This window comes from Streptomyces alboniger, assembly GCF_008704395.1.
GTDB classification, from domain to species: Bacteria; Actinomycetota; Actinomycetes; order Streptomycetales; family Streptomycetaceae; genus Streptomyces; species Streptomyces alboniger.
Genome location: NZ_CP023695.1, coordinates 6,099,147 through 6,214,489 on the forward strand (window position 1 = coordinate 6,099,147; position 115,343 = coordinate 6,214,489).

The 115,343-nt window shown below is 71.1% G+C and carries 41 protein-coding genes and 3 pseudogenes (2 of these 44 cut by a window edge); 17 read left to right on the forward strand and 27 right to left on the reverse strand.

Annotated features, from left to right (window positions below; translation table 11 throughout):
* The 8 genes and pseudogenes from CP975_RS35950 to CP975_RS27245 form a co-directional block, all read right to left on the reverse strand.
* Positions 1–1,427, reverse strand: partial view of an NAD(P)/FAD-dependent oxidoreductase gene (locus CP975_RS35950; RefSeq protein ID WP_055527421.1) — the 5' portion only. It extends 19 nt beyond the left edge of the window; 1,427 of the gene's 1,446 nt are visible here — the first part of the coding sequence; its start codon is at positions 1,425–1,427; the stop codon falls past the left edge of the window.
* Complete coding sequence (locus CP975_RS27220) at positions 1,424–2,281, reverse strand: SAM-dependent methyltransferase (RefSeq protein ID WP_055527419.1); 858 nt, start codon at positions 2,279–2,281, stop codon at positions 1,424–1,426. Before CP975_RS27220 ends, CP975_RS35950 begins: the two co-directional genes overlap by 4 nt.
* A gap of 26 nt (positions 2,282–2,307) precedes the next feature.
* Positions 2,308–3,987: a GH3 family acyl-acid amido synthetase gene (locus tag CP975_RS27225; protein ID WP_055527417.1), complete on the reverse strand. Its 1,680-nt coding sequence runs from the start codon at positions 3,985–3,987 to the stop codon at positions 2,308–2,310.
* On the reverse strand, positions 3,984–4,613 hold the full coding sequence (locus tag CP975_RS27230) for a hypothetical protein (RefSeq protein WP_055527431.1): 630 nt from the start codon (positions 4,611–4,613) through the stop codon (positions 3,984–3,986). Before CP975_RS27230 ends, CP975_RS27225 begins: the two co-directional genes overlap by 4 nt.
* Positions 4,614–5,097: 484 nt before the next feature.
* Positions 5,098–6,000: pseudogene (locus tag CP975_RS27235) on the reverse strand (lipid II flippase MurJ); the annotation flags it as partial.
* A 322-nt stretch (positions 6,001–6,322) separates the two neighbouring features.
* Positions 6,323–7,480 carry a sensor histidine kinase gene (locus CP975_RS27240; protein ID WP_055527415.1) on the reverse strand — a complete coding sequence of 386 codons (1,158 nt, stop codon included), beginning with the start codon at positions 7,478–7,480 and terminating at the stop codon, positions 6,323–6,325.
* A 47-nt stretch (positions 7,481–7,527) separates the two neighbouring features.
* Positions 7,528–7,686 carry a hypothetical protein gene (locus tag CP975_RS35145; protein WP_167532737.1) on the reverse strand — a complete coding sequence of 53 codons (159 nt, stop codon included), beginning with the start codon at positions 7,684–7,686 and terminating at the stop codon, positions 7,528–7,530.
* Complete coding sequence (locus tag CP975_RS27245; protein ID WP_055527414.1) at positions 7,683–7,904, reverse strand: hypothetical protein; 222 nt, start codon at positions 7,902–7,904, stop codon at positions 7,683–7,685. The genes CP975_RS35145 and CP975_RS27245 overlap by 4 nt, the downstream gene beginning before the upstream one ends.
* A gap of 237 nt (positions 7,905–8,141) precedes the next feature.
* Between CP975_RS27245 and CP975_RS27250 the strand changes: the two genes are divergently transcribed.
* The 6 genes from CP975_RS27250 (at position 8,142) to CP975_RS27275 (ending at position 17,837) form a co-directional block, all read left to right on the forward strand.
* Complete coding sequence (locus CP975_RS27250) at positions 8,142–8,825, forward strand: response regulator (protein WP_055527413.1); 684 nt, start codon at positions 8,142–8,144, stop codon at positions 8,823–8,825.
* A gap of 346 nt (positions 8,826–9,171) precedes the next feature.
* A complete protein-coding gene (locus tag CP975_RS27255; protein WP_055527412.1) occupies positions 9,172–9,918 on the forward strand; it encodes a thioesterase II family protein in 747 nt (248 codons plus the stop codon).
* A 130-nt stretch (positions 9,919–10,048) separates the two neighbouring features.
* Complete coding sequence (locus tag CP975_RS27260) at positions 10,049–12,907, forward strand: helix-turn-helix transcriptional regulator (protein ID WP_150477443.1); 2,859 nt, start codon at positions 10,049–10,051, stop codon at positions 12,905–12,907.
* Positions 12,908–13,214: 307 nt separating this feature from the next.
* On the forward strand, positions 13,215–16,277 hold the full coding sequence (locus CP975_RS27265) for a helix-turn-helix transcriptional regulator (RefSeq protein ID WP_150477444.1): 3,063 nt from the start codon (positions 13,215–13,217) through the stop codon (positions 16,275–16,277).
* Positions 16,258–17,154 (forward strand): metallophosphoesterase family protein, encoded by an 897-nt coding sequence (locus CP975_RS27270; RefSeq protein WP_150477445.1) that lies wholly within the window; start codon positions 16,258–16,260, stop codon positions 17,152–17,154. Before CP975_RS27265 ends, CP975_RS27270 begins: the two co-directional genes overlap by 20 nt.
* On the forward strand, positions 17,151–17,837 hold the full coding sequence (locus CP975_RS27275; protein WP_055528644.1) for a 4'-phosphopantetheinyl transferase family protein: 687 nt from the start codon (positions 17,151–17,153) through the stop codon (positions 17,835–17,837). The genes CP975_RS27270 and CP975_RS27275 overlap by 4 nt, the downstream gene beginning before the upstream one ends.
* Before the next feature lie 181 nt (positions 17,838–18,018).
* Here CP975_RS27275 and CP975_RS27280 read toward each other — a convergent pair whose 3' ends face one another.
* The 9 genes and pseudogenes from CP975_RS27280 to CP975_RS27320 form a co-directional block, all read right to left on the reverse strand.
* Positions 18,019–19,251, reverse strand: a complete 1,233-nt coding sequence (locus CP975_RS27280) for a glycosyltransferase (protein WP_199782907.1) — start codon at positions 19,249–19,251, stop codon at positions 18,019–18,021.
* A 131-nt stretch (positions 19,252–19,382) separates the two neighbouring features.
* Positions 19,383–19,934 (reverse strand): CcdC protein domain-containing protein, encoded by a 552-nt coding sequence (locus CP975_RS27285; RefSeq protein WP_070321168.1) that lies wholly within the window; start codon positions 19,932–19,934, stop codon positions 19,383–19,385.
* Between the two features lie 163 nt (positions 19,935–20,097).
* Positions 20,098–26,460, reverse strand: a pseudogene (locus CP975_RS27290) (type I polyketide synthase); the annotation flags it as partial.
* Positions 26,461–26,486: 26 nt separating this feature from the next.
* Positions 26,487–37,316: pseudogene (locus CP975_RS27295) on the reverse strand (type I polyketide synthase); the annotation flags it as partial.
* Between the two features lie 77 nt (positions 37,317–37,393).
* Positions 37,394–58,150, reverse strand: coding sequence for a type I polyketide synthase (locus CP975_RS27300; protein WP_150477447.1), 20,757 nt, complete (start codon positions 58,148–58,150; stop codon positions 37,394–37,396).
* A gap of 311 nt (positions 58,151–58,461) precedes the next feature.
* Positions 58,462–64,104, reverse strand: coding sequence for a type I polyketide synthase (locus CP975_RS27305; protein WP_425474282.1), 5,643 nt, complete (start codon positions 64,102–64,104; stop codon positions 58,462–58,464).
* 78 nt (positions 64,105–64,182) lie between these two features.
* Positions 64,183–69,762 (reverse strand): type I polyketide synthase, encoded by a 5,580-nt coding sequence (locus tag CP975_RS27310; protein WP_425474283.1) that lies wholly within the window; start codon positions 69,760–69,762, stop codon positions 64,183–64,185.
* 49 nt (positions 69,763–69,811) lie between these two features.
* Positions 69,812–91,438 carry a type I polyketide synthase gene (locus tag CP975_RS27315; protein WP_150477449.1) on the reverse strand — a complete coding sequence of 7,209 codons (21,627 nt, stop codon included), beginning with the start codon at positions 91,436–91,438 and terminating at the stop codon, positions 69,812–69,814.
* Between the two features lie 186 nt (positions 91,439–91,624).
* Positions 91,625–92,491, reverse strand: a complete 867-nt coding sequence (locus CP975_RS27320) for an ACP S-malonyltransferase (protein ID WP_246201639.1) — start codon at positions 92,489–92,491, stop codon at positions 91,625–91,627.
* 470 nt (positions 92,492–92,961) lie between these two features.
* Here CP975_RS27320 and CP975_RS27325 point away from each other — a divergent pair, with 470 nt between their 5' ends.
* The 5 genes from CP975_RS27325 to CP975_RS27345 all read left to right on the forward strand — a co-directional run bounded on the left by CP975_RS27325 (position 92,962) and on the right by CP975_RS27345 (position 100,092).
* Positions 92,962–94,596 (forward strand): flavin monoamine oxidase family protein, encoded by a 1,635-nt coding sequence (locus CP975_RS27325; RefSeq protein ID WP_425474284.1) that lies wholly within the window; start codon positions 92,962–92,964, stop codon positions 94,594–94,596.
* A 56-nt stretch (positions 94,597–94,652) separates the two neighbouring features.
* Positions 94,653–96,410, forward strand: a complete 1,758-nt coding sequence (locus tag CP975_RS27330) for a fatty acyl-AMP ligase (RefSeq protein WP_055532202.1) — start codon at positions 94,653–94,655, stop codon at positions 96,408–96,410.
* Positions 96,410–98,002, forward strand: a complete 1,593-nt coding sequence (locus CP975_RS27335) for an acyl-CoA carboxylase subunit beta (protein ID WP_055532200.1) — start codon at positions 96,410–96,412, stop codon at positions 98,000–98,002. The genes CP975_RS27330 and CP975_RS27335 overlap by 1 nt, the downstream gene beginning before the upstream one ends.
* On the forward strand, positions 97,999–98,229 hold the full coding sequence (locus tag CP975_RS27340) for an acyl-CoA carboxylase epsilon subunit (RefSeq protein WP_150477450.1): 231 nt from the start codon (positions 97,999–98,001) through the stop codon (positions 98,227–98,229). Before CP975_RS27335 ends, CP975_RS27340 begins: the two co-directional genes overlap by 4 nt.
* 81 nt (positions 98,230–98,310) lie before the next feature.
* On the forward strand, positions 98,311–100,092 hold the full coding sequence (locus CP975_RS27345; RefSeq protein WP_150477451.1) for an acetyl/propionyl/methylcrotonyl-CoA carboxylase subunit alpha: 1,782 nt from the start codon (positions 98,311–98,313) through the stop codon (positions 100,090–100,092).
* Positions 100,093–100,193: 101 nt separating this feature from the next.
* Here CP975_RS27345 and CP975_RS27350 read toward each other — a convergent pair whose 3' ends face one another.
* Both CP975_RS27350 and CP975_RS27355 read right to left on the reverse strand, forming a co-directional pair.
* The gene (locus tag CP975_RS27350; RefSeq protein ID WP_051820200.1) at positions 100,194–100,943 is read right to left on the reverse strand and encodes an ABC transporter permease; all 750 of its coding nucleotides are present in this window, start codon (positions 100,941–100,943) and stop codon (positions 100,194–100,196) included.
* Positions 100,944–100,945: 2 nt separating this feature from the next.
* Entirely contained in the window at positions 100,946–101,848 is a 903-nt protein-coding gene (locus CP975_RS27355; protein WP_246201640.1) for an ATP-binding cassette domain-containing protein, read from the reverse strand.
* 377 nt (positions 101,849–102,225) lie between these two features.
* Here CP975_RS27355 and CP975_RS27360 point away from each other — a divergent pair, with 377 nt between their 5' ends.
* The 3 genes from CP975_RS27360 to CP975_RS27370 all read left to right on the forward strand — a co-directional run bounded on the left by CP975_RS27360 (position 102,226) and on the right by CP975_RS27370 (position 105,260).
* Positions 102,226–102,843, forward strand: coding sequence for a thioesterase II family protein (locus tag CP975_RS27360; RefSeq protein WP_167532738.1), 618 nt, complete (start codon positions 102,226–102,228; stop codon positions 102,841–102,843).
* Positions 102,844–103,032: 189 nt separating this feature from the next.
* Entirely contained in the window at positions 103,033–104,478 is a 1,446-nt protein-coding gene (locus CP975_RS27365; RefSeq protein ID WP_055530577.1) for a class I adenylate-forming enzyme family protein, read from the forward strand.
* The gene (locus tag CP975_RS27370; RefSeq protein ID WP_055530575.1) at positions 104,475–105,260 is read left to right on the forward strand and encodes a carbon-nitrogen hydrolase family protein; all 786 of its coding nucleotides are present in this window, start codon (positions 104,475–104,477) and stop codon (positions 105,258–105,260) included. The genes CP975_RS27365 and CP975_RS27370 overlap by 4 nt, the downstream gene beginning before the upstream one ends.
* A gap of 98 nt (positions 105,261–105,358) precedes the next feature.
* Here the strand turns inward: CP975_RS27370 and CP975_RS27375 are convergent, their stop codons facing one another.
* Positions 105,359–105,844: a DUF1453 domain-containing protein gene (locus tag CP975_RS27375; RefSeq protein ID WP_246201642.1), complete on the reverse strand. Its 486-nt coding sequence runs from the start codon at positions 105,842–105,844 to the stop codon at positions 105,359–105,361.
* Between the two features lie 94 nt (positions 105,845–105,938).
* On the opposite strand from CP975_RS27375, the gene CP975_RS27380 reads away from it, so the two are divergent.
* The 3 genes from CP975_RS27380 (at position 105,939) to CP975_RS27390 (ending at position 108,761) form a co-directional block, all read left to right on the forward strand.
* Complete coding sequence (locus tag CP975_RS27380) at positions 105,939–106,565, forward strand: TetR/AcrR family transcriptional regulator (RefSeq protein WP_055530573.1); 627 nt, start codon at positions 105,939–105,941, stop codon at positions 106,563–106,565.
* Between the two features lie 217 nt (positions 106,566–106,782).
* Complete coding sequence (locus CP975_RS27385; protein WP_055530571.1) at positions 106,783–107,523, forward strand: TSUP family transporter; 741 nt, start codon at positions 106,783–106,785, stop codon at positions 107,521–107,523.
* A 200-nt stretch (positions 107,524–107,723) separates the two neighbouring features.
* A complete protein-coding gene (locus CP975_RS27390) occupies positions 107,724–108,761 on the forward strand; it encodes a D-alanine--D-alanine ligase family protein (RefSeq protein WP_070321206.1) in 1,038 nt (345 codons plus the stop codon).
* A gap of 49 nt (positions 108,762–108,810) precedes the next feature.
* On the opposite strand, the gene CP975_RS27395 is transcribed toward CP975_RS27390, so the two are convergent.
* From CP975_RS27395 to CP975_RS27425, 7 genes are all read right to left on the reverse strand, one after another.
* Positions 108,811–109,728 (reverse strand): DMT family transporter, encoded by a 918-nt coding sequence (locus CP975_RS27395; protein WP_199782972.1) that lies wholly within the window; start codon positions 109,726–109,728, stop codon positions 108,811–108,813.
* Positions 109,725–110,624 (reverse strand): ATP-grasp domain-containing protein, encoded by a 900-nt coding sequence (locus tag CP975_RS27400; protein ID WP_055530569.1) that lies wholly within the window; start codon positions 110,622–110,624, stop codon positions 109,725–109,727. Before CP975_RS27400 ends, CP975_RS27395 begins: the two co-directional genes overlap by 4 nt.
* Positions 110,625–110,693: 69 nt before the next feature.
* Positions 110,694–111,440 carry an SDR family oxidoreductase gene (locus tag CP975_RS27405; RefSeq protein ID WP_281292891.1) on the reverse strand — a complete coding sequence of 249 codons (747 nt, stop codon included), beginning with the start codon at positions 111,438–111,440 and terminating at the stop codon, positions 110,694–110,696.
* 143 nt (positions 111,441–111,583) lie between these two features.
* The gene (metX, locus tag CP975_RS27410) at positions 111,584–112,708 is read right to left on the reverse strand and encodes a homoserine O-acetyltransferase MetX (RefSeq protein ID WP_055530565.1); all 1,125 of its coding nucleotides are present in this window, start codon (positions 112,706–112,708) and stop codon (positions 111,584–111,586) included.
* A gap of 33 nt (positions 112,709–112,741) precedes the next feature.
* The gene (cysK, locus tag CP975_RS27415; protein ID WP_055530563.1) at positions 112,742–113,728 is read right to left on the reverse strand and encodes a cysteine synthase A; all 987 of its coding nucleotides are present in this window, start codon (positions 113,726–113,728) and stop codon (positions 112,742–112,744) included.
* Positions 113,715–114,584, reverse strand: a complete 870-nt coding sequence (gene dapF / locus CP975_RS27420) for a diaminopimelate epimerase (RefSeq protein WP_055530561.1) — start codon at positions 114,582–114,584, stop codon at positions 113,715–113,717. The genes cysK and dapF overlap by 14 nt, the downstream gene beginning before the upstream one ends.
* 6 nt (positions 114,585–114,590) lie before the next feature.
* Positions 114,591–115,343 carry the 3' portion of an arginase family protein gene (locus CP975_RS27425; protein WP_246201643.1) on the reverse strand. The gene runs 18 nt beyond the window's last position, so the window shows 753 of its 771 coding nt (coding positions 19–771); its start codon lies off the right edge, out of view; the stop codon is at positions 114,591–114,593.

A 115,343-nucleotide genomic window follows, 5' to 3' on the forward strand; every position in this document is an offset into this window, starting at 1 on the left:
GCGATGGCCTCCAGCAGTTCCTGCCGGGTCGGCGGCCGGGGGCCGAGCGGGACACCGTCGGCGCGGGCGGCACGCACCCTGTTCTGGAGTGCGGCACTGTCGAGAATCCTCGCGGGGGTGTCGAGGCCCATCAGGACGCGCAGGAGGCCGCGCCAGACCGTGGCGTCAACTCCGGCGGCTCGGGCCACGTCCGCCATGGAGGGGCGGCCCGGAACCGCGGGCTGCACCGGGGACGGTGCGACTCCCTCGGCGCGGGCCCGCCACAGCCCGCCGTAGGCCCGGCTGTCGTGGACGGCCTGCTCGTACCACGGGCGATGGACCTCCTCGGCCAGCTGCGCGGCTTTCTCGCTCTGGTACTCCTCCACCGTCGGGTGGGTATCGAGGAGATCGGCCAGCTGGAAGGCGTGCTGTAGGGAGAGGGACATGCCGCGGCCGAAGAGCGGGTCGGTGACACAGGCGGCGTCACCGACGGCGAACAGCCCAGCGATCTGTCGCTGCCCGGGGCGGGCCGTGGACCTCAGGATATTGGGCGGCATGGTGATGGCACGTACGTCCGCCAGCGGCGTCGCAGTGCCCTCCTCGATCCATGCCGCCACGTAGGGGGACATCCGGGCAGCGGCGGTAAAGGCGGCGGGTTCGCGCAGAATCGTGGTGGCCGGGTCGGAGGTGAGAGCCCCTACGGCGATGGCGAAGGTGCCGTTGTCGGCAGGGTGCACGACCGCCGCGTAGTGGTCCCAGATGCCTCCCGCCGCGTTGCCCCGGTTGAGCGGCCCCGGCCAGTCGTCTCCTGGTGAGGTCAGTCGGTAGAACCGGGTGAAGCAGCGTAGTTGTGTGGCGCCGACCAGGTCTTCGCCGATCGGAACTCTCAATTCCCTGAGCCAGGTCAGGGCCGCTGCTTTCCAGCCGGTGGCATCCACCACGAACTGCGCGGGCACCTGTTCGCCCCGATCCGTCACCACACCGGCGACGCGGGACCGGGCCGGGTCCAGGAGCAGCCCCCGCACCGCGGTTCCGTGGTCGAACGTCACCCCGGGAAGGGCACGCACAGCACGGTAGAGCAGCAATTCGAGGAAGGGGCGTCGGACGGCCAGAGCAACCAACTCGTGGTCGTCCGCCTCCTTGACGAAGGTCTCCGTGGGCGCCGCCCCGGTGAGGTCGAGAAGCCGTGCGCCTTCCTCTTGGGCGGTCTCCAGCAGGTGCGGGGCCCGTTGGCGCAGCACTCGCACCCCGAGCGACGTGAGGATGTGCGAGTGGTCGCTCTGCGGGACGGTGGGGCGCAGCCAGAGTTCGGCCGCTTTGCCGACCGGGCCGTCGGGCGGAGGAGCCGAGCGCTCCAGGATCCTTACCGGAAAGCCTCGTTCAGCAAGTGCCAGAGCCGTGGCGAGACCAGCGATACTCCCGCCCACGACCACAGCCGGCCTGGTCATCGGCGTGTCCCGTGGACGAAGAAGACCCGGCGGACATTTTTGACGTCGCGCGGCGGGACCGGGTCCGGCCAGCGGCCGAAGTCCGCACCCGGCTCGCCGGGCTGCTTGGCCTCGACGCTGAATCCGTAGCGGTCGAAAAGGTCCTCGGGCTCATCAGTGCCGAAGAGCCATGGGCAGCCCCAGTTGGCGAAGACGTCGAGCAGGCCCCGCATGTGCGGCAGGCTCAGGGCGGCAGCGTTGACCACATCGGCTGCTATACGGCTTCCGGGTGCCGTGATGGCGGCGACCCGCTCCAGCATGCGGTGTGTGTCCGGTTCGGGGATGTAATAGAGGAGCCCTTCGAGCAGCCATGTGGAGGGCAGCGTCGGGTCGTATCCGGCGTCGATCAACTGGCTTTCCCAGTCGTCCGCGGTGAGGTCCACGGCCACCGTCCGGTGGGCCACGCGCGGGGCGACTCCCTGGAGCCGCCCGCTCTTGAAGTCCAGGACGGCCGGCCGGTCGACCTCGAAATAGCGTATGTGGTCGGGCCACGATATTCGGTAGGCCCGGGAGTCCATGCCCGAAGGAGCCAGCACGATCTGGCTCATCTGCCGGTCCTGCGCCGCGCCCACGAGGAAGTCGTCGAAGAACCGGGTGCGGATCGCGTTGTAGTCGGGAGTGCTGGGAAGGGACCGGGGCCGGTCGGGCGGGAAGGTCGCCGTGTGCACCTCGGCGAGCAGCTGCGGGCCGGCTTCTCCGGCGAGCCTGGCCGCGTAGGGGTCCTCGTACAGGCGGTCCTCGCGCAGGGTCTCGGCGGCGCGCAAGGCGGCGGTGAGTAACGCGGTGCGCTCCACCGGGTTCAGAAGGTCGGTCATGGAAGTTCCTCGTTTCTCGGTACGGGTCAGGCCGGGGTCGTGCCGGTCAGGCGTTGCCAGAGGCGGTCGTCCTGCCTGAAGAGCCGGTCCTTGACCTGAGTCGGGCGGATCCCGCTCCCTACCGCGGCGTGCCAGTCCTGGTGGAAGGCGGTGGGGTCGAGGAGCCGGAGGGCAGGGGCGCAGAGCCGACGGTCCGCACGGGCTCGCCGATAGTCGGCGGATTCCCGCTGTAGGGCGGCGTCGAGCAGAACTGCGAAGCGGCTGGACTCGGCGGCCTGCCAGGAGGTGTGCGGGGCCACCGCGAAGACGTAGTGCGAGGCCCCCGCCTGGCGTTCGACCCGACAGGCGACGTTGGAGATACCAAGTCCGGTGGCGTCGAGGGCGGTTCGCAAGGCCCGGACGACCTGAGACTCGCGCAGCCGCTCACCGACCGCGTCGGAACGATTGGCCCGGCCCGCGTACGCCACCCGCGGCACTCCGTCGACCAGGTCCTCGACCCGGATGACATCGCCGACGGCGTACCGGTAGAGCCCGCCGACATGGCTGAAGATCACGTGGTACTCGCGCCCGACCTCCAGCTCGTGCGGCAGCAGGGTCTGGGTATCAGGCGCGAGATCGGCGTCGGCGTCCACGAATTCGTACACGGCCGCCGACACCACGAGGCTCCCGGCAGAGCCGTGGCGGTCCAGGGGCACCCCGACCGGCCCCTCGGACGCCGCGACCGGCGCCGGCAGGGCCTGTACGCCTGCACCGAACCGCTCACGCAGTGCGGGCAGGTAGAGGGATGCCACCCCCGTCGTCCAACCGAACAGCGCACGGACGCGGGGCCATACTTGGGACGGATTCACGACACCGAAGTAGGCGGCGAGCCGCTCCAGTTCGGCCGCCCGGTGCGGGTCGGGGCTTCCGTACGGAACGCCCCCCAGGGTGCCGTCCCGCACGTCTCGGACGATCCGGTCCCACCACAGTTCGAGCTGGTACGGGACGGCCGCGATCATGGCCGGGTTGATCCCGATGAGACAGCGCACATCGCTCTGCACCGCTAGCCGCAGCCTCAGGTACATCTTCTCCAGATGGTCGTCGGGCGCGACATCCACCGGGAGAGTGGCCCAGGGGGCCGCGGTGCCGAGCTCGGCCGAGAGCGGCTCACCGAACTTCTCGCCGAAGTCGACCTGGCTGGCGCCGACATGGGGCTGCCCGTCAGCCGTCGTGGGAGGCGCGGAGAGCGGGTCGTGCTTGAGGTTGAGAACCGCGTCGGGCCGCTGCGCGATGTCGGGAAAGCTCTCGAGAAGGGGCGCCCAGGCCGCGTAGTAGAACGGGAAGAAGGTGGTCCTCATGAACCGCGGCGTGATGGGAATTTTTTTGTGGGCGCCGGTGCTGCCGCTACTGGTGAAGTATACGACCGGCCGGTCGGCGGTCAGCAGGTTCGGCTCGCCCGCCGCCGTGCGCTCGATCAGTGGCGCGTGGGCGGCGTAATCCTGAATGGGAACGGCTTTGCGTAAGTCGTCGATGTCGCGTATTCGGTCGAAGCCGTACTGCTTGCCGAACTCGGTTCCCGAGTTGAAGTCGACGAGGTCGGCGAGAACGCGCTGCTGCTGCCCTCGCATCTCGGTGAGCGCCTCACCGAGCCGAGCGCGTTCGGCAAACACGCGCCGCCGGTAGCGGTCCAGATGCCCGGGGGCTGCCCAGCCTATGTGTGAGGTCACGAAGTGAGCACCTCCACCACGGCGTCGGCCGCGTGGGCCGCACTGGGCTGTTCCTCGATGATGGTCACGGGTAATTCCCTTATCTCTTCCAGCATCAGTTTGTGAAGGCTCTCTTGGTAGTCCTCAAAACCCTGCCATTCGGGGAACTCGCCGAAGTACTCCAGAGCGTTGAGCCGCGCTCCATTGCCCGAACGCCGCCACGCGGACCTGGGCGAGACGTCCAGGTAGACCACGGCGCGCGGCTGCGGGAACGAGCGCCACCAGGTGTACATGGGGTTTTCCTCGATCCCGGCCAGCCGGCACTTCGCGAGGATCTTGTAGTAGTAGGAGTCCACCACCACGGGAACGTCGTCGTCCTGGCGCTGGATCTCGTCCTTCAGATGGACCACGGCCGTCTGGAGGAGACTGGCCATGAAATCAGCGGAGTACGCCGCTCCAAGATGTGGCAGGACTTCCCCGACCACATCGTGCCGTAGTCGAGTGACAAGCCCGTGCTCGGGCCTGACGAATGCATCGTCCGTGGAAAGCGTTCGCCATGTCGGCAGCCGGTGCTCAATCTCCGCCATCACCGAGGACTTGCCGGCACCGTCCGGGCCGAGCAGGACATAGAAGGGCCTGTCATTCATCGACACCTCCCCCGCTGGGAACATTCCGATGAAATCGACGATTCGGGCCGATGAAGTCGTATCCGGTCGGCGGCGAAGAATGGGCCGTCTCGTGGCCGGTATGGGAACTGGTTCCGATGATGAGGCTGTCAAACCTGGGCATAGGTGTCCCTAGAGCTTTCATGCAGAAATGGGGTGCATCGTGACGAATCGAGGGTCAATCACTAAGCGTTTCCGTGTCCGCCGACCTGACAGGCCCGAAACGTTACCTCAATGCGGGCCGTGGTCTCCAGATTTTCAGGCGATAAATTCGCCATAAGCGCCGACCGGGACGGCCGGGTCGGGGCGTTCGGGGCCATTGTTTTACCCAGTTTGTTGGGCCACTAATCGCCCCGGTAGGTGAGCGACAGGCCCGCGCGGCAGGCGAGTGTGCTCTGCGAGCGCCGCGTGGGGGAGCGGAGGCGGGATCCGGGGTAGTGGTCCCGCCTCCCCGCCCCGCTCAACGTCACCGGCCGAGCCGGCCGCGCACCATGTCGCGTATCCCGTTCAGTTCTTCGACCTTCAGGCACCCGGCGACGGCGGCGTAGGTGGCGATCAGTACGAGGCCGCCCGCCGCCAGGGCCGTGGTGGACCCCAGGGAGCCGGTGCCCATGGCTCCGATGAGGAGGTAGGCGATCGTGCCGCCTGCCAGGGCCGCCGGGATCGCGGCGGCGGTGAGGCGTGCGTACGTACGTACGTGCCACGCGGGCCCCGTCGAGGTCGCCGCCCAGGCGGTCGCGCAGTCGGCGCCAGGCCACCCCGACGCCTACCGCGAAGGCGAGCCCGTATGAGGCTGCTGCCGATGACCGCCCAGCGGGCCGGCAGGACGACGAAGGAGACGGCCGCCCCTGCCGCGTTGACCAGGGACACGACGACGGTGTTGTAGAAGGGCGTGCGGGTGTCCTCGAAGGCGTGGAAGCCGCGCGGGCGATGCGCGGCAGGACCGCGGTCATGACGGACACGGTGATGATGGCCTGCGGCATCTGCCACAGCTGCAAGGCGAAGTTGTAGGCGGTGACGCCGGTGCCGGGGTGCCCCTGCTTCTCGGCGATGGGCACCGCCCAGGTGGCGAGTTGGGTGACCACGATCAGGCCGAGCTGGTCGGCGAGGACGAAGAGCAGGGTCCACTTGGCGAGGCCGAGCGCTCTGCCGAGGCCCAGCAGACGTACGCCTGCGAGGTGATGGTGTGGGCGCCGACGTCGGAGTGGGAGAACGTGCCGAACGCCCAGATGAACGCGCCGAAGGACGCGATGATCAGGACGTTGTCGATTACGGGCGTCCACGTCATGGCGCCGAGCAGGGCGAGGACAAGGGTCATGAGGCGGTTGGCGTACGCCTCGCCGCCGTCTTCGTCATCTCTCGTCGCCCGCGCCGGACTTCAGCAGCCCGGTGCGTTGGCGGGTACGCCTGGCGCCGGCTGTACCGCGAGTTCATCGCTGTCCACCCCGTGCTTCTTCACCGGCCGCGGCCCGGCGCCTGCCCCACGGCCCTGGAGCGGCCGGCCGTTGCACTGGCCCGGGCCGTGTGCCGCGAGAGGGGGAGCGGGAAGGGGGAGTCCGTGGTGTCCACAGGCGCCAAGGGCCCGGTGGGGGACCCTGATCGGTGAGGCCGACAGGTGATGCTCATGATGGCCCAAAGGGGTTTGCGGCAACGTTCAAACGATCAGGGGAAGGCAGGCAGTCGGCCCCGCCTCACTCGGGCACCTCGGCCGTCACCGCCCACCGCGTGTCCCCGTCCAGGCGGTTCACGACGAGGGAGCCGCCGACCAGGGCCAGGCGTTCCCGCATGCCCGTGAGGCCGTAGCCGGGCGCGTGGTCCGGGTCGGGGAGGCTCGACGTCGGCGTGGCGTTCTCCACGGTGAGCCGCAGCGCGTCCGCGCGGTACTCCACCGTCACCCCGATGGTCTCGCCGGGGGCGTGCTTGGCGGCGTTGGTCAGCGCCTCGCGTGCCGTCTGCACCAGCGAGACCGTGGCCGCGGGGGAGAGCGGACGCAGTTCGCCCACGATGTCCACGTGTACCTCGCTGGGGTGGTTCGAACGGTGCTGCCCGGCGAGGCTCTTGAGCGCCTCGGGGAGCGAGGGCACATCTCCCCGCAGGGCCGCCACCGCGTTCCGCGCCTCGACCAGGCCCTCGTCCGCCAGCCGGTTGGACCGGCGCACCCGGGCCAGCGCCCCGGCCGAGTCGCCCTTCTCTATCAGTGCGGTGGCCACCTTGAGCTGGACGCTCAGCGCGCCCAGGGAGTGGGCGAGTACGTCGTGCATCTCCCGTGCGATCCTGCTGCGTTCACCCAGCGCGGCGGCCCGCGCCTGCTCCTGCTGGATCAGCTGGTTCTGCGCCAGCAGTTGCTCGGCCTGCCTGGCCCGGCCCTCGTACTGGCGCCGGTTGAGGCCGAACAGCGTCAGCACGAGGGCCAGCATCGTGTAGCCCAGCACGTACGTGAGTGGCTGCCCCGCCAGTACGCAACTGATCCAGATGGCCACCAGGCACGCGCACGTCACGACCGTGAGCATGCGCGCGGAGGAGGTGATCATCGAGGTGAACCTGCCGAGCAGTACGCACAGCATGATCACCGCGGTCGCGTCGTCGGAGTACCCCACGACCAGGGCCGGCAGCAGCGCGCTCGCCGCCAGCATGGCACTGGCGGCCTCGGGCCGGACGGGGTGCAGGACCATGAACAGGGTCCAGCACAGCAGGCTCGCCGCGTACACGCCCCAGACCCAGAGCGTGTCCTCCCTGGCCGTGACCATGGCCACGACGAGCACGGCCGTACCGAGGAACTGCACCACGAGCCAGGCGGGCGCCAGCCGGTCCACGATGCGCCAACTGCCGCGTGCGGGTGCCTTGTTCACCTTGCTCCAACGATGTCGCGCGATGGCCCCGGGATGTGTGGGCAAGCCTATTTGGGGCCCGTTCTCCGATAGATGATGATCATGGCGATCAGTACGAGAATAACCGCTGCCACCACGATGCCCATCTTCCACAGCCGGTCCAGCAGCACCGCGAAGAGGATGTCTCCCGCCTCCTCACCGCCTGCCTGCTGAACCGTCCCGTTCATGAGCGGCCACCGCCCTTGGTGTCGCGGTCCAGGGCCCGGAGCCGGCCCCGCACGGTGTGCTCCACCCGCCTTCTGAGCACGCCGAGACGGCCGCTGCGCTTGAGGACGATCAGGATCGTGAAGGCGATGATCACGAGCACTGCGACGGCGCCGACGATCAGGGCGAAGCGGATCAACAGGATGGTCATGACCGTATCGAGGTCCAGGGCCAGGCTCATGTGCGTTCCTTCCGGGGAATGCCCAGAGGGTAGGGACGAGGGGCCGTGCCGCGGGCCCACCCTGTGGTGGAGATCAGGGCGGAGATCCTCGGCCTGGCAGGTCTGCGGATTGCGGGTAGGTTGGGTCGCCGAAGGAGAGCGGGGGACGCCTGGTTCGGCGGCCGCGCTCGGACCGCAAGAGGTGTGTGGGGGGTCGCCGGCGTGGATGCTGAGCCCGGTTCGGCGCGGATTCGCGTCATGGTCGTGGACGACCAGCAAATCGTTCGTGAAGGTCTGATGTCGTTGCTCGATCTGATGGATGACATCGAGGTGGTGGGAGGCGCGGCCGACGGCGCGGAGGCGGTGCGCCTAGCCGGCGAGACCTCGCCCCGGGTGGTGCTCATGGACTTGCGCATGCCGGGCATGGGCGGTGCGGAGGCCACCCGGCGGATCCTGTCGGAACACCCGGACGTCGCAGTGCTGGTGCTCTCGACGTTCGCCGACGACGAGTCCCTCGTCGACGCGTTGAACGCCGGGGCGTGCGGCTATCTGACCAAGGACGCCAACCAGGAGCAGATCGCGGTGGCCATCCGCAGCTCCGCCCACGGGCAGTCCACGTTCGATCCGGCGGTGACCCGCCGGCTGACCGCGGCGCTCAGCGTGCCCGCGGCGCCCCCGGTCGCCCCGAGCCGGTCCTCGCCGCCCCCGTCCGCCCCGGCCCCGGCCCGGCGCCGGGTCAACCCCGACGGTCTGACCGGCCGCGAGGTCGATGTGCTCAAGCTGATCGCCCAGGGGCTGAGCAACGGGGAGATCGCCTCGACGCTCTTCATCGAGGAAACGACGGTGAAGACGCACATCAACAACGCCTTCGCCAAGATCAACGCGCGCAACCGGGCCGACGCCGTGCGCTACGCCTACCAGCAGGGGCTGGCGCGTCCCTGACCGAGTGTCCCTGACCGCGTCCCTGACCGCGCGTCATGGCACGGGTGTGTCCGAACCCCTACCGTTGAGGTTCATTTGAGGTTTGAGCACCCCTGAGGGGCGGGCATGGCGTAAATCACGTCCGCGCCGCCTTGATGTCGCCCCCAGGGGGCGCATCCCTCGTGGAACTCGGCCTTTGCGCCTCCGGACCCCTGCGCCACCCCCAGTGCCCGGTGCCGCAAACCCCTCCATGTGACCGCGCAGCCCCTAAATAGGGGTACCCCCTACTTTGATCAAGCTGTCTACTATTGCTGCCATCGGCGAGTACGTCGCACCGAGCACTTAATCGAAGGCGGAACGGCAGCCAATGATTGAAACGATAACCAACACGCCCTGGCTGATACGGTTCCGGTCGGCCCCGCAGGCCAGGACCCGTCTCGTCTGCTTGCCTCACGCGGGTGGCTCAGCATCTTTTTACTTTCCCATGACCCGGACGGTTGCTCCCGATACGGACGTCCTCGCGGTGCAATATCCGGGACGCCAGGATCGCCGGTCCGAACCCTGTCTCACGGATTTGGGACAGCTCGCCGACGAGGTCGCGTCGGCCCTTGAGCCGTGGCTCGATCTGCCCACCGTCCTCTTCGGTCACAGCATGGGGGCGACGCTCGCCTTCGAGGTGGCCCGCCGGCTGGAGCGGAACCCGGCATTCACTCCGCGGCGGATCATCGCCTCGGGGCGGCGCGCACCTTCCACGCACCGCGACGAGACGGTCCACAAGCGCGACGACGACGGCATCATCGCCGAGATGCGCCTGCTCAGTGGCACCGATCCCCGCATCCTGGCCGACGAGGAGTTCCTCCGGATGGCGATGCCGGCCATCCGGGGCGACTACACCGCGATCGAGACGTACCGGGTCGAGCCGGGCGCCAAGGTGCGCGCGCCGATCACCGTGCTCACCGGTGACACCGACGTACGGACGAGCGCGGAAGAGGCCGCGGCGTGGCGGCAGCACACCACCGGTGACTTCGAACTGCACACCTTCGCGGGCGGTCACTTCTTCCTGGCCGATCACCTGGAGCGGGTCGGCGGAATCGTTTCCGACTGTCTGCTCTAGTCGGCTGCGCAGAACCCGCGCCCGCATGACCGGCGTGCGAGGGTTTTTTGCGGTTCGCATTCATTGACATAGTATTCACCGTCGGGCTTTCCCTTTCATTGCGAAAGTTCCGGCGGCTCGGGGGAGAAATATGTTCTTGGACGCACACTATGTCGAGCGGGAAAAGCAGCGGAACCTGCTGCGAGAGCTCCTGGGAAAAGCGGGCGAGGGGCAGGGGCAGGTCGCACTGCTCAGTGGTGCGGTCGCCAGTGGGAAATCGGCGCTATTGATGAATTGCGCCGACCAGGCGCTGGCGGAGGGCGCGCTCCTGCTGGACACCGCGGGGGTCCCCGCCGAGCGTGACCGGCCGTTCGGCCTCCTCGGCAGGATCTTCGCGAGCGCGCCGCTGACCTCGGCCGCCCACGCCGAAGTGGCCCGGCTGATCGACGGCGTGGCCGGGGGCGAGTCGTCGGTCCACGACCAGATGCTGGCCATGCCCCAGCTGAGCGCGGTGCTCCTTGACTTGGCCAAGGACCATCTCGTGGTGATCGCAGTCGACGATGTTCATGACAGCGATCAGGCCTCACTTCGGTTTCTGCTCTATCTGACCCGCCGCATTCGCCACTGCCGGATGCTGGTCGTCCTGACCGAACCCGCGAGACTCGAATCGGGGAAGCGCGGATTCCACACGGAACTCGCGCATCTGCCTCACTGCACCCTGCTGCGACTGAAGTTGCTGTCACCGATGGGAACCGTCGGACTCCTGAGCGAACATTTCACGCCGTCGACGGCCGCGCGCCTCGCCCCGGAACTGCACGACATCACCGGCGGCAGCCCGCTTCTGCTCCGGGCGCTGGTCGAGGACCGCCTCACCGCCACCGAGGCGGGCGACCCGTACCAGCCGCTCGTACGAGGCGACAACTACGCGCAAGCCGTGCTCGACTGCCTGCACCGGTGCGGCCCCGAACCGCTGGAGATCGCGCGGGGCATCGCCGTCCTCGGGGCGCACACCGGGCCGGGGCTGCTCAGCCGTCTCCTCGGCCTCCACCTCAGAGACGTCGAGCAGGCCGTCGCGGACCTCGGCCAGTGCGGGCTCCTGAGCGAAGGCCGCTTCCGCGACGAGCAGGCCGCGGCCGTCGTACGGGACGCCGTACCGGCCGACCGCCTCTCGGGGCTGCACACCCGCGCCGCCGAACTCCTGCACCAGGACGGCTCGGCCGCGTACGACATCGCCCGCCACCTCGTCGTGGCCGGGGACACGGCGGACCTCTGGGCGGTTCCGGTGCTCCAGGAGGCCGCCGAGTACGCCCTGGCCGACGGCGACATGGACTTCGCCCACCGCTGCCTCGCCCTCGCCCGGAACTCCTGCCGGGACGACCGGGTGCGCGCCTCGCTCACCGTCAAGCTGGCCGGTGTCGTCTGGCGCACTGATCCGGCGGCCGTCGACATCGACGCCCCGGCGCTCCTGCTGGACGCGAAGGCGGGCCGCCTCTCGCCCGGCGACCTCGTGGTGTCCCTGTCGTACCTGGCCTGGTCGGGCCGGCTGCACGAGGCGAGAGAGGTGCTGGAGGCCCTCGAAGGCACCGACGGCTGGTCCGGGCGCGAGGAGCGGACGGCCCTGGCCGCCGCCCGCCGCTGGCTGACCGTGCTCAGCCCCTCGCTGGGCATGGAGCCCGGCGACGAGGAGCCGATGCGCCCGGGGCCCGCCGACACCCTCGCGGGAGACGCGGAGATCGCCCATCTGCACGCCTCCTCCGCGGTGGCGGCCGCCCTGTCGGAGAGCAGGCGCGAGGACGCGGTGGCCGAAGCCACCCGGGTGCTCCAGCGCTACCGGCTCGACGACGGCTATGTGCAGCCCCTGGCCCTCGCCCTCTGGGCGCTGGTGTACGCCGGCCGACTGGATCTCGCCGCCCCTTGGTGCGAGCGGCTGCTCAACGAATCGGCGGACCACCACGCCCGGCCCTGGCAGGCCGTGTTCACCTCCGTAAGGGCCGAGACGGCCCTGCGCCAGGGCGACCTGCCCAGCGCGAAGGTGCACGCCGAAGCGGCACTGCGGCACCTGGGGCCGCGGGGCTGGTCCCTCGCTCGCACCTTCCCGCTCGCCACGCTGATCCAGGCACACACCGGCATGGGGCAGTTCGACGAGGCGGAGAGCCTGCTCGGCCAGACCGTGCCGGAGGCGTTCCTGCACACCCTGCCCGGCCTGCACTACGCACGCGCCCGAGGCCGCTGGAATCTGGCCACCGGCCGCTACCACGCCGCTCTCGGAGACTTCCTGGCCTGCGGCGAGGCCCTTGAGGAGTGGGGTATCGACGCCCCCGAGCTGGTGCCGTGGCGGCTCGACGCGGCGGAGACCTGGCTGGCCCTCGGCCACCCCGACAAGGCCCGGAGCCTGGCTGAGCAGCAACTGCTGCGCAGCCCCGACCGGGCGCGCGGTACGGCGCTGCGGCTGGTCGGCGCGACCGGCGAGGGCCGCCGCGGGCTCCAGCAGCTCCAGGAAGCGGTGGAGATACTGGAGAACGGCGGCGACCGGCTGCAACTGGCGCTGTGCCTGGGCGAGTTGGGGCGGCTCTACCGGGTGATGGACGATGTCAACCGAGCCCGGATGCTCGTTCGCAAGGCGTGGCACGTGGCCAAGTCGTGCGGCGCCGAGCCGCTCTGCCGCCAGCTGATACCGGGCGGCGCGGACCCCGACCTGGAGACACCGCGTCACGAGCCCGTGCTGCCGCAGGACACGGCCGCGCTGACCGAGGCGGAGAGCCGCGTGGCCGTGCTGGCGGCCCACGGCAACACGAACCGGGAGATCGCGGCGAGGCTGTACGTCACCGTCAGCACGGTGGAACAGCATCTGACGCGCATCTACCGGAAGTTAAAGGTCAACAGGCGCCGCGACCTGTCGACCCGGCTGGCAGGCGGCGGCGACGCCCAGTTCGCGCTGAACGGCAGGCAAACAGTCGCCGATCTGGTTGCGATGGAGGTGACGTCCTGTGGAACAGGCCGTCGCGACTAACCGCATCTGTACATGACCTTGACACCTATCAGGTGTCCTGACCGGAGATGATCGACCGGTCACCCCCGTTCCGCCGGGCCGCCGCGGAACGAACGGGGGGCAGTACGGGCAGTACCCCCGCACCGGGGGGATCGCAACGGGGAAGCGCAGTGGCAGTCGGATCCCGGCCTCGGCCGGGACAGCGGCACCGGCCGCCGCAGCGCACATCGCAACGGGGAAGCACGACGTGCAGGCAGGACCAGTCGACCGCTGGCGTGTCCGTACCTCGTCGCCACTCGTGAGCGACGGAGGGGAAGGACACGTGGCCATGTTGGTGTATCGGGGCGAGGAAGCGGCGCGGCTCCGCGAGTTTCTCGAGGCGGACCCCAGGACGGGGAGACCCGGCCCCCGCCTCGCGGTCATCAGCGGCGCGGCCGGCATGGGCAAGACCGAACTCCTCCACACCATCGCGGAGTTCGCCGCGGCGAACCGGGTCACCGTGGTGAGCGCCGTGGCGGCGCCCACGGAACAGGACCTGCCGTACGCCGTACTGGAACAGCTCCAGCAGGGCGTGCCGGCCGAGCCGGGGCCGAAGCCAGGGCAGGAGCAGGAGCACCGGACGGACCCCCCGGGGCGCCCGGAAGCCGCGGCGCCCTCCGCGCCCGCCGCCCCCGCCTCCCAGGTCCCGCTGCGGGTCCTGAGCGAACTGACGCGCGGTTTCGGCGCACCGGCCGCTGCCGGGCGGGTGCTCATCACCGTCGACGACATCCAGTTCGCGGACGCCCAGTCCCGCCAGGTCCTGGAGTACCTCCTGCGGAACTCCGGGTTCTCCGGTCTGTCCGTGGTGGTGACGGAAGGGCCCGCGCCGACCGGGGAGGCCTTCTGCGCCGACGCGGCGCCGGAAGCCGGCCGCGTGCTGCGTATGCGGCTCGGACCGCTCGGCGTCGAGGACGTCGGCCGGCTGCTCGCCGACCAGCTCCCCGCCGCCGAGGCCACCCACCTCGCCCCGGACTTCCACCGGGCGACGGGCGGCAATCCCATGCTGCTCAAGGCGCTCGCCGCGGACCAGCTCCTGCCGTCGGCCGCCCGCCGGGGCGGCGGGACACCGCAGGCCGGCGACCTGTTCCGGCAGGCCGCGCTGCGCTGTGCGCAGCGCAGCGGTGACTACGCCCTGGCCGTCGCGCGCGGTCTCGCGCTGCTCCGGGAGCCCCCGACCTCGCCGAACGTGAGTCTGCTGCTCAGCGTCGAGGACCGGACGATCCGGTCGGCCGCGGCCGCCCTGGAGGACGCGGGCATCCTGTGCGGACGGCGGTTCCGGCACGAAGCGATGGGGGAGGCCGTACTGGACGACCTGTCGACCGAGGAGGCCGCGCGGCTGCACTACTGCGCGGCCAAGCTGCTGCACCAGAGCGGTGCGGACCCCGTGCGGGTCGCGACTCAGCTGCTGGCCCAGGATCTGCGGGGGCCGGTGGACGAGGCATGGGTGTGGGAGGTCCTCCAGGAGGCCGCCCGCCAGGCGCCGGCCGGGGGTGAGCCCGACTTCGCGGTGCGGTGCCTACAGATGGCCGAGCGCTGCTGCCGGGACGAGCCGACCCGGTTGTCCATCCGGGCCCAACTGGCCGAACTCAACTGGGGCCACCAGCCGGCGACCGCCGCCCAACAGGTGCGGTCACTGGCCCTGCCGGCCCGCGACGGCCGGCTGCCGATCAGCTACACCCTGCGGCTGGTACCCAAGCTGATGTGGTACGGGTACGTGGACGAGGCGACCGCCGCCCTCCGGCTGGCGAGCACGACCGCCGCCGAGACGCACGCGCCGCGCCTGGACGACGAGGTCAGGGCGACCCGGTTGCAGGTGGCCGGTACGTACCCGGACGCCCTCACGGAGAACGACCGGGCTCCCTACGCCGAGCAGCGGCCGGAACGGGAGGCGGCCACCGCGTCCGTGTCCACCGCGGCGACCGAATCCGCGGCGACCGAAACCACGGCCACCGCCCCCATGCTGACGAAGCCCACGCCGACGAAGTCCACGGAGTCCCACCCCGCCCCGACCGCACTCAGCCCGACCGCATCCGCCCCGACGGCATCCGCCTCGACCGCATCCGCCTCGACCGCATCCGCCCCGACGAAGCCCGCCCCGGGTGCCGCTGCCCGCGCCCGGGTCCGGGTGTTCGGCGCGCTCAACTCCGTACTGGGTCTGCGGTCGGAGTCGACGGCGGTGGCGGACGCCGAGCAGATCCTGCGGTCCACCATGCTGACCGAGACCACCGTCGAGATGCTGCTGGCCGCGCTGGGAGCCCTCATCCTCAGCGATCTGCTCGCCTCCTCGGCCCGCTGGTGCGACCGGCTGCTTGGACAGGCCCGCGGCAAGCGCGCCCTGGCCATGCTCATGGCCATCCGGGCGCACATCTTCCTGCGGCAAGGCAATCTCACCGCGGCCGTGGAGCGAGCCGAGGCATCGCTGGCGCGGCTGCCCGCGCACGGCTGGGGCGTCGGCATCGGACTGCCCCTGTCGGCCCTGGTGGAGGCCCGCACCCGCATGGGGCACCACGAGGCGGCGGCGGAACTGCTCGAACGGCCGGTACCCGACGCGATGTTCAGGACCCGCTACGGCCTCTCCTACCTCCACGCGCGCGCGGCGCTACAGCTACAGACCGGGCGTCACCACGCCGCTCTCGCCGACTTCATGCGGTGCGGCGAACTCATGATGGCCTGGGGCATGGACTCACCCGCCCTGGTGCCGTGGCGCACCGGTGCGGCGCAGACCTGGCTGAGGCTTCAGGATTCCGAACGGGCCGCGGCCCTGGTCGAGGACGAACTGTCCCGCACGCACCCCAAACACCTGCGCACCCGGGGCGCCGCCCTGCGGGTGCTGGCCGCCACCCGCCCCCTCCCGCAACGACCCGCCCTGCTGGAGGAAGCGGTGCGACTGCTCCGCGACGCCGGTGACTCGTACACCATGGCCCTGGCCATGACCGACCTCGGCCACGCCTACAAGCGGCTCGGCGCACCGGCCAAGGGACGTGGACTGGTCCGGCAGGCGGGGCAGATGGCCGACATCTGCGGCGCGTACGAACCCTTCCGGGCGCCCCAGCCCGTCGCGGCCCGCGTCGCCCCCGCCCGTGTCGCCCCGGCCGGTCCCGGAGCCCTGCCCGAAGGACCGGAACCGACCTCCGGGGCCGGGATCCGCGCGGAGGAGGCCCTGACGGAGGCCGAACGCCGGGTGGCCAGGCTGGCCGCGCTCGGCCACACCAACCGCGAGATCTCCAGCAAGCTCTTCATCACCGTCAGCACGGTGGAGCAACATCTCACCCGGGTCTACCGGAAGATCAACATCAGGCGCCGACAGGACCTGCCGACCACTTTGGACTTCGATGTCGCCGACTGCGCCTGAACGACAACTCCTCGCCGTGAGCGATCTTCACGTCGGGATGGCCGACAACTGGCCGATCACCGAATCCCTGCGCCCGGAGAGCGACGGAGACTGGCTGATCGTGGCCGGGGACGTCGCCGAACTGACGCAGGACATCGAGCGGGCACTGCGGATGCTGGCCGACCGTTTCGCCAAGGTGATCTGGGCGCCGGGCAACCACGAACTGTGGACGCCGCGCGAGGATCCGGTCCAACTGCGCGGCGAAGCCCGCTACCGGCACCTGGTGGAACTCTGCGCAAGCCTCGGCGTGGTGACCCCGGAGGACCCCTACCCGGTCTGGGACGGCCCGGGAGGTCCCCTCGCCGTCGCCCCGCTCTTCGTGCTCTACGACTACACCTTCCGGGCGCCCGGCGCCCGGACCGAGGAGGAGTCACTGGCCCGCGCCTACGAAGCGGGTGTGGTGTGCACGGACGAGTTCCTGCTCCACCCCGACCCCCATCCCGGCCGGGCCGCGTGGTGCCGGGCGCGCGTCGCGGAGACCGAACGCCGCCTGGCCGCGCACGACCCTGGCCTGCCCCTCGTACTCGTGAACCACTTCCCGCTGGTGCGGCAGCCCACGGACGTCCTGTGGCACCCGGAGTTCGCCCAGTGGTGCGGTACCGAGCTGACAGCCGACTGGCACACCCGCTTCCACACCGCCGCGGTCGTCTACGGGCACCTGCACATCCCACGCACCACCTGGTACGACGGGGTCCGCTTCGAGGAGGTCTCCATCGGCTACCCACGCGAGTGGCGCAAACGCGGCCACCCACGAGGCCTGCTGCGCCGGATCGCTCCGGTCACACCGGAGACCGTGGCCCCGCAGGGCACCGCCGACCGACTGAAGGGGCGTCCATGATCAGCCAGTTGCTGCCGAAGACGGTCGTCTGCGCGGAGGCCTACGAGGACGGGGAGAGCCCGGAGACAGCCCTGTATCCCGAGGAGGCGGCCCTCGTCGCGTCCTCGGTGCCCGGACGGCGCGCGGAGTTCGCGACCGTACGGGCCTGCGCGCGGCGGGCGCTCGCCGGTCTGGGGCTGCCGCCCTCGCCGGTGCTGCCGGGGGTGCGCAACGTGCCGCAGTGGCCGAAGGGCGTGGTGGGAAGCATGACCCACTGTGCGGGTTACCGCGCCGCGGCGCTGGCCAAGGCCGACGACGTCCTGGCGGTCGGCATCGACGCGGAGCCCGACGGGCCGCTCCCGGACGGTGTACTGGAGGCGATCGCACTGCCGCGTGAGGCCGCGTGGGCGCTCGCCCCGGGGACGGCCGGTCCCGTGCACCGGGACCGTTTGCTGTTCAGCGCCAAGGAGTGCGTCTACAAGACCTGGTTCCCGCTCATCCGGCGCGAGATCGACTTCGATGACGCGGAGATCACCTTCAGCGATGCCGCCGGATCGTCCGGGACGTTCTCGGCGCGGATCCTGCGCCCGGGGCGGCTGCCCGACGGGGGGCCGCTGACGGGTTTCACGGGCCGTTGGCTCGCTCGGGACGGGCTGCTCGTCACCGCGATCGCGCTGGAGGCCAAGGGGCCCGCCCGCTCATAGGAATCCGCCGCCCGCTCATAAGAACCCGCGCGTTCATAAGAATCCGCCCGCCAGGATCCCACCTGCGCACAAAAAGCGGACGCCGGTTCCGATGGTCGATCGGAACCGGCGCCCGCCGGACGCTGCCGGACGGGGGACCGACAGCGGGTTCAAGGGGACCTGACGTAGCGTCAGGCCCAGGTCACGCGGTGGCCGTTGCCGTAGCTGTCGCCGTGGCGCCGGCTGTGGCGACGAGCGACTCGAGGTGAGTGACCACCTCGCCGATGCCGGGAAGGCCGAGCATCTGCCGGTGGGCGCTGCGTATGCCCGCCTGGATCCGGTCGTCGCCGAGCACCTGCTTGCAGGCCAGGGCGACGCCCTCGGCCGTCACGTCGGTGACATGGGCGCCGAGGCCCAGCTCCGCCAGCCGCTCGGAGTTGTGCAGGTGGTCGCCGAACTGGGGCAGTGACACCATCGGCACACCCTGCCGGATGGCCTCACGCACACTGTTGTAACCACCGTGCGTCACGAACAGCTGGGCGCACTCCAGGAGTTGCTGCTGCGGCAGCCAGTCCATCACGGTCACGTTGTCCCCCACCGTGACGCCGTCGATGGGGAAGCCCGCGGTGGCCACGACCGCGTGGCAGTCGAGTGCGGAGAGCCCATCGATGATGGCCCGCAGCGTCTCGGAGGGGTGGAGCATGCCCTCGGGCGGCTCGACGCCCTGCTCCTTCATGCCCATCACCGTGGGCAGTGCGCTGCCCACCGACGCCACCACCAGCGGGCGGTCGCCCGGCAGTTCGGCCAGCTCGGCGGGGAGGCCCCGTGTGCCGTGCAGCGCCGCGGGCTGCTGGTAGGCGAACGCCTGCGGTGCCGGGTAGCGGGTGAAGGAGAACGCGTGGGGGACGCAGTCGATGCGGCCGAAGGGGTAGACCGACCACGGCTCCGTCCGGGGCGGCAGGCCGACTTCGACGCGCCGCTCGTTCAGGAAAGGCAGCAGGCCTTCGGGATCGGTGACATTCGTCGGCCCCGAGGGGCAGGAGACGTGCGGAATGCCGAGCGCTTCGGCGACCAGTACGCCGGTCAGTTCGCCACCGTCCCGCAATACCAGATCGGGATTCCATTCCCGGGCGATCGGAATGATCCGCTCGAAGGTGGTGGTGATATGCGGGCCGCCGCCCCAGAGGATCATCTGCAACCTGTTGTCGACGACGATCTCCTCGCCGGGGTTGCTCTCCTCGAAGCGGGCCCGCAGGGAGAATATGGAGTGCATGATCTCCGGAATGCCCGGCATCACGGGCCGTACGGTGACCGGCGAACCCTCGAATACGGGGACGAGATGCTCGGGCACCGTGGCGAGAACCTCGTGGCCCGCCTCGGCCAGCGCCCGTGCCAGCGGCAGCACCTCATTGGCATGCCCCTGAGTTCCGGTCACCGTACAGAAAACTCGCATTTCCAGATCTCCCTGACGTTCCGTGTGTGCCGCGCCGGCCCAATTTCCTGAAGTGAATGTTTCCGGCCGGCGAGAGGCGGCGACAACCCCTACCCGCCCCTCCCGTACGACGGTCAGGCGGCGCTGGTCTGCTTGGTCCGTCCCGCGGACGCCACGGGCTTCGGCCGCCGGATCCAGCGGATGGCGACACCGACCGTGCGGACCAGAACCATGGCCATGGCCATCAGGACGAAGAAGGCGGCCACCCCGTCGGGGTCGATCTGCTGCTCGACCGTCCACTTGCCGAAATCGGCGCGGAAGGAATCGATGTTCTCCAGCGACCAGATGAACGTGAGCCGACTGACGAGCACGATCAGCCAGATGGCGAGGTAACTCCAGCCGGCCCGGGTGTAGGTCTTTCCGGTGGCCGTGTCGTTCTCGACGGTCATGGTGTAGAGCAGTCCGACACCGATGACCGCGCCGATGGCGATTCCGACACCGGCCGACGTGAGATTGGGCTGCGTCGTCTTCATGTTGTGCAGCATGTCGTAGGCGAAATAGGCCACGAGTCCCAGCGGCATGAGCAGCTTGAGGAGTCCGAAGCGATGCCGCCCCACCTGGGTGGTAAGGACGATGGTGATCAGGATCCCGGCCAGGAACAGAGCATCCAACATGGCGTCAGTCACTGCGTACCTCCGCTTCTTTCTCGTGCTTCGTTCGTGCGTATGAAGGAAGACTAGGAGCCGCGCGAATTCCCGTCCTGGGGTCACGGGTGGAGAAAGGGGGTGGAGACCGGGACTTCGGTTTCCACCCCCCACAGCCCTCCGCAGGGAGGACCCGGACGGACCACTACGCCGACGGGTCCAGGCGCGCGAGCCACTCGTGCACGGCCCGTGCCGTCTCGCCGGCGTGCTCCTCCATCATCGAGAAGTGGTCGCCCGCGGTGTCCAGCGCACTGTGCTCAAGGCGCCAGGAGGACTGCCAGTCCGCCGTGTGCCGCCAGTTCGGCAGCGGCTCCGAAGCCCTCACCAGCAGCGTGGGCGTGGCGATCGGCTGCGGCTGCCAGGCGCCGAACACGCGGAAGTACCCCGCCATCGCGGTGAGCCGCACATCACCGAGCGCCCCCAGGCCGCCCGCCGCCGCGCCCGCCGTGGCCCCGGAGTCCGGCTCCCGCTCGCCGTCCGGGGATCCGGCGCCCCCGATCCGCGTCTGGACCCCCTCGAACGCCTTCGCGTCCAGCGGGTAGATGTCCATCAGGACCAGCGCCCGCGGCTGTACGCCCAGCGACTCCAGCCGGCTCACCAGCGCGTGCGCCAGCATGCCTCCTGAGGAGTGCGCGGCCAGCACGAACGGCTTGCCGTCCGTGTGGGCGAGCAGCGATTCGGCGTGTGCCGCGGCCAGCGCGTCCACACTCGCCGGCAGCGGCTCCCCGGGAACGAAACCGGGTGCCGGCAGCACCGACACGTCACGGACATCGCGGAGCGCGGCGGCGAACCGGGCGTACTCGTGCGGCCCCGACATCGGCAGGACCGAGGGGATGCAGACCAGCTCGGCGCCGGACTCACCCTTGGCCAGCCGGACCACGTCCAGCTCGCCGGACAGCTCCGCGGACGACGCAAACGACGGCCGGAACTCCGAGGCGCTGGTGAGCAGCGTGACGAACTCCTGGAGCCGGCCCAGCTCGCCCGCACGCCGCGCCATCGCCCCGAACACGCTCTCCTGACCGGCCGCGGCGGGTCCCTCCCCTTCCTCGGGGCGCGACGCGGCCGCCGCGCCCATGGCCCGGGTGAGATAGGCGGCCAGCGCCTCCGAGGTGGGGTTCTCGAAGGCGACGGTCGCCGGCAGCCGGACCCCGGTCGCGGCGCCCAGGCGGTTGCGCAGTTCGACGGCGCTCAGCGAGTCGAAGCCCATCTCCAGGAACCTCCGGGTGGGCGCCACCGCGTCAGCGTCGGCGTAGCCGAGGACAGAGGCGGCCTGAGTACGGACGTACTCCAGCATCGCCGCGCCCCGCTCGTGCTCCGGCAGCCCGGCCAGCCGCTCCGTCAGCGACGGGCCCGCGGCCTGTGCCCCGCCGGCGGAACGCCGGGCGACGGTCTTGAAGAGGCCCCGCAACAGCGGCGGCACGCCCGCCGGATCCGCCTGGGCGCGCAGGCCCGCCAGGTCCAGCCGCATCGGCACGAAGAGGGTGCGCTCGTGGTGCCATGCCGTGTCGAACAGCTCAAGACCCTCCCGCGAAGTGAGGCCGGGTATCCGGTTCCCGGTGCGGGCGGCGGCGTCCTCGCCGTTGGCCTCGCCTATCGCGCCGAGACTGTCCAGCCACAGGCCCCAGGCCATCGAGGTGGCCGGCAGGCCCCTGACGCGCCGGTGCTGGGCGAGGGCGTCGACGAACGCGTTGGCGGCCGCGTAGTTGGCCTGGCCGGGGTTGCCCATCACACCGGCCGCGGACGAGAACAGTACGAAGGCACTGAGATCCAGGCCCTCGGTCAGCTCGTGCAGGTGCAGCGCGGCGTCGACCTTGGGGCGCAGGACCTTCGCCAGCCGCTCGGGGGTGAGCCCGTCGAGGACACCGTCGTCCAGCACTCCGGCGCTGTGCACCACCGCCGTCAGCGGATGACCGGCGGGCACATCGGCGAACAGCGCTTCGAGCGCGGCCCGGTCGGAGGTGTCGCAGGCCACCAGCCGGACATCGGCGCCCAGCGCGGTGAGTTCGGCCGTCAGCTCGGCGGCTCCCGCCGCTTGCATGCCGCGCCTGCTGGTCAGCAGCAGATGGCGCGCGCCGTGCTCCGTCACCAGGTGGCGGGCGACCAGGGCGCCCAGTGTCCCGGTGCCGCCGGTGATCAGCACGGTCCCCTTCGGGTCGAGGGCCGTACGCGGCACCACACCGGCCGCCGGATCCGCCCCCGCACCGCTCTCGTCGGCCACCGGGACCCGCGCGAGACGCGGGGTCAGCGCACTGCCCGCACGCAGAGCGATCTCCGGCTCCCCGGAGGCCGCCGCGGCCCACAGCGCGTCGGCCGAGGACCGCTCACCGTCGAGGTCGACGGTGACGAAACGGTCCGGGTTCTCCGCACGCGCCGAACGCAGCAGACCCCACACCGGGGAGTCGGCCAGGCCGGGAACGTCCTCGTCGAGACCGGTGGCCACCGCGTTCCGGGTCACCACGACCAGACGCGCGTCCGCGAGCCGCGGTTCCGCCAGCCACGCCTGGACCAGTTCGAGCGCCTCACGGGCCGCGCGGTGCGCGGCCTCGGCAATCCCGGCCGCATCACCGGAGCCGGCCTCGGAGGCCAGGCCGAGGGGCGCGAAGACCAGCTCGGGGACCGGCCCGCCCGCGGCCAACGCGGCGGTCAGTGCCCCGAGATCGGCGTGCACCGGGCCCGTCGCGCCGGGCAGACCGGCACCGACCACGGCGTACGGTGCCTGCGCGCCGGCCGCCGGGAGCGGCAGCGGCACCCAGTCGACCTGGAACAGCGACTCGTGGTGGCGCGTGCTCGCCGCGCTCAGCTTCTCGGCCGAGATCTGCCGCACCACCAGCGCGTCGGCGGCCACGACCGGACGCCCGGTGGCGTCACCGACCTGGAGGGAGAGCGCCTCCTCGCCCTCGACCGGCGCGAAACGCACCCTAAGGGCCTTCGCACCCTTCGCGTACAGGCTGACGCCGCGCCACGAGAAGGGCAGCCACAGCCCTCCCGCGTCCGACCCGTCGGCCCCGTCGACCGTCCCCGCCGCCACGGCGTGCATCGCCGCGTCCAGCAGAGCCGGGTGCACCCCGAACTCCGCGGCCGCGGAGTGCAGTTCCTCCGGCAGGTCGATCTCGGCGAAGATCTCCGAGCCGCGCCGCCACACCCCGCGCAGCCCCTGGAACGCCGGTCCGTAGCCGATCCCCGCGGCGTGGAACTCGTCGTACAGGCCGTCCACCGGCACCGCCTCGCCGCCCTCGGGTGGCCACGCCGTGAAGTCGAACGACGCGGGCGCGGCGGATCCGGCGAGGGTGCCCGTGGCATGCCGGGTCCACGGCTGCTCGCCCGTGGCGTCGTCGGGGCGGGCGTGGACGCCGACCGCGCGCCTGCCCGTGGCGTCCGGCGCACCGACGACGAGCTGCACGGCGACACCGCCCTCCGCGGGCAGGATCAGCGGGGCCTCGAACGTCAGCTCCTCAAGCACCCCGCAACCCACCCGGTCGCCGGCGTGCAGGGCCAGCTCCACGAAGGCGGTCCCCGGCAGCAGCACGGTGTCCAGCGCGGCGTGGTCCGCGAGCCACGCATGCGTGCGCAGGGAGAGCCGGCCCGAGAGCAACAGACCGTCCTCGTCGGCCCGTTCGATGACGGCGGCCAGCAGCGGATGACCGGCCGGGACAAGCCCGGCGGACGTCACGTCACCGTCATAGGGCCCCGGCTCCAGCCAGTAGCGGCTGCGCTGGAACGCGTACGTCGGCAGCTCCACCCGGCCCTCGGGGCCAGGGCTGATCACGGCGTCCCAGGTGGGCTCGGCCCCGGCGGCGTGGGCGGCGGCCAGGGCGCCGAGGAAGCGCCGCGCACCTCCCTCACCACGTCGCAGGGTGCCCAGGACGACGGCCTCGCCACCGGCGCTCTCCAGGATGCCCTGGAGCGGCACCGTCAGCACCGGATGCGGGCTGACCTCGATGAACATCTGGTGACCCGACGCCAGCAACTCGCGTACCGTGCCATCGAACTCGACGGTCCGCCGCATGTTCTCGTACCAGTACGCGGCGTCCATCGTGGTCGTGTCGAGCAGCTCACCGGTGACGGTCGAGTACAACGGCACCCCAGCCGCCCGCGGCACGACCGGGCCGAGGTCGGCGAGGATCCGCTCCCGCAACGGCTCGACCTGCGCGGAGTGCCCGGCACCCAGGGCGCCCGGCACGCGCCGCACTCGTATCTCCGCCGCCTCCATCGCGGCGACGAACTCGTCGACGGCGTCCGGCACACCGGCCACCACACACGCGCCGGGCCCGTTCACCACCGCGATCGACAGCCGGTCACCGTAGGGCGCGATCCGCTCCCGCACCGACTCCACCGGGGCGAGCACGGACGCCATCGCACCCTTGCCGATCAGCGCGAGCAGCGCCCTGCTGCGCAGCGCGACGATGCGGGCGGCGTCCTGGAGCGACAGCGCGCCCGCGACGTACGCGGCGGCGACCTCACCCTGTGAGTGGCCCACGACGGCGGCGGGCTCCACGCCGCAGGACCGCCACAGCGCGGCGAGCGACACCATCGTGGTGAACAGCATCGGCTGGAGCACATCGAGGCGTTCCGGGTCCGGCGCGCCCGGCGCCCCGCGCAGGGCGTCGGCCACCGACCAGTCGAGGAACTCGGCGAAGGCGGCATCGCACTCGGCGACGGAGGCCGCGAACACCGGCGACGACTCCAGCAGGCCCGCGGCCATGCCGAGCCACTGCGAGCCCTGCCCCGGAAAGACGAACGCGATCTTCCGGTCCGGCCGGGCCATGCCCTGGACGATCAGCGCGTCCCCGGCCTCCTCGCCCGTCTCCGTGGCGCCGTCCGCGAGCGCCGCGAGGCCCCGCAGCAGCCCTTCACGGTCGTCGGCGACCACGGCGGCCCGGTAGTCGAACCGGGCACGCGTGGTCACCAGGGAGTGCGCCACATCCGCCGGGTCAAGCTCGGGCCGGGCGGCGACATGGGCGCGCAGCCGTTCGGCCTGACCGCGCAGCGCCTGCTCCGACTTGGCGGACAGGAGCCAGGGCGCGGCGACCTGCGGCAGCGGCCGGGCGGCGGCCTGCGGGGCACCCTCCGCGGCGGCGTTCTCCGCCGGGTCCCGCGGCGCGGACCCGGTGTCCGCCGGCTCGGGGGCCTGCTCCAGGATCACGTGCGCGTTGGTGCCGCTGACGCCGAACGACGAGACGCCCGCACGGCGGGGCTCCCCGGACTCGGGCCACGGTCGCGACTCCTTGAGCACCGCGACGGAACCGCCCGACCAGTCGACCTTCCGCGTCACCTCACCGACGTGCAGCGTCTTCGGCAGCACCCCGTGCCGCATGGCCATCACCATCTTGATGACACCGCCGACACCGGCCGCGGCCTGCGTATGCCCCACGTTGGACTTGAACGAGCCGACCCACAGGGGCCGGTCGGCGTCACGCGCCTGACCGTACGTGGCGATCAGCGCCTGCGCCTCGATCGGGTCGCCGAGCGTGGTCCCGGTGCCGTGCGCCTCCACCGCGTCCACCTGCTCCGGTGCGAGCCGGGCGTTGGCCAGCGCCTCCTGGATGACGCGCTGCTGGGAAGGCCCGTTCGGCGACGTCAGGCCGTTGGACGCGCCGTCCTGGTTGACCGCTGTACCCCGGATGACGCCCAGGATCCGGTGGCCGTTGCGGCGCGCGTCGGAGAGCCGCTCCAGGAGCAGCATGCCCGCCCCCTCGGAGAACCCCGCGCCGTCCGCGTCCTCGGAGAACGCCTTGCACCGGCCGTCCGCCGCAAGCCCCTGCTGCTTGCTGACCTCGATGAAGGTGCCCGGCGCGCACATGACGGTCGCGCCGCCCGCCAGTGCCATGGAGCACTCGCCGCCCCGCAGCGCCTGAACCGCCAGGTGCAGCGTCACCAGCGACGACGAGCACGCGGTGTCCACGGTCACGGCCGGACCGACCAGGCCGAACGTGTACGACACCCGGCCCGAGGCCACGCTCCCCGAGGTGCCGGTGCTGAGGAAACCGCCGACGCCCTCCGGTAGCACGGGCGCCTGCGCCAGGTAGTCGGTGTTGTTCATCAGGCCCGCGAACACACCGGTCCTGCTGCCCCGCAGCTCGGCCGGGTTGATCCCCGCGCTCTCGAACGCCTCCCAGGACGCTTCGAGCAGCAGCCGCTGCTGCGGCTCCGTCGCGAGCGCCTCACGCGGCGAGATGCCGAAGAACGCGGGGTCGAACTCGGCGGCGCCGTGCACGAACCCGCCGTACACGGTGTCGGAGGTGTATCCCTCACCCTCCTCGCCGGAGCCCTGGAGCGCCGCGATGTCCCAGCCGCGGTCGGTGGGGAACTCCGTGACGCCGTCCCGGCCGTCGCGCACCAGCTCCCAGAGCCCGTCCGGGTCTTCCACCCCGCCCGGGAAGCGGCAGCTCATGCCGACGATCGCGATGGGCTCGTGCGCGCCCGCCTCCAGCTCGCCGAGGCGCTGACGGGTCTGGTGCAGATCGGCCGTGACCTGCTTAAGGAAGTGGCGGAGCTTTTCCTCGTTGGACATGGTGACGCTCTTCTCCTAGCGGGTCAGGAAATGCCGAATTCTCGGCCGATGAACTGGAACATCTCGTCGTCGCTCGCGGAGTCGATCGCGTCCGCCACCGACTCCGTCTCGGCGACCTCGTCGCCGCGGCCCTCGCCCAGGCGGGCCAGCAGCGTCTGGAGGCGGGTGCTGATACGGACCCGCTCGCCGCCGTCCGGGTCGAGCGAGGAGAGCAGCGACTCGAGAGCGTCCAGCTCGTCGTGCACACTGCGCCCGGCTCCGTCGCCGTCGGGCAGCGCGCCCAGCAGGTACTCGGCGAGTTCGACCGGGTTCGGGTAGTCGAAGACCAGCGTGGCGGGCGGCCGCAGTCCGGTCGCCTTGCCCAGCTGGTTGCGCAGCTCGACACCGGTCAGCGAGTCGAACCCCAGCTCCCGGAAGGCGCGGTCCGCGGGCACCTCCGACACACTCGCGAAACCGAGCACCGACGCGGCCTGCTGCCGTACGAGATCGAGCAGCGCGGCACGCCGCTCCTCACGCGACAGCCCGGCGAGGCGCTGCGTCAGCGTTTCGCTCTCGGCCGGTGAAGTGGCCTGCGCGGTACGGCGGTTGGGGGCGCGTACGAGTCCGCGGAGCAGCGGCGGTACGCCGGTCGAGGTGGCCTGGGCGCGTACGGCGGCCAGGTCGAGGTGCATGGGCACGAGCAGGGCCTGCTCGGTGGCCCACGCGGCGTCGAGGAGGTGGAGGCCCTCGGCGTGGGTGAGGCCGGTCATGCCGCCGCGGTTCATGCGGTCGGCGTTGGTGCCGCCCAGGTCGGCGGTCATGCCGCCGGTCTGTTCCCAGGCGCCCCAGGCGAGTGAGGTGGCGGGCAGGCCGAGGGTGTGGCGGTGGTGGGCGAGGGCGTCGAGGAAGGTGTTGGCGGCGGCGTAGTTGGCTTGGCCGGGGTTGCCGAGGACGCCGGCGGCGGAGGAGAAGAGGACGAAGGCGGAGAGGTTCAGTTCGCGTGTGAGTTCGTGGAGGTTGAGGGCGGCGTCCGCCTTGGGCCGCAGGACTGTGTCGAGGCGTTCGGGGGTGAGGGAGTTGATGACTCCGTCGTCCAGGACACCGGCGGTGTGGATGACGGCGGTGAGGGGGCGGGTGTCGTCGACCGAGTCGAGCAGCGTCTCCAGTGAGCCGCGGTCGGCGGCGTCGCAGGCGGCGATCTCCACGGTGTCCGCGCCGAGTTCGGTCAGTTCGGCGGCGAGCTGCGGGGCGCCTTCGGCGTCGAGTCCTCGGCGGCTGGTGAGGATGAGGTGGCGTGCGCCGTGTTCGGTGACGAGGTGGCGGGCCACAAGCGAGCCGAGGGCGCCGGTGCCGCCGGTGATGAGGACGGTCCCGGCCGGGTCCAGGGCAGGGGTGGTCTGGTCGGTGTCGGTGCCGGTGATGGGCTCCCGGGCCAGACGCGGCACGCGCAGAGCGCCGTCACGGAGTACGGCTTCCGGCTCGTCGGAGCCGAGGAGCGACCACAGCGGGGTGAGTTCCGAGGTCGCCTCGTCGAGGTCTAGGAGGACGAGCCGGTCGGGGTTCTCGGCCTGCGCGGCGCGTACGAGGCCCCAGACCGTCGCGTTCGCCAGGTCTCGCACCGTGTCGTCCGGACCGGTGGCGACTGCACCGCGCGTGACGAACACCAGCCGGGACTCGGCGAAACGGTCTTCCGCCAGCCACTCCTGGACCAGGGACAACGCGTGATGCGCGGCCCGATGTGCGGCGGTGCCCGTGTCCGTGCCTTCGGAGGCGGGGACGGCGGCGAGGACGACCTCGGGAACAGTCTCGGAGCCGGCGAGTTCCGCCAGGTCCATGACGGTCACCGCGTCGACACCGGAGCCCTTGAGCAGGCGCTGGAGACCGTCATCGGCCCCGACGACGGCACAGGAGAGTGCCGGGGCGGTCGGGTCGGCCGCGGGGGTGGTGAGCCCGGTCCAGTCGACGCGGAAGAGAGCGTCGTGCGTGGCCTCGCGGCCCCCGGTCAGCTGCTCGGCCGCGAGCGCGCGCAGCGTCAACGACTCCACCGACGCCACGTGGGCGCCTGTCTCGTCGGCGACGGTCAACGACACCGCGTTGGCACCGCCGGACCCGGCGGCACCGGCGGCACCGGCCGGGGACAGCCGCACGCGGAGTGCGGAGGCGCCGGTCGCGTGCAGGGAGACACCGTTCCACGCGAAGGGCAGCCACGGGCCGCTCTCCGGCTGGCCCTCGCCCGGCGCTCCCACGAAGTCGCCCAGGGCCACGGCGTGCAGAGCGGCGTCGAGGAGTGCGGGGTGGAGCCCATAGCCGCTGGTCGCGGTGGACTCGGGCAGCGCCACTTCGGCGTAGACGTCGGTGCCGAGCCGCCAGGCGGCGCGCAGGCCCTGGAACACCGGCCCGTACGCGAGACCGGCCCCCATGAGATCGGCGTAGAGGCCCTCCGTGTCCAACGGCTCGGCGCCCTTGGGCGGCCACACCGGCAGGCCGGCCGAGGTGCCCGGCGTGTTCTCCGCCAGGAGACCGGAGGCGTGGCGGGTCCACGGCTCCGCGGCGTCCGCCTCGTCCGGACGGGAGTAGATCCCGACCTGACGCAGCCCGTTCTCCTCGGCGGCACCCGCCGTCACCCGGAGGGCGATACCACCGCGTTCGGGGAGGACGAGGGGGGCTTCGAGCGTCAGCTCCTCGACCTGACCGCACCCGACCTGGTCACCGGCGTGGATGGCCAGCTCGACCAGTCCGGTGCCGGGGACGAGGACGGTGTCCATGACTGCGTGGTCGGCGAGCCAGGGGTGCGACTGGAGGGACAGACGGCCGGTGAGCAGGACACCGTCGGAGTCGGGGAGAGCGATGGTGGCGCCGAGCAGCGGATGGCTGGTGGCGGACTGACCGAGCCCCGACGCGTCGCCGGTGGTGGACAGCGGCTGGAGCCAGTAGTGCTGATGCTGGAAGGCGTAGGTGGGGAGGTCGACGCGGTGTGCGTCGTGGCCTGCGAAGACGCCGTTCCAGTCGAGTTCGGCGCCGTGGATGTGGGCGGTGCCGATGGCCTGGGTGAGGGTTTCCGTTTCGGGGCGGTTCTTTCGGAGTACGGGGGTGAAGTGTGCCTCTTCTGTGTCGGTGAGGGTTTGCTGGGCCATGGCGGAGAGGGTTCCGTCGGGGCCCAGCTCGATGAAGGTGGTGACGCCCTGTTCCGAGAGGTGGGTGATGCCGTCGGCGAAGCGGACGGCTTGGCGGACGTGGCGGACCCAGTACTCGGTGGTGCAGAGGTCGTCGCCTGCGGCGAGCTGGCCGGTGAGGTTGGAGACGACCGGGATGCTCGGGGTGCCGTAGGACAGACCTGCTGCGATGGTGCGGAACTCCTCCAGCATGGGTTCCATGCGGGGGGAGTGGAAGGCGTGGCTGACGCGCAACTGGTGGACCTTGCGGCCCTGCTCGCGCCAGTGCTCCAGCACCTCGACTACGGCCGTCTCGTCACCGGAAACCACGACCGAGGTAGGCCCGTTGATGGCGGCGATGGCAATCTCGGACTCGCGGCCTTCGATTGTCTCCAGAACCTCAGCTTCGGTGGCCTGGATCGCGGCCATGGCCCCGCCAGCGGGGAGCGCCTGCATGAGGCGACCGCGCGCGGCGACGAGCTTGGCGGCGTCTTCCAGGGTGAAGACGCCGGAGACGTGCGCGGCGGCCAGTTCGCCCACGGAGTGTCCGACGAGGAAGTCAGGGGTCAGCCCCCACGCCTCCACCAGCCGGAAGAGCGCGACCTCAATGGCGAACAGCGCAGCCTGCGTGTAAACGGTCTGGTCGATCAGACCGGCGTCACCGCTGTCCGTGCCGAAGACGACGTCCTTCAGCGGACGCTCCAGCTGCCCGTCAAAGTGCGCACACACTTCATCAAAGGCTGCGGCGAACACCGGATAGGTCTCATACAGCTCGCGGCCCATCCCGGCCCGCTGGCTGCCCTGCCCCGTGAACAGGAACGCCAGCTTGCCGCGCCGCACGCTCCCCGAGGTGACGGCACCGGACGGCTCGCCCGCAGCCAACGCCTGCACGCCCGCGAGGAGTTCATGCACATCAGAACCCGTGATGACGGCCCGGTGCTCGAAGCGGGCCCGCGTTACGGCGAGGGAGTACCCCACGTCCGCCGCACGCAGCTCGGAGTTGTTCCGCAGGAAGGAGTACAGCCGCTCGGCCTGCGCCCGCAGCGCCCCCTCCGTCTTACCGGACAGGACCCACGGCACAACCCCACCGACCGCGCCCGGCGCGGTCGACGGCACTGGCTCGGCTTCGGCCGCGAACTGCTCGATCACGACGTGGGCGTTGGTGCCGCTGATGCCGAAGGAGGAGACGGCGGCTCGGCGGGGGCGGCCGGTCTCGGGCCATTGCTGGGCCTGGGTGAGGAGGGCAACGTCGCCTGCCGACCAGTCGACGTGCGGGGAGGGTTCGTCGACGTGGAGGGTCTTGGGCATGACGCCGTTGCGCAGCGCGAGGACCATCTTGATGATGCCGGCGACGCCGGCGGCGGCCTGGGTGTGGCCGAGGTTGGACTTGATCGAGCCGAGCCACAGCGGCTCGGAGCCCTCGCGGTCCTGGCCGTACGTGGCAAGGAGCGCCTGTGCCTCGATCGGGTCACCCAGTCGCGTGCCCGTGCCGTGTGCTTCGACGACGTCCACATCGGTTGTCGACAGGTTGGCGTTGGCCAGGGCCTGGCGGATGACGCGCTGCTGGGAGGGACCGTTGGGGGCGGTGAGGCCGTTGGAGGCGCCGTCCTGGTTGACGGCGGAGCCGCGCACGACGGCGAGGACCTGGTGGCCGTTGCGCTTGGCGTCGGAGAGGCGTTCGACGAGGAGCATGCCCACGCCCTCGGACCAGCCGGTGCCGTCGGCGGCGCCGGCGAACGGCTTGCAACGGCCGTTCAGGGCGAGGCCGCGCTGGAGGGCGAAGCTGGAGAAGGTGTCCGGCGTCGGCATGACCGTCACACCACCGGCCAAGGCCAAGGAGCACTCGCCCCGGCGCAGCGACTGCGCGGCCAGATGGAGGGCGACGAGCGAGGACGAGCACGCGGTGTCCACGGTGACGGCCGGGCCCTCGAACCCGAACGTGTACGACACCCGTCCCGAGATGACACTGCTCGATCCGCCCGTGCCGAGGAAGCCCTCGACACCCTCCGGGATCTCCGTCGGGCGCGAGGCGTAGTTGTGGTACATCACGCCGGCGAAAATGCCCGTTGAACTGCCGCGTACGGAGGCCGGGTCGATGCCCGCGCGCTCCAGCGCCTCCCAGGAGGCTTCGAGAAGCAGCCGCTGCTGCGGGTCCATCGCCACGGCCTCACGCGGGGAGATCCCGAAGAAGGCAGGGTCGAAGTCGCCCGCGCCCCGCAGGAATCCGCCTTCCAGAGCGTACGACTCCCCGTCGAGCTCCGGGTCCTCGCCGAAGACCCGCTCAAGGTCCCAGCCGCGGTCGGTGGGGAAGGGGGTGATGCCGTCGCCGCCGTCGAGCAGGAACCGCCACATCTCCTCGGGCGTGGTGATTCCGCCCGGGTAGCGGCAGGCCATGCCGACGATCGCGATCGGCTCGTCGTCCGCGGACGCGCCAGTCGAGGCGGCGGCCTCGATCACCGCATGGGTGTCCGTCAGCTCGGCCACCAAGAAGTCGGCGACGGCCGTCGCGTTCGGGTGATCGAAGACGAGGGTGGCGGGGAGACGCAGCCCGACAGCCGTACCGAGTTGGTTGCGGAACTCGACGGCCGTCAGCGAGTCGAACCCGAACTCCTTGAACGCCTTCTCGGGGTCGACCGATTCGGCATCGGGATAGCTGAGCACCGCGGCGACCCGAGCCCTGACCAGCCCGAGCGCGAACGCGTGCCGCTCACTGGGCGCATGCGCGACCAGCTGCTTCGCCCACTCCCCGCGCGCCGCCCCCGGAACGCCGGTGCGGGCACTGCGGCGGTTGGGTGCGCGGACGAGTCCGCGCAGCAGTGGCGGTACGCCGGTCGAGGTGGCCTGGGCGCGCACGGCGGCCAGGTCGAGGCGTACGGGTACGAGCAGCGTCTGCTCGGCTGTCCACGCGGTGTCGAGGAGGTGGAGGCCTTCCGTTTCGGTGAGGCCGTTGAGGCGGTGCCGGTCGGCGTCGGTGAGGTCGGCGGTCATACCGCTCGCCTGCTCCCAGGCGCCCCAGGCGAGTGAGGTGGCGGGCAGGCCGAGGGTGTGGCGGTGGTGGGCGAGTGCGTCGAGGAAGGTGTTGGCGGCGGCGTAGTTGGCTTGGCCGGGGTTGCCGAGGACGCCGGCGGCGGAGGAGAAGAGGACGAAGGCGGAGAGCCCGAGATCCCACGTGAGTTCGTGGAGGTTGAGGGCGGCATCGACCTTGGGACGCAGGACCGCGTCGAGTCGGTCAGGGGTGAGGGAGTTGATGACTCCGTCGTCCAGGACACCGGCGGTGTGGATGACGGCGGTGAGGGGGCGCGCGTCGTTGATCGAGTTGAGCAGGGCCTCCAGCGCGTCGCGGTCGGCGGCGTCGCAGGCGGCGATCTCCACGGTGTCCGCGCCGAGTTGGGCCAGTTCGGCGGCGAGCTGCGGGGCGCCTTCGGCGTCGAGTCCTCGGCGGCTGGTGAGGATGAGGTGGCGTGCGCCGTGTTCGGTGACGAGGTGGCGGGCGACGAGGGAGCCCAGAGCACCCGTGCCGCCGGTGATCAGGACGGTCCCGGACGGGGCCAGGCTGAGGTCCGCCGGGTCGGTGCCGGTGAGGGGCACCCGGGCCAGACGCGGCACGCGGACCGTGCCGTGACGGAGCGCGGCCTCGGGCTCGTCGGAGGCGATGACCGGCCACAGCGCGCCGAGTTCGGGCGACACTTCATCGGCGTCGATGAGGACGAACCGGTCGGGGTTCTCGGCCTGCGCGGAGCGTACGAGGCCCCAGACGGGAGCATTGGCCAGGTCGGTGACAGCATCCTCGGGACCGGCGGCGACGGCGCCGCGCGTGACGAAGACCAGGCGGGAGTCGGCGAACCGGTCTTCCGCCAGCCACTCCTGAACCAGGGCCAGGGCCCGATGAGCGGCGAGGCGTGCGGCGTCCGCCGTACCTGTGCCCTCCTCGGCATCGAGGGGGACGAAGACGACCTCGGGGATCGTGTCGGCGGCGACGAGACCGGTCAGGTCCGCGAACAGAGGACCGTCCGTGAAGGAGGTCGCCCCACCCAGCACGGCGTAGGACTTGGACTCGGCGGCCGGCACCGACAGCTCCGTCCACTCCACGTGGAACAGGGACTCGGCGAAGTTTTCGGTGCCTGCGGTGAGTTGTTCGGTGGTGATGGCGCGGAGGACGAGGGAGTCCGCGGTGGCGACGGGGGTGCCGGTTTCGTCGGTTGCGGTGATGGATACGGCGTCGGTGCCGGTGGGGGTGAGTTTGACGCGGAGTACGGAGGCTCCGGTGGCGTGGAGGGCCACGCCGGTCCAGGCGAAGGGCAGGAGTGCGTGGTCGGTTGTTTCGGTGAAGTCGCCGAGGGCCACGGCGTGCAGGGCGGCGTCCAGGAGTGCGGGGTGCAGTCCGAAGCCGTCGGTGGAGGTGTCCTCGGGGAGGGCGACCTCGGCGTAGACGGCGTCGTCCAGCCGCCAGGCGGCACGCAGCCCCTGGAACACCGGCCCGTACGAAAGACCGACCGCCGCCAAGTCGGCGTAGAGGTTGTCGAGTTCCACGGCCTCGGCGCCCTTCGGCGGCCAGACCGACAGCTCGGGCGAGGCGACCGGGGTGGTGTCGTTCAGCGAGCCGACCGCGTGAAGGATCCATGGAGTGTCGGGCTCGGCGTCGTCGCGGCGCGAATAGATGGCGACGGACCGGCGACCCCCCTCGTCGGCGGCCTCCACCGCGACGCGCAGCGCGACACCACCGTGCTCGGGGAGTACGAGCGGGGCCTGGAGCGTCAGCTCCTCCAGGGACCCGCAGCCGACCTGGTCACCGGCGTGGATGGCCAGCTCGACCAGTCCGGTGCCAGGGACGAGGACGGTGTCCATGACGGTGTGGTCGACGAGCCAGGGGTGCGACTGGAGGGACAGCCGCCCCGCGAGAAGCACCTCGTCGGACTCCGGGATGGTCACGGCGGCGCCCAGCAGCGGATGCCCGGTCGTCCCGAGACCGAGGCTGGTCGCGTCGCCACCGGGGGCCGGCATGTCCAGCCAGTAGCGCTCGTGCTGGAAGGCGTAGGTCGGAAGTTCGACGCGCTGTGCGCCCCGGCCTGCGAAGACGCCGTCCCAGTCGAGATCCCGTCCGCGTATGTGGGCTTGGGTGACGGCCTGGGTGAAGGTGTCGGCTTCGGGGCGGTTCTTGCGGAGTACGGGCGTGAAGGCCGCGGTGTCGGTGTCGGTGAGGGTTTGCTGGGCCATGGCGGAGAGGGTGCCGTCGGGGCCCAGCTCGATGAAGGACGTGACGCCTTGTTCGGCGAGGAACGCGATGCCGTCTGCGAAGCGGACGGCCTGGCGGACGTGGCGGACCCAGTACTCGGTGGTGCAGAGGTCGTCGCCTGCGGCGAGCTGGCCGGTGAGGTTGGAGACGACCGGGATGCTCGGAGTCCCGTAGGACAGGCCCGCCGCGATGGTGCGGAACTCGTCCAGCATGGGTTCCATGCGGGGGGAGTGGAAGGCGTGGCTGACGCGGAGCTGGTGGACCTTGCGGCCCTGCTCGCGCCAGTGCTCCAGCACCTCGACTACGGCGGTCTCGTCGCCGGAAACCACGACGGACGTGGGCCCGTTGATGGCGGCAATAGCGATCTCGGACTCGCGGCCTTCGAGCGTCTCCAGAACCTCAGCTTCGGTGGCCTGGATCGCGGCCATGGCCCCACCGACGGGGAGCGCCTGCATGAGGCGACCGCGCGCGGCGACGAGCTTGGTCGCGTCGCCGAGGGTGAAGACACCGGAGACGTGCGCGGCGGCCAGTTCGCCCACGGAGTGTCCGACGAGGAAGTCAGGGGTCAGCCCCCACGCCTCCACCAGCCGGAAGAGCGCGACCTCGATCGCGAAGAGCGCAGCCTGCGTGTAGACGGTCTGGTCGATCAGACCGGCGTCCCCGCCGCTCGTGCCGAAGACGACGTCCTTCAGCGGACGCTCCAGCTGCCCCTCAAAGTGCGCACACACCTCATCGAAGGCTGCGGCGAACACCGGATAGGTCTCATACAGCTCGCGGCCCATTCCGGTCCGCTGGCTGCCCTGCCCCGTGAACAGGAACGCCAGCTTGCCGCGCCGCACGCTCCCCGAGGTGACGGCACCGGACGGCTCGCCCGTAGCCAACGCCTGCACACCCGCGAGGAGTTCATTCACATCAGAACCCGTGATGACGGCCCGGTGCTCGAACCGGGCCCGCGTCACGGCGAGGGAGTAGCCCACGTCCGCCGCACGCAGCTCGGAGTGCTCCCGTACGAACGAGTGCAGCCGCTCGGCCTGCGCCCGCAGTGCCCCCTCAGTCTTACCGGACAGCACCCACGGCACGACCCCACCAGCAACAGGAGCCTCGGGGGCCGCTTCGGTGTCGACGGTCGGCGCCTGCTCCAGCACCACATGGGCGTTCGTGCCACTGACGCCGAACGACGACACCGCGGCCCGTCGGGGTCGGCCGGTCTCCGGCCACTCCCGTGCCTCGGTCAGCAGAGACACCGCGCCCGCGGTCCAGTCGATCTTCGAGGAAGGAGCGTCCACGTGCAGGGTCTTCGGCATGACACCGGCGCGCAGCGCGAGGATCATCTTGATGATGCCCGCGACACCGGCCGCCGCCTGCGTGTGACCGACGTTCGACTTGAAGGACCCCAGCCACAGGGGCTGCTCCGCGGAACGCTCCTTGCCGTAGGTGGCCAGCAGGGCCTGGGCCTCGATCGGGTCGCCCAGCCGTGTGCCCGTGCCGTGGGCCTCGACGACGTCCACATCGGCCGTCGACAGACCGGCGTTGGCGAGGGCCTGGCGGATGACACGCTGCTGGGAGGGCCCGTTGGGGGCGGTCAGGCCACTGCTCGCGCCGTCCTGGTTGACGGCCGAGCCGCGGACGACCGCGAGCACCTTGTGGCCGTTGCGCTCCGCGTCCGAGAGCCGCTCCAGGAGCAGCATGCCGACGCCCTCGGAGAACCCCGTTCCGTCGGCCGCGTCGGCGAAGGCCTTGCAGCGGCCGTCGAGCGCGAGGCCCCGCTGGCGTGAGAACTCCAGGTACGTACCGGGAGTCGCCATCACGGTGGCGCCACCGGCCAGGGCGAGGGTGCAGTCGCCGTTGCGCAGCGCCTGGGCGGCCAGGTGCAGTGTCACGAGGGACGACGAGCACGCCGTGTCGACGGTCACGGCGGGGCCTTCGAGGCCCAGGGTGTAGGAGACGCGGCCGGAGGCGACGCTGCCGGAGCCGCCCGTGCCCAGGAAGCCCTCCAGGCCCTCGGGGATGCCCTCCTGCGCGGGAGACGGCGTGTAGTCGGTGTTGTTCATCAGGCCCGCGAACACACCGGTCTTGCTGCCGTGCACCGACTCCGGGTCGATCCCGGCCCGCTCGAACGCCTCCCAGGAGGCTTCGAGCAGCAGCCGCTGCTGCGGGTCCATCGCCAGCGCCTCACGCGGCGAGATCCGGAAGAAGGTGGGGTCGAAGTCCCCGGCGCCTTCCAGGAATCCACCGCGCGGCACCCGCTTCTCGCCGGTTCCGCCGGCCGCCTCCTCGTCCGCGAGCGACAGGGCGTCGAGATCCCACCCGCGATCGGCGGGGACCTCCGTGATGCCGTCCCGCCCCTCGGCGACCAGCTGCCACATCTCCTCGGGCGTGGTGATTCCGCCCGGGTAGCGGCAGGCCATGCCGATGACGGCGATCGGCTCGCGATCCTTGTCCTGCGCCTCCTGGAGGCGGCGCCGGGTATCGCGCAGGTCGGCCGTCGCCCGCTTGAGGTAGTCGACCAATTTTTCTTCGTTCGACACTGAGGTCACTCCACTGTGAGGGCTACGACGTGCGGGTTTCAGGACTGGCCAAGTTCGTTGTCGAGCAGGTCGAACAACTCGTCTGCTGTCGCCGACTCCAGCGCGTCGTCCGGTGCCGCGCCGTTCGTTTCGGTCTGGGCGTCGGTCCACTTCGACATCACGGCCCGCAGTCGGGCGGTGATCGCGGAACGCTCGTCGGCGCCGCCGCCGATCTCCGCGAGCAGCGATTCGAGCTTGTCCAGCTCGGAGTGGACGGACAGCGCGGATGCGCCCGTCTCCGTGCCGAGTTCCGCCCCGAGGTAGTCGGCCACGGTGGCCGGGGCCGGGTAGTCGAAGATCAGCGTGGCCGGCAGCCGGAGCCCGGTCGCCTTGCCGAGCTGGTTGCGCAGTTCGACGGCCGTCAGCGAGTCGACACCCAGCTCCAGGAAGCCGCGCTTCGGGTCGATGTCATCGGGTCCCGCGAAACTGAGGACGGCTGCCGTCCGCGTACGGACGAGGTCGAGCAGCAGCTCCGCGCGCTTCTCCGCGGTGAGGCCGGCAAGACGCTCCGTGAACGCCTGCGACTCGACGACCGCGGTGGCCTGGCGCGCGCTGCGACGGCCGGGCGTACGGACGAGTCCGCGGAGCAGCGGCGGTACGCCGGTCGAGGTGGCCTGGGCGCGTACGGCGGCCAGGTCGAGATGCATGGGCACGAGGAACGGCTGGTGCTGACGCCATGTGGCGTCGAGGAGGTGGAGGCCTTCCGCCTCGGTGAGGCCGTTGAGGCGGTGCCGGTCGGCGTCGGTGAGGTCGGCGGTCATGCCGCTCGCCTGTTCCCAGGCGCCCCAGGCGAGGGAGGTGGCGGGCAGTCCCTGGGTGTGGCGGTGGTGGGCGAGGGCGTCGAGGAAGGTGTTGGCGGCGGCGTAGTTGGCTTGGCCGGGGTTGCCGAGGACGCCGGCGGCGGAGGAGAAGAGGACGAAGGCGGAGAGGTTCAGTTCGCGTGTGAGTTCGTGGAGGTTGAGGGCGGCGTCCGCCTTGGGCCGCAGGACGGTGTCGAGGCGTTCGGAGGTGAGGGAGTTGATGACTCCGTCGTCCAGGACACCGGCCGTGTGGATGACGGCGGTCAGCGGACGCTCGTGGTCGATGGACTTGAGCAGCGTTTCGAGGATGTTGCGGTCGGCGGCGTCACAGGCGGCGATCTCTACGGTGTCCGCGCCGAGTTCGGCCAGCTCGGTGGCCAGTTGCGGGGCGCCTTCGGCGTCGAGTCCTCGGCGGCTGGTGAGCAGCAGGTGCCGTGCGCCGTGTTCGGTGACGAGGTGGCGGGCGACGAGCGATCCGAGGGCGCCGGTGCCGCCGGTGATGAGGACGGTCCCGGCCGGGTCCAGGCGGAAGTCCGCCGGATCGCCGTCGACGACAGGCACGCGGGCCAGCCGCGGCACGAGCACGGAGTCACCGCGCAGCGCTGCCTCCGGCTCACCGGTCGATGCCACCGAGGCGAGCCTGTCCCAGGCGTCGTGCGACGCGTCATCGGTGTCGATGAGGACGAACCGGTCGGGGTTCTCGGCCTGTGCGGACCGTACGAGGCCCCAGACGGGAGCGTTGGCCAGGTCGGTGACAGCGTCGCCGGGACCGGCGGCGACGGCACCGCGCGTGACGAAGACCAGGCGGGAGTCCGCGAGGCGGTCCTCGGCCAGCCAGTCCTGCACGAGGGCCAGCGTCCGGTGAGCGGCGAGGTGTGCGGCATCAGCCGTGTCCATGCCCTCATCGGCTGCGGCCGACTCCACGAGGACGACGTCCGGCACGGGCGTACCGGATGCGACGGCCTCCGCGAGGACGTCGAGGCCCGCATACGTCGCGGACTCCGGGGCGCCGGACGGCAGCCCGGCATCGGTGCCGATCACGGCCAGGTCCCTGTGCACGGGAGCGGGGACGGAGATGCCCGTCCAGTCCACCTCGAACAGCGACTCGTGGAAGGCGTGCCGGTCGGTGGCGAGCTGCGCGGAGTCCACCGGCCGCAGCATCAGCGACTCCACGGCCGCGACAGACGCACCGCTGCCGTCGACCGCGCTGATCGACACGGCGTTGGTGCCGGCTGCCGAGAGCTTGACGCGGAGCGCGGAGGCACCGGTGGCGTGGAGGGACACACCGCTCCAGGCGAACGGCAGAAGTGCCTCGTCCGACGCTTCGGTGAAGTCACCCAGAGAGACGGCGTGCAGCACGGCGTCGAGGAGCGCGGGGTGCAGTCCGTAACCGTCGGTCTCGGTGCCCTCGGGGAGCGTGACCTCGGCGTAGATGTCGGTGCCGACCCGCCAGGCGGCGCGCAGGCCCTGGCAGACCGGGCCGTAGGTGAGGCCGACACTCGCCAGACCCTCGTACAGCCCGTCGAGTTCGAGGGCGTCGGCACCCTCGGGCGGCCAGACCGACAGGTCGGCGCCGCCGTAGGAACCTTCCTCGGACAGGAGCCCGGTGGCGTGGGACGTCCACGGCGTCTCCGCCTCGGCGTCGTCGAGCCGTGAGTGGACGGTGACGCGGCGGTGCCCCTCGTCGTCGGCGGCGGCCACGGTCACGCGCAGGGCGATACCGCCCTGCCGCGGGAGTACGAGCGGGGCCTGGAGCGTCAGCTCCTCCAGGGACCCGCAGCCGACCTGGTCACCGGCGTGGATGGCCAGCTCGACCAGCGCGGTGCCGGGAAGGAGGACGGTGTCCATGACGGCGTGGTCGGCGAGCCAGGGGTGCGACTGGAGGGAGAGCCGGCCGGTGAGCAGGACGCTGTCGGAGTCGGGGAGAGCGATGGTGGCGCCGAGCAGCGGGTGCCCGGTGGTGCCGAGCCCGAGACTGGTGGCGTCACCGGACGAGGCCGTCGCGTGGAGCCAGTAGTGCTGGTGCTGGAAGGCGTAGGTGGGCAGGTCGACGCGGCGCGCGTTGTGCCCCGCGAAGACGCCGTCCCAGTTCAGCTTCTGCCCGTGAATGTGGGCTTGGGTGATGGCCTGGGTGAGGGTTTCGGCCTCCGGGCGTTTCTTTCGGAGTACGGGGGTGAAGACCGCTTCTTCGCTGTCGGACGCGATTTCCTGGGCGAGGGCGGAGAGGGTTCCGTCGGGGCCCAGCTCGATGTATGACGTGACGCCTTGCTCGGCGAGGAACGTGATGCCGTCGGCGAAGCGGACGGCCTGGCGGACGTGGCGGACCCAGTAGTCGGGTGAGCTGATGTCTTCGGGGGTGGCGAGCTGGCCGGTGAGGTTGGAGACGACCGGGATGCTCGGAGTCCCGTAGGACAGGCCCGCCGCGATGGTGCGGAATTCGTCCAGCATGGGTTCCATGCGGGGGGAGTGGAAGGCGTGGCTGACGCGGAGCTGGTGGACCTTGCGGCCCTGTTCGCGCCAGTGCTCCAGTACCTCGACTACGGCGGTGTCGTCGCCGGAAACCACGACCGAGGTAGGCCCGTTGATGGCGGCGATGGCAATCTCGGACTCGCGGCCCTCGATTGTCTCCAGAACCTCAGCTTCGGTGGCCTGGATCGCAGCCATGGCCCCGCCAGCGGGGAGCGCCTGCATGAGGCGACCGCGCGCGGCGACGAGCTTCACAGCGTCTTCCAGAGCAAAGACACCGGAAACGTGCGCGGCGGCCAGTTCGCCCACGGAGTGTCCGACGAGGAAGTCAGGGGTCAGCCCCCACGCCTCCACCAGGCGGAAGAGTGCGACCTCAATGGCGAACAGTGCGGCCTGCGTGTACACGGTCTGGTCGATCAGACCGGCGTCACCGCTGTCCGTGCCGAAGACGACGTCCTTCAGCGAACGCTCCAGCTGCCCCTCAAAGTGCGCACACACCTCGTCAAAGGCTGCGGCGAACACGGGATACGTCTCGTACAGCTCGCGGCCCATCCCGGCCCGCTGGCTGCCCTGCCCCGTGAACAAGAACGCGATCCGCCCGCTGCTCGTGCTGCCCGAGGTCACCGCGCCCGACGCATCCCCGGCCGCCAACGCGGCCGTTCCTGCGAGGAGTTCATTCAGGTCAGAGCCGGTGATGACGGCCCGGTGCTCGAACCGGGCCCGCGTCACAGCAAGGGAGTACCCCACGTCGGCCGGACGCAGCTCGGAGTTGTCCCGCATGAAGGAGTGCAGCCGCTCTGCCTGAGCCCGCAGCGCGTCCTCCGTCTTACCGGAGAGCACCCACGGCACGACCCCACCAGCAACAGGAGCCTCGGGGGCCGCCTCGGCGTCGACAGTCGGCGCCTGCTCCAGAATCACGTGGGCGTTGGTGCCGCTGATGCCGAAGGAGGAGACGGCGGCTCGGCGGGGACGACCGGTCTCCGGCCATTGCTGGGCCTGAGTGAGGAGGGAGACGTCACCCGTCGACCAGTCGACGTGCGGGGAGGGCTCGTCGACGTGGAGGGTCTTGGGCATGACGCCGTTGCGCAGCGCGAGGACCATCTTGATGATGCCGGCGACGCCGGCGGCGGCCTGGGTGTGGCCCAGGTTGGACTTGATCGAGCCGAGCCACAGCGGCTGGTCCGCGTCGCGCCCCTGGCCGTACGTGGCAAGGAGCGCCTGCGCCTCGATCGGGTCACCCAGTCGCGTACCCGTGCCGTGCGCCTCGACCACGTCCACGTCACCGGGCGTCAGGCCCGCGGATGCCAGGGCCTGGCGGATGACGCGCTGCTGGGAGGGACCGTTGGGGGCGGTGAGGCCGTTGGAGGCGCCGTCCTGGTTGACGGCGGAGCCGCGGACCACGGCGAGGACCTGGTGGCCGTTGCGCTTGGCGTCGGAGAGGCGTTCGACGAGGAGCATGCCCACGCCCTCGGACCAGCCGGTGCCGTCGGCGGCGCCCGCGAACGGCTTGCAACGGCCGTTCAGGGCGAGGCCGCGCTGGAGGGCGAAGCTGGCAAACGTATCCGGCGTCGGCATCACCGTCACACCGCCCACAAGGGCCATGGAGCAGTCACCGCGCTGGAGCGACTGCGTCGCCATTTGCAGGGCGACGAGCGAGGACGAGCACGCGGTGTCCACGGTCACGGCCGGGCCCTCGAACCCGAACGTGTACGAGACACGGCCGGACGCGATGCTGCTCGCACTGCCGTTGCCGAGGAAGCCCGCCACCTCGTCCGGCACCTCGGTGAGCCGGGAGGCGTAGTTGTGGTACATCACGCCGGCGAAGACACCGGTCGAGCTGCCGCGTACGGAGGCCGGGTCGATGCCCGCGCGCTCCAGCGCCTCCCAGGAGACCTCAAGGAGCAGCCGCTGCTGCGGGTCCATCGCCAGCGCCTCACGCGGTGAGATCCCGAAGAAGGTCGGGTCGAAGTCGGCGGCCCGGTGCAGGAAGCCGCCCTCCAGCGCGTACTCCGACGAGGACCGATCCGTGTCGCCGTCGAAGAGCCCGTCCAGGTCCCAGCCGCGGTCGGTGGGGAAGGGGGTGATGCCGTCGCCGCCGTCGAGCAGGAACCGCCACATCTCCTCGGGCGTGGTGATTCCGCCCGGGTAGCGGCAGGCCATGCCGACGATCGCGATCGGGTCGTCGTCGGCGCTGTCGCGGACCAACACGGCAGCGGTCGCCTCGGGCTGGGTGCCCATGACTTCGCCGATGAGGTACTCGGCGACGGCCGTCGCGTTCGGGTAGTCGAAGACGAGGGTGGCGGGAAGCCGGAGGCCCGTCGCGGTGCCGAGCTGGTTGCGCAGTTCGACCGCGGTGAGGGAGTCGAAGCCCAACTCCTTGAAGGCACGGGCCGGTTCGACGGTGGCGGTGTCCTCGTAACCCAGGACGTGGGCGACGTTCGTACGGACCAGGTCGAGGAGCAGCGTGTGGCGCTCCTCGGGGGAGAGTCCGGCGAGGCGCTGCGCCAGGGCGCCGGTCTCGACGGTCGCCGCGTGGGCGGTGCGGCGGGTGGAGGTGCGGACGAGTCCGCGCATGAGGGGCGGTACGCCCGTCGAGCTGGCCTGGGCGCGCACGGCGGCCAGGTCCATGTGCATGGGCACGAGCAGGGCCTGCCCGGTGGTCCACACGGTGTCGAGGAGGCGCAGGCCTTCGGCGTGGGTGAGGCCGGTCATGCCGCCGCGATTGATGCGGTCGGCGTTGGTGCCGCCCAGGTCCGCGGTCATGCCGCCGGTCTGTTCCCAGGCGCCCCAGGCGAGGGAGGTGGCGGGGAGACCGAGGGTGTGGCGGTGGTGGGCGAGGGCGTCGAGGAAGGTGTTGGCGGCGGCGTAGTTGCCCTGCCCCGGGCTGCCCATGACGCCGGCGACCGAGGAGAAGAGAACGAAGGCGGACAGGTCCGTGCCGGCGGTCAGTTCGTGCAGGTTGAGCGCGGCGTCCGCCTTGGGACGCAGGACCGCGTCGAGTCGGTCAGGGGTGAGGGAGTTGATGACTCCGTCGTCCAGGACACCGGCGGTGTGGATGACGGCGGTGAGGGGGCGCGCGTCGTTGATCGAGTTGAGCAGGGCCTCCAGCGCGTCACGGTCGGCGGCGTCGCAGGCGGCGATCTCCACGCTGTCGGCGCCGAGTTGGGCCAGTTCGGCGGCCAGTTCAGGTGCACCCGCAGCGTCGAGTCCTCGGCGGCTGGTGAGCAGCAGGTTGCGTACGCCGTGTTCGGTGACGAGGTGGCGGGCGACGAGGGAGCCCAGAGCACCCGTGCCGCCGGTGATCAGGACGGTCCCGGACGGGTCCAGGGGTGAAGCGGTGGTCTCGGTGAGGGCCGGGCGGGCCAGGCGCGGCACGCGCAGGGCGCCGTCGCGGAGTGCGGCTTCGGGCTCGTCGGAGGCCAGGAGGGGCCAGAGTGTGGTGAGTTCGGGTGACTGGGTGTCGGTGTCGATGAGGAGGAAGCGGTCGGGGTTCTCGGACTGGGCTGCGCGTACCAGGCCCCACACGGGTGCGTTGGCCAGGTCGGTGACAGCTTCGTCGGGGCCGGCGGCGATGGCGCCGCGCGTGACGAAGACCAGGCGGGAGTCGGCGAAGCGGTCCTCGGCCAGCCACTCCTGGACCAGGGCCAGGGTGTGGTGGGTGGCCTGGTGCGCTGCGGCGGCCGCGTCGGTGTCCTCGTAGGCCGTCAGCGGGGCGAAGACGATCTGGGGGATGGTGTCGGCGGCGGCCAGTTCACCAAGGCTGGGGAACGCCGGTCCGTCGGTGAAGAGGTTGGGCTCGTCGCCCAACACCGCCCACGTCTGCGGCTCGACCGGCGCCGACGGCAGCTCGCGCCACTCGATGCTGAACAGGGACTCGGCGAAGTTGGCGGAGTCCGCCGTGAGTTGTTCGGTGGTGATGGCGCGGAGGACGAGGGAGTCCGCGGTGGCGACGGGGGTGCCGGTTTCGTCGGTTGCGGTGATGGATACGGCGTCGGTGCCGGCGGGGGTGAGTTTGACGCGGAGTACGGAGGCTCCGGTGGCGTGGAGGGCCACGCCGGTCCAGGCGAAGGGCAGGAGTGCGTGGTCGGTTGTCTCGGTGAAGTCGCCGAGGGCCACGGCGTGCAGGGCGGCGTCCAGGAGTGCGGGGTGCAGTCCGAAGCCGTCGGTGGAGGTGTCCTCGGGGAGGGCGACCTCGGCGTAGACGGCGTCGTCCAGCCGCCAGGCGGCACGCAGCCCCTGGAACACCGGCCCGTACGAAAGACCCGCATCGGCGAGGTTCTCGTAGAGACCCTCCACTCCGAGGGGCTCGGCGCCCTTCGGCGGCCACACCGACAGGTCGAAGGACGCCTGCGGCGTGCTCTCCGCGAGGAGGCCGACCGCGTGACGCGTCCACGGCACCGCGGCATCTGCCTCGTCGAGCCGCGAGAAGATCGCGACCTGCCGCCGCCCGCTCCCGTCGGCCGCGTCCACAGCCACGCGTACGGCGATGCCGCCACGCTCGGGGAGTACGAGCGGGGCCTGGAGCGTCAGCTCCTCCAGGGACCCGCAGCCGACCTGGTCACCGGCGTGGATGGCCAGCTCGACCAGTCCGGTGCCGGGGACGAGGACGGTGTCCATGACGGTGTGGTCGGCGAGCCAGGTGTGCGACTGGAGCGAGAGGCGGCCCGTCAGGACAATGCTGTCCGTCTCGGGCAGCGACATCGCCGCGCCGAGAAGCGGGTGCCCGGTCTTGCCGAGGCCGAGGCTCGTGGCATCACCGGCTGCGGCCGTCGCGTGGAGCCAGTAGTGCTGGTGCTGGAAGGCGTAGGTGGGCAGGTCGACGCGGCACGCGCCCCGGTCTGCGAAGACGCCGTCCCAGTCGAGTTCGGCGCCGTGGATGTGGACGGTGCCGATGGCCTGGGTGAGGGCTTCCGCTTCGGGGCGGTTCTTGCGGAGTACGGGGATGAAGGCCGCTTCTTCGCTGTCGGACGCGATTTCCTGGGCGAGGGCGGAGAGGGTTCCGTCGGGGCCCAGCTCGATGAAGGACGTGACGCCTTGCTCGGCGAGGAACGTGATGCCGTCGGCGAAGCGGACGGCCTGGCGGACGTGGCGGACCCAGTACTCGGTGGTGCAGAGGTCGTCGCCTGCGGCGAGTTGGCCGGTGAGGTTGGAGACGACCGGGACGCTCGGAGTCCCGTAGGACAGGCCCGCCGCGATGGTGCGGAACTCCTCCAGCATGGGTTCCATGCGCGGCGAGTGGAAGGCGTGGCTGACGCGCAACTGGTGGACCTTGCGGCCCTGCTCACGCCAGTGCTCCAGCACCTCGGTCACGGCGGCCTCGTCACCGGAAATCACCACGGACGTGGGTCCGTTGATGGCGGCGATGGCAATCTCGGACTCGCGGCCCTCGATTGTCTCCAGAACCTCAGCTTCGGTGGCCTGGATCGCAGCCATGGCCCCGCCAGCGGGGAGCGCCTGCATGAGGCGACCGCGCGCGGCGACGAGCTTCACAGCGTCTTCCAGAGCAAAGACACCGGCCACATGGGCGGCGGCCAGTTCGCCCACGGAGTGTCCGACGAGGAAGTCAGGGGTCAGCCCCCACGCCTCGACCAGGCGGAAGAGTGCGACCTCAATGGCGAACAGCGCGGCTTGCGTGTACACGGTCTGGTCGATCAGACCGGCGTCACCGCCGCCCGTGCCGAAGACGACGTCCTTCAGCGAACGCTCCAGCTGCCCGTCAAAGTGCGCGCACACTTCATCGAAAGCGGCGGCGAACACCGGATAGGTCTCATACAGCTCGCGGCCCATTCCGGCCCGCTGGCTGCCCTGCCCCGTGAACAAGAACGCCAGCTTGCCGCGCCGCACGCTCCCCGAGGTGACGGCACCGGACGGCTCGCCCGTAGCCAACGCCTGCACACCCGCGAGGAGTTCCTCGACATCGGAGCCGGTGATGACGGCCCGGTGTTCGAACCGGGCCCGCGTCACGGCGAGGGAGTAGCCCACGTCCGCCGCACGCAGCTCGGAGTTCTCCTGTACGAACGAGTGCAGCCGCTCGGCCTGAGCCCGCAGCGCCCCCTCCGTCTTACCGGACAGGACCCACGGCACGACCCCGCCGACGACCGGCGCCTCGGAGCCCGCCTCGTCGACGGCGGCGTCGACGGCAGCCGGCGCCTGCTCCAGGATGATGTGCGCGTTCGTGCCGCTGATGCCGAAGGACGACACCGCCGCTCGGCGCGGCCGGTCGGAGTCGGACCACTCCCGTGCCTCGGTCAGCAGGGAGACGTCGCCTGCCGACCAGTCGACGTGCGGGGAGGGCTCGTCGATGTGCAGGGTCTTGGGCATGACGCCGTTGCGCAGCGCCATGACCATCTTGATGATGCCGGCGGCACCGGCGGCGGCCTGGGTGTGGCCGAGGTTGGACTTGATCGAGCCGAGCCACAGCGGCTCGGAGCCCTCGCGGTCCTGGCCGTACGTGGCCAGCAGCGCCTGGGCCTCGATCGGGTCACCCAGCCGCGTGCCCGTGCCGTGCGCCTCGACGACATCCACGTCACCGGGCGTCAGGCCCGCGGATGCCAGGGCCTGGCGGATGACGCGCTGCTGGGAGGGGCCGTTCGGAGCGGTCAAGCCGTTCGACGCGCCGTCCTGGTTGACGGCGGAGCCGCGCACCACGGCGAGGACCTGGTGGCCGTTGCGCTCCGCGTCGGAGAGCCGCTCGACGAGGAGCATGCCCACGCCCTCGGACCACGCGGTGCCGTCCGCGGCACCGGCGAAGGCCTTGCAGCGGCCGTCACCGGCCAGGCCGCCCTGGAGGGCGAAGTCGATGAACGTATCCGGGTTCGGCATGACGGTGACACCGCCTGCCAGCGCCAGCGAGCACTCCCCGCGACGCAGCGCCTGAACCGCCAGGTGCAGCGTGACCAGCGAGGACGAGCACGCGGTGTCCACGGTCACGGCCGGACCCTCGAGGCCGAACGTGTACGAGACACGGCCGGACACGACACTGCTGGAGTTGCCGGTGCCGAGGAAACCGCCGACCCCGTCGGGGATGTCCGTCACGCGAGCGGCGTAGTTGTGGTACATCACACCGGCGAACACACCGGTCGAGCTGCCGCGTACGGAGGCCGGGTCGATCCCGGCCCGCTCGAACGCCTCCCAGGAGGCTTCGAGCAGCAGCCGCTGCTGCGGGTCCATCGCCAGCGCCTCACGCGGCGAGATCCCGAAGAAGCCGGGGTCGAACTCGGGTGCGTCGTGCAGGAATCCGCCGGCCAGCGCGTACTTCGTGCCCGGGCGCTCCGGGTCCTCGATGAACTGGTCCTCGACGTCCCAGCCGCGGTCGGTGGGGAACCGCGAGGTACCGTCGCCGCCCCGCATCAGGAACTGCCACATCCCCTCGGGCGAGGTGATTCCGCCCGGGTAGCGGCAGGCCATGCCGACGATCGCGATCGGCTCGTCGTCGGTGAGCACCACGGGGGCGGACGCCCCCGCCGCCACGGTGTCCGTACCGCCGAACTCGGTGAGCAGGAAGTCGACCAGGGACAGCGGGTTCGGGTAGTCGAAGACGAGGGTGGCGGGGAGGCGGAGCCCGGTCGCGGTGTTGAGCTGGTTACGCAGCTCGACCGCGGTGAGCGAGTCGAAGCCCAACTCCTTGAAGGCACGGGCCGGTTCGACGGTGGCAGGGTTGTCGTAACCCAGGACGTGGGCGACGTGGGTGCGCACCAGGTCGAGGAGGTGTGCCTGGCGCTCCTCGCGCGTGAGGGGGGCGAGGCGCTGCGCGAGGGCGCCGGTCTCGACGGCCGCGGTGTGAGCGGTACGGCGTGCGGGGGAGCGGACGAGTCCGCGCATGAGGGGCGGTACGCCCGCCGAAGCGGCCTGGGCGCGCACGGTGGCCAGGTCCATGTGCGTCGGCACGAGCAGGGCGGCGCCGGTCGCCCATGCGGCGTCCAGGAGCCGCAGGCCCTCGGCGTGGGTGAGGCCGGTCATGCCGCCGCGGCTCATGCGGTTGGCGTCGGTGTCCCCGAGGTCCGCGGTCATGCCACCCGCCTGCTCCCAGGCGCCCCACGCGAGGGAGGTCGCGGGCAGGCCGAGCGAGTGGCGGTGGTGGGCGAGTGCGTCGAGGAACGTGTTGGCGGCGGCGTAGTTGCCCTGGCCCGCGTTGCCCATGACGCCCGCGGCCGAGGAGAACAGGACGAAGGCGGAGAGCCCCAGGTCCCACGTGAGTTCGTGGAGGTTGAGGGCGGCGTCGGCCTTCGGGCGCAGGACGCTGTCGAGGCGTTCGGGGGTGAGGGAGCCGATGACTCCGTCGTCCAGAACGCCGGCCGTGTGGACCACGGCGGTCAGCGGGCGTCCGGCGTCGATCGAGTGGAGCAGGGCCTCCAGCGCGTCACGGTCGGCGGCGTCGCAGGCGGCGATCTCCACGGTGTCCGCGCCGAGTTCGGCCAGCTCGGCGGCCAGCTCCGGAGCGCCTTCGGCGGCGAGCCCCCTGCGGCTGGTGAGCAGCAGGTTGCGTACGCCGTGCTCGGCCACGAGGTGGCGGGCCACGAGCGAACCGAGGGCGCCGGTGCCGCCGGTGATGAGGACGGTGCCGGACGGGTCCGGCGTGACGGCCGCCGTCTCGGCGTCGGCGGCGGGCATGCGCGCCAGCCGGGGCGCCCGTACGACGCCGTCACGCAGGGCTGCTTCCGGCTCGTCGGAGGCGAGGAAAGGCCACAGCAGGGCGAGTTCGAGCGATGCGCCCTCGGTGCCGGTGCCGGTGCCGTTGTCAGTGCCGTTGCCGGGGCCGGTGTCGGTGTCGAGGAGCACGAACCGGTCGGGGTTCTCGGCCTGCGCGGAGCGTACGAGGCCCCAGACAGGCGCGTTGACCAGGTCACGGACGGTGTCGTCCGGTCCGGCGGAGACGGCGCCGCGCGTGACGAACACCAGGCGTGAGTCGGCGAACCGGTCTTCCGCCAGCCAGCCCTGGATGAGGGCCAGCGCGTGATGCGTGGCCCGATGGGCGGCAGCGGCCGTGTCCGTACCCTCGCGGTTGGTCAGCGGGACGAACACGACCTCGGGGATCGTTTCGGCGCCGGCCAGCTCGGCCAGGCCCGGGAAGGCCGGGCCCTCGGCGAAGGAGCCCGGCTCACCGAGCACCGCCCAGGTCGCAGGCGCGGCCGACGGCACGGACAGCTCGGGCCACTCCACGCGGAACAGCGAGTCGGTGAAGCCGCCTCGGCCCGCCGAGAGCTGCTCGGCCGTGACCTGGCGGAAGACGAGGGAGTCGGTCGAGGCGACCGGCGCACCGGCCTCGTCCGCCATGGCGAGGGCCAGCCCGTCGGTTCCGGTCGGCGTCAGCCGTACGCGCAGGGTCGACGCGGCCGTGGCGTACAGGGACACACCACTCCACGCGAACGGCAGACCGGTCCCCGTGTCCTCCTGCGGCGACGCGCTCAGCGATGCGGCGTGCAGGGCGGCGTCGAACAGCGCGGGGTGGAGCCCGAAGCCGCCGGTCGGGGTGGACTCGGGCAGGGCGACCTCGGCGTAGACGGCGTCGTCCAGCCGCCAGGCGGCGCGCAGGCCCTGGAACACCGGCCCGTAGGACAGTCCCGTACCGGAAAGGTTCTCGTAGAGGTCCGCGACCTCAAGGGACTCGGCACCCTTCGGCGGCCACACGGACAGGTCGAAGGAGGCCTCCGGCGCGCTCTCCGCCAGGAAACCGGCGGCGTGACGGGTCCACGGCTCCGCTTCCGAGCCCTCGGGCCGGGAGAAGACGGCCACCGGACGCCGCCCGAGCGTGTCCACGGCCTCCACGGTCACGCGCAGGACGACGGCACCGCGCTCGGGGAGGACCAGCGGGGCCTGGAGCATCAGCTCGTCGACGTGGCCGAAGCCCACCTGATCACCGGCGTGGATCGCCAGCTCGACCAGACCGGTCCCGGGCAGCAGGGCCGACCCCATCACGAGGTGGTCCCCGATCCACGGGTGGCTCTGCAACGAGATGCGCCCGGTGAGGACGAGCGTGTCCGAGTCGGGCATCACCACAGCGGCACCGAGCAGCGGGTGCTCGGTCGCGGACTGCCCGAGCACGGAGACGTCGCCCGCGGGGACGCCCATCTCCAGCCAGTAGTGGTCGTGCTGGAAGGCGTAGGTGGGGAGGTCGACGCGGCGGGCGTCGTGGCCTGCGAAGACGCCGTCCCAGTCGAGTTCGGCGCCCTGGATGTGGGCTTGGGCGAGGGCGGAGGTGAGGGTTTCCGCTTCGGGGCGGTTCTTGCGGAGTACGGGGGTGAACTCCGCGGTGTTGGTGAGGGTTTGCTGGGCCATGGCGGAGAGGGTGCCGTCGGGGCCCAGCTCGATGAAGGACGTGACGCCCTGTTCCGACAGGTGGGTGATGCCGTCGGCGAAGCGGACGGCCTGGCGGACGTGGCGGACCCAGTACTCGGTGGTGCAGAGGTCGTCGCCTGCGGCGAGCTGGCCGGTGAGGTTGGAGACGACCGGGATGTTCGGGGTGCCGTAGGTCAGGCCCGCCGCGATGGTGCGGAATTCGTCCAGCATGGGTTCCATGCGGGGGGAGTGGAAGGCGTGGCTGACGCGCAACTGGTGGACCTTGCGGCCCTGCTTGCGCCAGTGCTCCAGAACTTCGGTCACGGCGGCCTCGTCGCCGGAAACCACGATGGACGTGGGTCCGTTGATGGCGGCGATGGCGATCTCGCGCTCGCGGCCTTCCAGGAGCGGCAGGATTTCCGCTTCGGTGGCCTGGATCGCGGCCATGGCCCCGCCAGCGGGGAGCGCCTGCATAAGCCGTCCACGCGCGGCGACGAGCTTGACGGCATCTTCCAGGGTGAAGACACCGGAAACGTGCGCCGCAGCCAGTTCACCCACCGAATGCCCGACGAGGAAGTCAGGGGTCAGCCCCCACGCCTCCACCAGGCGGAAGAGTGCGACCTCAATGGCGAAGAGCGCGGCCTGCGTGTACACGGTCTGGTCGATAAGACCGGCGTCCCCGCCGTCCGTGCCGAAGACGACGTCCTTCAGCGGACGCTCAAGGTGCCCGTCAAAGTGCGCGCACACTTCATCGAAAGCTGCGGCGAACACGGGATACGTGTCATACAGCTCGCGGCCCATCCCGGCGCGCTGGCTGCCCTGCCCCGTGAACAGGAACGCCAGCTTGCCGCGCCGCACGCTGCCCGAGGTGACGGCACCGGACGGCTCGCCCGCGGCCAACGCCTGCACACCCGCGAGGAGTTCCTCGACATCGGAGCCGGTGATGACGGCCCGGTGCTCGAACCGGGCCCGCGTCACGGCGAGGGAGTAGCCCACGTCCGCCGCACGCAGCTCGGAGTTCTCCCGCATGAAGGAGTGCAGCCGCTCTGCCTGCGCCCGCAGCGCCCCCTCCGTCTTACCGGACAGCACCCACGGCACAACCCCACCAGCAACAGGAGCCTCGACGGTCTCGGAGGCCTCCGCCTCCAACGCCGTGGCCGGCGCCTGCTCGATGATGGTGTGGACGTTCGTACCGCTGACGCCGAACGACGAGATGCCGGCTCGGCGCGGGTGCCCGGTCTCCGGCCACTCCCGTACCTCGGTCAGCAAGGAGACTGCGCCCGCCGACCAGTCGACCTGCGGGGTCGGCTCGTCGACGTGCAGGGTCTTCGGCAGCAGGCCTTCCCGCATCGCCATGACCATCTTGATGACACCCGCGACACCCGCGGCCGTCTGGGTGTGGCCGATGTTGGACTTGATCGAGCCGAGCCACAGCGGCTGGTCCGCGTCGCGGCCCTGGCCGTAGGTGGCGAGCAGCGCGCCCGCCTCGATCGGGTCGCCGAGCCGCGTGCCGGTGCCGTGCGCCTCGACCACGTCCACGTCGCCCGGCTCAAGGCCCGCGCCTGCCAGGGCCTGGCGGATGACGCGCTGCTGGGAGGGCCCGTTGGGGGCGGTGAGGCCGTTGGAGGCGCCGTCCTGGTTGACGGCGGAGCCGCGCACGACAGCGAGGACCTGGTGGCCGTTGCGCTCCGCGTCGGAGAGCCGCTCCAGCAGAAGGAGCCCCGCGCCCTCGGACCAGCCGGTGCCGTCGGCGGCGCCCGCGAAGGCCTTGCAGCGGCCGTCACCGGAGAGGCCCCGCTGCCGGCTGAACTCGATGAAGGCGCCCGGGGTCGCCATGACGGTGATACCGCCCGCCAGTGCCAGATCGCACTCACCCTGGCGCAGCGACTGCGCGGCCAGGTGCAGCGCGACGAGCGAGGACGAGCAGGCCGTGTCCACGGTCACCGCGGGGCCCTCGAGCCCCAGCGTGTAGGACACGCGGCCGGAGATGACGGAGGACTGGGTGCCGGTGAGGAAGTAGCCCTCGGTTCCCTCGGGGGCGTCGTGCGCGTCGATGCCGTAACCCTGGGAACCGGCGCCGATGAAGACGCCGCCCTGGCTGCCGCGCAGCGACAGGGGATCGATGCCCGCACGCTCCAGCGCCTCCCAGGAGGCTTCGAGGAGCAGTCGCTGCTGCGGGTCCATCGCCAGCGCCTCACGCGGCGAGATCCCGAAGAACCCGGCGTCGAAGCCGCCGGCACCGTCGATGAAGCCGCCCTCGTACGCGTACGTGGTCCCGCTGCGCTCCGGGTCCGGGTCGTACAGGTCGTCGATGGGCCAGCCGCGGTCGGTGGGGAACGGGGAGATGGCGTCGCGGCCTTCGAGGACGAGCTGCCAGAGTTCCTCGGGCGTGCTGACACCGCCCGGGTAGCGGCAGCTCATCGCGACGATGGCGATGGGCTCGTCGTCCGCCGCCGGGCCGGTGAGGGCGGCCTGACGCACCGGGTCCACCGCGCCGGTGTCGTCGGCGCCGAGCAGCTCGGTGAGGACGAACCCGGCGATGGCGTCGGCGTTCGGGTAGTCGAAGACGAGCGTCGTGGGCAGCGTGAGCCCGGTCGCGCCGTTCAGGCGGTTGCGGATGTCGACCGCCGTGAGCGAGTCGAAGCCCAGCTCGCGGAAGGCCGAACCGGGTTCGATCGCCGTCGCGTCGGCGTGGCCGAGTGCGGCGGCGGCCTGCGTGCGGACGAGGTCGAGGACCAGTTCCCGCTGCTCGCCCGCCGACAGGCCGCTCAGCCGCCGCGCGAGCGCGTTGCCGCCCGCGGGCTCGGCGGAGTTCGCCGTCTCCGCTTCCAGGACGCTCCGTACCTCGGGAAGGTCCTCGATGAAGGGGCGCCGGCGGATGGCGGAGTAGGCGGGGGCGAACCGGTCCCAGGCGAGGTCGGACACGCACACCGTGGTCTCGTCGTGCGCCACGGCCTGGACCAGGGCGGACACGGCGAGTTCGGGGTTCATGCGCTTGAGGCCGACGCGCAGCATGGCCTCTTCGTCGCCGTCGGTGCCCATGCCGCCGCCGCCCCACAGGCCCCAGGCGATGGACGTGGCGGTACGGCCCCTGGCACGGCGCCGCTCGGCGAACGCGTCGAGGAAGGAGTTGCCCGCGGCGTAGGCGCCCTGATCGGCGCCGCCCCACACCGCGGCGGCGGAGGAGAAGAGGACGAAGGCGTCCAGCGGCGTGTCGCCGAGCAGGTCGTCGAGGTGGGTGGCGCCCGCCGTCTTGGCCGCGACGACGGCGGCCACGTCGCCGAGGGCGCTGTCCATGAGCGACCCGGTGTCGCCGACACCGGCGGCGTGCACGACCGCCGTCAGCGGCCGGGCCTCGTCGGCCGCCAGATCCGCCAGGACGGCGGCCAGCGAGTCGCGGTCGCCCGCGTCGCACGCGGCGATGGTGACCTGGGCGGCCCCGAGCCCGGTGAGTTCGGCACGCAACTCCTCGGCGCCGGGCGCCTGATCGCCGCGCCGGCTGGTGAGGACGAGGTGCTCCGCACCGTTGGCCGCCGCCCAGCGGGCGACGTGGCCGCCGAGCGCGCCCGTACCGCCGGTGATGAGGATCGTGCCGCGCGGCGTCCACGAACCGCCCGCCGAGTCGGCGAGGGGCGCCCGGACGAGACGACGGCCGAAGATCCCCGTCGAACGTATCGCCAGCTCGTCCTCAGCGCCGAGACCGGCCAGGACGTCGGTGAAGCGGGCGAGCGCGGGCGCGTCGACCGTCTCGGGCAGGTCGAGCAGACCGCCCCAGCGGTCGGGGTGTTCGAGCCCGGCCACCCGGCCCAGGCCCCAGACCTGGGCCTGCGCCGGGTCGGCGGCCCGGTCCGAGCGGCCGACGGAGACGGCGCCGCGGCCGGCGAGCCACAGCGGCGCCCCGACCCCGGAGTCGCCGAGGGCCTGGACGAGTTCGAGCGTCCCGGCGAGCCCCGACGCCACGTGGGGGTGGCCGGGGTGCGGGGCCGTGTCGAGGGCGAGCAGCGAGAGCACACCGTCGACGGCGCGGTCGCCCACGGCCTCACGGATCAGCCCGGCGAGCGAGGCGCGGTCCGAGCCGGTCGCGCTCCACTCCACCCGTACGGTCGTGACACCCCGGCCGTGCAGGGCCTGCTCGGCCGCGGGCACCCACGCGTAGGTGTCACCGTCGGCCGGAACCACCAGCAGCCAGGTGCCGGAAAGACGCTTGGCCGGGGTGACGGACAGGGGCTTCCAGGTGACGCGGTACCGCCAGGCGTCGACGGTGTTCTTCCGCCGGTTCTGGCGCCGCCACGTCGACAGGACCGGCAGCGCGGCTTCGAGCCACTCGGGCTCGACCTCACCGTCGAAGTCGAGCGCGGCGGCCAGTGCGGCCGTGTCCTCCCGCTCCACGGCCTCCCAGAAACGCGTCTCCTCGGGGGCGGCGGCATGAGCGGCCGCCGCCTCCACGGGCTCAGCGGCTTCGAGCCAGTAGCGCTGGTGCTGGAAGGCGTAGGTGGGCAGGTCGACGCGGCGGGCGTCGTGGCCTGCGAAGACGCCGTCCCAGTCGAGATCCGCGCCGTGGACGTGGGCTCGGGCGATGGCCTGGGTGAAGGTGTCGGCTTCGGGGCGGTTCTTGCGGAGTACGGGCGTGAAGGCCGCGGTGTCGGTGTCGGTGAGGGTCTCCTGGGCGAGGGCGGAGAGGGTTCCGTCGGGGCCGAGTTCGATGAAGGACGTGACGCCTTGCTCGGCGAGGAACGTGATGCCGTCGGCGAAGCGGACGGCTTGGCGGACGTGGCGGACCCAGTAGTCGGGCGAGCCGATGTCCTCGGGAGAGGCGAGCTGGCCGGTGAGGTTGGAGACGACCGGGATGCTCGGGGTTGCGTAGGTCAGGCCTGCTGCGATGGTGCGGAACTCGTCCAGCATGGGTTCCATGCGGGGTGAGTGGAAGGCGTGGCTGACGCGGAGCTGGTGGACCTTGCGGCCCTGTTCGCGCCAGTGCTCCAGGATCTCGACTACGGCGGTGTCGTCGCCGGAAACCACGACGGACGTGGGCCCGTTGATGGCGGCAATAGCGATCTCGGACTCGCGGCCTTCGAGCGTCTCCAGAACCTCAGCTTCGGTGGCCTGGATCGCGGCCATGGCCCCACCGACGGGGAGCGCCTGCATGAGGCGACCGCGCGCGGCGACGAGCTTCACAGCGTCTTCCAGAGTGAAGACACCGGCCACATGGGCGGCGGCCAGTTCGCCCACGGAGTGTCCGACGAGGAAGTCAGGGGTCAGCCCCCACGCCTCCACCAGCCGGAAGAGCGCGACCTCGATGGCGAACAGTGCGGCCTGTGTGTAGACGGTCTGGTCGATCAGACCGGCGTCCGTCTCGTCCGTACCGAAGACGACGTCCTTCAGCGAACGCTCCAACTGCCCGTCAAACTGCGCGCACACCTCGTCGAAGGCGGCGGCGAACACCGGATAGGTCTCATACAGCTCGCGGCCCATTCCGGCCCGCTGGCTGCCCTGCCCCGTGAACAAGAACGCCAGCTTGCCGACCGTTTGGGCGGTCGCCGCGCCCTCCACGACCCCCGCGGCGGACTTGCCGGTGGCCACGGCTTCCAGGCCGGCCAGCAGTTCCGCTCGGTTCGTACCCGTGACGACGGCCCGGTGCTCGAAGCGCGCGCGAGAGACGGCGAGCGAGTAACCCACATCCGCGGGGCCGAGGCCCAGCCGCCCGGCGAGGAACGACGTCAGGCGCTCGGACTGGGCCCGCAGCGCGGCCTCGGTCCTGCCCGAGATCACCCACGGCACGGGGGCGTCCGCCTGCTGCGTGACGGCGGGCGGCTCCTCGGCGGAGGGCTCGGCGGCCGCCTGCTCCAGGATGATGTGCGCGTTCGTGCCGCTGATGCCGAACGAGGAGACCGCGGCCCGTCGGGGCCGCCCCGTCTCCGGCCACTCCCGCGCCTCGGTCAGCAGCGAGACGGCGCCCGCCGACCAGTCGACCTTGGTGGAGGGCTCGTCGATGTGCAGCGTCTTCGGCATGACGCCGTTGCGCAGCGCCATCACCATCTTGATGACACCGCCGACGCCCGCGGCTGCCTGCGTGTGACCGACGTTGGACTTGAAGGAGCCGATCCACAGCGGCTGCTCGGCCGGGCGTTCCTGACCGTAGGTGTTGATGAGCGCCTGCGCCTCGATGGGGTCACCGAGCGTGGTGCCCGTGCCGTGCGCCTCGACGAGGTCGATCTGGTCCGAGGAGAGCTGGGAGTTGTCGAGGGCCTGGCGGATGACGCGCTGCTGGGACGGGCCGTTGGGGGCGGTCAGGCCACTGCTCGCGCCGTCCTGGTTGACGGCCGAGCCGCGGACGACCGCGAGCACCTTGTGGCCGTTGCGCTCCGCGTCGGAGAGCCGCTCGACGAGGAGCATGCCCACGCCCTCGGCGAAGCCGGCGCCGTCCGCGAGGTCGGAGAAGGCCTTGCAGCGGCCGTCGGGGGAGAGGCCGCCCTGCCGGGCGAGGTCGATGAACGCCTCGGGGGTCGACATGACCGTGGTGCCGCCGGCCAGGGCCATGGAGCACTCGCCGTTGCGCAGCGCCTGTACGGCCAGGTGCAGCGTCACCAGCGACGAGGAGCAGGCGGTGTCGACGGAGACGGCCGGGCCCTCGAGCCCGAGGGTGTAAGAGATGCGTCCCGATGTGACGCTGTACGCGTTACCGGTGCTGAGATATCCCTCCACGCCGTCGGGGATTCGGTCGAGCCGAGTGGCGTAGTCCTGGTACATCACGCCCGCGAATACACCGGTCTTGCTTCCGCGCATCGCGTGCGGGTCAATTCCGGCGTGCTCAAAGGCTTCCCAGGCGACTTCGAGGAGCAGCCGCTGCTGCGGGTCCATCGCCAGCGCCTCGCGCGGCGAGATCCCGAAGAACGCCGGGTCGAACTGTGCGGCGTCGTAAAGGAATCCGCTCTCGCGGTTGTAGAAAGTGCCCGGCTTTTCGCGGTCGGGGCTGTACAGCCGCTCGATGTCCCAGCCGCGGTCGGTGGGAAGGTCGGACACGGCGTCCCGGCCCTCGGCGACCATCTGCCACAACTCCTCGGGGGAGTTGGCACCGCCCGGATAACGGCAGCTCATGCCCACGATCGCGATGGGCTCGTGTGCCCGCGAGTCGGCCGCGCTCAACAGCTGCTTCGTCTGCTGCAGATCGGCCATTACCCGCTTGAGGTAGTCGCGAAGCTTCTGCTCATTCTGCATCTAAAGCAACCTCTTGAGGACGGACAGCACTTGGGCACCTGGGCAATACATGAGATCGCGCCGCACGCGAAACCCGGGCGGAAGTCCTTTTACGACGTGACTCCCCGGCTGGGAGACCCATTCGGCGATGCCTCGAACCGGCTGTGTATGAGCACGGGGGACACATCGACATGACTTCACATACGACGCTAGGAGATGACCACCCGACCGCGGCACCCCTAACCTTCCCTAAGAGCCCCCCTACGCCCCCCAGGGCCGGCCACGCTCCTTTGGGGAGGTGACCGGCCCTGGGCCGGAGAGAATTGCCGTGGTCAGGACAGACCCAGCTCCTGGTCGATCATGGCGAACATCTCGTCGTCGCTCGCCGACGTGAGGTCCGTGGCAGCGGCCCCGGCGCCACCCCCTACGACCACCGGGCGGCCGAGCGCGGCCAGCAGGGACTGGAGCCGGTTGACGACCTTGTCGCGGTCCTCGTCGGACAGCTCGGCGGCGGAGACGGTGGCCTCGAGGCGGCCGAGATCGGCATGGACCGGGGTGGCACCCGGCCCCGCGGCGTCGGCGGAGAACTGCGTGCCGAGGTACTTGGCGACCGCGCCCGCCGACGGATAGTCGAAGATCAGGGTCGCGGGGAGCCGGAGGCCGGTCGCGCCGCCCAGCCGGTTGCGCAGCTCCAGGGCGGTCAGCGAGTCGACACCGAGATCAAGGAAACCGCGGTCCGGCTCGACCTGCCTGCTGCCGGTCAGGCCGAGCACCTTGGCGACGTTCAACTGGACCAGCTCCAGCAGCACGCCGGCCTGCTTGTCCGCGGCGAGCCCCGACAACCGCTGCGCGAGCGAACTGCCCTGTGCTTCCGCGTCCGCCGCGGCCGGCGCCGTCCGCCGTGCCGGCGCCTTGACCAGCCGGTCGAGCAGAGCGGTCAGTTCACCGGACGAAGCCTGGGCGCGCAGCCGGGGGAGGTCGAGGCGCACCGGCACGGAGACGGCCTCCGCGGTGGCCAGCGCGGCGTCGAACAGGGCGAGCCCCTCGACCGAGGAGATCGTGGCCAGCCCCGATCCCGTGATGCGCCGTACGTCACCGGTGGCGAGGTTCGCGGTCAGGTCGCTGCGCTGCTCCCACAGGCCCCAGGCCAGCGAGTGGGCGGTGAGGCCGACGGCCCTGCGGTGGCGCGCGAGAGCGTCGAGGAACACGTTCGCCGCGGCGTAGTTCGCCTGGCCGGGGCCGCCGAAGACACCCGCGGCCGAGGAGAAGAGCACGAACGCGGCCAGGTCGAGGTGCTGGGTCAGCACATGCAGGTTGACCGCCGCGTCGACCTTCGGCCGCATGACCGCCTCAAGGCGCTCGGGGGTGAGCGAGCCGACCACACCGTCGTCGAGGGCGCCCGCCGTGTGGACGACAGCGGTCAGCGGACGGTCCGCGGGCACACCGGCCAGAAGAGCCGCCAGAGCGTCCCGGTCCGCGGCGTCGCACGCGGCGACGGTCGTCTCGGCCCCGAGTGCGCCGAGTTCGGCCACCAGCTCGGTGACGCCCGCTGCCGCCGCCCCGCGGCGGCTCACCAGCAGCAATCGGCGGGCGCCGTACTCGCTCACCAGGTGCCGCGCCACCAGCGCGCCGAGCGTGCCGGTACCACCGGTGATCAGGACCGTGCCCTCGGGGTCGAGCCGCGGACGGGCGGGCTCGGCGGGCGCCTCGGTCCTGGCGAGCTTCGGCACGTACAGGGCGCCGCCGCGCACGGCCAGCTCGGGCTCCTCGGAGACGGCCGCCGAGGCCAGCACGTCACGCGTCACGGTGTCCGCGCCGGCCGGGTCGAGGTCGAGGAGGACGAACTGCCCAGGGTTCTCGGCCTCGGCCGAGCGGACCAGACCCCATAGGGGTGCGTGCACGAGGTCGGTGGGAGCCATGTCGGCACGCCCGGCCGTGGCCCCGCGGGTGACCAGGACGAGCCGCGACCCGCCGAACCGCTCATCGGCCAGCCACGCCCGTACGGTTTCCAACGCCCGTACGGAAGCGGCGCGAGCACCCTCCGCCAGGCCCGAGAGATCCTCCGAGCCGACCGGCGCGAAGGGCACGAAGACGATCTCCGGCACGGGCGCGCCCGCGTCGAGGGCCGCCGCGAGACCGGCGAGGTCCGCGTGGACCGTCGGCTCCGCCGAGCCGCCGGCCTCCCGCAGTACACCGTGCAGACCGAACCCGTCGTCCCCCAGGGCCGCCCACCGCCCGCCGGCGGACGCGATCGGCGCCGCCGCGACATCCGGGGCGCTCACCCAGTCGACGCGGAACAACGACTCGTGCCACGCCCCGCCGGCCGAGGACAACTGCCCCGCCGAGACGGGACGCGTCGCCAGGCCCTCCACGGAGACGACCGGGGCACCGGTGGTGTCGGCGGCCGCCAGCGTGATCCGCCGGTCGCTGTCGACACTGAGGCGTACCCGCAGACGCGAGGCGCCCTCGGCGTGGAAGCTGACACCGGCCCACGAGAACGGGAGCCGCACCTCGGCCTCCTCGCCCCCGCCACCGCTCCGCGCGGCGTGCTCGGCGCCGACGATGACGGCGTGCAGCGCGGCGTCGAGAAGCGCGGGGTGCACGACGAACCCGTCGGTCCCGGTGCCCGGGGCCAGCTCGACCTCCGCGAAGATCTCCTCGCCGCGCACCCAGACCGAGCGCAGGCACTGGAAGGTGGGCCCGTACTCGTAGCCGTGCTCGACAAGACCTTCGTACAGACCGTCGAGCGCGACCTCTTCACCACCGGCCGGCGGCCACGACATCAGATCGGCGTCCACGGCCGCCACGGTCGGCGCGAGCACACCCACGGCGTGTGGCGTCCACGGCTCGTCGACGGCGTTGTCCGGGCGCGAGTAGATGCCGACCGTGCGGCGCTCCGACGAGTCGGGGGCGCCCACGACCACCTGCAACTGAAGCGCCCCGGCCTGCGGCAGTACGAGCGGAGCCTGGATCGTCAGCTCCTCGACCTGACCACAACCGACCTGGCCGCCCGCGTGGATCGCCAGCTCCACGAGCCCGGTGCCGGGAACCAGCACGGTGCCCATGACGGCATGGTCGGCCAGCCACGGGTGCGTGCGGAGGGAGACCCGGCCGGTGAGCAGCAGGCTGTCGGAGTCGGCGGGGGTCACGGCGGCTCCGAGCAGCGCGTGCTCGCTCCCCACGAGCCCCAGGCCGGCGGCGTCATGAGCGGAGGCGGGCCCTTCGAGCCAGTAGTGCTGGTGCTGGAAGGCGTAGGTGGGGAGGTCGACGCGGCGCGCGCCTCTGCCTGCGAAGACACCGTTCCAGTCGAGTTCGGCGCCGTGGATGTGGGCGGTGCCGATGGCCTGGGTGAGGGCTTCCGCTTCGGGGCGGTTCTTGCGGAGTACGGGGGTGAAGACCGCTTCTTCGCTGTCGGACGCGATTTCTTGGGCGAGGGCGGAGAGGGTTCCGTCGGGGCCCAGCTCGATGAAGGACGTGACGCCTTGCTCGGCGAGGTACGTGATGCCGTCGGCGAAGCGGACGGCCTGGCGGACGTGGCGGACCCAGTAGTCGGGTGAGCTGATGTCTTCGGGGGTGGCGAGCTGGCCGGTGAGGTTGGAGACGACCGGGATGCTCGGGGTGCCGTAGGACAGACCTGCCGCGATGGTGCGGAACTCGTCCAGCATGGGTTCCATGCGGGGGGAGTGGAAGGCGTGGCTGACGCGGAGCTGGTGGACCTTGCGGCCCTGTTCGCGCCAGTGCTCCAGTACCTCGACTACGGCGGTGTCGTCGCCGGAAACCACGACCGAGGTAGGCCCGTTGATGGCGGCGATGGCGATCTCGGACTCGCGGCCTTCCAGAAGCGGGAGGATTTCCGCCTCCGTGGCCTGGATGGCAGCCATGGCCCCGCCAGCGGGGAGCGCCTGCATGAGCCGCCCGCGCGCGGCGACGAGCTTGGCGGCGTCTTCCAGGGTGAAGACGCCGGAAACGTGCGCGGCGGCCAGTTCACCGACGGAGTGTCCGACGAGGAAGTCGGGGGTCAGCCCCCACGCCTCGACCAGCCGGAACAGTGCGACCTCGATGGCGAAGAGCGCAGCCTGCGTGTAAACGGTCTGGTCGATCAGACCGGCGTCCCCGCCGCTCGTGCCGAAGACGACATCCTTCAGCCGACGCTCAAGCTGCCCCTCAAAGTGCGCACACACCTCGTCAAAGGCTGCGGCGAACACCGGATAGGTCTCATATAGCTCGCGGCCCATCCCGGCGCGCTGGCTGCCCTGCCCCGTGAACAAGAACGCGACCCGCCCGCGGCGCACACTCCCCGAGGCCACGGCACCCGACACATCCCCGGCCGCCAACGCCTGCACACCCGCGAGGAGTTCATCCACATCAGAACCCGTGATGACGGCCCGGTGCTCGAACCGAGCCCGCGTCACAGCAAGGGAGTACCCCACGTCGGCCGGACGCAGCTCGGAGTTGTCCCGCAGGAAGGAGTGCAGCCGCTCGGCCTGCGCCCGCAGCGCGTCCTGCGTCTTACCGGAGAGCACCCACGGCACAACCCCACCGACAACCGGAGCCTCGGAGGGCGGCTCCGGCTCGGCGGCCGGTACTTGCTCCAGAATCACATGCGCGTTCGTGCCGCTGAGGCCGAACGACGAGACGCCCGCCCGACGCGGGCGCCCGGTGTCCGGCCACTCGCGGGCCTCGGTCAGCAGGCGGACGTCGCCCGCCGACCAGTCGATCTTCCGCGAGGGCTCGTCGACATGGAGGGTCTTGGGCATGACGCCGTGGCGCAGTGCCATGACCATCTTGATGACGCCGACGACTCCCGCGGCGGCCTGCGTGTGACCGAGGTTCGACTTGACCGAACCGAGCCACAGCGGCTCGGCCCCCTCGCGCCCCTGCCCGTAGGTGTTGATGAGGGCCTGCGCCTCGATGGGGTCGCCGAGCGTGGTCCCGGTGCCGTGCGCCTCGACCACGTCGACTTCCGCCGTCGTCAGCCGGGCGTCCGCGAGTGCCTGGCGGATCATGCGCTGCTGGGAGGGGCCGTTCGGGGCGGTGAGGCCGTTCGACGCACCGTCCTGGTTGATGGCGGAACCGCGTATCACGGCGAGGATCTCACGACCGTTGCGCCGCGCGTCCGAGAGCCGCTCCAGGAGGAGCATGCCCACACCCTCGCCCCAGATCGTGCCGTCCGCGCCGTCCGCGAACGCCTTGATGCGGCCGTCCGTCGCGAGTCCCCGCTGCCGGGCGAAGTCGGTGAAGGAGATGGGGGTCGCCTGGACCTGGGCCCCGCCGGCGAGCGCGAGCGCGCAGTCACCGCGCCGCAGCGCCTGGGCGGCGAGGTGCAGGGAGACCAGGGACGACGAGCACGCGGTGTCCAGCGTGATCGCGGGCCCCTGGAGGCCGAGACTGTAGGCGATCCGTCCCGAGGCGACGCTGTTGACATTTCCATTGGACAGGAACGGCTCGATATCGGCCGGCACGGTCGGGAGAATGCAGCCGTATTCGTTGTGGATCATGCCCAGATATACGCCGGTCGAGCTGCCCTTGAGTGAACCGGGGTCGATCCCGGCACGCTCCAGCACTTCCCATGACGTTTCCAGGGCGAGACGCTGCTGGGGGTCCATCGCGACGGCCTCACGCGGCGAGATCCCGAAGAACGCCGGGTCGAACGCGTCGGCGTCCTCGATGAAACCGCCTTGGCGCACGTACGTCGTGCCGGGGCGGTCGGGGTCCGGGTCGTACAGCGTGTCCAGTTCCCAGCCACGGCCCTCGGGGAAGTCGGAGATCGCGTCGACCCCGTCCGCCACCAGCCGCCACAGATCCTCGGGCGAGGCGACTTTGCCGGGGAACCGGCAGGCCATGCCCACGATCGCGATCGGCTCGTGCTCCGCTTCCTCGACCTCGACCAGGCGATGACGGGTCCGGCGCAGCTCGGCCGTCACGAACTTGAGATTTTCCAGAAGTTTCTCGTCCTGCGCCATCAGATTTATCACCTATCGAAGTCAAATGCTGTGCGAGAGCCAAAGATGCCGGTACCGGGATCTCACTGGATCCCGGTACGCGGCGGATTCTCAGGCCTTGCCGAATTCCCGCTGGATAAGGGCAAGCATCTCGTCGGCGGTCGCCGATTCGAGATCGTCGTCACTGTCCGCGGCCGCCCCGGTCGTGGCGCCCTGGATTTCGTTCCACTTGGAGAGCAGGCTCTTCAGCCGTTCCGTGACCCTCTCCGCCCGCTCGCCCGCGTCGCCGTGCCCGTCACCATTCGCTTCACTGCCCGCGTCGCCGTGGAGCGCGACGCGGGACATCGCCGACTCCAGGCGGTCCAGCTCGGACAGGACCGAGCCGACGGGCGCGGCGGCGGCCGCGTCCGCGGTACCCCCGACCATCTCGCCGCACAGGTACTCCGCCAGGTCCTGCGGGGTCGGGTAGTCGAAGACCAGGGTGGACGAGAGGCGGAGCCCGGTGCTCACGCCGATGCGCGCGTTCAGGCGGTTGCGCAGTTCGACGGCGGTCAGCGAGTCGAAGCCCAGCTCCCTGAAGCTCCGTTCGGCGTCGATCGAGCCGGTCTGCGAGTGCCCGAGCACCGCTGCCACGTTCGATGCCACCAGTTCGAGGACGCTCCTCAGCTGCTCGGCGGGTGACAGTCCGGCGAGGCGCTCGGCGAAGGACGGGGCCTTCGCCCCACCGGCGGCGCCGGCGTTCGCGTGCGCCACGCGCCGCGCCGGTACGCGTACGAGCTTGCGCAGGATCGCGGAAGCCGGACCGTCGTCCACCTGGATGCGAGCCGGGTGCAGCCCCATGGGGGAGAGCGCCGGGTGGCCCGATGTGCGTGCTGTGTCGAGGAGTTGGAGGGCGTGGGTGGTGGGGAGGGGGGTCATGCCGGAGCGGTGGATGCGCTCGATGTCGGCGGTGGTGAGGTGTCCGGTGATTCCGCTGCGCTGTTCCCACAGGCCCCATTGGAGGGAGGTGGCGGGCAGGCCGAGTGCGTGGCGGTGGTGGGCGAGTGCGTCGAGGAAGGTGTTGGCGGCGGCGTAGTTGCCCTGACCCGGGTCGCCGAAGAGACCGGCGGAGGAGGAGAAGAGGACGAAGGCGGTGAGGTCCAGGTCCTTGGTGAGGTCATGGAGGTTGAGAGCGGCGTCGACCTTGGGCCGCAGGACCGCGTCGAGGCGCTCAGGGGTGAGGGAGGTGACCAGGCCGTCGTCGACGACACCGGCGGTGTGGAAGACGGCGGTGAGGGGGCGGTCGACGGGGATATCGCCCAGGAGAGCCGCGAGGGCCTCGCGGTCAGCGATGTCGCAGGCGGCGAACTGCACGCTGTGCGCGCCCAGTTCGGCTAGCTGGGCGGCCAGCTCGGGCGCGCCGTCCGCGCTCTGGCCGCGTCGGCTGGTGAGGATGAGGTGGCGTACGCCGTGCTCGGTGACGAGGTGGCGGGCGACGAGGCCGCCCAGTGTCCCGGCTCCGGTGATCAGAGCGGTCCCGTCCGGGCCGTGCGTGGCGATCTCACCGGCGTCGACGGCCTTGGCGACCCGGCTCAGCCGCGGTACGTGCACGGCCCCTTCCCGCACGGCTGCCTGCGGCTCACCGGCCCGCAGTACCGGCCACAGGACCGCGAGCCCGGCGGATTCGTCGGTGTCGAGGAGCAGGAACCGGTCGGGGTTCTCGGCCTGCGCGGAGCGTACGAGGCCCCAGACGGGCGCGTTGGCCAGATCGGTCACGTCTTCGCCGGGCCGGGCGGCGACCGCACCCCGGGTGACGAGGACCAGGCGGGATCCGGCGAACCGGTCCTCCGCCAGCCAGCCCTGGACGAGGGCGAGTGCGTGGCGGGTGGCCCGGTGCGCGGCGGTGGCCGCGTCGGTGTCCCCGTATCCCGCCAGGGGAGCGAGAACGACCTCGGGAACCGTGTCGGCGGCGGCCAGTTCGGCCAGGTCCGCGAAGACCGGACCGCCGACGCCGAAGCCGTCCGGCTCACCCACCACCGCCCACGCGCCCGGGTTGGCCGGGGGGAGGGGCAGTTGCGGCCATTGCACGTGGAAGAGGGAGTCGTGGAAGGGGTGGTGGCCGGTGGTGAGTTCGTCGGGGGTGGTCTGGCGCCAGGTGATGGTCTGTGCGGTGAGTACGGGTGTGCCGGTGTTGTCGGTGGCGGTGAGGGTGTTGTTGGTGGTGGAGAGTTTGACGCGCAGGGTGGTGGCGCCGGTGGCGTGGAGGGTGACGTGGTTCCAGGTGGAGGTGGTGCGTGCCTGTTCGTGGGGGGTGAGGGGCAGGGCGTGCAGGGTGGCGTCGAGAAGGGCGGGGTGGAGGCTGAAGCCGTCGGTGGTGGCGGTTTCGGGGAGGGTGACCTCGGCGTAGATGTCGTCTTCGAGCTGCCAGGCGGCGCGCAGGCCCTGGAAGGCGGGTCCGTAGGTCAGTTGGGTGTGTGCGAGGTGTTCGTAGGTGGTGTCGACGTCGATCGCGACGGCACCCCGCGGCGGCCACACCGACAGATCGGAGCCCTCGCCGTACGTTTCGTCCGTGAGCAGGCCCACGGCGTTCTTGGACCAAGACGTGTCGTCCCCGGCACTGTCGGGCCGCGAGTGGATCGCCACTGCCCGGCGGCCCCGCTCATCGGCGGCATCGACCGTCAGCCGCAGCACTACGCCGCCCTGCTCGGGAAGGACGAGCGGAGCCTGGAGCGTGAACTCCTCCAGGGACCCGCAGCCGACCTGGTCACCGGCGTGGATCGCCAGCTCGACCAGCGCCGGGCCCGGCACCACTGCCGTGCCCATGACGGTGTGGTCGGCCAGCCACGGCTGCGACTGAAGCGACAGCCGGCCTGTGAGCAGCACACCACCGGTCTCGGGGAGGATCGCGGCGGCGCCGAGCAGCGGATGCGTTGTCGTGTCCAGCCCGAGGCCTGAGGCATCACCGGCCGGGGCGGTGGCCCGCAGCCAGTAGCGCTGGTGCTGAAAGGCGTAGGTGGGCAGGTCCACGCGCCGCGCGCCCCGGCCTGCGAAGACGCGGTCCCAGTCGAGTTCGGCGCCGTGGATGTGGGCGGTGCCGATGGCCTGGGTGAGGGTTTCCGCTTCCGGGCGGTTCTTACGGAGTACGGAGGTGAAGGCCGCGGTGTCGGTGTCGGTGAGGGTCTCCTGGGCCATGGCGGAAAGGGTGCCGTCGGGGCCCAGCTCGATGAAGGACGTGACGCCTTGTTCGGCGAGGTGGGTGATGCCGTCGGCGAAGCGGACGGCCTGGCGGACGTGGCGGACCCAGTACTCGGGCGAGCCGATGTCCTCGGGAGAGGCGAGCTGGCCGGTGAGGTTGGAGACGACCGGGATGCTCGGAGTCCCGTAGGACAGGCCCGCCGCGATGGTGCGGAACTCCTCCAGCATGGGTTCCATGCGCGGCGAGTGGAAGGCGTGGCTGACGCGCAACTGGTGGACCTTGCGGCCCTGCTCACGCCAGTGCTCCAGCACCTCGGTCACGGCGGCCTCGTCACCGGAAACCACGACCGAGGTAGGCCCGTTGATGGCGGCGATGGCGATCTCGGACTCGCGGCCTTCCAGGAGCGGCAGGATCTCCGCCTCCGTGGCCTGGATCGCGGCCATGGCCCCACCGACGGGCAGCGCCTGCATAAGCCGTCCACGCGCGGCGACGAGCTTGACGGCATCTTCCAGGGTGAAGACCCCCGACACATGGGCGGCAGTCAGTTCACCCACCGAGTGTCCGACGAGGAAGTCAGGGGTCAGCCCCCACGCCTCCACCAGCCGGAACAGTGCGACCTCAATGGCGAACAGTGCGGCCTGCGTGTACACGGTCTGGTCGAGCAGACCGGCATCCCCGCCGCTCGTGCCGAAGACGACATCCTTCAGCCGACGCTCAAGCAGCCCGTCAAACTGCCCGCACACCTCATCGAAGGCTGCGGCGAACACCGGATACGTCTCGTACAGCTCGCGGCCCATCCCGGCCCGCTGGCTGCCCTGCCCCGTGAACAGGAACGCCAGTCGGCCACGGCTGACGCTCCCCGAGGGCGCCTCCCCGGCAGCCACCGACCGCAGTCCGGCCAGCAGCTCCTCACGGCTCGCGCCCGTGACCACGGCCCGGTGCTCGAACCGTGCGCGCGACACCGCCAGGGAGTAGCCGACATCCGCCGGGCCCAGCTCGGGCTTGCGCTCCAGGAAGGAGAGCAGCCGGTCGGCCTGCCCCCGCAGCGCGTCCTCGGTCTTGCCCGAGAGCACCCACGGCACGGGGCCGGCGACGATCGGTGTCTCGCCTGCCCCGAGGTCCGCCGCCGGCGCCTGCTCCAGCACCACGTGCGCGTTCGTGCCGCTCATGCCGAACGACGACACCGCTGCCCGTCTCGGCCTGTCGACCTGCGGCCACTTGCGGGCCTCGGTCAGCAGGCGGACGTCGCCCGCCGACCAGTCCACCTCGGGGGCCGGCTCGTCCACGTGCAGGGTCTTCGGCAGCAGGCCCTCCCGCATGGCGATGACCATCTTGATGATGCCCGCGATGCCCGAAGCCGCCTGGCTGTGGCCGATGTTGGACTTGATGGAGCCGAGCCAGAGCGGTTCCGCGCCCTCGCGGCCCTGGCCGTACGTGGCAAGGAGCGCCTGCGCCTCGATCGGGTCGCCGAGCCGCGTCCCCGTGCCGTGCGCCTCGACCGCGTCGACGTCGCTCGTCGACAGACCGGCGTTGCTCAGTGCCCGCCGGATGACGCGCTGCTGGGAGGGCCCGTTGGGCGCCGTCAGACCGTTCGACGCGCCGTCCTGGTTGAGGGCCGTACCCCTGATCACCGCAAGGACCTGGTGACCGTTGCGGCGGGCGTCGGAGAGGCGCTCGACGAGGAGCATGCCCACGCCCTCCGCCCAGCCGGTGCCGTCCGCCGCGCCCGCGAAGGGCTTGCAGCGGCCGTCGGGGGCGAGGCCCCGCTGGCGTGAGAACTCGACGAACGTGTCCGGCGTCGACATGACCGTGACACCACCGGCAAGCGCCAGCGAGCACTCGCCCCGGCGCAGCGACTGGACCGCCAGATGCAGGGCCACCAGCGAGGACGAGCACGCGGTGTCCACCGAGACGGCCGGGCCCTCCAGGCCGAGCACGTACGAGACGCGGCCCGAGGCGACACTGCCCGAGTTGCCGGTGCTGAGATAGCCCTCGAGCCCCTCGACGGACTTGGTGAACTCGGAGTAGTAGTCCGAGCTCATCACCCCGGCGAACATGCCCGTTTGGCTGCCGCGCATCGCCTCGGGATCGAGACCGGCGCGCTCGAACGCCTCCCACGAGGCCTCAAGGAGCAGCCGCTGCTGCGGGTCCATCGCCAGCGCCTCACGCGGGGAGATCCCGAAGAACGCCGGATCGAAGTCCCCCGCCTCGTAGAGGAATCCGCCCTCACGCGAGACGATCTTGCCGGGCTTGTCCGGGTCGGGGTCGTACAGCCCCTCGATGTCCCAGCCGCGGTCCGTCGGGAACCCGGAGATCGCGTCGACCCCGGCCGACACCAGCCTCCACAGGTCCTCGGGCGAAGCGACCCCGCCCGGGTAGCGGCAGGCCATGCCGACGATCGCGACCGGCTCCGTCGCCGCACCGACGAGCTGCCGGTTCTGCTGCTTCAGGCTCTCGGCTTCCTTGATCGACGCACGCAGCGCCTCGACGAGTTGTGCCTGGGACGTTGTCATCAAGAGCTCCACACATCAGACGTCACAACAGACGTCACATCAGCATCAGACGTCATGAGTCGGCGTTTCCGAGCGCCATACGGATCAGGTGTTCGGTGTCCATCGCGTCGATGTCGTCGATCGCGTCGGATCGGCCGTCGTCCTCGGGCGCGGGGTCCGCGTCACCCAGACCGGCCAGGTCCATCAGGAGATCCAGCACACCGGCCTCGCGGAAGCGGGCCAGCGGGACCGCCGCGAGGGCGGAGCGGATACGCGCCTCCTCGGGGTCGGCGCCGGTGTCGGGGCCCTCGCCGTCCGGCACCAGCTGGGCGCGCAGATATCCGGTGAGCGCGAGCGGCGTCGGATAGTCGAAGACGAGAGTGGCCGGCAGCCGCAGGCCGGTCTCCGCGCCCAGACGGTTGCGCAGTTCGACCGCGGTCAGCGAGTCGAAGCCCAACTCCTTGAAAGCACGCCCCGGTTCGAGGCCCGCGCCGCCGCTGTGGCCGAGCACCGCCGCGACATGGGTGCGCACGGATTCCAGCAGCAGTGCGTCCTGCTCCGTACCGCTGAGCCCGGCGAGCCGGTCGGCGAGTGTCGCCCCGTGACCGGCGGGCCCGCCGGCCGCCGCCGCACGCCGGCCGGGACCACGCCGCAGCCCGCGCAGCAGAGCCTCGTCCGAACCGCCCTCCTGAGCGAGCAGCTTGGTGAGATCGAGGCGCACCGGGGCGACCACGGGACGACCGGACTCGCGGGCCACGTCGAACAGCGACATGCCCAGCTCCGAGGAGATCGGCAGCATGCCACCGCGCTCCATGCGCTGTACGTCGGCCGCCGAGAGGTGGCCCGTGATGCCGCTGCGCTGCCCCCAGAAGCCCCACTGGAGCGAGGTGGCCGCGAGGCCGTCGGCGCGCCGGGCCTGCGCCAGGGCGTCGAGGAAGGAGTTGCCCGCGACGTAGTTGGCCTGGCCCGCCTCGCCGAAGAGGCTGGCGGCGGAGGAGAAGAGGACGAACGCCGACAGGTCCTGGTCCCGGGTCAGCTCATGGAGGTTGAGCACCGCGTCGATCTTCGGACGCAGCACCCGGCCGAGCCGCTCAGGTGTGAGCGAGCCGATCGTGGCGTCGTCGATCACTCCGGCGGTGTGCACGACCGCTGTGAGCGGGTGGTCGGCCGGCACGGACTTCACCAGGGAGGCAAGCGCCGAGAAGTCCGTCACGTCGCAGGAGGCGATCTCCACCTGCGCGCCGAGTGCCGTCAGCTCGGCGGCCAGCTCCGGTGCGCCCTCGGCGTCGAGACCGCGCCTGCTGGTCAGGAGGAGACGGCGCACGCCGTGCTCGGTCACCAGGTGCCGCGCCACCAGCGCACCGAGCGTGCCGGTACCGCCGGTGATCAGCGCGGTGCCCGCCCGGTCCAGTTCGACAGGGGCCGTCGTAGGCACCCCGGCGGCGGGAACGCGGGCGAGGCGCCGCGCGGACACCTGGCCGCCCCGGACGGCCAGCTCGGGCTCACCGGAGTCGAGGGCCGTGGCGAGCAGTTCGGCGGTGAGTTCGTCACCGCGTACGTCAAGGAGTACGAACCGGTTCGGATTCTCGGTCTGCGCCGAGCGGATCAGCCCCCAGACGGCGGCGTTCTCCAGGTCGGGTACGTCCTCGTCGGGCCCGGTGGCGGCCGCCCCCTGCGTCACGAGCACGAGCCGCGAATCGGCGAACCGCTCGTCGGCCAGCCACTCCTGGGCCAGGCCGAGCGCCCCGTACAGCGCGTCGTGCGCAGCCTGAGCGAGACCCCGCGCATCGCCCTGAGCGGCCCCGCCGCTCGACTCAGGCGTGTCGGTGTCAGGTGTGTCGGGCGTGGAACTCAGGGGTGCGAACACCACCGGCGGTACGGACCCCTCCCGGGACAGCTCGCTCAAGTCCGCGTACCACGCCGCGCCGTCGACCGGCAGGCCCAGCGTGTCGCCCCCGAGCACGGCCCACCCGGCGGCGATGTCGGGCGCGGCAGTGCCGGACGCGCCGAGCGCCAACGGCGCCCACTCGGAGTGGAACAGCGCCTCATGGAACCCGGTGCGGCCCGCGGAGACCGCCTCGGCCGTCACCGGTTCCAGCCCGAGCGCGGCGATCGTCGCCACGGGCGAGCCGGAGCCGTCCGCGATCTGTACGCCGAGATGCTCGTTGATGCGTACGCGCAGCAGGGAGGCGCCCGTCGCGTGGAGTGTGACGCCGCTCCACGTGGTCGGCAGGGAGATCCGGCCGTCCTCGACCGCGCCGAGGGTGTCGAGTGCGTCGAGGTGCAGGGTGTGCAGGGCGGCGTCGAGGAGCGCGGGATGGAGCCCGAAGCCGTCGGTCGCGGTCCCCTCGGGAAGCGCGATCTCGGCGTACGTGTCGGTGCCGAGCCGCCAGACATTGCGCAGCCCCTGGAAGACCGGCCCGTACTCGGCGCCGAGGTCCGTCAAGTCGTCGTACAGGCCGTCGAGTCCGACCTCCGTGGCACCCTCGGGCGGCCACACCGACAGCTCGAAGTCGCCATCGGTCGTACCGTCCGTGAGTACGCCCTCGGCGTGCAGGGTCCACGGGGTTCGCGCGTCGGCGTCGTCGGGCCGCGAGTAGATCACCACGCGCCGGTCACCGCTCGCGTCGGCGGCCTCCACGGTCACGCGTACGGCACTTCCGCCGCGCTGCGGGAGCACGAGCGGGGTCTGGACGGCCAGTTCCGCCAGGTTGCCGCAGCCCGCCTGGTCGCCGGCGTGGATCGCCAGCTCGACGAGGACGGACCCGGGCAGCAACGCGGACCCGAGCACCACGTGGTCGGCCAGCCAGGGGTGTGACTGGAGGGACAGCCGGCCGGTGAGGACGGTGGTGTCCGACTCCGGAAGGGCGATGGTGGCGCCGAGCAGCGGGTGCCCGGCGGGCGCCTGGCCGAGCCCGGAGGCATCGCCGAGGGGAGCCAGCGCTTCGAGCCAGTAGCGGTCGTGCTGGAAGGCGTAGGTGGGGAGGTCGACGCGGTGTGCGTCGTGGCCTGCGAAGACGCCGTTCCAGTCGAGTTCGGCGCCGTGGATGTGGGCGGTGCCGATGGCCTGGGTGAGGGTTTCCGTTTCGGGGCGGTTCTTTCGGAGAACGGGGGTGAAGTGTGCCTCTTCTGTGTCGGTGAGGGTTTGCTGGGCCAGGGCGGAGAGGGTGCCGTCGGGGCCCAGCTCGATGTATGACGTGACGCCTTGCTCGGCGAGGAACGTGATGCCGTCGGCGAAGCGGACGGCTTGGCGGACGTGGCGGACCCAGTAGTCGGGCGAGTCGATGTCCTCGGGAGAGGCGAGCTGGCCGGTGAGGTTGGAGACGACCGGGACGCTCGGAGTCCCGTAGGACAGGCCCGCCGCGATGGTGCGGAACTCCTCCAGCATGGGTTCCATGCGGGGTGAGTGGAAGGCGTGGCTGACGCGGAGCTGGTGGACCTTGCGGCCCTGCTCACGCCAGTGCTCCAGCACCTCGGTCACGGCCGTCTCGTCACCGGAAATCACCACGGACTTGGGCCCGTTGATGGCGGCGATGGCGATCTCGGACTCGCGGCCTTCGAGCGTTTCCAGAACCTCAGCTTCGGTGGCCTGGATCGCGGCCATGGCTCCGCCAGTGGGGAGCGCCTGCATGAGGCGACCGCGCGCGGCGACGAGCTTCACAGCGTCTTCCAGAGCAAAGACGCCGGAGACGTGCGCGGCGGCCAGTTCGCCCACGGAGTGTCCGACGAGGAAGTCAGGGGTCAGCCCCCACGCCTCGACCAGGCGGAAGAGTGCGACCTCAATGGCGAAGAGCGCGGCTTGCGTGTACACGGTCTGGTCGATCAGACCGGCGTCACCGCTGTCCGTACCGAAGACGACATCCTTCAGCGGACGCTCCAGCTGCCCCTCAAAGTGCGCGCACACTTCATCAAAGGCTGCGGCGAACACCGGATAGGTCTCATACAGCTCGCGGCCCGTCCCGGCGCGCTGGCTGCCCTGCCCCGTGAACAGGAACGCCAGCTTGCCGCGCCGCACGCTGCCCGAGGTGACGGCACCGGACGGCTCGCCCGCGGCCAACGCCTGCACACCCGCGAGGAGTTCATCCACATCGGAGCCGGTGATGACGGCCCGGTGTTCGAACCGGGCCCGCGTCACGGCGAGGGAGTACCCCACGTCGGCCGGACGCAGCTCGGAGTTGTCCCGCAGGAAGGAGTGCAGCCGCTCGGCCTGCGCCCGCAGCGCCCCCTCCGTCTTGCCCGACAGGACCCACGGAACGACCCCACCGACGACAGGAGCCTCGGAGCCCCCCTCGTCGACGGCGGCCTCGGAGTCATCGACCGGCGCCTGCTCCAGAATCACATGGGCGTTGGTGCCACCGATGCCGAAGGACGAGACGCCGGCCCGGCGCGGGTGCCCGGCCTCGGGCCACTCGCGGGCCTCGGTCAGCAGCCGGACGTCGCCCGCCGACCAGTCCACCTCCGTCGACGGCTCGTCGACGTGCAGGGTCTTGGGCAGCAGCCCCTCCCGCATCGCCATGACCATCTTGATGATGCCCGCCACGCCCGAAGCCGCCTGGCTGTGGCCGATGTTGGACTTGATGGAGCCGAGCCACAGCGGCTCGGCGCCTTCGCGGCCCTGGCCGTAGGTGGCGAGCAGGGCCTGGGCCTCGATCGGGTCGCCGAGCCGCGTGCCGGTGCCGTGTGCCTCCACGGCGTCCACCTCGGCGGGCGTCAGCCGCGCGTTGGCGAGGGCCTGGCGGATGACGCGCTGCTGGGAGGGGCCGTTCGGGGCGGTGAGCCCGTTCGACGCGCCGTCCTGGTTGACGGCCGTGCCGCGCACCAGCGCGAGAACGGTGTGGCCGTTGCGGCGCGCCTCCGACAGCCGCTCGACGAGCAGCATGCCCACGCCTTCCGCCCAGCCGGTGCCGTCCGCGGCCGCCGCGAAGGCCTTGCAGCGGCCGTCGGGGGCGAGGCCGCGCTGGCGCGAGAAGTCGACGAACGTGTCCGGGCTGGCCATGACGGTGACGCCACCGACCAGTGCCAGCGAGCACTCCCGCTGGCGCAGCGACTGCACGGCCAGGTGCAGGGCGACGAGCGAGGACGAGCACGCCGTGTCCACCGAGACGGCCGGGCCTTCGAGGCCGAGTACGTACGAGACGCGGCCCGAGGCGACACTGCCCGAGTTGCCGGTGCCGAGGTAGCCCTCGACGCCCTCCGGGGCGGAGTCGCGGCCCGAGTAGTAGTCGGAACTCATGACACCGGCGAAGACGCCGGTCTGGCTGCCGCGGATGGACGCCGGGTCTATCCCGGCGCGCTCCAGCGCCTCCCAGGAGGCTTCGAGGAGCAGCCGCTGCTGCGGGTCCATCGCCAGCGCCTCGCGCGGCGAGATCCCGAAGAACGCGGGGTCGAAGTCACCGGCACTCTCCAGGAAGCCGCCGACCCGGGCGTAGGTGGTGCCGACGCGGTCGGGGTCGGAGTCGAAGAGGGCGTCGAGGTCCCAGCCGCGGTCGGCAGGGAAGTCCGTCAGGCCCTCCTCGCCCGCGAGCAGCAGTCGCCACAGTGCCTCGGACGACGTGGCCCCGCCGGGGTAGCGGCAGGCGACGCCCACGATCGCGATCGGGTCGTCGTCCGTCGCCACGGCGGTCTCGGCCGGCGCGGCGACGGCGAGCGCCGTCCCGGCGTCCTGCCCGAGCACCTCACCGCCGATGTACTCGACGAGCGCGGCGGGCGTCGGGTAGTCGAAGACCAGGGTCGCGGGGAGCCGCAACCCGGTCTCGCCGCCCAGGCGGTTGCGCAGTTCGACGGCGGTCAGCGAGTCGAAGCCCAACTCCTTGAAAGCGCGCCCCGGCTCGACCGCGTCCGCGCCACCGTGACCGAGAACGGCGGCCACGTGCGTACGTACGAAGTCCAGCAGCACGCTGTCCTGCTCGCCCCGCGACAGACCGGCCAGGCGCTGCGCCAGACCCGATCCGGCGGCCACGGCCCCGGTCCGGACCGTGCGCCGCGCGGGAGATCCGACGAGCTTGTGGAGCAGCGCCGGAACGGTACCGCCCTGTGTCCGCAGCGCCGCCAGGTCCAGCGGGATCGGAACGAGCGTCGCCTCCGTGCCGCGGACCGCGGCGTCGAACATCGCGAGCCCTTCCTCCGAGGTGAGCGGCACGGTCCCCGCACGCCTCATGCGCTCGATGTCGGCGGCCGAGAGGTGTCCGGTGATGCCGCTGCGCTGCTCCCAGAAGCCCCAGGCGAGTGAGGTGGCGGGCAGTCCCTGGGCGCGGCGGTGGGAGGCCAGCGCGTCCAGGAAGCTGTTGGCGGCCGAGTAGTTGCCCTGCCCGGCCTCGCCGAACACACCGGCCGCGGAGGAGAAGAGGACGAACGCGGAGAGGCCGAGGTCCTTCGTCAGCTCGTGCAGATGGACGGCGGCGTCCGCCTTGGGGCGCAGGACCGCGTCGAGCCGGTCCGGGGTGAGGGAGTCGATGACCCCGTCGTCGAGAACACCGGCGGTGTGGATGACCGCGGTGAGGGGGTGTTCGGCGGGGACGTCGGCGATGAGGGCCGCGAGGGCTGCGCGGTCCGAGGCGTCGCAGGCGGCGACGGTGACGGTGCTCGCGCCGAGGGCGCTGAGTTCGCCGGCCAGCTCGTCGGCACCCTCGGCGTCACGGCCTCGGCGGCTGGTGAGGACGAGGTGTCGTATGCCGTACTCGGTGACGAGGTGACGGGCGAACAGCGCGCCGAGCGAGCCGGTGCCACCCGTGATCAGGACCGTGCCCCGGTTGTCGATACCGGCTCCCGGCTCAGTTCCCCGGCCGGAGAAGCGGGCCAGGCGCGGGACGAGGGCCTTGCCGCCGCGCACGGCCACCTGCTCCTCACCCGTGGCGGTGACGGCCGTGAGGAGTTCGGCCCCGGTGGCGTCGGTCGCCTCCAGGTCGATGAGGGCGAACCTTCCCGGGTTCTCGGCCTGCGCCGACCGTACGAGGCCCCAGACAGGGGCGTGCACGAGGTCCTCGACGCCGTCGTCCGCACCCGTCGCGACCGCGCCCCGGGTCACGAAGACCAGGCGGGAGTCGGCGAAACGGCTCTCCGCGAGCCAGCCCTGGAGGAGCTCCAGCACGCGATGCGCGGTCGCACGGACGGTGCCCGCGACGTCCGCCTCGGAAGGACCGGCCGTGGCTGTGGCCGTGAGCGGTACGAACACCACGGCGGGCACGCTGTCCGCCTGAGCCAACTCCGCCAGCTCCGCCGGATCCGCGCCGACGATGGCCGACATGATGCTCGCGCCCGGGTTGGCCGGGGGGAGGGGCAGTTGCGGCCATTGCACGTGGAAGAGGGAGTCGTGGAAGGGGTGGTGGCCGGTGGTGAGTTCGTCGGGGGTGGTCTGGCGCCAGGTGATGGTCTGTGCGGTGAGTACGGGTGTGCCGGTGTTGTCGGTGGCGGTGAGGGTGTTGTTGGTGGTGGAGAGTTTGACGCGCAGGGTGGTGGCGCCGGTGGCGTGGAGGGTGACGTGGTTCCAGGTGGAGGTGGTGCGTGCCTGTTCGTGGGGGGTGAGGGGCAGGGCGTGCAGGGTGGCGTCGAGAAGGGCGGGGTGGAGGCTGAAGCCGTCGGTGGTGGCGGTTTCGGGGAGGGTGACCTCGGCGTAGATGTCGTCTTCGAGCTGCCAGGCGGCGCGCAGGCCCTGGAAGGCGGGTCCGTAGGTCAGTTGGGCGTGTGCGAGGTGTTCGTAGGTGGTGTCGACGTCGATCGCGACGGCACCCCGCGGCGGCCACACCGACAGATCGAGAGACTCTTCCCCAGACGCTCCCTCAGCCATGGCGGACAGCACGCCGTCCGCGTTGAGCACCCATGCCTCGTCCGCTTCCGCCTCCTCGGGCCGGGAGAAGATCCGCACCGTGCAGAGCCCGTTCTCGTCGGCCTCCTGCACGGTCACGCGCAGCGCGATGCCACCGCGCTGGGGGAGGACCAGCGGGGCCTGGAGCGTCAGGACGTCGATCGTGCCGTGCCCGACCTGGTCACCGGCGTGGATCGCCAGCTCGACCAGCGCCGAGCCCGGCACCACTGCCGTGCCCATGACGGTGTGGTCGGCCAGCCACGGCTGCGACTGGAGGGAGAGCCGGCCGGTGAGGACGGTGGTGTCCGAGTCCGGGAGAGCGATGGTGGCGCCGAGCAGCGGGTGCCCGGTGGTGCCGAGCCCGAGGCTGGTGGCGTCGCCGGACGAAGCCGTCGCTTGCAGCCAGTAGTGCTGGTGTTGGAAGGCGTAGGTGGGGAGGTCGACGCGGTGTGCGTCGTGGCCTGCGAAGACGCCGTCCCAGTTGAGTTCGGCGCCGTGGACGTGGGCGGTGCCGATGGCCTGGGTGAGGGTTTCCGCTTCGGGGCGGTTCTTGCGGAGTACGGGCGTGAATGCCGCGGTGTTGGTGAGAGTCTGCTGGGCCATGGCGGAGAGGGTTCCGTCGGGGCCGAGTTCGATGAAGGACGTGACGCCTTGTTCGGCGAGGTGGGTGATGCCGTCGGCGAAGCGGACGGCTTGGCGGACGTGGCGGACCCAGTAGTCGGGTGAGCTGATGTCTTCGGGGGTGGCGAGTTGGCCGGTGAGGTTGGAGACGACCGGGATGTTCGGGGTGCCGTAGGTCAGGCCTGCTGCGATGGTGCGGAATTCGTCCAGCATGGGTTCCATGCGGGGTGAGTGGAAGGCGTGGCTGACGCGGAGCTGGTGGACCTTGCGGCCCTGCTCGCGCCAGTGCTCCAGCACCTCGGTCACGGCGGTCTCGTCGCCGGAAATCACCACGGACGTGGGTCCGTTGATGGCGGCGATGGCAATCTCGGACTCGCGGCCTTCGAGCGTTTCCAGAACCTCAGCTTCGGTGGCCTGGATCGCGGCCATGGCCCCGCCAGCGGGGAGCGCCTGCATGAGGCGACCGCGTGCCGCGACGAGCTTGGTCGCGTCGCCGAGGGTGAAGACACCGGCCACATGGGCGGCGGTCAGTTCACCCACGGAGTGCCCGACGAGGAAGTCAGGGGTCAGCCCCCACGCCTCCACCAACCGGAAGAGTGCGACCTCAATGGCGAAGAGTGCGGCCTGCGTGTAGACGGTCTGGTCGATCAGACCGGCGTCCGTCTCGTCCGTACCGAAGACGACATCCTTCAGCGGACGCTCCAGCTGCCCGTCAAAGTGCGCGCACACTTCGTCGAAGGCAGCGGCGAACACCGGGTAGGTCTCATACAGCTCGCGGCCCATTCCGGCCCGCTGGCTGCCCTGACCCGTGAACAGGAACGCGACCCGCCCGCTGCTCGTGCTGCCCGTGGCCATGGACCCGGAGTGTTCGCCGGCCGCCAACGCGGCGGTACCTGCCATGAGTTCATTCAGGTCAGAGCCGGTGATGACGGCTCGGTGCTCGAAGCGGGCCCGGGTGACAGCGAGGGAGTACCCCACGTCGGCCGGACGCAGGTCGGAGTTGTCCCGTACGAAGGAGTACAGCCGCTCGGCCTGTGCCCGCAGCGCGTCCTCCGTCTTGCCCGACAGGACCCACGGAACGACCCCACCGACGACAGGAGCCTCGGAGCCCGCCTCGACGGACGCTTCGGAGTCATCGACCGGTGCCTGCTCGATGATGGTGTGCGCGTTCGTGCCGCTCAGGCCGAACGACGAGATGCCGGCCCGGCGCGGGTGCCCGGTCTCCGGCCACTCCCGCGCCTCGGTCAGGAGCGACACCGCACCCGCCGACCAGTCGACCTCGGGCGACGGCTGATCCACATGCAGGGTCCGCGGGAGGACACCCTCCCGTATCGCCATGACCATCTTGATGACACCGGCGACACCGGCTGCCGCCTGGGTGTGACCGATGTTGGACTTCACGGAGCCGAGCCAGAGCGGTTCGGCGCCCTCGCGGCCTTGGCCGTAGGTGGCGAGCAGGGCCTGGGCCTCGATCGGGTCACCCAGCCGCGTGCCGGTGCCGTGCGCCTCGACCACGTCCACGTCCGCGGCGGACAGGCCCGCGCCCGTGAGGGCCTGGCGGATGACGCGCTGCTGCGAGGGGCCGTTCGGAGCGGTCAGACCGTTGGAGGCGCCGTCCTGGTTGATGGCGGAACCGCGGACGACGGCGAGCACCTGGTGGCCCTTGCGCCGCGCGTCCGACAGCTTTTCGACCAGCAGCATGCCCACGCCCTCGGCCCACGCGGTGCCGTCGGCGGCACCGGCGAAGGCCTTGCAGCGGCCGTCGGGGGCGAGGCCGCGCTGGCGCGAGAAGTCCACGAACGTGTCCGGCCCCGCCATCACGGTGACACCGCTGACCAGCGCCAGCGAGCAGTCACCCTGCCGCAGCGACTGCACGGCCAGGTGCAGGGCGACGAGCGAGGACGAGCAGGCCGTGTCCACGGAGACGGCCGGGCCTTCGAGGCCGAGCGCGTACGAGATGCGGCCCGAGGCCACGCTGCCGGACGTGCCGGTGCTGAGGTAGCCCTCCAGGTCCTCCGGGACCGACTGGAGGCCCGGGAAGTAGTCGGTGGCCATCACACCGGCGAAGACACCGGTCTGGCTGCCGCGCACCGAATCGGGGTCGATGCCCGCACGTTCGAAGGCCTCCCAGGCCGCCTCCAGCATCAGACGCTGCTGGGGGTCCGTGGCGAGCGCCTCGCGCGGCGAGATCCCGAAGAACGCGGGGTCGAAGTCGCCCGCCCTCTCCAGGAACCCACCGACCTGGACGTAGGTCGTGCCCGTCTTCGCCGGATCCGGGTCGTACAGGCTCTCGACGTCCCAGCCGCGGTCCGTCGGGAACGGCGAGAGCCCTTCACGCCCGTCGAGCAGCAGCTGCCACAGCTCCTCCGGGGAGGACACCCCGCCGGGGAAGCGGCAGCTCATACCCACGATCACGATGGGGTCGTCGTCCGACCCCGGCGTGCCGACCGGAACCACCTGCGAGTTGGCGCCGGTCGTGCCGCTCGCGTCGGTCCCCGCGGCACCGAGGAGTTCGGTGCGCAGGAAGTCGACGAGTGCGGCGGGCGTCGGGTAGTCGAAGACCAGGGTGGCGGGGAGCCGCAGCCCGGTCTCGCCGCTCAGACGGTTGCGCAGTTCGACCGCGGTGAGGGAGTCGAAGCCCAGTTCCTTGAAGGCGCGCTTCGGCGCGACGGCGTCCGCGCTGCCGTGGCCCAGAGCGGCCGCGACGTGAGTACGCACCAGGTCGAGCAGTACGCCGCTCTGCTCACCTTCCGGCCGCCCGGCGAGGCGGAGAGCCAGCGATGACGTCTCGGCGCCGGTGCTCGTCCCGCCGGCGACACGGCGGGCGGGAGAGCCGGCCAGACCGCGCAGCAGCGCGGGCAGAGCTGTGCCCTGGCCGCGCAGCGCGGCGAGATCGAGCGGCATGGGCACGAGCAGTGCCTCGTCCGACGACGAGATGACGGCGTCCAAGAGGGACATGCCGAGCTGCGAGGAGATCGGCAGCATGCCTGACCGCTTGATGCGCTCGATGTCGGCGGCCGAGAGGTGCCCGGTGATGCCGCTGCGCTGCTCCCAGAAACCCCACGCGAGTGAGGTGGCGGGCAGGCCGAGTGCGTGGCGGTGGTGGGCGAGTGCGTCGAGGAAGGTGTTGGCGGCCGCATAGTTCGCCTGGCCCGCGTCGCCGAAGACACCGGCGGCGGAGGAGAAGAGGACGAAGGCGGTGAGGTCCAGGTCCTTGGTGAGGTCGTGGAGGTTGAGCGCGGCGTCCGCCTTGGGGCGGAGCACGGTGTCGAAACGCTCGGGGGTGAGGGCGTTGATGACACCGTCGTCGAGGACACCGGCCGTGTGGATCACGGCATCGAGGGGACGCTCGGCGGGGACACCGGCGAGGAGGGCCGCGACGGCCTCACGGTCGGCGGCGTCGCAGGCGGCGATCTCCACGGTGTCCGCGCCGAGTTGGGCCAGTTCGGCGGCCAGTTCAGGTGCACCCGCAGCGTCGAGTCCTCGGCGGCTGGTGAGGATGAGGTGGCGTGCGCCGTGTTCGGTGACGAGGTGGCGGGCGACGAGGGAGCCCAGAGCACCCGTGCCGCCGGTGATCAGGACGGTCCCGGACGGGTCCAGGGGTGAAGCGGTGGTCTCGGTGAGGGCCGGGCGGGCCAGGCGCGGCACGCGCAGGGCGCCGTCGCGGAGTGCGGCTTCGGGCTCGTCGGAGGCCAGGAGCGGCCAGAGAGTGGTGAGTTCGGGCGACTGGGTGTCGGTGTCGATGAGGAGGAACCGGTCGGGGTTCTCGGACTGGGCTGCGCGTACCAGGCCCCACACGGGTGCGTTGGCCAGGTCGGTGACAGCGTCGTCGGGACCGGCGGCGATGGCACCGCGCGTGACGAAGACCAGGCGGGAGTCGGCGAAGCGGTCCTCGGCCAGCCACTCCTGGACCAGGGCCAGGGTGTGGTGGGTGGCCTGGTGCGCTGCGGCGGCCGCGTCGGTGTCCTCGTAGGCCGTCAGCGGGGCGAAGACGACCTGGGGGATGGCGTCGGCGGCGGCCAGTTCACCCAGGCTGGGGAATGCCGGTCCGTCGGTGAAGAGGTCCGGCTGGTCGCCCAGTACGGCCCAGGTCTGGGGTTCGGCGGGTGCCGGGTTGAGTTCGGGCCAGTCCAGGCGGTACAGGGAGTTGTGGAATCCGGTGTGGCTGGTGGTGAGTTCGTCGGGGGTGGTCTGGCGCCAGGTGATGGTCTGGGCGGTGAGTACGGGTGCGCCGGTGTTGTCGGCGGCGGTGAGGGAGCCGGTGGTGGTGGAGAGTTTGACGCGCAGGCTGGTGGCGCCGGTGGCGTAGAGGGAGACGTCGTGCCAGGTGGAGGTGGTGCGTGCCTGCTCGTCGGGGGTGAGGGGCAGGGCGTGCAGGGCGGCGTCCAGGAGTGCGGGGTGCAGTCCGAAGCCGTCGGTGGAGGTGCCTTCGGGGAGGGCGACCTCGGCGTAGATGTCGTCACCGAGTCGCCAGGCGGCACGCAGGCCCTGGAAGACCGGGCCGTAGGACAGTTCGGCCTGGGCGAGACGCTCGTAGACCGCATCTGTATCGAGGGAGGCGGCGCCCTGCGGCGGCCACACCGACAGGTCGAAGTCGGCATCCTGGGCCACTCCGGTGACGCGGCCCGTGGCGTGGCACACCCACGGCTCGTCGATCGAGGCCTCTTCGGCGCGCGAGTAGATCGCGACGGCCCGGTGCCCGTCTTCGTCGGTGTTGTCCACGGTCACCCGGAGGGCGACGGCACCCTGTGCGGGCAGGACGAGCGGAGCCTGGAGCGTCAGCTCCGCCAGCGCACCGCAACCGGCTTCGTCACCCGCCTGGGTCGCCAGCTCCACCAGGACCGACGAGGGCACCATCGGGACGCCCATCACCACATGCTCCGCGAGCCACTCGTGGGATTGCAGCGAGAGACGGCCGGTCAGCAGGATGGTCCCCGTCGCGGGCAGCGCGACCGCCGCGCCGAGCAGCGGGTGCGTGACCGACGCCAGGCCGGCAGGGGCAAGGCTGCCGGTGGGGACAGTCTGCTCCAGCCAGTAGTGCTGGTGCTGGAAGGCGTAGGTGGGGAGGTCGACGCGGTGTGCGTCGTGGCCTGCGAAGATGCCGTTCCAGTCGAGTTCGGCGCCCTGGATGTGGGCTTGGGCGAGGGCGGAGGTGAGGGTTTCCGCTTCGGGGCGGTTCTTGCGGAGTACGGGGGTGAAGAGTGCCTCTTCTGTGTCGGTGAGGGTTTGCTGGGCCATGGCGGAGAGGGTTCCGTCGGGGCCCAGCTCGATGAAGGACGTGACGCCCTGTTCCGACAGGTGGCTGATGCCGTCGGCGAAGCGGACGGCCTGGCGGACGTGGCGGACCCAGTAGTCGGGCGAGCCGATGTCCTCGGGAGAGGCGAGCTGGCCGGTGAGGTTGGAGACAACCGGGACGCTCGGAGTCCCGTAGGACAGACCCGCCGCGATGGTGCGGAATTCGTCCAGCATGGGTTCCATGCGGGGTGAGTGGAAGGCGTGGCTGACGCGCAACTGGTGGACCTTGCGGCCCTGTTCACGCCAGTGCTCCAGCACCTCGGTCACGGCGGTCTCGTCGCCGGAAATCACCGCGGACGTGGGTCCGTTGATGGCGGCGATGGCGATCTCGCGCTCGCGGCCTTCCAGAAGCGGGAGGATTTCCGCCTCCGTGGCCTGGATCGCGGCCATGGCACCGCCAGCGGTGAGCGCCTGCATAAGCCGTCCACGCGCGGCGACGAGCTTGACGGCATCTTCCAGGGTGAAGACACCGGAGACGTGCGCGGCGGCCAGTTCACCCACCGAATGCCCGACGAGGAAGTCAGGAGTCAGCCCCCACGCCTCCACCAGGCGGAAGAGCGCGACCTCGATCGCGAAGAGCGCAGCCTGCGTGTAGACGGTCTGGTCGATCAGACCGGCGTCCGTCTCGTCCGTACCGAAGACGACATCCTTCAGCGGACGCTCCAGCTGCCCCTCAAAGTGCGCGCACACTTCATCGAAGGCGGTGGCGAAGACGGGATACGTGTCATACAGCTCGCGGCCCATTCCTGCCCGCTGGCTGCCCTGCCCCGTGAACAAGAACGCCAGCTTGCCGCGCCGCACGCTCCCCGAGGTCACCGCACCCGACGCATCCCCGGCCGCCAACGCGGCGGTTCCTGCGAGGAGTTCATCCACATCGGAGCCGGTGATGACGGCCCGGTGCTCGAACCGGGCCCGGGTCACAGCGAGGGAGTAGCCCACGTCCGCCGGACGCAGCTCGGAGTTCTCCCGTACGAAGGAGTACAGCCGCTCGGCCTGCGCCCGCAGCGCGTCCTCCGTCTTACCGGACAGGACCCACGGCACGACCCCACCGACGACCGGAGCCTCGGAGCCCGCCTCGTCGACGGCGGCGTCGACGGCAGCCGGCGCCTGCTCCAGAATCACATGCGCATTGGTACCGCTGATACCGAAGGACGAGACGCCCACCCGGCGCGGACGCCCGGTGTCCGGCCACTCCCGCGCCTCGGTCAGCAGGCGGACGTCGCCCGCCGACCAGTCGATCTCGGGCGAGGGCTCATCCACATGCAGGGTCTGCGGCAGCACACCCTCCCGCATCGCCATGACCATCTTGATGATGCCCGCGGCACCGGCTGCCGCCTGGGTGTGACCGATGTTGGACTTCACGGAGCCGAGCCAGAGCGGTTCGGCGCCCTCGCGGCCTTGGCCGTAGGTGGCGAGCAGGGCCTGGGCCTCGATCGGGTCGCCGAGCCGCGTGCCGGTGCCGTGCGCCTCGACCGCGTCCACGTCCGCGGCGGACAGGCCCGCGCCTGTGAGGGCCTGGCGGATGACGCGCTGCTGCGAGGGGCCGTTCGGAGCGGTCAGGCCGTTGGAGGCGCCGTCCTGGTTCACGGCCGTGCCGCGGACGACCGCGAGCACCTTGTGGCCGTTGCGCTCCGCGTCGGAGAGCCGCTCGACGAGCAGCATGCCCACGCCCTCGGCCCAGATCGTGCCGTCGGCGGCACCGGCGAAAGCCTTGCAGCGGCCGTCGGGGGCGAGGCCTCGCTGGCGCGAGAAGTCCACGAAGGTGTCCGGCGTCGACATGACGGTGACACCACCGGCAAGCGCCAGCGAGCACTCTCCCCTGCGCAGCGACTGCACGGCCAGGTGCAGGGCGACGAGCGAGGACGAGCAGGCCGTGTCCACGGAGACGGCCGGGCCTTCGAGGCCGAGCGCGTACGAGATGCGGCCCGAGGCCACGCTGCCGGACGTGCCGGTGCTGAGGTAGCCCTCCAGGTCCTCGGGGACCGACTGGAGGCTCGGGAAGTAGTCGGTGTTCATGACGCCGGCGAAGACGCCGGTCTGGCTGCCGCGTACGGACGCCGGGTCGATCCCCGCGGCCTCCAGCGACTCCCAGGACGCTTCGAGGAGCAGCCGCTGCTGCGGGTCCATCGCCAGCGCCTCACGCGGCGAGATCCCGAAGAATCCGGCGTCGAATTCCGCCGCGGAGACGAATCCCCCCTGGCGGACGTACGTCGTGCCGACGCGCGCCGGGTCCGGGTCGTACACGCCCTCGATGTCCCAGCCGCGGTCGGTGGGGAACGCGGAGAGACCCTCGCCCTTCCCGACCACCATGCGCCAGAGGTCGTCCGGCGAGGCGACGTCACCCGGGAAGCGGCAGGCCATACCGACGATGGCGATCGGCTCGTCGTCGTGACGCGGCCCGGCGGCCGGGGGCACGGGACCGGCGATGGCGGACTGGTCGGCGAACGTCTCGGCGAGGAGGTGCTCCACCAGCGCCGACGGGGTCGGGTAGTCGAACGTGAGGGTCGCCGGGAGGCGGAGGCCGGTGAGGGTGTTCAGGCGGTTGCGCAGCTCGACCGCGGTCAGCGAGTCGAACCCCACCTCCTTGAAGGCTCGCCCCGGCTCGATCGCCCGCGCGTCGCCGTGACCGAGTACGGACGCGACGTGACCGCGTACGAGTTCCAGCAAGGTGCTCGTCCGCTCGGCGGGCGAGAGTCCGGCCAGCCTGCGGGCCAGGGCGGACGTGCCGCCCGCCGCCCCGCTCGCCGCGACCCGGCGCGCCGGCATGCCGACGAGCCCGCGCAACAGGGCGGGGACCGTGGCCGAAGGCGCACGGAACGCGGCGAGGTCCAGGCTCATGGGCGACGAGACAGCGGCGCCCGATGTGCGTGCTGTGTCGAGGAGTTGGAGGGCGTGGGTGGTGGGGAGGGGGGTCATGCCGGAGCGGTGGATGCGCTCGATGTCGGCGGTGGTGAGGTGTCCGGTGATTCCGCTGCGCTGTTCCCACAGGCCCCATTGGAGGGAGGTGGCGGGCAGGCCGAGTGCGTGGCGGTGGTGGGCGAGTGCGTCGAGGAAGGTGTTGGCGGCGGCGTAGTTGCCCTGACCCGGGTCGCCGAAGAGACCGGCGGAGGAGGAGAAGAGGACGAAGGCGGAGAGGTCCAGGTCCTTCGTCAGCTCGTGCAGATGGACGGCGGCGTCGGCCTTGGGGCGGAGAACCGCGTCGAGGCGCTCGGGGGTGAGGGCGTTGATGACGCCGTCATCCAGGACACCGGCGGTGTGGATCACGGCGGTCAGTGGACGCCCGCTGTCGACCGAGGTGAGCAGCGTTTCGAGGGAGCCGCGGTCGGCGGCGTCGCAGGCGGCGATCTCCACGGTGTCGGCGCCGAGTTCGGTCAGTTCGGCGGTGAGCTGCGGGGCGCCTTCGGCGTCGAGTCCTCGGCGGCTGGTGAGGATGAGGTGGCGTGCGCCGTGTTCGGTGACGAGGTGGCGGGCGACGAGGGAGCCCAGAGCACCCGTGCCGCCGGTGACGAGGACGGTCCCGGCCGGGTCCAGGTGGAAGTCCGCCGGCTCGCCGTCGGCGACGGTCACCCGGACCAGGCGCGGCACGCGCACCGAACCGTCACGGAGTGCGGCTTGGGGCTCGTCGGCGGCCAGGAGCGGCCAGAGAGTGGCGAGTTCGGGCGATTCACCGTCGGTGTCGATGAGGACGAACCGGTCGGGGTTCTCGGCCTGCGCGGAGCGTACGAGGCCCCAGACGGGCGCGTTGGCCAGATCGGTCACGTCTTCACCCGGCCCGGCGGCGACGGCACCACGGGTGACCACCACCAGACGGGATCCGGCGAACCGGTCCTCCGCCAGCCACTCCTGAATGAGCGTCAGAGCGCGCTGGGTGGCCTGGTGGGCTGCGGTGGCCGTGTCGGTGTCGTCGTAGGCGGCCAGCGGGGCGAAGACGGTCTGGGGGATGGTGTCGGCGGCGGCGAGTTCAGCCAGGCTGGGGAATGCCGGTCCGTCGGTGGAGGGGCCCGGCTGGTCGCCCAGTACGGCCCAGGTCTGGGGTTCGGCGGGTGCCGGGTTGAGTTCGGGCCAGTCCAGGCGGTACAGGGAGTTGTGGAATCCGGTGTGGCTGGTGGTGAGTTCGTCGGGGGTGGTCTGGCGCCAGGTGATGGTCTGGGCGGTGAGTACGGGTGCGCCGGTGTTGTCGGCGGCGGTGAGGGAGCCGGTGGTGGTGGAGAGTTTGACGCGCAGGCTGGTGGCGCCGGTGGCGTAGAGGGAGACGTCGTGCCAGGTGGAGGTGGTGCGTGCCTGCTCGTCGGGGGTGAGGGGCAGGGCGTGCAGGGCGGCGTCCAGGAGTGCGGGGTGCAGTCCGAAGCCGTCGGTGGAGGTGCCTTCGGGGAGGGCGACCTCGGCGTAGATGTCGTCACCGAGTCGCCAGGCGGCACGCAGGCCCTGGAAGACCGGGCCGTAGGACAGTTCGGCCTGGGCGAGACGCTCGTAGACCGCATCTGTATCGAGGGAGGCGGCGCCCTGCGGCGGCCACACCGACAGGTCGAACGCCGCGGGCTCCGCGGCCCCCGACAGCGTGCCGGTGGCATGCAGCGTCCACTGGCTCCCGGGCGCCGCCTCGTCCGAGCGGGAGAAGAACCGGACCGGGCGGCGGCCCGCGTCGTCGGCGGCGTCCACCGCCAGCCGCAGTGCCACCGCGCCCTGCTCGGGCAGGACCAGCGGGGTCTGGAGCGTCAGCTCCTCCAGGGACCCGCAGCCGACCTGGTCACCGGCGTGGATGGCCAGCTCGACCAGCGTCGAGCCCGATACGACGGCCGAACCCAGCACCGCTTGATCCGCGAGCCACGCGTGCGACTGGAGAGACAGGCGCCCCGTCAGCAGAATCCCGTCCGACTCCGGCAGCGCGACCGCCGCGCTCAGGAGCGGATGTCCCGTCGCCGACTGCCCGAAGCCCGTGGCGTCCCCGGAGAGGGCGGGCGTCTCCAGCCAGTAGTGCCGGCGCTGGAAGGCGTACGTCGGCAGGTCCACGCGCTGCCCGCCGCGGCCCGCGAAGACCCCGTCCCAGTCCAGCTCCGCGCCGTTCACGTGCAGACGGCCCATGGCGGAGGTGAAGGCCTCGGCCTCGGGGCGGCCCCTGCGCAGGGCCGGGGCGAAGACCACGTCCTCGGCGTCGGGCAGGGACTCCTGGCCCATCGCCGAGAGGATGCCGTCGGGGCCCAGCTCCACGAAGGAGGTGACGCCCCGCTCGGCGAGGCAGGTGACGCCGTCCCGGAAACGCACGGCCTGACGCACGTGCCGCACCCAGTACTCCGGTGAGCACAGCTCTTCCGCGGTGGCCTGCTCACCGGTCACGTTGGAGACGATCGGGATCCGCGGCGCGGAGTAGGTCATCACCCGGGCATGCCAGCGGAATTCCTCCAGCATGGGTTCCATGCGGGGGGAGTGGAAGGCGTGGCTGACACGCAGTTGGCGGACCTTGCGGCCCTGTTCACGCCAGTGCTCCAGCACTTCGGTCACGGCGGTCTCGTCGCCGGAAACCACCACGGACGTGGGCCCGTTGATCGCGGCGATGGCGATCTCGTGCCCGCGGCCCTCGATCGTCTCCAGAACCTCGGCCTCGGTGGCCTGGATCGCGGCCATGGCCCCACCGGCCGGGAGCGCCTGCATGAGCCGGCCCCGCGCGGTCACCAAGATCGCCGCGTCCTCGAGATCGAAGACACCGGCCACGTGCGCGGCGGCCAGCTCACCCACCGAGTGGCCGATCAGGAAGTCAGGGGTCAGCCCCCACGCCTCGACCAGTCGGAAGAGCGCGACCTCGATGGCGAAGAGCGCGGCCTGCGTGAACACCGTCTCATCGATCAGACCGGCAGCCGCCTCGTCCGTGCCGAAGACGATCTCCTTCAGCGGACGTTCCAGATGCAGGTCGAGGTAGGAGCACACCTCGTCGAAGGCTGCGGCGAACACCGGATACGTGTCATACAGCTCGCGGCCCATTCCGGTCCGCTGGCTGCCCTGCCCCGTGAACAGGAACGCGACCCGCCCGCGGCGCGCGCTCCCCGAGGTCACCGCACCGCCCGGAACCTCCCCGGAGGCGAGAGCCTCAAGGCCGGCCAGCAGCTCCTCGCGGCTCGCGCCCGCCACCACGGCCCGGTGTTCGAACCGGGCCCGCGTCACGGCGAGGGAGTAGCCCACATCGGCCGGACGCAGCTCGGAGTTCTCCCGTACGAAGGAGTGCAGCCGCTCGGCCTGCGCCCGCAGCGCGTCCTCCGTCTTACCGGACAGGACCCACGGCACAACCCCGCCGACCACCGGCGCCTCGGACAGCGGAGTCTCGGAGACCGGCTCGGAAAGTTCGGCCGGTGCCTCCTCCAGCACCACGTGCGCGTTCGTGCCGCTCATGCCGAACGACGAGACACCGGCCCGGCGCGGACGCCCGGTCTCCGGCCACTCGCGCGCCTCGGTCAGCAGCGCCACGTTCCCCGCCGACCAGTCCACGTGCGGGGACGGCTCGTCGGCATGCAGCGTCCGCGGCAGCACGCCCTCCCGCATCGCGAGGACCATCTTGATGACACCGGCGATACCGGCCGCGGCCTGCGTGTGGCCGACGTTCGACTTCAGCGAGCCGAGCCAGAGCGGCTCCCCGTCCTCGCGCCCCTGCCCGTACGTGGCAAGCAGCGCCTGCGCCTCGATCGGATCGCCCAGACGCGTACCCGTGCCATGGCCCTCGACCGCGTCGACGTCCGTCGCGGCGAGGCCGGTGTCCGCGAGGGCGCGGCGGATGACGCGCTGCTGGGCGAGACCGCTGGGGGCGGTCAGGCCGTTGGACGCGCCGTCGGAGTTGACGGCGGTGCCGCGCACCACCGCGAGGACCTGGTGGCCGTTGCGCCGGGCCTCCGAGAGCCTCTCCAGGACGACGATGCCGACGCCCTCGCCCCACCCGGTGCCGTCGGCGTCCGCGGAGTACGCCTTGCAGCGCCCGTCGGCGGAGAGGCCGCGCTGGCGGCTGAAGGCGAGGAACCCGCCGGGGCTCGACATGACGGCCGCGCCGCCCGCCACAGCGAGGGGGCAGTCGCCGCGGCGCAGGGCCTGGACGGCGAGGTGGAGCGCGACGAGCGAGCCGGAGCAGGCGGTGTCGACGGTGATGGTGGGACCCTCGAAGGCGAAGGTGTAGGCGAGACGGCCGGAGGCCACGCTGGCGGCGTTGCCGGTCAGCAAGTAGCCCTCGAAACCCTCGGCCGCATCCTGGAGACGCGGGCCGTACTCCTGGTTCTCGACGCCGACGAACACACCGGTCTGGCTGCCGCGGACGGACTTGGGATCGATGCCCGCGCGTTCGAGGGCCTCCCAGGTGCTCTCCAGCAGGAGCCGCTGCTGCGGGTCCATGCCGAGCGCCTCGCGCGGGCTGATGCCGAAGAAGTCCGCGTCGAACTCACCGGCGTCGTGCAGGAATCCGCCCCGGCGGGTGTAGCTCTTGCCCGCGTCGTCGGGGTCGGGAGAGTACAGGCCGTCGAGGTCCCAGCCGCGGCGGGTGGGGAAGTCGGAGATCGCGTCGCCGCCCTCGGCGAGGAGCCGCCACAGCTCCTCGGGGGTGCTGACGCCGCCCGGCAGCCGCACCGCCATGCCGACGACGGCGATCGGCTCGTCGTCGGCCGCGGCGGAGCCCGGCTGCTCGCCCAGGTCGCCCGCGTCCACGGCGGAGCCGTACAGGAGGCGCTGGAGTTCGCGCGCGAGCGCCCGCGGGGTGGGATGGTCGAAGGGCAGGGTGACGGGCAGGCGCAGCCCGGTGGCCGCGACGAGCCGGCTGTGGAAGTCGACGGCGGCGAGCGAGTGGAAGCCCAGTTCGAGGAAGGAACTCTCGGGGTCGATCCCGTTCGGCACCTCTCGGTCCGCGCTCTTGAGCACGTCCTCGGTCAGACCGGTGACGAAGGCGAGCAGGTGGTGTTCCTGCTCCGGCCCGGTCAGTTCAGCCTGCGAACGGAATTCTCCGGACTGGCCTACCATCGCTCGCTCCACAACTCTGCCGACATGGCTGTTCAAAGAAACCGGACTTCACGCGAGAGTATGTGGACGCCGAGTGGCGGTCACACCCCTACGCACCCCTTGGGGCATTGCCGGTACGGGGGTTGGTGATGCGGTGGCATTCGATGCCGCGACGACGGCGGACAGGGAATTGCGCACCGCAGCGCATCAGCTTTTCGCGGGCCGCAGAGTGGACCGGAGAACGCTTTTCGGATCGACGGCCACGACGTCGAAGTTCCGGGTGGTGCACTTCACCCGCCGGAACAGATTGTCGGGACCGGTGATGTAGAGCTTCCGCACACCGAGACCGAGCAGTGAATCGACGACCTCGGGCCAGTTGATGGCCTTGTCGAACGTGTCGAGCAGCATGGTCCGCATGGCGTCCGCGGTGCGCACGACACTGCCGTCCTGGTCGGCGACGACGGTGAGCTTCGGGTCCCGGATCTCGTACCGGGACAAGACCTCCTCGTCGGCCTTGCGGCGCAGCCCGCCGAACGCCTCGGCGTGCACGGGCGGGCGCATCGTGTACATGGAGTAGCCGCCCATGGCGCCGACGGCCTTCTTCAGGCCGTCCAGGAGGTGCTCCCGCACCGACACCATGAGGAAGCCCTCGTCGAGCCGGCCGGAGATGTCGTACCAGTCGCCGTTCGCGGTGAGCCCGTCCAGATACTCCTGGAAGGGTTCCGCCGGGACCCGCACACAGGAGTGGGTCACCACGTCCTGGTGCTCGGAAGCGAAGAACTCCTGCTCGCAGCGGGCCAGTTCAGCCGTCATGCGGACGGTGTCCGCGAAGTCCAGCGCCCCTGTCCAGGCGGCCGCGGCCTTCTGCCCGAAGCTCGGCCCGACGCAGTAGTCGGGCCGCATCCCGAGGAGGTCCTCGGCACGGTCGGCCAGCGCGAGGGAGTTCACCAGGAAGGCCACCTGCGTGTACTCCGAGTAGTCGTCCTCGGCTCCGTGGAACCGGTCGAGGAGCGAGTACCCGAGCGCCTTGTCGGCGGCCGATATGCGGCGCCTCGCGTACCTGTCGAGAACCATGAATTTGCCGACCGCGGAAAAGCTTGACGGTCCCATCCCCGGAAATACGACAGCTGTCTTCTCTTCCATCAGATTTCACCCACAGTCAGCCAGCGGACAGCATGGCCGACGCTATGGGGGCGGGCAGGCCCCCGGCCACCCCATAGGCCCCCTAAGACAACCCCGTAGACACCCCTTGTCGTTCACTGCGTGGCCCGCGGTCACCGCGCCGACCCGTCCCGCATGTCACACAGGCAGGGGGGATAGGGGTTGCCTGTGCCGCCCGGCGAAAAATAGCGTGTGCCTGCCGGAGCAGGCGGTCCTCGGCCGGCAGTTCCCCATTCGATTCGGCCGGGCCACACCGACGGCATCGACATGCGGCTCGCGCGGCGTGAGCGGGCGGAGCCTCCCGGAATTTCATTGATTCCCCGACCAGCATCGCCGAAACGGCCCGAAGGGTATTCCTGATGACGTCACCCAGCCCGGCTTCAATGAGCATGCTTGTTCCGGACTTCCCCTTCTCCTACGACGACTGGCTGCGCCATCCCGCCGGTCTCGGGGAATTGCCCCCCGATCGCGCCGGCACGCCGGTGGCCGTGATCGGTGGTGGCATCTCCGGGCTGACGGCCGCGTACGAACTGATGCGGCTCGGCCTGCGGCCCGTCGTGTACGAGGCCGGCGAGCTGGGCGGCCGTATGCGGGCCGTCCCCTTCGCGAGCCGCCCCGAATACGTCGCCGAACTCGGGGCGATGCGCTTCCCGAAGTCGGCGCGGGCCCTGTTCCACTACATCGACCTGCTCGGCCTGGACACCCGGCCGTTCCCCAACCCGCTGGCGCCGGACACCCCCGGCACGCTCATCGACGTCAACGGCCAGCAGCACTGGGCCCGTTCGCAGGACGACCTGCCGACGCTCTACCAAGAGGTCGCCGATGCCTGGGAGAAGACGCTCCAGGAGCTGGCCGAGCTGTCGACGGTGCGCGGCGCGATCCAGCAGCGCGACATCGTGACCCTCAAGGCCGTCTGGAACCGCCTGGTCCGCGACCTCGACGACCAGTCCTTCTACGGCTTCCTGGCGTCCTCGTCCTCGTTCCACTCCTTCCGGCACCGTGAGGTCTTCGGCCAGGTCGGCTTCGGCACGGGCGGCTGGGACACCGACTTCCCCAACTCCGTCCTGGAGATCCTGCGGGTCGTCTTCACCGAGGCCGACGACGACCAGCTCTCCATCGTCGGCGGTGTGCAGCAACTGCCCCGTGGCCTGTGGGAGCGGCGGCCCGCGTCACCGGTCCACTGGCCCGAGGGCACCTCCCTCTCCTCACTGCACGGCGGCGGCCCGCGGCCCGGCGTCGTGGGGCTGCGGCGCAAGGGATCCGACTACGTGGTCGAGGACACGTCCGGGGACGTCAGCGCCTACCCGGCGGTGGTGTTCACGCCGCATCTGTGGACGCTGCTGAACCGGATCGACTGCGAACCGGGGCTGCTGCCGACCGAACACTGGACGGCGGTGGAGCGCACGCACTACATGGGCTCCTCCAAGGTCTTCGTCCTCACGGACCGCCCGTTCTGGCGCGACGTCGACCCGCGCACCGGCCGGGAGACGATGGGCATGACCCTCACCGACCGGATCGCGCGCGGCGTGTACCTCTTCGACAACGGAGCGGACCGGCCCGGCGTGATGTGCCTGTCGTACACCTGGAACGACGACTCGCTGAAGTTCTCCACCCTCTCCCCGGGCCGGCGCCTGGACGTACTCCTCGACCGGCTCGGCGAGATCTACCCGGGGGTCGACATCCGGTCGCACATCATCGATGAGCCGATCACCGTCACCTGGGAGAACGAGCCCCATTTCATGGGCGCGTTCAAGGCGAACCTGCCGGGCCAGTACCGGTACCAGCGGCGGCTGTTCACCCACTTCATGCAGGACCGGATGGACGCGTCGCACCGCGGGTTCTTCCTCAGCGGCGACGACGTCTCCTGGACCGCGGGCTTCGCCGAGGGCGCGGTGACCACCGCGCTGAACGCGGTGTGGGGCGTGGTCAACCATCTGGGCGGCCGCTCCCCGGCGGCCAACCCCGGCCCCGGCGACCTCTTCGACCGGCTCGCCCCGGTGGAACTGCCCTACGCCTGAGCCGGCCGTGTCTGTCCATCAATCCCCATGCTCCTCGCGGAAGAGGTATCACGATCATGACCAGGACCGGACCGGATGTGCGGGCGGGCAACGTCTCGACTCTGCCTCAGGCGCTCCGTCTGCGCTGCGAGAAGCAGCCCGACGAGACCGCCTACGTGTTCCTGCGCGACGGTGAGGAGCCCGACGGGTCCCTCACCTACCGGCAGCTGGAGGCCGACGCGGGCTCCCGCGCCGCCGCCCTGGAGCGCGCCGGACTGAGCGGTGGCAACGCCGTGCTGCTCTACCCCTCGGGTCTGGAGTTCGTACGAGCGCTGCTCGGCTGCATGTACGCGCGAGTGGCCGGCGCCCCGGTTCAGGTGCCCACCCGGCGGCGCGGCGTGGAGCGGCTGCGCCGCATCGCGGACGACGCGGGTACCAGCACCGTCCTGACCACCGGCGCCGTCAAGCGGGACCTGGAGGAACGGTTCGGCGATCTGCCCGAGCTGGCCGGGCTCACGCTCATCGACACCGAGGCGCTGCCGGACGCCCCGTGGACGGGCGAGGGCCCGGGCCCCGAGGACATCGCGCTGCTCCAGTACACCTCGGGCTCCACCGGCGACCCGAAGGGCGTGATGGTCACTCACGCCAACTTCCTGAGCAACGTCGCCGAGACCGAGGAGCTGTGGCCGGCCGGACCCGACGGCGTGGTCGTCTCCTGGCTGCCGCTCTTCCACGACATGGGCATGCTCTTCGGCGTGCTGATGCCGCTGTGCTCGGGCATCCCCGCCTATCTGATGGCGCCCGAGGCCTTCATCCGCAGGCCCGGCCGCTGGCTGGAGGCGATAGCGCGGTTCCGCGGCACGCACGCCGCCGCGCCGAGCTTCGCGTACGAACTCTGCGTACGGGCCCAGCAGGACGGCAAGGTCGCCGCGGACATCGACCTGTCGAGCTGGCGGGTGGCGGCCAACGGCGCCGAACCCGTGCGCTGGCGAGCCGTGCGCACGTTCGCGGAGACGTTCGCACCGGCCGGCTTCGACCCCGCCGCCATGAGCCCGGGCTACGGCCTCGCCGAGAACACCCTCAAGGCCACCGGCAGCCGCCTCGGCCAGGAGCCGACCGTCCTCTGGGTGGCCGCGGAGGCCCTGCTGGCCGGCCGGGCGGACCTGTGCGCCCCGGGCGCCGAGGGAGCACAGCCCCTGGTCGGGTCGGGCTTCCCCGTGTCCGGCACCCGGGTGCGGATCGTCGACCCCGTGGCGCTGACCGAGTGCCCCGAGGGCCGGGTCGGCGAGATCTGGGTGGACGGGCCGTGCGTCGCCGCCGGCTACCTCGGGCGGGAGCGCGAGAGCGAGGAGACCTTCCGGGCGGCCATCGCCGGGCAGGACGGCCCCGGCGACGCGACGTACCTGCGCACCGGTGACCTGGGCTTCCTGCTCGACGGGGAGCTGTATGTGACCGGCCGGTTCAAGGACGTCATCATCCGCAACGGCCGGAACTTCTACCCGCAGGACATCGAGCTGTCCGCCGAGAACGCGGCACCGGGCCTGCACCCGAACGCCGCCGCGGCGTTCTCCGTGGACGACGGTGAGAGAGAACGCCTGATCGTCGTCGTCGAGGCCGACGGCAGGGCCCTGCGCGGCACAGGAGCGCAGGAACTGAAGGACCTGGTCCACCGGGCCGTCTACGAACGCCAACGGCTCGAGACGGACGAGGTCGTCGTCGTACGGCGCGGCCTCCTGCCCCGTACCACCAGCGGCAAGGTGCAGCGCCGAGCCTGCCGCGAGCGATACCTGAACAACGAACTGAAGCCTGCCGTGGCAGCGGAGCGGAGCGCCTGATGGCATCGGAAGAGACCCCCGACAACCCTGCCCGCAACGGGACGGCCGCGCGCCTGGCGGAGTTGCGGCGCCGCCGCGACGAACTCGCCGCGCACGCCGGATCCGACGCGGTCAGGCGTCAGCACGACAAGGGCAAGATGACGGCCAGGGAGCGCATCGACGCGCTGCTCGACCCCGGGACGTTCGTCGAGCTGGACGCCTTCGCCCGCCACCGCAGCCACGACTTCGGCATGGAACGCAACCGTCCGCTGGGCGACGGCGTGATCACCGGCTACGGCAAGGTGGACGGCCGCAAGGTGTGCGTGTTCGCCCAGGACTTCACGGTCTTCGGCGGCAGCCTCGGCGAGAAGTACGGCGAGAAGATCGTCAAGGTGATGGACCTGGCCCTCAGCACCGGCTGCCCCATCATCGGCATCAACGACTCCGGCGGCGCCCGCATCCAGGAGGGCGTGGTCTCGCTCGCGTACTACGCCGAGCTGGTCAAGCGCCACGTCGAGGGCTCGGGCGTCATCCCGCAGATCTCGCTGATGATGGGCCCCTGCGCGGGCGGCGCGGTGTACGCGCCGGCGATCACCGACTTCGTGGTGATGGTGGAGGAGACCTCCCACATGTTCGTCACCGGTCCCGAGGTGCTGCGCACCGTCATGGGGCAGACGGTGGACCGGGAGGAACTGGGCGGGGCGCTCAGCCACAACACCGTCTCCGGAAACGCCCATTACCTGGCGCAGGACGAGAAGGACGCGTTCGAGTACGTCCGGCTGCTGCTCAGCCATCTGCCCTCCAACAACATGGAGGACCCGCCGGACTACGACGTGACCGAGCCCGCGGGCCTCACCGAGGCGGACCTGGCCCTGGACACGCTGATCCCCGACAGCCCCAACCAGCCGTACGACATGCGCAGGGTCATCCGTACCGTGCTCGACTCCGGTGAACTCCTGGAGGTGCAGCCGCTGTTCGCGCAGAACGTCGTCTGCGGCCTGGGGCGGGTCAACGGCCAGAGCGTGGGCATCGTCGCCAACCAGCCGATCGTCCAGGCGGGCGCCCTGGACATCGACGCCAGCGAGAAGGCGGCGCGCTTCATCCGCATGTGCGACTCCTTCCACGTGCCGATCCTCAGCTTCGTCGACGTGCCGGGCTTCCTGCCGGGCCTCGAACAGGAGCAGGGCGGCATCATCCGCAGGGGTGCCAAGCTCATCTACGCCTACGCCGAGGCCACCGTGCCGATGGTCACCGTGGTCACCCGCAAGGCGTACGGCGGCGGATACGGGGTCATGGGCTCCAAGCACCTGGGCATCGACGTCAACCTGGCCTGGCCGACCGCCGAGATCGCGGTCATGGGAGGCGAGAGCGCGGTGAGCGTGCTGCACCGCCGCGCGGTGGCGGAGGCCGAGGACCCGGCCGCCGAGCGGACACGGCTGCGCGAGGAGTACGAGCAGGCGCTGTGCAACCCGTACACGGCCGCCGAGCGCGGCTACGTGGACGCGGTGATCATGCCTCACGAGACCCGGGCGAGCATCGCGGGCGCACTGGAGACACTGCGCGGCAAGCGAGCCCACCGGCTGCCGCGCAAGCACGGCAACATCCCCCTGTGAGCGCTCGGGACGAGGGGGTCACCACCCCCCACGAGGCAGCCGGGCTGCGGGTGGAGCGAGGCCGCCCGACGGGAGAGGAACTCGCCGCGGTGGTGGTCGCGGTGACGGCGCTGCTGACGGAGCGGACGGCGAGCCGGGACACCGCGGGCCCGCGGCCGCGCCGCCGCTGGGGCGCGCCCGCGCAGCGCATGACACGCCCGCCCGAGCGAGGCGGGTTCGGTGGCTGACCGGGTCACGGCCGGGCAGGCCGCCCGGCGCCGCGCGGCGGTCGCCGCCATCAACGACCACATGGGACGTAGGAGTTCATCGTGCACAAGATCCTGATCGCCAACCGTGGCGAAATCGCTGTCCGTGTTGCCCGGGCATGCCGGGATGCGGGGATCGCGAGTGTTGCCGTCTACGCGGATCCCGACCGGGACGCTCTGCATGTGCGGGCGGCCGATGAGGCGTTCGCGCTGGGCGGTGACACTCCGGCCACCAGCTACCTGGACATCTCCAAGGTGCTGGCGGCGGCCAGGGACTCGGGGGCGGACGCGATCCACCCCGGTTACGGCTTCCTTTCGGAGAACGCCGACTTCGCGCAGGCCGTCATCGACGCGGGCCTGATCTGGATCGGCCCGCCGCCGCAGGCCATCCGCGACCTGGGGGACAAGGTCGCCGCCCGGCACATCGCCCAGCGTGCCGGTGCCCCGCTGGTCGCGGGCACGCCCGACCCGGTCTCGGGTGCGGAGGAGGTCGTGGCCTTCGCGAAGGAGCACGGCCTGCCCATCGCCATCAAGGCCGCCTTCGGTGGTGGCGGGCGCGGCCTGAAGGTCGCCCGCACCCTGGAAGAGGTCCCCGAGCTGTACGACTCGGCGGTGCGCGAGGCGGTGGCGGCCTTCGGCCGCGGTGAGTGCTTCGTGGAGCGCTACCTCGACAAGCCCCGGCACGTGGAGACCCAGTGCCTGGCCGACCAGCACGGCAACGTGGTCGTGGTCTCCACCCGGGACTGCTCGCTCCAGCGCCGCCACCAGAAGCTGGTGGAGGAGGCCCCGGCACCCTTCCTCTCCGAGGCGCAGGTCGCGGAGTTGTACGCCTCGTCCAAGGCGATCCTCAAGGAGGCCGGCTACGTCGGCGCGGGCACCGTGGAGTTCCTCGTCGGCGTCGACGGCACGATCTCCTTCCTGGAGGTCAACACCCGCCTCCAGGTCGAACACCCGGTCACCGAAGAGGTCGCCGGCATCGACCTGGTCCGTGAGATGTTCCGCATCGCCGACGGCGAGGAACTGGGCTACGGCGACCCCGAACTGCGCGGGCACTCCTTCGAGTTCCGCATCAACGGCGAGGACCCGGGCCGCAACTTCCTGCCCGCGCCCGGCACGGTCACCAAGTTCGAGGCGCCCTCGGGTCCCGGTGTGCGCCTGGACGCGGGCGTGGAGTCCGGCTCGGTCATCGGTCCGGCCTGGGACTCGCTGCTGGCCAAGCTGATCGTCACCGGCGCCACCCGCGAGCAGGCGTTGCAGCGTGCCGCGCGTGCACTGGCGGAGTTCAATGTGGAGGGCATGGCCACCGCCATCCCCTTCCACCGCGCCGTCGTCAAGGACCCGGCGTTCGCACCCGAACTGACCGGCTCCAGCGACCCCTTCACCGTCCACACCCGCTGGATCGAGACCGAGTTCGTCAACGACATCCCGGCCTTCACCGCACCCGCCACCGACACCGGGGCGGACGCCGTGGACGCGGCCCGCAGGACCGTGGTCGTCGAGGTCGCGGGCAAGCGCCTGGAGGTCTCCCTCCCCGAGTCCCTGGGGGCCGCGGTCGCCGGCGCTGCCTCCGGTGGCGGCAGGAAGGCCCCGCGACGCAAGAGCGGCTCCAAGGCGTCGGCGGCGGCCTCCGGTGAGTCGCTGACCTCCCCGATGCAGGGAACCATCGTGAAGCTCGCCGTCGAGGACGGCAGCCAGGTGGAGGAGGGCGACCTCGTCGTGGTCCTGGAGGCGATGAAGATGGAACAGCCGCTCACCGCCCACCGTGCCGGGACCGTCAAGGACCTGTCGGCCGTGGTGGGCGCGACGGTCTCGGCCGGGGCGGTCATCTGCGAGATCAAGGACTGACCCGCTGCCGCGGCGCGTGTGACGGAGCCGGCCCCCCACCCGATCGGGTGGGGGGCCGGCTCCGTCACACGCGCGGCACCCGGCCGGGTGCCGCGGGGGCCTCAGCCCTGTTCGCGGTTCATGGTCCGCATGCCCCAGGCGCCGAAGATGACCACCAGGGAGAGGGCGGCCAGGGCACCGGTCAGGGTGGTCGAGGAGGCGTACTCCCCGGCGGTGATCGCACGCAGCGCGTCGACCACGTGGGACAGCGGATTGACCCGTGACAGGTCGTACAGCCAGTCCGGCGCCGCACTCATCGGGAGCAGCACGCCGGAGAGCAGCATGAGCGGCACCAGCACCATGCTGAGCAGCGGGGCGAAGCGGTTCTCCTGCTTGAGGATGAGGGCCAGCGCATACGAGGCCGAGCTGATCCCGGCGGCGAGCACGGAGGACAGCGCCAGCAGCAGCACGACCGCGGGGAGCGGGGCGCGGAAACCGAAGGCGGTGGCCGCGGCGAGCAGCATGACGCCCTGGATGCCCAGTTGGGCCAGGTCGCTCAGGACGCGGCCGGAGAGCAGCGCGGCGCGGCTGACGGGGGCGACGCGCAGCCGCTCCATGACCCCGGAGCGCAGCTCGGGGGTGAGGGAGAACCCGGCGTAGGCGGCACCGAACAGGGTGAGCTGCATCAGCATGCCGGGCACGAACCACTGCCAGGCGTCCACGTCGCCGGGCAGCGTGTTCTTCAGCAGGGGGCCGAAGAGCACGAGATAGACCAGCGGGCCGGATATCCCGACGATGAGCTGGAGCGGGCTGCGGGCCCACGGGCGGGTGGAGCGGATGAAGATGAGGCGCGTCTGCTTCAGGTAGTGCACCGTCACTCTCCCTGTTCGTCGGTGGAGTCGGCGTCCGTGTCGCGCAGACTGCGGCCCGTGAGGGTGAGGAACACGTCGTCCAGGGTCGGGCGGTGGGTCTGTACGGACATGACGGAGATCTGGTTCCGGTCGAGTTCCCGCAGGAGGCCGGGGAGGACCGAGCCACCGAGCGGCACCCGGAACCGTACGGTCGAGCCGTCGACGGTGATCTCGCGGGCGCCCGGGAGGCGTTCCGCGGTCGCGGCCGTGCTCGACGGGTCGGAGGTCTCCAGGACGAGCAGATCACCGGAGACCTCGCTCTTGAGGCCGTCGGGGGTGCCCTCGGTGATGATCCGCCCGCCGTCGATCACCAGGATGCGTTCGCAGAGGGCGTCCACCTCGTCGAGGTAGTGCGTGGTGAGGAACACCGTGGTGGAGTGCAGATCGCGCAGCGACCTGATGTGGTCCCACAGGTTGCTGCGGCTCTGCGGGTCGAGGGCGGTGGACGGCTCGTCCAGGAAGACCAGTTGGGGCCGGTGCAGCACGCCCATCACGATGTCGAGACGCCGCCGCTGGCCCCCGGAGAGGGTGGACACCGTCCGGGTCTCCATGCCCGTGAGGTCGTACTGGCCGAGGAGTTCCTCGACCCGCAGGCGGGCCTGCCTGCGGTCGATGCCGTACAGCTGGGCCTGTGTCATCAGCTCCTCGCCGACGCGCTGGTCGCCTCCGGCGCCGTTGCCCTGCCCCACGTATCCGATGCGGCGGCGCACTCCGGCGGGGTCGTCGAGCAGATCGCAGCCGGCGACCATCGCCACGCCCGAGGTGGGGCGCAGCAGCGTGGAGAGCATCCGCAGCGTGGTGGACTTTCCCGCGCCATTGGGGCCGAGGAATCCGACCAGTTCGCCTTCCGCGACGTCGATGTCCACGCCCCGGACGGCCTCTACGGTGTTTTTTCGGCTGCGGAACGTTTTGGCAAGGTCTCGTACCTTGATCATCGGCGGTGCCTCATCCGGTCTCGCATGATGCGCTGAGCGCAGGGAGAAAAGAATGTATTGCGCGCGGAATTCGGCGGACAACCCCTAGTCTCCCCTGCGGGACTCAACTGGGGTCAGGGGGTGGGGTGCAGGGGAGGCTAGGTCGGGGCCCCGGTCGGCCGGTAGTGGCCGAAATTGGTCCTGAGCTGCCAGTATCTCCACCCGGACCTCAACCATAGGGTCCAGGTTGCCGGTTTCACTCCGTCGTAATGTCGCGCTAATCGATGTATGCGACAAGTAAGTATCGATTCGAAAGGGGAAGGTCATTGGTGTCACATGTGTGTGCCGATCTGGATTTGATATGCATCCGGCATGCCTCGATCGCCGGCAAGTTCAGGCTGGCCGCCTTTCCGCACGGTGTCGAATCGACGTCCTCGTTCCTCTGTCTGGCGGAACTCCTGCTGCCGTCCGTCGAGATGCTGGTGTTCCAGCACTCCTACGCCTTCGACAGCAGCGCGCCCCCGCGGATCGGGGATCTCTCGGACCTGGCCGGCGACGCCTTCGAGACCCTCGCGGAGTGGACGGACCGGCCGTTGGCGCTCTTCGGGCACGGCAGGGGCGCCGACCTGGCGTACCGGGTGGCACGCAGGCTGGAGCGGGAGGCGGGGGTCGTCCCCGCGACCCTGTTCGTCTCGGGCGCCGTGGGTGCCGCGCGCAGCGAAGTCCGCGACAGCGGGCCGGAGTTACGGTGCCCGGTCGTGGCACTCACCGGCGAGAGGGACCGAAGGGCGCCGGTGTCGGCGGTGCGGAACTGGCGGCACCGCACCAGCGGAACCTTCGACCTGGAGGTGTTCCCGGGGGCTCGGGGCTACCTCGACATCAGCCGCCGGCAGGTCGCCAACCTCGTCCACGATCAGCTCCTCGTCACGGAGAACAAGGGAGCCTAGGGGGAGGTTAAGGGTTCCCGAGTGGGGGCATACTGCCTAACTTCCTTGGTGGGGCCCGTGTTACGCATCAGTAGCGGCACGGTTCCCTCACCGTCCCGGACGATGGACCGCCCTTGTGGACGGTCGCCTTCCCGGTCCGCGGCTCTGCGCACCGGTCATGTCCGAGCCCGAGGAAGGAACCTCCCGACAGTGACCTCGAAGATATTTGCCCACGACTCGGTTCAAACCCTCTCCGCAACGGAGGAGGGAGCCCTGCGCATCGCCGACGCGCTCCGCGAGCGCGGTGTCGGCCCGGGCCAGCGCGTCCTGCTCAAGGCAGGCAACTCGGCGGGTTGGGTCGGGACGCTGCTGGGGCTCATGCACCTCGGCGCCTCCATCGTCCTCGTCGACCAGCAGGAGCACGCGGAGGAGACCCGGCGCATCATCCGGCGCACCGGCGCCAAGGTCCTCCTCGTCGACGACGACGCGCCGATCGACGACGATCTGGACGCCATCCACCTCTACGAGATCCTGGTGGCCGCGGCGGGCCGCGAACTCACCGAACAGCGGCTGTCGTTCGACGAGTGGGGCGAGCGCCCCGACGGCCTGATCATGTGGACCTCGGGCTCGACCGGTTCCCCCAAGGGCGTCGTCAAGTCGGGCGCCAAGTTCCTCACGAACCTGCGGCGCAACGCCGACCAGGTCGGGCATGTCGCGGACGACGTGCTGATGCCGCTGCTGCCCTTCTCCCACCAGTACGGGCTCTCCATGGTGCTGATCGCCTGGATCACCGGGTGCTCGCTGGTGATCGCGCCGTACAAGCGGCTTGACCGGGCCCTGCGGATGGCGGGCGAGACCGGGGTCACGGTGATCGACGCGACGCCCTCCAGCTACCGCAGCATGCTCAACCTGATCGGCCGCAAGCCCGTGCTGCGCGCCGACGTCGAGCAGGTGCGCATGTTCTGTGTCGGCGCCGCGCCCCTGGACGGGCCGCTCGTCGACCGGTACGTCGCGGAGTTCGGCCGCCCTCTGCTGGACAGCTACGGCAGCACCGAGCTGGGCAACATCGCCTTCGCCACCATCGAGAACCCGGTCGCCTGCGGCCGGACGATGGAGGGCATCCGCCTGCGGGTGGTCGACGAGGACGGCCGCGAGGTGGCGCCGGGCGTGGCGGGCGAGATCGAGGTGGACACCCCGGACGGCATGGAGGGCCACCTCGACGAGGACGGAGCCCTGATCCCCGCGCCCGACGGCTGGCAGCGCACCGGCGACCTCGGCCAGCTGGACGAGCACGGCAACGTGTACCCGCTCGGCCGCAAGTTCGCCGTGCACCGGATGGGTTACACGCTCTATCCGGAGCTGATCGAACGCAAGGTGGCCGCTCTGGACTGCTCCGCCAGGATCGTCCCGCTGCCCGACGAGCGCCGCGGGTCGCGACTGGTGTTCTTCGTCGAGGACGAGCGGGGGCAGACGGCCGCGTACTGGCGCGACCGGCTCTGTGACATGCTTGCTCCCTTTGAGCACCCCGACCGGGTCGTCGTCCTGGACCGGTTCCCGCTCAACCGCAACGGCAAGCCGGACAAGCGGCAGTTGGAGCGGCTCGCGCGGGAATCGCAGGCCGGGCCCGGTGATTCCCCCGGAGGAAACACTCAGTGAGGATCGCTTGTCTACAGGCGGCTTGCGGCGCGACCGATGTGCGTCAGCTTCTGGAGAAGCTGCGGACAGCGGCGCGCCGCGCTGCCGATGAGGGGGCCGAGCTGCTCGTCACCCCCGAGATCTCGATCGGCGGCTACCCCCTTCAGGCAGGCAATCTCGCCCAGGCCGCGGGTCCCGTGGACGGAGAGCGGTGCGCGGAGGTCTCCGCCATCGCCCGGGAGTTCGGCATCGGCATCGTCCACGGCTGGCCGGAGACGGACGGCCCCGCCCTGTACAACTCCGCGCGCCTCGTCGAGCCCGGGGGCGAGACGCTCGCGGTCTACCGCAAGGCGCATCTGTACGGGCGGGCCGAGCGGGCCCGCTTCACCCCCGGGGAGCAAGGGGTGGTGCAGGCGTCCTTCGGCGGACTGACGCTGGGCATGCTGATCTGCTACGACGTGGAGTTCCCGGAGGCGGTACGGGCGCACGCGCTGGCCGGCACCGATCTGCTGGTCGTGCCCACCGGACTGATGCGGCCCTGGGATTTCGTGGCCCGCACGCTGGTGCCGGCCCGCGCCTTCGAGAGCCAGCTCTACATCGCGTACGCGAACTGGACCGGGGACAACGGCGGTCTCAGTTTCTGCGGCCACACCACGATCGCGGCACCGGACGGCACGACGCACGCCGTCACCGGGGACGGCGAGGATCTGATCGTGGCCGACATCGACCCGCTCGTCCTCAAGCGCGCCCGCGCCTCCACGACGTATCTGCGCGACCGGCGCCCGGAGCTGTACACGACATGACATGACGTGACGAGGAGCCGGAACGTGACGAGGGGCCCGGAGACAGTGACTGTCTCCGGGCCCCTCGTCGTGCGCCGTGCCGTCGCGGCGGGCGGCCGTCAGATGCGCGGCCGCTCGAAGCGCCGCGGCTTCTCGGGGGCGAAGGGAACCCCCGTGGACAGCCCGCGGGCGCCGACGACCAGCGCCTCGCCCAGGAATCCGACGCCGATGGAGAGGTTGATCGGCCGGGCCTCCGCCTGCATGCCCATGTGCACCGCGAGGAAGCCGAAGGCGGCCATGATCAGCAGCGACCCGATGATCACGAGGAACGTCTTGCCGGTGTAACGCTGGTAGAGGATCCCTTCCTTGGGATAGACCTGGATGGTGGCGCCACGCACCGCGCCGAGCCCGACACCGAGCACCGAACCGGCGATGACCCAGCCGATGTCCGTACCGGTCAGTCCCTTCACCTCGGTCAGCGCCCATATCCCGAGGCCGGTGAGGACCAGCGGTGGCGCGAAGAGGTCCCGGGCGTTGAGCGGTTCACCCATCAGGCGCTTGATCACCACTGCGACCGCGCCTACGGCGATGATCGTTACGAGCATCCACGTGTCCACCACTGCACCCCTTTGTTCCTGGCCTGTCCGTGCCCCAGCAGGGCGCCAAATTAATTTAGCAAGCCCGTGCTATAACAGCAACATGCCAAGAGTCGTCGTAGCCGAAACCCGGCGCCAGGATGTCGCCCGAGCCGTTCTCCGCATCGTGGGCAGGGAGGGCCTCGAAAGCGCCTCCCTGCGGAACGTCGCCCAGGAGGCCGGGCTCGCCATCGGTTCCGTGCGGCACTACTTCGCCAGCCACACCGAGCTGATGATCTTCACCATGGAAGAGCTGCGGCGCCGCATCGACGGCCGCGTCCGCAGCCACGCCGAGCAGCTCCTCGACCCGGACGCGGGCATCGACCGCCGCACCCGCACCGAGGAGATGTTCGCCGAGTTCCTTCCCCTCGACGAGACGCGCCGCGAGGAGGCGGTGGTCTGGCTGGCGTTCGTCACCGCCGCCCGCACCCGCCCGGAGTTCCGGCCCTGCGCGCGCCGGATGCACGAGGAGGCGCGCGAGCTGATCGGACGGGTCCTGCTGGAGGCCCAGCGCTCCGGCGGCATCCCCGGCGACCTCGACATCGCGCTGGAGACCCAGCGGCTGGCCGCCCTCCTGGACGGCCTCACCCTCGGCGGGGTGCTCCACCCCGATCTGATGCCGCCCGACGACGCGCGCGCGATCCTTCACCGGCACCTGCGTGCCCTGGCCCCCGGCCAGGAGCCCGCGTGAGCCCAGGTCAGGGCCGCCCCGGGCCGAGGCCTCGGCTTTACCTCCGAATGATTGTCCCGCTCACTCCGGCCAGGTAGGAAGGACGGGAACCGAACTTTTTGATCTTGAGCATGGGCGGGGGAAAGCGGCGTGAAGCTCACCGCGGGCGGACGAGGGCTCGCCGCCGCTCTCGTCCAGTCGCTCGGCGGGGAGCGGATGCGCGCGGGGGAGCCCGTCGATGCCTGAACTGTCCGTCCTGCTCCTCGCGTCCGCCGCGGTGTTCCTCGGCGCGCTGGTCCAGGGCAGCCTGGGAGTGGGCCTCGCCCTGGTGTCGGCGCCGGTGGTGCAGATCGCCGCGCCGAGTCTCATGCCGGGGTCGCTGCTCCTGGTCGCCGCCGTCCTGGCCGCGCTCGGGGCGGTCAGGGAGATCTCCCACACCGACTGGTACGGCGTGTCCTGGGCGATGGGCGGGCGGATCGTGGGCACGGCAGCGGCCTCGTACGTCGTTCTCGTGGTCTCGGTGCCGACGCTCGACCTGCTCTCGGCGGGCATCACCCTGGGCGTCGTCTCGCTGCTCGCCTTCGACCCGGCCAGACTGCCGAAGAACCGGGGCACGCTGATCGCCTCCGGAGCCGTGGCGGGCCTCACGGGGACGACGTCGTCCATCGGCGGCCCGTTCATCGCGCTCGTCTACCACCGGGAGCCGGGGCCCACGGTCCGCGGCACGCTCAGCGTCTTCTACATGGCGGGGACGCTGCTCTCGCTCGGCTCCCTCACGGTCGTGGGCCGACTGCCGGTCCGCCAACTGGGCTTCGGCGCCCTGCTGCTGCCCGCGGTGGTGGCCGGGTTCGCGCTGTCGGGGCCGATCCGGCGACGGGTGGACGGCGGGGGCCGGACGCGCGGCGCGGTGCTCGTCCTCGCGGTGGTCGCGGCGCTCGTCCTCCTCGTCCGAGGGCTGGCGGCGATCGTCACGGGATGAGAGGGGCTGGGCCACGGCCACACCGCGGCCGGAGAACGCGTACCGCGCCCATCACGCCGGGCCCCATCGCCCGGTCGTACGACCGGGCCGGGCTGCTCGTCACCGGCTGATCGGCACCACGCCCTCGGGGACGGTCTCCTGACCATCCCTCAGGAGGGAAGGGATTCGGGTGCGCGATGATCGTGAGGCAGAATTCCCGCATGCGCGTTGTGATCTTGTGTGGTGGAGAAAGCCCCGAGCGGGACGTTTCACTGGCCTCGGGCCGGTCGGTCGCGCGAGCGCTGCTGGAGCGGGACCACGAAGTGATGCTGGTCGATCCCGCCGCGGTGGAGCCGGTCCTTGCGGGGCCGCTGAGGCCCGGGGACGTACTCGACGCGGGCGTCGTCGCGAAGGAACCGCCCGCGCTGGCCGAGCGCGAGCAATGGCGGCGGCGCATGTACGCGGCCCTGACGGGCGGTCCGGTGCTGGAACTGCTGCGCGATGCCGAGGTCGTGTTCCTGGCGCTGCACGGCGGCTGGGGCGAGGACGGCCATGTGCAGGCACTGCTGGAGATGGCGGGTATCCGCTTCACCGGCGCCGGCAGCGGGGCGTGCGCCGCGGCGTGGCACAAGGGGCGCGGGCAGGCCGTGCTCGGTGCGGCCGGACTGCCAGTGGCCGAGCGGCATCTGTGGAAGCCCGAGGACGGCGCCGTGCCGGAAGCCGTGGAGCGTCTGGTGGCTACGGGGCCGGTGGTGGTGAAGCCCGTGGCGGACGGGTCGAGCGTGTCGGTGTACCGGGTCGACTCGCTGGCGCAATTCGGACACGTAGCCGCCGAGGTGCGCTCCAGCGGCGTCGAGCTGCTGGTGGAGCCCTTCTTGCCGGGACGCGAGTTCACCGTGGCCGTGGTCGGTGACCAGGTGCTTCCCGTGGTCGAGATCGAGCTGACGACCCCCCTGTTCGACTACGCCGCCAAGTACCAGCCCGGAGCCGTGAGCGAGGTGTGCCCCGCCCGCGTCCAGCCGGACTTCGCTTCCCGGTTGCAGGATCTCGCTCACCGGGCGCATCGCGCACTCGGGTTCGACGACAACGCGTACTCGCGCACCGACTTCCGCTGCGACAGCAGGGGCGAGCCGATGTGCCTGGAGGTGAACGCCCTGCCGGGCCTGACCGCCACGAGCCTGTTGCCGCTCGCGGCGAGCGGTGCCGGCTGGACCTACCCCGAGCTGATCCAGCGCCTCATCGGGCTCGCCACGCGCTGACCGTCGGCGCCGCCCGCCGACGTCGGTGCGGCGGGCGGCGCCGGGGGAGCTACGACGACCTGGCGCGCTGGGTGACGACGATGCACGCGAGCACGATGACGGCGGCCACCGGAGCGGCGGGCGTGAGGTGTTCACCGAGCAGGAGCACGGACCACACGAGCGTCAGCAGCGGCTGCGCGAGCTGGAGTTGGCTGGTCTTGGGCACACCGATGAGACCCATGCCCTGGTACCAGACGACGAAGGCCCCGAACTGTGAGACGCCGGCGATGTACACCATCCCCACCACGGCCTTGACCGTCAGGTGCACCGGCTCCTGCGGAAGCGCCACCGCGGACACCAGGAGGTTGACGGGGGCGGCCAGGACGACGCCCCAGGCGATGACGCGCCACCCCGGCATATGGGCCGAGAGCCGCCCGCCTTCGGCGTAACCGGCCGCGCAGACGAGGAGCGCGGCGAAGAGGTACAGGTCCGCGAGCGTCGGTTGTCCGCGGTTCTGCAGAAGCGTGAAGACGATCACGGTGGCCGCGCCGGTCCCGGCCGCGCCCCAGAACATCTTCGAGGGGCGGTGCCGCGTCAGGGCGGCCGAGATCGCCGCCGTCGCCACCGGCAGTACGCCGATGACGACCGCCGAGTGCGCTGTGGACGACGTCTGTAGGGCGAGGGTGGTGAGCAGCGGGAACCCGATCCCGCAACCCCCCGCGACGACGGCCAGCGCGGGCCGGTCGGCGCGTGACGGCAGCGGGGCGCGGGTCGCCACGAGCGCCGAGAGCGCGATGGCGGCCGCCAGGACACCCCGTACTCCCGTGGCGCTCCACGGGCCGAATCCGTCGAGCGCCCAAACGGTGCCCGGGAAGCTGAAGGAGAAGCTCACCACACCGAGGGCGGCGAGCACGGTGCCGCGCCGCTGCGGCGTCTGCCGCCCGGTGGCCCCGTCGCCGCGCCTGGTGACCGTGGCCGTGCGGGTCACGGCTTCAGCCGCTCGGCCAGGGCGCGGGCGAATCGCAGTGCGCTGCCCTCACTGAAGGAGAGGTTGAGCGACGGCTCACACAACTCCATTTCGAGCACCATCGGTTTGCCGTCACGGTCGCGGATCAGATCGATACGTCCGTAGAGCAGGGGAGGCTCGATCCCCAGGGTCGCCGCCGAGGCCTCCAGAGCGGCGGCGGCGACGGCGCGCTCGTCCTCGTCGGCGACCCTGGCCTTGCGGTACTCCAGCGTCGGCACGTTCACCGTGCCGTCCGGCATCAGCATCGCGCCCTTGTGGATGGCGTGGCTGTAGGCGCCGTCGAAGTACGTCAGGTCGATCTCGCCCTCGCGGTCGACCGACTCTATGTAGGGCTGGAGGATGACGTGACTGCCGCTTTCGTGCAGCCGGGCGATGTGCTCCGCCGCAACGTCCACGTTCTGCCGGGGATAGCGCTGGACGTCCTTGGAGTAGCAGGCGTTCGACGGCTTGATGACGAATTCGCGGGCGTCCGGATGAGCCGCCAGGAAGTCCCCCAGCGCTGTCGACGGCTGTTCACCGGGGGCGACCACCTGGGTCGGTGCGACCGGCACGCCGTGGGCCGCGAGGTCCCGCAGATAACGCTTGTCGAGGGCCCACCGCACCAACGGCATGGGGCTCAGGAGGTGGGTCTCGGCGGATATCTCCTCGCACCGGGCGATGAACTCGGGCAACCGGTCGACCCACGTCCACGGCGAGCGCATCAGGACGGCGTCGAAGCGGGACCAGATGACGGCCGGATCGTCCCAGAAGACCACCTCGGGGGCGAAGCCGACCTCCTTGCACGCGTCGAGCAGCGGCGGCATGTCGTAATCGATCGGGAGGCTGGCCGCGTCGGTGACCAGGGCAAGGGAGAACATATCGCCAGTCCATTTTCGGGAGGGGGAGGGGGAAGTGGTGTCATCGGTGGCACTGCGCCACCGGAGGACCTACCAAGGGACGGTCTCGCCCCTGTGCACGTAACTGCCGGTGGGGCCGTCGCTGTCGAGCAGGGCCATGTCGACGCTCGTCCTCGCCCCGTCCGGGATGTCGAGGTCACCCGCGCCTTCGTTCATGTCCGTCCTGGTGTAGCCCGGGTGCACCGCGTTCACCTTGACCGGCGTATCGCGCAGCTCGTAGGCGAGGTGCACGGTCCAGGAGTTGATCGCGCTCTTGGACGCGCTGTAGGCGGGAAGCGACTTGAACATGGGGCTGTACGCGTAGGAGTCCGGGTCACTGTGCGTGCCCAGCGACCCGAGCAGGCTGGAGACGTTCACGATGCGCCCTGCCTGAGACCTGCGGATCAGCGGCAGGAAGGCCTGGGTCACCTCCACCACACCGAAGACGTTGGTGTCGAACGTCTCGCGCCACTGCCGCAAGGGCTGTTCGGAAGGCTGCTTGCCGTACTCCTCGATCCGGATGCCGGCGTTGTTGACCAGGATGTCGAGCCGGCCGTAGGCGCGCTCGACCTCGGCGGCAGCGGTGGAGATGCTGTCGCTGGAGGTCAGGTCGAGCGTGAGGGCCTCGACATCGAGGTGGCTGCCCCGCAGCTCCTCGACGGCCTTGGCGACTGCCTCGGTGTCGCGTCCGGAGACGAGCACGTGGACGCCCTTCTCGGACAGCTGGCGGGCTATTTCGAAACCCATTCCGCGATTGGCTCCGGTGACCAGTGCTATGCGGGATGACCTTGCACGCAAAACGGGGACTCCATCTCAAGAGGAACGATCAAGAGGATCAAGAGGATCAAGAAGCGAGGAAGACCGAGGAAGACCGAGGAAGACCGAGGAAGACCGAGGAAAGCCGAGGAAAGCCGAGGAAAGCCGAGGAGGGCGGCGGTCTCCTACCAGCCCACGGACAGGAACTTCGCCACGGGGGGACCGAACCGGTCGATGTCGACCAGGAAGGCGTCATGCCCTGCCGGTGAGTCAAGTGGCAGGAACTCGACATCGGCACCGCCGGCACCGAGGCCCTCGGCTATGGTGCGCTGCTGATGCCAGGGGAACAGGATGTCCGTCCGCGCACCCATCACCAGCGCCGATTCGACGCGTATGCGGGACAGCGCCTCAGCGGCCGTGCCGCCGCATGAATCCCCGAGATCGAACTGATCCATGCTGTGGCTGAGGTAGAGATAGCTGTTGGGGTCGAAACCGCGCACGAAGCGGTGTGCGTGGAATTCGAGATAGCCCTCTACCTTGAATTCCGGTTCGAATGGCGCCGGTTCCGCGGGCGCACGCCGTTCCGGTTCCATGCGGGCCCGGCCGAAACGGCTGTCCCACTCCTCGGCGGAGCGGTAGGTCATCATGCCGAGCTTCCGCGCCATGAGCATGCCCCGACGAGGGTAGTTCTCCTCGTCGTAGTGCCCCTGGTTCCAGTCCGGGTCGGAGCGGATCGCCTCGCGCTGCAAGGAGCGGACGGCGATCGAGAACGGCAGGGAGTGCACCGCTCCGCACATGTTGATGTGACTGCGTGCCAGACCCGGGTGCCGGGCCAGCAGGGCCAGCGCGCTCATCCCTCCCATGGAGGTGCCGATCACACAGGCCAGGCGCTCGAAGCCCAGAGCGCGCACCGTATAGGCCGCCGCGTCCGCGATGTCCTCCAGGGAGAGCTGCGGGAAGTCGAGCCGGTAGGGCTCGCGGGTGGCGGGGTTGACGGAGGCCGGCCCGGTCGATCCCTTGCAGCTGCCCAGCGAGTTGACGCAGATGACGTGCCAGCGGTCGGTGTCGATGGGCCTGCCGGGACCCACCATGCCCTCCCACCACCCGGGAGTGGCGTCACGCTCGTTCGACGCCGCGTGTGCGTCGGGCGAGAGGCCGGTGAGAATCAGGATGGCATTGTCGCGTGCCGCGTTCAGCTCACCGAAGGTTTCATATGCGATGCGGGCGCCGTACAGCACGCCACCGCGCTTCATGGCAAAACCGGCCGGAAGGTCGACGAACCGGGTTTCCGGGCGGATGGATTCTCTCATTAACCTAGTCCCGCCTGAGGGATCGCGAAGGGCCTACTGGCCCGGGGTCGCGCCGGACGCGGCGTCGAGCGAGCCCAGCCAGTCGTCGTCCGAGCCCTCGTTCATGCCGTCGAACAGGAAGGTGGACAGGTAGCGCTCACCCGTGTCCGGCAGCATGGCCAGCAGCACCGAGCCCGCGGGCGCGTTCTCCGCCACACGCAGCGCCGTCGCCAGGGTGGCACCGGCGGAGATGCCGGCGAAGATGCCCTCCTCCACCGCGAGACGGCGAGCGGTGTCCCGCGCCACCACCTCATCGGCGGTCAGCAGGTCGTCGATGACGCTCCGGTCGAGGACGCCCGGGACGAAATTGGGGGCCAGCCCCTGGATCTGGTGGGTGTTCCACTCCTGACCGGCCAGTACGGCTGCCTTGTCCGGTTCGAAGGCGACGACGCGTACGTCGGGCCGTGCCCGCTTCAGCATCTGCCCGACGCCGGTGAGGGTCCCGCTGGTGCCGAACCCGGTGACGAAGTAGTCCAGGCGCTTCCCGGCGAAATCGCTCAGGATCTCCGCGGCGGTGGTCTCCCGGTGGTAGGCGGGATTGGCCGGGTTCTCGAACTGCCTGGCCCGGAACCAGCCGTGCTTCTCGGCCAGCTCGTCGGCGATCCGGTTCCCGCCCTTGCTGCCCTCGGAGCCCGGGAACAGGATGACCTTGCCGCCGTAGGCGCGGATCAGCTTGCGGCGTTCCACCGAATAGGTGTCGCCCATGACCGCCACGAACTGGTAGCCGCGCGCCGCCGAGACCATCGCCAGAGCGATCCCGACATTCCCCGACGTGCACTCGACGATGGTGTCGCCGGGCTTGAGAAGGCCCTTCGCCTCGGCGTCGAGAATGATGGAGAGCGCGAGACGGTCCTTCACCGAGCCACCGGGATTGAACGACTCCACCTTGACGTAGACCGAGGTGTGTTCCGGCGCCATCCGGTGCAGCTTGACGATGGGCGTACGCCCCACGGTGTCCAGGATGCTGTTATAGAGCGGCATAGGGGATCTTTCCTTCGTAAACGAATGCGGCCGGTCCGGCCATGTGTATCTGTGCGGTGTCGTCAGGCCAGTGGATCCGCAAGGTGCCGCCGGGCAGGGAGACCGAGACATCGCGGTCGATGCGGCCTCGCCGCATCAGGACGGCCGCGGCGGCGCACGCCCCGCTGCCGCAGGCGAGGGTCTCGCCGGCGCCGTACTCATGGACGCGCAGGCGGAGACGGTCGCGCGAGACGACCTGGACGAAGCCCACGTTGACGGTCGGTGGCAGGACCGCCGAGCCGCGCAGAGCCGGACCCACCTCGGCGACGGGCGCGCTGTCCACGTCGTCGACCTCGATGACCGCGTGCGGATTTCCCGTCGAGACGGCCGAGAAACGCAGCGGCCGAGCCCACCCCAGGTCGGCTTCGTACACCTCCTCCTCGTCCTCATAGCCCGCAAGAGGAATGGCCGCCGGGGAGAACTGGGGCACGCCCATGGCGATGCGCATGGTGTGCGGGTCGAGCACCTCCACGGCATGGGAGCCGGACGGGCTGTCCAACACGAACCGGGGCCCCTGCGCCAGGCCGGAGCGCACGAGCCAGGCCGCCACGCAACGGGCACCGTTTCCGCACTGCCGCGAGGGCGAGCCGTCGGCTGTCCAGATGCCGTACGACGCGACCGCTTCGGCGCTGCGCGGAGCTCCGACCCCGAGAATCATGTCGCAGCCGACACCGGTGTGGCGGTCGGCCAGCGCACGGCACCATTCCGGTGAGGGCGCCGGTGCGTCACGCAGATCGAGAAGAATGATGTCGTTTCCGGCACCGTGCATCTTGCTGAAGTGCAGAGCGGGCGACGGCTCGAACGGGCTCGTCCTCATCGGGGGTCAGTCGCGTGCGGCGGCGGCGTCGAAGACGGGCGCGACCATGTCGAGGATGATGGAAACCGCTTCTTCGCTGCTTTCGTCGTCCATCGGGGCGTTGAACTCCGCCAGTTCGACCCCGGCGAGCTGCGACAGCGGGATCGCTTCGAAGATGGCGCGGATCTGCGACGGCAGCATGCCATCCGGAACGGTGTAGTCGGCCGGTACCGAACCGGGTTCGAGTACGTCCCAGTCGATGTGGATCCACACGGGCGCCCCGCCGACCGCCTTCAGGACGTTCTCCGCCGTGGCCTCCTTCGGCGGTATGACCCGGACGCCCGCCGTCCGCAGCAGTTCACGCTCGCCCGCGTCGATGTCGCGCGACCCGACCAGAACCGCCTGCTTCGGGTTGAGTCCGCCGCCGTGGCCGCTGTCCCAGAGCCCGCACGCACCCGAGAGCACCATGCCGCCCAGGTAGCCCGTGTCGGTGGTGTCGGGCGTGTTGAAGTCACCGTGCCCGTCGATGTAGAGGACGACGGCCTCGGGGGTCTTACGGGCGATGACCGGCAGGGTCGCCAGACTCGCTGAGCAGGTGTTCGAGACCAGGACCGGCAGCCTGTCGTCCTCGATGCTCGAAGTGACCGCCCGGGCGAGGCCGTCGAGCGTCTCCTTGGCCTGCGGAAGGCTGTCGCGCCAGTCGTCCTGGGCGGGCGGAGCGGGCGTTCCGATGAATTCGCCCTTGAGTCCGTAGCGCTGTTCCATTTCCCGTGCGAGGCG

Coding starts and splice junctions, on each gene's coding strand:
- CP975_RS27220 (WP_055527419.1), bottom strand. CDS start 2,281: ATGACCGACCTTCTGAACCCGGTGGAGCGCACCGCGTTACTCACCGCC.
- CP975_RS27230 (WP_055527431.1), bottom strand. CDS start 4,613: ATGAATGACAGGCCCTTCTATGTCCTGCTCGGCCCGGACGGTGCCGGC.
- CP975_RS35145 (WP_167532737.1), bottom strand. CDS start 7,686: ATGAACGGGACGGTTCAGCAGGCAGGCGGTGAGGAGGCGGGAGACATC.
- CP975_RS27245 (WP_055527414.1), bottom strand. CDS start 7,904: ATGAGCCTGGCCCTGGACCTCGATACGGTCATGACCATCCTGTTGATC.
- CP975_RS27250 (WP_055527413.1), top strand. CDS start 8,142: ATGGTCGTGGACGACCAGCAAATCGTTCGTGAAGGTCTGATGTCGTTG.
- CP975_RS27255 (WP_055527412.1), top strand. CDS start 9,172: ATGATTGAAACGATAACCAACACGCCCTGGCTGATACGGTTCCGGTCG.
- CP975_RS27260 (WP_150477443.1), top strand. CDS start 10,049: ATGTTCTTGGACGCACACTATGTCGAGCGGGAAAAGCAGCGGAACCTG.
- CP975_RS27265 (WP_150477444.1), top strand. CDS start 13,215: ATGTTGGTGTATCGGGGCGAGGAAGCGGCGCGGCTCCGCGAGTTTCTC.
- CP975_RS27270 (WP_150477445.1), top strand. CDS start 16,258: ATGTCGCCGACTGCGCCTGAACGACAACTCCTCGCCGTGAGCGATCTT.
- CP975_RS27275 (WP_055528644.1), top strand. CDS start 17,151: ATGATCAGCCAGTTGCTGCCGAAGACGGTCGTCTGCGCGGAGGCCTAC.
- CP975_RS27300 (WP_150477447.1), bottom strand. CDS start 58,150: ATGCAGAATGAGCAGAAGCTTCGCGACTACCTCAAGCGGGTAATGGCC.
- CP975_RS27315 (WP_150477449.1), bottom strand. CDS start 91,438: ATGGTAGGCCAGTCCGGAGAATTCCGTTCGCAGGCTGAACTGACCGGG.
- CP975_RS27320 (WP_246201639.1), bottom strand. CDS start 92,491: ATGGTTCTCGACAGGTACGCGAGGCGCCGCATATCGGCCGCCGACAAG.
- CP975_RS27325 (WP_425474284.1), top strand. CDS start 92,962: ATGAGCATGCTTGTTCCGGACTTCCCCTTCTCCTACGACGACTGGCTG.
- CP975_RS27330 (WP_055532202.1), top strand. CDS start 94,653: ATGACCAGGACCGGACCGGATGTGCGGGCGGGCAACGTCTCGACTCTG.
- CP975_RS27335 (WP_055532200.1), top strand. CDS start 96,410: ATGGCATCGGAAGAGACCCCCGACAACCCTGCCCGCAACGGGACGGCC.
- CP975_RS27375 (WP_246201642.1), bottom strand. CDS start 105,844: ATGCTCGTAACGATCATCGCCGTAGGCGCGGTCGCAGTGGTGATCAAG.
- CP975_RS27380 (WP_055530573.1), top strand. CDS start 105,939: ATGCCAAGAGTCGTCGTAGCCGAAACCCGGCGCCAGGATGTCGCCCGA.
- CP975_RS27385 (WP_055530571.1), top strand. CDS start 106,783: ATGCCTGAACTGTCCGTCCTGCTCCTCGCGTCCGCCGCGGTGTTCCTC.
- CP975_RS27390 (WP_070321206.1), top strand. CDS start 107,724: ATGCGCGTTGTGATCTTGTGTGGTGGAGAAAGCCCCGAGCGGGACGTT.
- CP975_RS27400 (WP_055530569.1), bottom strand. CDS start 110,624: ATGTTCTCCCTTGCCCTGGTCACCGACGCGGCCAGCCTCCCGATCGAT.
- metX (WP_055530565.1), bottom strand. CDS start 112,708: ATGAGAGAATCCATCCGCCCGGAAACCCGGTTCGTCGACCTTCCGGCC.
- cysK (WP_055530563.1), bottom strand. CDS start 113,728: ATGCCGCTCTATAACAGCATCCTGGACACCGTGGGGCGTACGCCCATC.
- dapF (WP_055530561.1), bottom strand. CDS start 114,584: ATGAGGACGAGCCCGTTCGAGCCGTCGCCCGCTCTGCACTTCAGCAAG.